General features: G+C 61.0%; 105 protein-coding genes, 1 tRNA gene and 4 pseudogenes (2 of these 110 only partly in view). 73 read left to right on the top strand and 37 right to left on the bottom strand.

The genetic code is table 11. The annotated features are described in order from the left end of the window. The 3 genes from ihfA to LRO94_RS18890 all read left to right on the top strand — a co-directional run. Positions 1–225, top strand: the 3' portion of a protein-coding gene (ihfA, locus tag LRO94_RS18900) for an integration host factor subunit alpha (protein WP_002553164.1). The gene continues 78 nt to the left of window position 1, outside the view; the window shows 225 of its 303 coding nt (coding positions 79–303); its start codon lies beyond the left edge, outside the window; the stop codon is at positions 223–225. Beyond that, positions 206–562, top strand: a complete 357-nt coding sequence (locus LRO94_RS18895) for a MerR family transcriptional regulator (RefSeq protein WP_003219935.1) — start codon at positions 206–208, stop codon at positions 560–562. The genes ihfA and LRO94_RS18895 overlap by 20 nt, the downstream gene beginning before the upstream one ends. Before the next feature lie 90 nt (positions 563–652). Then, positions 653–729 (top strand) — tRNA-Pro (locus LRO94_RS18890). A 78-nt stretch (positions 730–807) separates the two neighbouring features. Here the strand turns inward: LRO94_RS18890 and LRO94_RS18885 are convergent. The 3 genes and pseudogenes from LRO94_RS18885 to LRO94_RS18875 all read right to left on the bottom strand — a co-directional run. After that, positions 808–1150: pseudogene (locus LRO94_RS18885) on the bottom strand (integrase); the annotation flags it as partial. Continuing rightward, positions 1125–1301: a hypothetical protein gene (locus LRO94_RS18880; protein WP_164558401.1), complete on the bottom strand. Its 177-nt coding sequence runs from the start codon at positions 1299–1301 to the stop codon at positions 1125–1127. The pseudogene LRO94_RS18885 and the gene LRO94_RS18880, both read right to left, overlap by 26 nt. Next, positions 1298–1735, bottom strand: a complete 438-nt coding sequence (locus LRO94_RS18875) for a hypothetical protein (protein WP_122752890.1) — start codon at positions 1733–1735, stop codon at positions 1298–1300. Before LRO94_RS18875 ends, LRO94_RS18880 begins: the two co-directional genes overlap by 4 nt. A 218-nt stretch (positions 1736–1953) precedes the next feature. Here LRO94_RS18875 and LRO94_RS18870 point away from each other — a divergent pair, with 218 nt between their 5' ends. After that, entirely contained in the window at positions 1954–2469 is a 516-nt protein-coding gene (locus tag LRO94_RS18870; protein ID WP_095185583.1) for a hypothetical protein, read from the top strand. 110 nt (positions 2470–2579) lie between these two features. Here the strand turns inward: LRO94_RS18870 and LRO94_RS18865 are convergent, their stop codons facing one another. From LRO94_RS18865 to LRO94_RS18820, 10 genes and pseudogenes are all read right to left on the bottom strand, one after another. Further along, positions 2580–3494 (bottom strand): transporter substrate-binding domain-containing protein, encoded by a 915-nt coding sequence (locus LRO94_RS18865; protein WP_032886969.1) that lies wholly within the window; start codon positions 3492–3494, stop codon positions 2580–2582. 60 nt (positions 3495–3554) lie between these two features. Beyond that, positions 3555–3839 (bottom strand): annotated as a pseudogene (locus LRO94_RS18860) (aldehyde dehydrogenase family protein); the annotation flags it as partial. A gap of 85 nt (positions 3840–3924) precedes the next feature. Next, positions 3925–4740, bottom strand: coding sequence for an HpcH/HpaI aldolase/citrate lyase family protein (locus LRO94_RS18855; RefSeq protein ID WP_179178701.1), 816 nt, complete (start codon positions 4738–4740; stop codon positions 3925–3927). Beyond that, complete coding sequence (locus LRO94_RS18850; RefSeq protein WP_179178702.1) at positions 4737–5582, bottom strand: FAS1-like dehydratase domain-containing protein; 846 nt, start codon at positions 5580–5582, stop codon at positions 4737–4739. The genes LRO94_RS18855 and LRO94_RS18850 overlap by 4 nt, the downstream gene beginning before the upstream one ends. 25 nt (positions 5583–5607) lie before the next feature. Next, positions 5608–6537 (bottom strand): electron transfer flavoprotein subunit alpha/FixB family protein, encoded by a 930-nt coding sequence (locus tag LRO94_RS18845; RefSeq protein ID WP_179178703.1) that lies wholly within the window; start codon positions 6535–6537, stop codon positions 5608–5610. A 15-nt stretch (positions 6538–6552) separates the two neighbouring features. After that, the gene (locus LRO94_RS18840; RefSeq protein WP_179178704.1) at positions 6553–7302 is read right to left on the bottom strand and encodes an electron transfer flavoprotein subunit beta/FixA family protein; all 750 of its coding nucleotides are present in this window, start codon (positions 7300–7302) and stop codon (positions 6553–6555) included. A gap of 63 nt (positions 7303–7365) precedes the next feature. Then, positions 7366–8568 (bottom strand): CaiB/BaiF CoA transferase family protein, encoded by a 1203-nt coding sequence (locus LRO94_RS18835; RefSeq protein ID WP_163033175.1) that lies wholly within the window; start codon positions 8566–8568, stop codon positions 7366–7368. Between the two features lie 74 nt (positions 8569–8642). After that, complete coding sequence (locus LRO94_RS18830; protein WP_032886957.1) at positions 8643–9806, bottom strand: acyl-CoA dehydrogenase family protein; 1164 nt, start codon at positions 9804–9806, stop codon at positions 8643–8645. Between the two features lie 66 nt (positions 9807–9872). Continuing rightward, positions 9873–10469 carry a thiamine pyrophosphate-dependent enzyme gene (locus LRO94_RS18825; RefSeq protein WP_032886955.1) on the bottom strand — a complete coding sequence of 199 codons (597 nt, stop codon included), beginning with the start codon at positions 10467–10469 and terminating at the stop codon, positions 9873–9875. Next, positions 10457–10996: a thiamine pyrophosphate-binding protein gene (locus LRO94_RS18820; protein ID WP_003442221.1), complete on the bottom strand. Its 540-nt coding sequence runs from the start codon at positions 10994–10996 to the stop codon at positions 10457–10459. Before LRO94_RS18820 ends, LRO94_RS18825 begins: the two co-directional genes overlap by 13 nt. Before the next feature lie 307 nt (positions 10997–11303). On the opposite strand from LRO94_RS18820, the pseudogene LRO94_RS28180 reads away from it, so the two are divergent. Continuing rightward, positions 11304–11399, top strand: a pseudogene (locus tag LRO94_RS28180) (alanine:cation symporter family protein); the annotation flags it as partial. Between the two features lie 118 nt (positions 11400–11517). Here LRO94_RS28180 and LRO94_RS18815 read toward each other — a convergent pair. Beyond that, positions 11518–12894 (bottom strand): MFS family transporter, encoded by a 1377-nt coding sequence (locus LRO94_RS18815; protein ID WP_095185591.1) that lies wholly within the window; start codon positions 12892–12894, stop codon positions 11518–11520. 506 nt (positions 12895–13400) lie between these two features. Here LRO94_RS18815 and LRO94_RS18810 point away from each other — a divergent pair. Further along, positions 13401–14324 (top strand): LysR family transcriptional regulator, encoded by a 924-nt coding sequence (locus LRO94_RS18810; protein WP_032886950.1) that lies wholly within the window; start codon positions 13401–13403, stop codon positions 14322–14324. A gap of 725 nt (positions 14325–15049) precedes the next feature. Here LRO94_RS18810 and LRO94_RS18805 read toward each other — a convergent pair. Beyond that, complete coding sequence (locus LRO94_RS18805) at positions 15050–15376, bottom strand: DUF2388 domain-containing protein (RefSeq protein ID WP_179178705.1); 327 nt, start codon at positions 15374–15376, stop codon at positions 15050–15052. Between the two features lie 139 nt (positions 15377–15515). After that, positions 15516–17882, bottom strand: coding sequence for an outer membrane protein assembly factor BamA (gene bamA, locus LRO94_RS18800; RefSeq protein ID WP_179178706.1), 2367 nt, complete (start codon positions 17880–17882; stop codon positions 15516–15518). 166 nt (positions 17883–18048) lie between these two features. Here bamA and LRO94_RS18795 point away from each other — a divergent pair, with 166 nt between their 5' ends. From LRO94_RS18795 to fecE, 14 genes are all read left to right on the top strand, one after another. After that, positions 18049–18732: a response regulator transcription factor gene (locus LRO94_RS18795; protein ID WP_032886945.1), complete on the top strand. Its 684-nt coding sequence runs from the start codon at positions 18049–18051 to the stop codon at positions 18730–18732. Next, on the top strand, positions 18729–20009 hold the full coding sequence (locus LRO94_RS18790) for an ATP-binding protein (protein WP_032886942.1): 1281 nt from the start codon (positions 18729–18731) through the stop codon (positions 20007–20009). The genes LRO94_RS18795 and LRO94_RS18790 overlap by 4 nt, the downstream gene beginning before the upstream one ends. 57 nt (positions 20010–20066) lie before the next feature. Next, a complete protein-coding gene (locus LRO94_RS18785; protein WP_032886940.1) occupies positions 20067–20507 on the top strand; it encodes a hypothetical protein in 441 nt (146 codons plus the stop codon). 227 nt (positions 20508–20734) lie between these two features. Further along, positions 20735–21403 (top strand): GntR family transcriptional regulator, encoded by a 669-nt coding sequence (locus LRO94_RS18780; protein ID WP_032886938.1) that lies wholly within the window; start codon positions 20735–20737, stop codon positions 21401–21403. A gap of 64 nt (positions 21404–21467) precedes the next feature. Then, positions 21468–22274 carry an ABC transporter substrate-binding protein gene (locus tag LRO94_RS18775; RefSeq protein ID WP_032886935.1) on the top strand — a complete coding sequence of 269 codons (807 nt, stop codon included), beginning with the start codon at positions 21468–21470 and terminating at the stop codon, positions 22272–22274. 12 nt (positions 22275–22286) lie between these two features. After that, on the top strand, positions 22287–23063 hold the full coding sequence (locus tag LRO94_RS18770) for an amino acid ABC transporter permease (protein WP_032886933.1): 777 nt from the start codon (positions 22287–22289) through the stop codon (positions 23061–23063). Between the two features lie 2 nt (positions 23064–23065). Continuing rightward, the gene (locus LRO94_RS18765; protein WP_032886930.1) at positions 23066–23845 is read left to right on the top strand and encodes an amino acid ABC transporter ATP-binding protein; all 780 of its coding nucleotides are present in this window, start codon (positions 23066–23068) and stop codon (positions 23843–23845) included. 22 nt (positions 23846–23867) lie between these two features. Next, positions 23868–25478 (top strand): gamma-glutamyltransferase family protein, encoded by a 1611-nt coding sequence (locus LRO94_RS18760; protein WP_122752879.1) that lies wholly within the window; start codon positions 23868–23870, stop codon positions 25476–25478. Positions 25479–25682: 204 nt separating this feature from the next. Continuing rightward, positions 25683–26165, top strand: coding sequence for an Lrp/AsnC family transcriptional regulator (locus tag LRO94_RS18755; protein ID WP_032886925.1), 483 nt, complete (start codon positions 25683–25685; stop codon positions 26163–26165). 81 nt (positions 26166–26246) lie between these two features. Continuing rightward, on the top strand, positions 26247–28652 hold the full coding sequence (locus tag LRO94_RS18750) for a TonB-dependent receptor (RefSeq protein ID WP_179178707.1): 2406 nt from the start codon (positions 26247–26249) through the stop codon (positions 28650–28652). Between the two features lie 138 nt (positions 28653–28790). Next, on the top strand, positions 28791–29711 hold the full coding sequence (locus LRO94_RS18745; RefSeq protein ID WP_032886920.1) for a Fe(3+) dicitrate ABC transporter substrate-binding protein: 921 nt from the start codon (positions 28791–28793) through the stop codon (positions 29709–29711). A 2-nt stretch (positions 29712–29713) separates the two neighbouring features. Then, the gene (gene fecC / locus LRO94_RS18740) at positions 29714–30703 is read left to right on the top strand and encodes an iron-dicitrate ABC transporter permease FecC (protein ID WP_032886919.1); all 990 of its coding nucleotides are present in this window, start codon (positions 29714–29716) and stop codon (positions 30701–30703) included. Then, positions 30700–31668 carry an iron chelate uptake ABC transporter family permease subunit gene (locus tag LRO94_RS18735; protein WP_032886918.1) on the top strand — a complete coding sequence of 323 codons (969 nt, stop codon included), beginning with the start codon at positions 30700–30702 and terminating at the stop codon, positions 31666–31668. The genes fecC and LRO94_RS18735 overlap by 4 nt, the downstream gene beginning before the upstream one ends. A gap of 4 nt (positions 31669–31672) precedes the next feature. Beyond that, on the top strand, positions 31673–32464 hold the full coding sequence (gene fecE, locus LRO94_RS18730) for a Fe(3+) dicitrate ABC transporter ATP-binding protein FecE (RefSeq protein ID WP_179178708.1): 792 nt from the start codon (positions 31673–31675) through the stop codon (positions 32462–32464). A 453-nt stretch (positions 32465–32917) separates the two neighbouring features. On the opposite strand, the gene LRO94_RS18725 is transcribed toward fecE, so the two are convergent. From LRO94_RS18725 to LRO94_RS18715, 3 genes are read right to left on the bottom strand one after another with little or no spacing between them, the layout of a single operon-like run. Further along, positions 32918–33847, bottom strand: coding sequence for a sulfonate ABC transporter substrate-binding protein (locus LRO94_RS18725; protein ID WP_179178709.1), 930 nt, complete (start codon positions 33845–33847; stop codon positions 32918–32920). After that, complete coding sequence (locus tag LRO94_RS18720) at positions 33844–35175, bottom strand: LLM class flavin-dependent oxidoreductase (protein ID WP_179178710.1); 1332 nt, start codon at positions 35173–35175, stop codon at positions 33844–33846. Before LRO94_RS18720 ends, LRO94_RS18725 begins: the two co-directional genes overlap by 4 nt. A 1-nt stretch (position 35176) precedes the next feature. Continuing rightward, complete coding sequence (locus LRO94_RS18715) at positions 35177–37360, bottom strand: TonB-dependent receptor (protein WP_179178711.1); 2184 nt, start codon at positions 37358–37360, stop codon at positions 35177–35179. A gap of 206 nt (positions 37361–37566) precedes the next feature. On the opposite strand from LRO94_RS18715, the gene LRO94_RS18710 reads away from it, so the two are divergent. Next, entirely contained in the window at positions 37567–38595 is a 1029-nt protein-coding gene (locus tag LRO94_RS18710; RefSeq protein WP_032887230.1) for a LacI family DNA-binding transcriptional regulator, read from the top strand. A 34-nt stretch (positions 38596–38629) separates the two neighbouring features. Here LRO94_RS18710 and LRO94_RS18705 read toward each other — a convergent pair whose 3' ends face one another. Beyond that, positions 38630–39355, bottom strand: coding sequence for a M12 family metallopeptidase (locus tag LRO94_RS18705; RefSeq protein WP_233896870.1), 726 nt, complete (start codon positions 39353–39355; stop codon positions 38630–38632). A 154-nt stretch (positions 39356–39509) separates the two neighbouring features. Between LRO94_RS18705 and LRO94_RS18700 the strand changes: the two genes are divergently transcribed. Next, on the top strand, positions 39510–40124 hold the full coding sequence (locus LRO94_RS18700) for a TetR/AcrR family transcriptional regulator (protein WP_179178713.1): 615 nt from the start codon (positions 39510–39512) through the stop codon (positions 40122–40124). Positions 40125–40185: 61 nt separating this feature from the next. Here the strand turns inward: LRO94_RS18700 and LRO94_RS18695 are convergent, their stop codons facing one another. Next, entirely contained in the window at positions 40186–42939 is a 2754-nt protein-coding gene (locus tag LRO94_RS18695; protein WP_179178714.1) for a beta-glucosidase, read from the bottom strand. A gap of 488 nt (positions 42940–43427) precedes the next feature. Between LRO94_RS18695 and LRO94_RS18690 the strand changes: the two genes are divergently transcribed. The 19 genes from LRO94_RS18690 (at position 43428) to LRO94_RS18600 (ending at position 64067) form a co-directional block, all read left to right on the top strand. Continuing rightward, positions 43428–43652 carry a hypothetical protein gene (locus LRO94_RS18690; RefSeq protein WP_032887233.1) on the top strand — a complete coding sequence of 75 codons (225 nt, stop codon included), beginning with the start codon at positions 43428–43430 and terminating at the stop codon, positions 43650–43652. Between the two features lie 92 nt (positions 43653–43744). Next, positions 43745–45475 (top strand): type II secretion system ATPase GspE, encoded by a 1731-nt coding sequence (gene gspE, locus LRO94_RS18685; protein ID WP_233896868.1) that lies wholly within the window; start codon positions 43745–43747, stop codon positions 45473–45475. Continuing rightward, positions 45472–46674 carry a type II secretion system inner membrane protein GspF gene (gene gspF, locus LRO94_RS18680; protein ID WP_122680549.1) on the top strand — a complete coding sequence of 401 codons (1203 nt, stop codon included), beginning with the start codon at positions 45472–45474 and terminating at the stop codon, positions 46672–46674. Before gspE ends, gspF begins: the two co-directional genes overlap by 4 nt. A 20-nt stretch (positions 46675–46694) precedes the next feature. Further along, complete coding sequence (gspG, locus tag LRO94_RS18675) at positions 46695–47111, top strand: type II secretion system major pseudopilin GspG (protein ID WP_095185610.1); 417 nt, start codon at positions 46695–46697, stop codon at positions 47109–47111. A 9-nt stretch (positions 47112–47120) separates the two neighbouring features. Continuing rightward, positions 47121–47552: a prepilin-type N-terminal cleavage/methylation domain-containing protein gene (locus LRO94_RS18670; protein WP_032887238.1), complete on the top strand. Its 432-nt coding sequence runs from the start codon at positions 47121–47123 to the stop codon at positions 47550–47552. After that, entirely contained in the window at positions 47549–47911 is a 363-nt protein-coding gene (locus LRO94_RS18665; protein ID WP_032887240.1) for a prepilin-type N-terminal cleavage/methylation domain-containing protein, read from the top strand. The genes LRO94_RS18670 and LRO94_RS18665 overlap by 4 nt, the downstream gene beginning before the upstream one ends. Continuing rightward, entirely contained in the window at positions 47908–48537 is a 630-nt protein-coding gene (locus LRO94_RS18660; protein ID WP_179178715.1) for a prepilin-type N-terminal cleavage/methylation domain-containing protein, read from the top strand. The genes LRO94_RS18665 and LRO94_RS18660 overlap by 4 nt, the downstream gene beginning before the upstream one ends. Beyond that, a complete protein-coding gene (locus LRO94_RS18655; protein WP_032887242.1) occupies positions 48534–49259 on the top strand; it encodes a hypothetical protein in 726 nt (241 codons plus the stop codon). Before LRO94_RS18660 ends, LRO94_RS18655 begins: the two co-directional genes overlap by 4 nt. Beyond that, positions 49256–50299: a PilN domain-containing protein gene (locus LRO94_RS18650; protein WP_032887243.1), complete on the top strand. Its 1044-nt coding sequence runs from the start codon at positions 49256–49258 to the stop codon at positions 50297–50299. The genes LRO94_RS18655 and LRO94_RS18650 overlap by 4 nt, the downstream gene beginning before the upstream one ends. Continuing rightward, positions 50274–50885: a type II secretion system protein GspM gene (gene gspM / locus LRO94_RS18645; RefSeq protein WP_032887244.1), complete on the top strand. Its 612-nt coding sequence runs from the start codon at positions 50274–50276 to the stop codon at positions 50883–50885. The genes LRO94_RS18650 and gspM overlap by 26 nt, the downstream gene beginning before the upstream one ends. Beyond that, entirely contained in the window at positions 50882–51406 is a 525-nt protein-coding gene (locus LRO94_RS18640) for a general secretion pathway protein GspN (RefSeq protein ID WP_179178716.1), read from the top strand. Before gspM ends, LRO94_RS18640 begins: the two co-directional genes overlap by 4 nt. Continuing rightward, positions 51403–53622, top strand: a complete 2220-nt coding sequence (gspD, locus tag LRO94_RS18635; protein WP_179178717.1) for a type II secretion system secretin GspD — start codon at positions 51403–51405, stop codon at positions 53620–53622. The genes LRO94_RS18640 and gspD overlap by 4 nt, the downstream gene beginning before the upstream one ends. Before the next feature lie 1837 nt (positions 53623–55459). Continuing rightward, the gene (locus tag LRO94_RS18630) at positions 55460–57853 is read left to right on the top strand and encodes a TonB-dependent receptor plug domain-containing protein (RefSeq protein ID WP_179178718.1); all 2394 of its coding nucleotides are present in this window, start codon (positions 55460–55462) and stop codon (positions 57851–57853) included. Positions 57854–57869: 16 nt separating this feature from the next. Beyond that, entirely contained in the window at positions 57870–58835 is a 966-nt protein-coding gene (locus LRO94_RS18625; protein WP_032887249.1) for an amino acid ABC transporter permease, read from the top strand. Next, positions 58828–59601, top strand: a complete 774-nt coding sequence (locus tag LRO94_RS18620; RefSeq protein WP_032887251.1) for an amino acid ABC transporter ATP-binding protein — start codon at positions 58828–58830, stop codon at positions 59599–59601. The genes LRO94_RS18625 and LRO94_RS18620 overlap by 8 nt, the downstream gene beginning before the upstream one ends. A gap of 18 nt (positions 59602–59619) precedes the next feature. Then, entirely contained in the window at positions 59620–60543 is a 924-nt protein-coding gene (locus LRO94_RS18615) for an ABC transporter substrate-binding protein (RefSeq protein WP_032887252.1), read from the top strand. Between the two features lie 12 nt (positions 60544–60555). Next, entirely contained in the window at positions 60556–62139 is a 1584-nt protein-coding gene (locus LRO94_RS18610; RefSeq protein WP_179178719.1) for a flavin monoamine oxidase family protein, read from the top strand. A gap of 11 nt (positions 62140–62150) precedes the next feature. Next, positions 62151–62573 carry a RidA family protein gene (locus LRO94_RS18605; protein ID WP_032887256.1) on the top strand — a complete coding sequence of 141 codons (423 nt, stop codon included), beginning with the start codon at positions 62151–62153 and terminating at the stop codon, positions 62571–62573. 159 nt (positions 62574–62732) lie between these two features. Beyond that, positions 62733–64067: an LLM class flavin-dependent oxidoreductase gene (locus tag LRO94_RS18600; RefSeq protein ID WP_179178720.1), complete on the top strand. Its 1335-nt coding sequence runs from the start codon at positions 62733–62735 to the stop codon at positions 64065–64067. Between the two features lie 3 nt (positions 64068–64070). On the opposite strand, the gene LRO94_RS18595 is transcribed toward LRO94_RS18600, so the two are convergent. The 4 genes from LRO94_RS18595 to LRO94_RS18580 form a co-directional block, all read right to left on the bottom strand. Then, entirely contained in the window at positions 64071–64628 is a 558-nt protein-coding gene (locus tag LRO94_RS18595; protein WP_233896859.1) for a hypothetical protein, read from the bottom strand. After that, complete coding sequence (locus LRO94_RS18590; RefSeq protein ID WP_179178721.1) at positions 64625–64999, bottom strand: hypothetical protein; 375 nt, start codon at positions 64997–64999, stop codon at positions 64625–64627. The genes LRO94_RS18595 and LRO94_RS18590 overlap by 4 nt, the downstream gene beginning before the upstream one ends. Before the next feature lie 106 nt (positions 65000–65105). Next, entirely contained in the window at positions 65106–65681 is a 576-nt protein-coding gene (locus tag LRO94_RS18585; protein WP_233896858.1) for a hypothetical protein, read from the bottom strand. Continuing rightward, positions 65678–66592 (bottom strand): NAD synthetase, encoded by a 915-nt coding sequence (locus LRO94_RS18580; protein WP_179178722.1) that lies wholly within the window; start codon positions 66590–66592, stop codon positions 65678–65680. Before LRO94_RS18580 ends, LRO94_RS18585 begins: the two co-directional genes overlap by 4 nt. A 184-nt stretch (positions 66593–66776) precedes the next feature. Here LRO94_RS18580 and LRO94_RS18575 point away from each other — a divergent pair, with 184 nt between their 5' ends. After that, complete coding sequence (locus LRO94_RS18575; protein WP_122765563.1) at positions 66777–67265, top strand: Hcp family type VI secretion system effector; 489 nt, start codon at positions 66777–66779, stop codon at positions 67263–67265. Between the two features lie 48 nt (positions 67266–67313). Continuing rightward, on the top strand, positions 67314–67496 hold the full coding sequence (locus LRO94_RS18570) for a hypothetical protein (RefSeq protein WP_179178723.1): 183 nt from the start codon (positions 67314–67316) through the stop codon (positions 67494–67496). Here the strand turns inward: LRO94_RS18570 and LRO94_RS18565 are convergent. The 3 genes from LRO94_RS18565 to LRO94_RS18555 form a co-directional block, all read right to left on the bottom strand. Next, complete coding sequence (locus tag LRO94_RS18565) at positions 67471–68802, bottom strand: OprD family porin (RefSeq protein WP_179178724.1); 1332 nt, start codon at positions 68800–68802, stop codon at positions 67471–67473. The two genes, LRO94_RS18570 and LRO94_RS18565, sit on opposite strands and share 26 nt — an antisense overlap. 62 nt (positions 68803–68864) lie before the next feature. Then, positions 68865–70406, bottom strand: coding sequence for an MFS transporter (locus LRO94_RS18560; RefSeq protein ID WP_099600909.1), 1542 nt, complete (start codon positions 70404–70406; stop codon positions 68865–68867). Positions 70407–70415: 9 nt separating this feature from the next. After that, positions 70416–71624 carry an aspartate transaminase gene (locus tag LRO94_RS18555; RefSeq protein ID WP_099600910.1) on the bottom strand — a complete coding sequence of 403 codons (1209 nt, stop codon included), beginning with the start codon at positions 71622–71624 and terminating at the stop codon, positions 70416–70418. Between the two features lie 376 nt (positions 71625–72000). Here LRO94_RS18555 and nac point away from each other — a divergent pair, with 376 nt between their 5' ends. From nac to LRO94_RS18495, 12 genes are all read left to right on the top strand, one after another. Beyond that, the gene (gene nac, locus LRO94_RS18550; RefSeq protein ID WP_032887298.1) at positions 72001–72906 is read left to right on the top strand and encodes a nitrogen assimilation transcriptional regulator NAC; all 906 of its coding nucleotides are present in this window, start codon (positions 72001–72003) and stop codon (positions 72904–72906) included. A gap of 114 nt (positions 72907–73020) precedes the next feature. Continuing rightward, the gene (locus LRO94_RS18545; protein ID WP_032887263.1) at positions 73021–73428 is read left to right on the top strand and encodes an acetyl-CoA carboxylase biotin carboxyl carrier protein; all 408 of its coding nucleotides are present in this window, start codon (positions 73021–73023) and stop codon (positions 73426–73428) included. Between the two features lie 33 nt (positions 73429–73461). Continuing rightward, a complete protein-coding gene (gene accC / locus LRO94_RS18540) occupies positions 73462–74814 on the top strand; it encodes an acetyl-CoA carboxylase biotin carboxylase subunit (protein WP_095185626.1) in 1353 nt (450 codons plus the stop codon). Next, the gene (pxpB, locus tag LRO94_RS18535) at positions 74811–75467 is read left to right on the top strand and encodes a 5-oxoprolinase subunit PxpB (RefSeq protein ID WP_179178725.1); all 657 of its coding nucleotides are present in this window, start codon (positions 74811–74813) and stop codon (positions 75465–75467) included. Before accC ends, pxpB begins: the two co-directional genes overlap by 4 nt. Further along, positions 75464–76438, top strand: a complete 975-nt coding sequence (locus LRO94_RS18530; RefSeq protein ID WP_179178726.1) for a 5-oxoprolinase subunit C family protein — start codon at positions 75464–75466, stop codon at positions 76436–76438. Before pxpB ends, LRO94_RS18530 begins: the two co-directional genes overlap by 4 nt. After that, positions 76435–76830 carry a biotin/lipoyl-containing protein gene (locus LRO94_RS18525; protein WP_122765559.1) on the top strand — a complete coding sequence of 132 codons (396 nt, stop codon included), beginning with the start codon at positions 76435–76437 and terminating at the stop codon, positions 76828–76830. The genes LRO94_RS18530 and LRO94_RS18525 overlap by 4 nt, the downstream gene beginning before the upstream one ends. Next, positions 76827–77600, top strand: a complete 774-nt coding sequence (locus LRO94_RS18520) for a LamB/YcsF family protein (RefSeq protein ID WP_099600913.1) — start codon at positions 76827–76829, stop codon at positions 77598–77600. The genes LRO94_RS18525 and LRO94_RS18520 overlap by 4 nt, the downstream gene beginning before the upstream one ends. Positions 77601–77693: 93 nt before the next feature. After that, entirely contained in the window at positions 77694–78446 is a 753-nt protein-coding gene (locus tag LRO94_RS18515; RefSeq protein ID WP_032887269.1) for an SDR family oxidoreductase, read from the top strand. 109 nt (positions 78447–78555) lie between these two features. After that, a complete protein-coding gene (locus LRO94_RS18510) occupies positions 78556–79257 on the top strand; it encodes an amino acid ABC transporter permease (protein WP_095185631.1) in 702 nt (233 codons plus the stop codon). Positions 79258–79263: 6 nt separating this feature from the next. Then, positions 79264–80007 carry an amino acid ABC transporter permease gene (locus tag LRO94_RS18505; protein WP_032887299.1) on the top strand — a complete coding sequence of 248 codons (744 nt, stop codon included), beginning with the start codon at positions 79264–79266 and terminating at the stop codon, positions 80005–80007. A gap of 23 nt (positions 80008–80030) precedes the next feature. Next, entirely contained in the window at positions 80031–80759 is a 729-nt protein-coding gene (locus tag LRO94_RS18500) for an amino acid ABC transporter ATP-binding protein (protein WP_177434288.1), read from the top strand. Between the two features lie 58 nt (positions 80760–80817). Further along, positions 80818–81651, top strand: coding sequence for an ABC transporter substrate-binding protein (locus LRO94_RS18495; protein WP_032887272.1), 834 nt, complete (start codon positions 80818–80820; stop codon positions 81649–81651). A gap of 51 nt (positions 81652–81702) precedes the next feature. Here the strand turns inward: LRO94_RS18495 and LRO94_RS18490 are convergent, their stop codons facing one another. Beyond that, complete coding sequence (locus LRO94_RS18490) at positions 81703–82911, bottom strand: DUF1835 domain-containing protein (protein ID WP_179178727.1); 1209 nt, start codon at positions 82909–82911, stop codon at positions 81703–81705. Positions 82912–83249: 338 nt separating this feature from the next. Between LRO94_RS18490 and LRO94_RS18485 the strand changes: the two genes are divergently transcribed. Beyond that, positions 83250–83684: a chemotaxis protein CheY gene (locus tag LRO94_RS18485; RefSeq protein ID WP_233896855.1), complete on the top strand. Its 435-nt coding sequence runs from the start codon at positions 83250–83252 to the stop codon at positions 83682–83684. 11 nt (positions 83685–83695) lie between these two features. On the opposite strand, the gene LRO94_RS18480 is transcribed toward LRO94_RS18485, so the two are convergent. After that, positions 83696–84772, bottom strand: coding sequence for an aldo/keto reductase (locus LRO94_RS18480; RefSeq protein ID WP_032887275.1), 1077 nt, complete (start codon positions 84770–84772; stop codon positions 83696–83698). 132 nt (positions 84773–84904) lie between these two features. Between LRO94_RS18480 and LRO94_RS18475 the strand changes: the two genes are divergently transcribed. Both LRO94_RS18475 and LRO94_RS18470 read left to right on the top strand, forming a co-directional pair. Further along, positions 84905–85582 carry an ABC transporter ATP-binding protein gene (locus LRO94_RS18475; RefSeq protein ID WP_122765556.1) on the top strand — a complete coding sequence of 226 codons (678 nt, stop codon included), beginning with the start codon at positions 84905–84907 and terminating at the stop codon, positions 85580–85582. Beyond that, positions 85579–86370: an ABC transporter permease gene (locus tag LRO94_RS18470; protein ID WP_099600917.1), complete on the top strand. Its 792-nt coding sequence runs from the start codon at positions 85579–85581 to the stop codon at positions 86368–86370. Before LRO94_RS18475 ends, LRO94_RS18470 begins: the two co-directional genes overlap by 4 nt. Before the next feature lie 77 nt (positions 86371–86447). On the opposite strand, the gene LRO94_RS18465 is transcribed toward LRO94_RS18470, so the two are convergent. Then, on the bottom strand, positions 86448–87500 hold the full coding sequence (locus LRO94_RS18465) for an L-idonate 5-dehydrogenase (protein WP_179178728.1): 1053 nt from the start codon (positions 87498–87500) through the stop codon (positions 86448–86450). A gap of 14 nt (positions 87501–87514) precedes the next feature. Then, positions 87515–88288 carry a glucose 1-dehydrogenase gene (locus tag LRO94_RS18460; RefSeq protein ID WP_032887279.1) on the bottom strand — a complete coding sequence of 258 codons (774 nt, stop codon included), beginning with the start codon at positions 88286–88288 and terminating at the stop codon, positions 87515–87517. Between the two features lie 135 nt (positions 88289–88423). Between LRO94_RS18460 and LRO94_RS18455 the strand changes: the two genes are divergently transcribed. From LRO94_RS18455 to LRO94_RS18430, 6 genes are all read left to right on the top strand, one after another. Beyond that, positions 88424–89296: a LysR family transcriptional regulator gene (locus LRO94_RS18455; protein ID WP_032887300.1), complete on the top strand. Its 873-nt coding sequence runs from the start codon at positions 88424–88426 to the stop codon at positions 89294–89296. A gap of 106 nt (positions 89297–89402) precedes the next feature. After that, entirely contained in the window at positions 89403–90035 is a 633-nt protein-coding gene (locus LRO94_RS18450) for a glutathione S-transferase family protein (protein ID WP_179178729.1), read from the top strand. A gap of 18 nt (positions 90036–90053) precedes the next feature. Continuing rightward, complete coding sequence (locus LRO94_RS18445; protein WP_032887281.1) at positions 90054–90962, top strand: LysR family transcriptional regulator; 909 nt, start codon at positions 90054–90056, stop codon at positions 90960–90962. Then, positions 90962–91846: a LysR family transcriptional regulator gene (locus tag LRO94_RS18440; protein ID WP_179178730.1), complete on the top strand. Its 885-nt coding sequence runs from the start codon at positions 90962–90964 to the stop codon at positions 91844–91846. The genes LRO94_RS18445 and LRO94_RS18440 overlap by 1 nt, the downstream gene beginning before the upstream one ends. Positions 91847–91926: 80 nt before the next feature. Next, positions 91927–92859 (top strand): pyridoxamine 5'-phosphate oxidase family protein, encoded by a 933-nt coding sequence (locus LRO94_RS18435; protein ID WP_122752855.1) that lies wholly within the window; start codon positions 91927–91929, stop codon positions 92857–92859. A 167-nt stretch (positions 92860–93026) separates the two neighbouring features. After that, complete coding sequence (locus tag LRO94_RS18430) at positions 93027–93524, top strand: hypothetical protein (protein WP_179178731.1); 498 nt, start codon at positions 93027–93029, stop codon at positions 93522–93524. A 32-nt stretch (positions 93525–93556) separates the two neighbouring features. On the opposite strand, the gene LRO94_RS18425 is transcribed toward LRO94_RS18430, so the two are convergent. Beyond that, on the bottom strand, positions 93557–94024 hold the full coding sequence (locus tag LRO94_RS18425) for an Sbal_3080 family lipoprotein (protein ID WP_050442838.1): 468 nt from the start codon (positions 94022–94024) through the stop codon (positions 93557–93559). Between the two features lie 457 nt (positions 94025–94481). On the opposite strand from LRO94_RS18425, the gene LRO94_RS18420 reads away from it, so the two are divergent. Both LRO94_RS18420 and LRO94_RS18415 read left to right on the top strand, forming a co-directional pair. Further along, complete coding sequence (locus LRO94_RS18420; RefSeq protein ID WP_179178732.1) at positions 94482–94823, top strand: hypothetical protein; 342 nt, start codon at positions 94482–94484, stop codon at positions 94821–94823. Positions 94824–94860: 37 nt separating this feature from the next. After that, positions 94861–95265, top strand: a complete 405-nt coding sequence (locus tag LRO94_RS18415; protein ID WP_179178733.1) for a RidA family protein — start codon at positions 94861–94863, stop codon at positions 95263–95265. A 311-nt stretch (positions 95266–95576) separates the two neighbouring features. Here LRO94_RS18415 and adeC read toward each other — a convergent pair whose 3' ends face one another. After that, positions 95577–96995 (bottom strand): AdeC/AdeK/OprM family multidrug efflux complex outer membrane factor, encoded by a 1419-nt coding sequence (gene adeC / locus LRO94_RS18410; RefSeq protein ID WP_179178734.1) that lies wholly within the window; start codon positions 96993–96995, stop codon positions 95577–95579. Beyond that, on the bottom strand, positions 96995–97789 hold the full coding sequence (locus tag LRO94_RS18405; protein WP_095184337.1) for a helix-turn-helix transcriptional regulator: 795 nt from the start codon (positions 97787–97789) through the stop codon (positions 96995–96997). Before LRO94_RS18405 ends, adeC begins: the two co-directional genes overlap by 1 nt. A gap of 488 nt (positions 97790–98277) precedes the next feature. Here LRO94_RS18405 and LRO94_RS18400 point away from each other — a divergent pair, with 488 nt between their 5' ends. After that, positions 98278–104541: a non-ribosomal peptide synthetase gene (locus LRO94_RS18400; protein ID WP_179178735.1), complete on the top strand. Its 6264-nt coding sequence runs from the start codon at positions 98278–98280 to the stop codon at positions 104539–104541. 12 nt (positions 104542–104553) lie between these two features. Here the strand turns inward: LRO94_RS18400 and arnT are convergent, their stop codons facing one another. Both arnT and pmrG read right to left on the bottom strand, forming a co-directional pair. Further along, positions 104554–106218: a lipid IV(A) 4-amino-4-deoxy-L-arabinosyltransferase gene (arnT, locus tag LRO94_RS18395; RefSeq protein ID WP_179178736.1), complete on the bottom strand. Its 1665-nt coding sequence runs from the start codon at positions 106216–106218 to the stop codon at positions 104554–104556. A gap of 171 nt (positions 106219–106389) precedes the next feature. Then, positions 106390–107070: a lipopolysaccharide core heptose(II)-phosphate phosphatase PmrG gene (pmrG, locus tag LRO94_RS18390; protein ID WP_032887292.1), complete on the bottom strand. Its 681-nt coding sequence runs from the start codon at positions 107068–107070 to the stop codon at positions 106390–106392. Positions 107071–107339: 269 nt separating this feature from the next. Between pmrG and LRO94_RS18385 the strand changes: the two genes are divergently transcribed. From LRO94_RS18385 to LRO94_RS18360, 6 genes and pseudogenes are all read left to right on the top strand, one after another. Further along, a complete protein-coding gene (locus LRO94_RS18385) occupies positions 107340–108008 on the top strand; it encodes an ABC transporter ATP-binding protein (protein ID WP_032887293.1) in 669 nt (222 codons plus the stop codon). Between the two features lies 1 nt (position 108009). Continuing rightward, positions 108010–110472, top strand: coding sequence for an ABC transporter permease (locus LRO94_RS18380; RefSeq protein WP_179178737.1), 2463 nt, complete (start codon positions 108010–108012; stop codon positions 110470–110472). Then, positions 110462–111523 carry a lipocalin-like domain-containing protein gene (locus tag LRO94_RS18375; RefSeq protein ID WP_179178738.1) on the top strand — a complete coding sequence of 354 codons (1062 nt, stop codon included), beginning with the start codon at positions 110462–110464 and terminating at the stop codon, positions 111521–111523. Before LRO94_RS18380 ends, LRO94_RS18375 begins: the two co-directional genes overlap by 11 nt. Positions 111524–111660: 137 nt before the next feature. After that, positions 111661–112377: pseudogene (locus tag LRO94_RS18370) on the top strand (hypothetical protein); the annotation flags it as partial. Positions 112378–112465: 88 nt separating this feature from the next. After that, positions 112466–112846 carry a hypothetical protein gene (locus LRO94_RS18365; protein WP_095184343.1) on the top strand — a complete coding sequence of 127 codons (381 nt, stop codon included), beginning with the start codon at positions 112466–112468 and terminating at the stop codon, positions 112844–112846. Positions 112847–113053: 207 nt separating this feature from the next. Next, on the top strand, positions 113054–113136 hold the 5' portion of the coding sequence (locus LRO94_RS18360; protein WP_032888179.1) for a hypothetical protein. It continues 298 nt past the right edge of the window; 83 of the gene's 381 nt are visible here — the first part of the coding sequence; its start codon is at positions 113054–113056; its stop codon lies off the right edge, out of view.

Genomic DNA, 113136 nt, shown 5'->3' with positions numbered 1-113136 from the left:
TTGGTCGAGCTGTTTTTTGAAGAAATCAGACACGCTCTGGAAGACAACGAACAGGTCAAGTTGTCCGGTTTCGGCAACTTTGACCTGCGTGACAAACGCCAGCGGCCTGGCCGCAATCCAAAAACGGGAGAAGAAATCCCGATCACGGCTCGCCGTGTGGTCACCTTTCGTCCAGGGCAGAAGTTGAAGGCCCGAGTTGAGGCTTATGCTGGAACCAAGTCATAACGACGAGCTACCCGTCATCCCAGGCAAACGCTACTTCACCATTGGTGAAGTCAGCGAGCTCTGTGCGGTAAAACCGCATGTGTTGCGCTACTGGGAGCAGGAGTTTCCTCAACTTAACCCCGTCAAACGCACTGGGAACCGTCGGTATTATCAGCGCCAGGATGTGCTGATGATCCGACAGATCCGCGCGTTGCTGTACGACCAGGGGTTCACCATCAGCGGCGCTCGCCAGCGCATGTCCGGTGATGAGGCCAAAGACGATACTACCCAATACAAGCAAATGATTCGCCAGATGATCTCCGAACTAGAAGATGTTCTGGTGGTTTTGAAGAAGTAATACAGGCTTTTAAAATACTTCCACATTTCAAAAGCTTGCGGTATATTCCTGATCGCTTCGTTCAGAAGCGAACCCAGTAAAACGCCTAGTCGGGGCGTAGCGCAGTCCGGTAGCGCACTAGCATGGGGTGCTAGGGGTCGAGTGTTCGAATCACTCCGTCCCGACCATTATTCCTGAGTAATATCAGACACTTGAGCCGATCAGATAGATCGGCTTTTTTGTGCCTGCGCAAAACTGGCGCAAAACTACCCAGTGATTTCGCTGATATTCAGGTCCGGAATCGCCTCTGACCAGATGATTTCCTCATGGTCCCGCTGGTAGTTTTTGGTCATGCCCTCGCTCGCATGGCCAGCGATCTTTTGCCCATCCTTTCCGGCTTTCTTGTACAGGTGCAGCGACAGCGCTCGCACTTCGTGAAAGCCCGGCATTTCCTCTTCCTTCCATCCCGCGTAGCAGTTCGCCGCCCTCCCTGGCCTCCTTGAATGCTCGCGTCAAATACCGCTCCTCAACCTTCGTCCAGTGGTCCTTTGTCTGTGCTTGCTTCTGTTTCAGCCGATCTGGTTTACGGTGCACCAAGTAGGGCGAGGCGTGCGCAGTAGTGGTCGAATTCTTTGAGAGTTAGCGACTGATCAACGAGGAACTGAGTGATCATCCGCTGAACAATTACCGCCTCTTCCTGAGTGCTTGCAGCGTGCTTGAGGATTTCGAGCACGTCGTCGATAAGGATGTGAGCGCTCATAGGTTGCCATCCACGTCGTCTTCGAGCTCTTCCCGTTCTGCTGCAACCGCGTCAAAGGCGTAGGGCCTGTGCAAATCCATGGCGATTCGTTCCGCGGCTTCGATGGGACGCTGTTCGCCCATCAGTTCCGCAGCGTGCCCGCGTGAATCCGCCTGACTGCCAAGGATCGAGGAAAGGAACAGTCGAGCGAACGAATCAGGCTCGTCCAGGCCATCGATCTGGCGCTGATTCAGGATGCCCTGCAGGTAAGTGCAATACCGATCAAACGTCACCACCTGCGGTTGGCCGTGGCGACGCTTCCACTTGATGTCCATGCCGTACACCAACTGTTCCGCAGAATGTTCAAGCCACTCCTGTTCCGGATTCGCGTCGCTGACCTCTGGAGGCAACTTAGCGTCGAAACGCTCCTGGCAAATCTTCAATGCTGCGTTCATGGTCGCCTCCAAGGTGGCGGGTTGTTCACCTGTATTCGTCAACACTCATGCCTCCCGCTGGTTGCCGATGGGCGCGGGGGAGGAGTGCTGACGTATTAGAGGTGGGGAAGGGGCCGGAATATCGCTTTTTGAGGGGGCTCGTCTTATTTCAAATAAGTGGCAACGTATCTGAGGCTGTGCCAGCATCCGGCAATAAACTTTGGCAAGGAAGCTGAACAATGCTCGATGCTCTGGAAGGCACGCCACTGTGGGTTTACGGCGCATTTCTCTTGGTCTGCTACTACGGTTTGAGTGCCAGGAAAACCAGTCGTGAAAGTCAGCGGTCGCTGATCATCACACCGGTTGTTTTGGTGGTCTGGTCACTCCTTTCTCTCAGCTACGCGGACCGCGTTGAGTTGACCGTGGGCAGTTGGGTCACGGGAATGCTTTTAGGTGGCTTAGTCGCATTTGCACTATTTCCTCGACGCGGACTGACTTTGGACGAGGAGGGCAAGCACCTGATCGTTCCTGGGACATGGAAAGTTCTTGGTATCTCGCTTCTCTTTTTTGCCGTGAAATACTTCATCGGTTATCAAGCTGCCGTACATCCAGAATTCTCGGCCACTGTGGGAATGCTCGCCCTTGCTGGTGCCGCATCAGGGTTTACGGTCGGCTTGTTCTGCGGACGCACGGGTGTCTTCTACTTGGCGTGGCATGCACTTCGAGATGTCCATGAAAGCAAACGCACTATCTGAGCTCGGTCGTTGATAGCTCGATGCGCTCTCATAGAGACGATCGGGCAGCAGCCTTGCAGTCGGCTGCCGTCATTCGATGACCGTCTTCGCACTCAACGACGCGACCGCCGTTAAAGAGCCTTTTCCGGCGCCGGTTGGTCGTTGGGTTGGGCGATGATTGTTTTGAGCTCTGCGCTCATGGGGAATTTGAGATTCAAGCCTTTGGGAGGGATGGGCTGAGTAAACCATTTATCGTAGATGGCGTTGATTTCACCCGAGACAAAAAGTGACTTGATCGAGTCATCCACGACTTTTTTGAGATCCGGATCACCCCGACGCATTGTGCAACCATAGATTTCGTTGGATTGCGGGGTGCCAGTCACCACCCAATCTTCCGGTTTCTTCGCCTTGGCCATCTCGCCCGCCAGCAATGCGTCGTCTTGCATAAACGCAATGGCGCGGCCGGACTCGAGCATTTGGTAAGACTCGCCAATGTCTTTGGCAGAGATTACGTTCATGTTCATCTTTTTCTCGGCATTCATGACCTTGAGCATCCGCTCGGCAGTGCTGCCAGCAGTAGTCACTACGTTCTTGCCGTTGAGATCTTGAAAGTCCTTGTAAACCGAATCCTTCCTGACCAACAGGCGGGTGCTGGCTTCAAAAATGCCGACCGAGAAGTCGACCTGCCGAGCTCTCTCGGCGGTATTGGTTGTGGAGCCGCACTCCAGGTCCACAGTGCCGTTTTGCACCAGTGGGATACGCGTCTGTGATGTCACCAGGTTGTACCGTACGTTCAGCTTGGGCATACCGAGTTCTTGCTTGATAGCCTCGACAATCTTTAATTGAATGTCATGGGAGTAGCCCACCGGCTGACCGGATCCGTCGGCAATATAAGAGAACGGAATGGACGAGTCTCGGTGACCCAGGGTGATGGTCCCCGAGGTCTTGATTTTCTTAAGCGTGCCGGTGGGTTCGGCAGCCATGAGGGCAGTACTACTTAAGGTCACAGTCAGGGTAACGCCCAGGATTGCAGGGAAGGCACGCATCAAAAGCTCCTCATTAGGGTGAAGCGAGAGGTCTCGCGGGGCTTGGCGACTCGCTTGTTGTTAGTGACGGTCCAGCCAGACGGTCTGTGCATTACAGAATTCGCGCACACCGAAATGCGACAGTTCACGGCCAAAACCGCTTTTCTTTACGCCGCCGAAAGTGACGCGTGGATCGGTTGCGCAATAGCCATTGATGAATACGCCTCCGGTTTTCAGTTCGCCGGCCAGCTTCTGGGCAAGTTCGACATTGCTCGTGTAGATGGTCGAGGCGAGTCCGAATTCACTGTCATTGGCCAGTTCCAGAGCATGTGCGGCGTCCCGCGCAGTGATGATCGATGCCACGGGTCTAAGGCCGGAAACGTTAGTCATGACACCGTCCTTTAGGATGGGAATGGATGCATAGCTTTTAAGCAACAGCGCCGGTTTTGAATCAGATCGCGCGAGCCAAAATGGATTGTGCGCGACCAATGACCGGCGCATCGACCATTTGCCCATCCAGCACGAAAACGCCTTCACCTGAACGAGCGGCTTCGATAATGCGTTGCGCCCAGTGCAATTCTTCCTGGCTTGGTTTCAGCGCCTGATGAATGATCGCGACTTGGGTTGGATGGATACACAGCGCGCCACCAAAGCCCATGTCGCGTGCAAAATGAACAGCACGTAGCAGCCCTGCGGTGTCCTGGATCGACGGAAATACCCCATCCAACGCTGGAGCGAGCGCGGCAACCCGGGTTGCAAGCAAAACGGCGTAGCGCGCATGGCTAAGGATTTCTTCAGCGGCAGGGCTGCCAGTAGACAGGTTCAGGTCCAGACCCAGATCCAGACTACCGAACGACAACCGCTCAACGCCTTGAGTGCCGGCAATTTCGTTGAGTGCTGACAAGCCCTTCGCGCTCTCGATGATTGGCCAAATCGGTTTTTCGGTACCGGCAGCTGTGGTGACCTGTTTCGCGCTTTCTGCTTTGGGCAGCAGAATTCCGATAACGCCGGCGTGGCGTCGGCAAAGATCCAGATCCGCAACATGCGCCCAGTGATCCGGGGCATTCACTCGGACCAGAATCCGTGCATCCGGGGCTTCGCTCAGGAACGCGTCGAGATTATCCCTCGCCTGCTCCTTGAGGTTTTCTTGCACGGCATCTTCCAAGTCAACGATGACTCGATCCGCTCCGGTGGCAATAGCTTTTGAGATGCGCTCTGGTCGAGTGGCCGGCACAAACAGGGCGGAGCGAACAATTGATTCGCTCATGGCGTTGCTCCATTGCTGAACTCGATCTCTCCAATCTGTGCTGTGCCGTCCTGATTGCCAGCCCAGACCTGTGCCTTGCCGTTTTCGATTAGACGTCCGCCCACCTCGAAAGGTTTAGGCGAAATCAGAGGTCGTACTCCGCGGAATGCGAAACGCTCCAGGCGCGCAGTTGGATGCGCTTTGGTAAAGGCACGCAAACTCAACGTGGCGATCAATGGACCATGTACCACCAGCCCCGGATAACCTTCGTTCTCTGTCACATACGGCCAGTCATAGTGAATACGATGACCATTGAAGGTCACTGCGGAATAGCGAAACAGCAGGGTTGGAGTGGGCTCTATCCGTTCCTGCCATTGGCCTTCAGGTAGCTTTTCGGTACCGTTCAGTTTGGGCGGGGAAGGTTCACGGTAAACAATGTCCTGATCGTCTTGAAGCGCGCGTTTGCCGTCCTGGAAAAACTCATGGCGTACTGTGACGAACAATAAGGAACCCGTGCGACCGTGCTTCTCCTCGACGTTGAGGATGGTCGATACACAGGTCACTTCAGCATCCACTTTTAATGGCTGGAAAAACTCAATTCGGCTTCCCGCCCACATACGATTGCGGTTACGGGCCGGCGGCAAAAATCCCCCAAGCGCTGGATGGCCGTCCGGCCCCAGTTCGCTGGCACCCACCGGCTCCTGAAAAAATGCCCAGTGCCACAGGGGCGGCAGCGGCTCACCGGGTTGTGGTGCCGACTCGCCCAATGTCGCGGCAATGCGTCTGACCAGAGTGAAACTGATCCGGTCCTGGCTTTCCTGACGTCGTCCAATCCAGGCGGAAAAATCGGAACTGATGCTCATATTCTTTGCTCCAATTGGTCAGTGATCAGGCCAGGGTGGCCATTTCTGGAATCGCTTCAAAAAGATCCGCCACCAGGCCGTAATCGGCCACCTGGAAGATCGGCGCTTCTTCGTCCTTGTTGATCGCAACGATCACTTTGGAGTCTTTCATGCCGGCCAGGTGCTGGATCGCGCCGGAGATACCGACGGCGATGTACAGCTGTGGAGCAACGATCTTGCCGGTCTGACCGACCTGCATGTCGTTCGGAACAAAACCTGCGTCGACCGCGGCGCGCGAAGCACCCACGGCAGCGCCCAGCTTGTCGGCCAGGGCGTACAGGTGTTTGAAGTTGTCGCCGTTCTGCATGCCGCGGCCGCCGGAAACGACGATCTTGGCAGCGGTCAGTTCCAGACGATCGGACTTGGCCAGTTCTTCGCCAACAAAGCTGGAGATGCCAGCGTCGTGGGCAGCGGAGACGGCTTCAACGGCAGCCGAACCACCTTCAGCAGCAACCGGGTCGAAACCGGTGGCACGCACAGTTATCACCTTGATCGAAGCGGTCGATTGCACGGTAGCGATGGCGTTACCGGCGTAGATCGGACGCTTGAAAGTGTCTGCGCTTTCGACCGAGATGATCTCGGAAATCTGGTCAACGTCCAGCTGGGCGGCAACGCGCGGCAGGATGTTTTTGCCGTTGGAAGTGGCGGCAGCCAGGATGTGGCTGTAACCAGCGCCCAGCTCGGCTACCAGCGAAGCAACGTTTTCCGGCAGCTGATGCGCGTAAGCGGCATTGTCAGCGTTCAGGACTTTGCTCACGCCAGCGATTTTCGCAGCAGCTTCAGCCACGGCGCCAGCGCCCTGGCCTGCAACCAGAACGTGGACGTCACCGCCGATTTTTGCAGCAGCAGCCACGGTGTTCAGCGTGGCCGGAGCCAGCACTTTGTTGTCGTGTTCAGCAATAACCAAGATAGTCATTTCAGGCTCCTTAACTCAAAGTACCTTCGCTTCGTTTTTCAGTTTCTCGACCAGTTCCGCCACCGACTTGACCTTGATACCCGCGCTGCGTGCAGCCGGCGCTTCGACTTTTACGGTCTTGTTGGTGGAGGCGGTGGAAACGCCCAAAGCGTCCGGAGTCAGCACTTCGAGAGGCTTCTTCTTGGCTTTCATGATGTTTGGCAGGGACGCGTAGCGCGGCTCGTTCAAACGCAGGTCGGTGGTGACGATGGCTGGCAGTTTCAGGGAAACCGTCTGTGCGCCGCCGTCGATTTCGCGGGTGACAGCAACGCTGCCGCCGCTGATTTCGACTTTCGAAGCGAACGTGCCCTGACCGTAGCCGCTCAATGCAGCGAGCATCTGGCCAGTCTGGTTGTTGTCGCTGTCGATGGCTTGTTTGCCAAGGATCACCAGCTGTGGCTGTTCCTTGTCGACAACAGCTTTCAACAGTTTGGCAACAGCCAGGGAAGTCAGATCTTCGGCGGATTCGACGAGGATGGCGCGATCGGCACCCAGAGCCAGCGCGGTGCGCAGTTGCTCTTGAGCGGTGGTCGGGCCGATGGAGACGACGATGATTTCAGTCGCAACACCTTTCTCTTTCAGGCGTACGGCTTCTTCCACTGCGATTTCGCAGAACGGGTTTATCGACATCTTGACGTTGGCGAGGTCTACGCCGGAATTGTCCGCCTTGACGCGAACCTTGACGTTGTAGTCGACCACTCGTTTCACAGCTACCAGCATTTTCATTGGGCAGTGTTCTCTCGAAAAACTTTGATCGTTGCAGGCAGGTTTTTTGTTTTCAGATGAAGGCTAAATCGCCCCGGCTGCGCGCATTAGTTCAATACGGTCTGTATCCAGCCCCAGTTCCCTGAGCACCTGTTCGGTGTGCTGACCGAGACCCGGTACGGCATCCATACGTGGCTCGAACGCGCTGTTGCTGCCGGGAGGTATCAAGCTCGGGACGGTACCGGCGGAGGTTTCGACTTCCCGCCAGCGATCACGCGCCTGAAGTTGCGGATGGTCCCAAACACCTTGCATGTCATTGACCCGAGCATTAGCAATTTGCGCATGCTCCAATCGATCAAACACGGCATCGAAATTGAGTGTGGAGAACGATTCAACGATGAGTGCCCGCAGCGCCTGGCGGTTTTCGACGCGCTTGAAGTTGGCAGAGAAGCGTTCGTCTTTCGCCAGTTCAGGAGTAAGCAGTACCTTGTCGCAAAACAGCCGCCACTCTCGTTCGTTCTGCAACCCCAGCATGACTGTGGTGCCGTCACCGATAGGGAAGGGGCCATAGGGGTAAATCGTGGCGTGCGCGGCGCCGGCGCGAGGGGGAGGGGGAGAGCCGTTGTAGGCGTAGTACATCGGGTAGTTCATCCACTCGACCAGGCTTTCCAGCATGGACACATCAAGGTGGCTACCTTCGCCAGTGCGTCCACGCAACAGCAAGGCAGACAGAATTCCGGTGTAGGCGTACATGCCGGCCGCGATGTCAGCAATCGAGCAACCTGCCTTGGCCATTTCTTCCTCACCTGGTCCGCCGGTGACCGACAGGAAACCGCCTTCGCTTTGGATCAACAGGTCATAGGCTTTTTTCTTTTCATACGGGCCGCCTGCGCCGTAGCCTGAAATGTCACAAACGATCAGGCGCGGAAACCGCTGATGCAAAGCCTCAAATGAAAGTCCCATTCGTGCTGCGGCACCCGGCGCCAGGTTCTGCACCAGGACATCGGCAGTGGCCAGCAAGCTGTCCAGCACCTCGGTGGCCGAATCTTGTTTCAGATCGAGGGTCAGGCTTTCTTTCGAACGATTGGTCCAGACAAAGTGCGAGGCGAGACCGTTGACGCGTTGGTCGTACCCTCTGGCGAAGTCACCCGTGCCTGGGCGTTCGACCTTGATCACGCGCGCGCCAAGATCGGCCAATTGTCGGGTGCAGAAGGGAGCTGCAATGGCATGTTCAAGGCTGACGACGGTAATGCCATCGAGCGGACGGACGCCTTTGGATTGGCTCATGATTATTATCTCTTTTGTCATGGCTCCCCAGTCGCGCCTGTTCGAGCCGACGCGCTGGGTTTTACGCTGATCCTTTAAAAGGAGCGCGGCAGTTCAAGCAGGTGTTCGGCAACGTACGACAGGATCAGGTTGGTGGAGATGGGCGCCACCTGATACAGACGGGTTTCACGGAATTTGCGCTCGACGTCGTACTCGCAGGCAAAGCCAAAACCGCCGTGAGTCTGCAAGCACGCATTGGCGGCTTCCCAAGAGGCTTTCGCCGCCAGGTACTTGGCCATATTGGCACTGGCCCCGGCGTTGATACCGCTGTCGTATTCCTCGCAAGCACGCCAGCGCATCAGGTCAGCCGCTTCGATTTCAATGTGTGCTTCAGCGATGGGGAACTGAACGCCCTGGTTCTGCCCGATAGGGCGTCCGAACACGACGCGATCACGCGCATAGGCGCTGGCTTTTTCGATAAACCAGCGGCCGTCACCAATGCATTCGGCTGCGATCAGTGTGCGCTCGGCGTTCAGTCCGTCCAGGATGTAGCGGAAACCTTTGCCTTCCTCGCCGATGAGGCTATCGGCAGGAATTTCCAGGTTGTCGAAGAACAGTTCGTTGGTTTCGTGATTGACCATGTTGGCGATCGGCTGCACGGTCATGCCGTTGCCGATGGCCTCCCGTAGATCGACGAGGAAGATCGACATGCCCTCGGATTTTTTCTTCACGTCGGCCAACGGCGTGGTACGCGCCAGCAAGATCATCAGGTCGGAGTGCTGGACCCGCGAGATCCACACCTTCTGTCCGTTGATCACGTACTTGTCACCGCGTTTGATCGCTGTGGTCTTGATCTTGGTGGTGTCGGTGCCAGTGGTGGGTTCAGTGACGCCCATCGATTGCAGGCGCAATTCGCCGCTGGCCAGTTTCGGCAGGTAGTAGCTTTTCTGCGCCTCGCTGCCGTGTCGTAGCAGGGTGAACATGTTGTACATCTGGCCGTGCACGGTGCCGGAATTACCGCCGCAGCGGTTCACTTCTTCCAGGATTACCGAGGCCTCAGCCAGCCCGAGGCCGGAGCCACCATATTCGACAGGGATCATCGCTGCCAGCCAACCTGCGTCGGTCAGTGCCTTGACGAAGGTTTCCGGAAAACCTTTTTCCTCATCGACTTTACGCCAGTAAGCTGCATCGAATTCAGCGCACAGAGCGCGTACGCCCTCGCGGATGGCATTGAGTTCTTCAGAGTTGTGATCAGTCATTATTATTCTCCTCCACGCGTCACGCACAGCACCTGCCCTGCGTGACCGGGACCGGGCAAAAGGCAATCAGATCGGGTTGAAACCCAGGGCGGCACGAAAGCGATTCTTGATGTAGTGACCATCACGTGGTGGCAGCACCCGTGGCGGGTTTTCCGCCTTGATTTTGATCGTCGCAAGCTTGACGCCATCGCGAGTTGCAAAGCGCTCGCGCAAGTTATGTACGCCTTCCATGTCACGGATTTCGTCGGTCCAGCTGAAGCCGCAAGTCTTTGCGACCTGATTCAGGGAAATACCAAAACCGGCGTGGCTGACTTGCATGCCGGTTTCACCAAAGTGACCGTTATCCAGCACCGCGATGGTTAGGTTGGCAGGCTTCTGCAGTGCCACCGTGGCCAGTGCGCCGAACCCCATGAGCAACTCTCCGTCACCGGTGACCACCACCACCGATTTGTTTGGCTGCGCATTCGCCAGGCCCAGGCCCACAGTGATTGCGCTGCCCATGGCGGCCCAGAGGTAATAATTCAGATCGTTGTCACCGGCGGCCATCACGTCATAGGACGCAGAGCCCAGCCCCGTCACGACCAGCACGTCTTTGCGGTCGGCCAGTAAGGCCTTGACCACTTCGCGGCGGCACAGAGTGTGGTTTGCGCTTACTTGACCCATTTCTTTTCTCCAATCAGGCGCTGGCCGAGCAGCAGGGCAGTGGACGAATCACCGTTGAAGGCCATGGTCGCGGCACCGTGCAGCAGCGGGGCGACGTCTTCCGGGACGTCCGCGCGCCAGGTCATCACTTTCATCAGGTTCAGGGAGGCTTCTGTGGCCTGGCCCATCGGGTTCTGCCACGCGTTGAATTCGGCCCAGTCGCCGCGCATGGTGACCACCATCAACAGCGGGAAGCCGGCACAGACTTGAAGTGCCAGAGTGTTGATGCAGTTACCGACTCCGCTGGACTGCATCAGGAGGGCACCGCGTTCGCCGCCAAGCCATGCGCCGGCGAGATAGCCGATGCCTTCTTCCTCGGTGGTGAGGACAACAGCCTTGATGTCCGGGTCTGCATACGACATACGGATCGCCGCCGAGTGGCCTGCATCCGGTACGAAGACCACGTGTTTGACGTCGTGGGCCTTGAGCACGCGGAACACGTCCTCTTGCCAATCCTGTCCCACGGTGTGTTCAGCTTCTGTTGACATGCCAATCTCCCAAGCAGTGCTGCTTTTGTGTTTTCACCCATTCTGGGAGGGATGGAGGAGAAGGACGACTACCGTTTTTGTCTTTGAGATATGCCCATTTTGTATAGCTGGGGGATGAATGCGTGGCCTCTTGGGCAACGGCGATAGCCACGCATTATGGGAAGGGAAATGATTGACGCAGAGAGGTGCAGAACGTACGGATCGCCTCGCAAGCCCGGCGCAATGAAGCGTCATCCAGGGCGTAGGCAATACGAATGTAAGGAACAAGGCCAAAGGCGCTGCCATGCGCGACATCTTCGTCGGTGTGCAGTACTCGGCCGGCATCAAGACGCCCGTCTTCGACTCAAGTCAGTTCAAGGATCTTGATCTGGATTTGCAGGCATGGCCAAACCGGGAAAGGTAACCACGGTTCATCAAGAGCATTCATCACAAGTAGCATCGGTATCCGCTATCCAATGATTTTAAAAGGGCCCATGGATCATCATGGGCCCTTTCAAAAAACCACGGTAATCGTCAGTGCCTCAGATCCTTGCAGCCTGCGATTTGATGCAGCCCCTAAGTCCGGTGCGTTCTTCGATCTCACCCGAGCCGCTGATGTAACCATAGCGGGACAGGTTGGGCATTAGCATCGCTGCGATGAACGTGATGGTTACTACGGCCGCGACGTAGAAGAAGAAATACTCCTCAATACCCTGCGACCGAAGCGACAAGGCGACGTATTCGGCGGTGCCACCGAACGCCGCGTTGCCGACGGCATAAGGAAAGCCCACACCCAATGCACGTACCGCTGGCGGGAACAGTTCAGCTTTGACGATACCGGCAATCGGGGTGTAGAGCGACGCGATTGCCAGGCCGCCAAATACCAGCAGGAACGCTGTAAATGGACTACTGACTGATTGCAGTGAATAGAGCAGGGGGATCACCAGTAGCATGGCCAACCCGGAAAACAACAACATATGGACCTTGATTCCGATTCGGTCAGCGAGCAGACCAAAGAGTGGCTGACAAAACATGAAACCGACCAGGGCGGCCGTCATGATGAAACTCACCGTTTCCGGACTAAACCCCGCAGAGATCACCAGAAATTTCTGCATGTAGGTGGTGAAGGTGTAGAAGTAAAGTGAACCGCCAATGGTAAACGCGACCACCAGTGCCACTGCGCGTTTGTGTTTGAACATGCCACGTAGCGAGCCGGCATCTTTGCGGTTCATTTCTTTTTTTGTGGCGGTTTCATGCATCGCGCGACGCAAATACACGACTACGATAGAACTAAAGGCGCCGATGAAAAAAGGAATTCTCCAGCCCCATTCCCGCAATTCCTCGCCGGTAAGGGTTTGTTGAAGTATGACCACGGTCATCAGGGCGAGGAGTTGGCCTGCGATGATGGTGAAGTACTGGAATGATCCATAGAAACAACGGCGTCCAGGTGTCGCGATTTCACTGATGTAGGTGGCGCCGGTGCCGTACTCCGCGCCCACTGACAGCCCCTGAATCAGCCTGGCAACGACAAGCAAAACTGGCGCCGCCACACCGATGGTTTCATAGGTCGGCGTGACGGCAATCAACAAGGAACCGGCGCACATCATGAACACCGAGATAATCATCGATACCTTGCGGCCGCGGGTATCAGCAATCCAGCCAAAAATCCAACCGCCGAGCGGCCGCATGAAAAAGCCGACGGCGAAGACGCCGGCGGTTGCGAGCAACTGACTGGTGGTGTCGCCTTTGGGGAAAAACGAGCTCGCAAAATAGATGGCGGTATAGGCGTAAATGAAAAAGTCGTACCACTCCACCAGATTGCCCGAGCAGGCACCCATGATGGCTCTGACACGATTCGGACTTTTCATCTGATCGGACTTTTCAGTGTGGCGTGTTGAGTCGCTGGTTGATGCAGACATTCTGTTCACCCTTGTTTCAAGGCGAGACGATACGAGGCCCACGCTGATGCGTGTCCGACGTTGCTAGCTCGATGGGTTGATGTGCTTAACGCAAGTGCTGTGACCCTTCGACGACCAAGGCACATGAAGCGGGGGGGTGTATATGAGAGGTCAGCTGTTCGCTGACTGTATAAGGCGGGTCGGTCAGGTAACGAGAAAGGTAGTAAATCATGGCGGCAAGCCCTCGAATCTTATTCTTGTAGTCAGTCGATCGCTCTTGGCGTCGACGTTGATTGCACGCTACCGCAGAGTGACGAGGGTAATAAGCCGTCAGCCAGGTCTAACTGATATACCGAAATTCTATAGCTTGTCTTGCAGCCCCTACGGGCTGGGGGATACAGCCGGCTATAAAGCCATTAGGCCCCATGCGACGCGGGCCCTGTGGCATTCCAGGAAACGCTAATGCGTTTACACTCATACTACTTTCGACGCATTTCGCGCCGAGCCCGACTTTGACTGGCCTGGTAATGGATGTCGTTCAACTCAAAACCTTGATTCACGTGGCCGAGCTAGGCAGTCTCAGCAAGGCCTCAGACCGGCTTCACATCGCACAACCGGCACTCAGCCGACAAATTCGAATGCTGGAAAAAGAACTCGGTACCTACCTGTTTGATCGACATGGACGAGGCATGGAGATTACCGATGCTGGTCGCGAGGTGCTGGCGCATGCCACTCGAATCATGGAGGAAATGGAATCCATTCGAAGTTCGGTGGTGGGCGGAAAGACCTCTTTTCGGGGAACGGTCGTCATCGGTACGACGCCGACGGTAGCGGAAATTGTCACCGTTCCTTTAGTGCGCAAAATCAAAGAGGCGCATCCGAATCTTGCCGTCAGATTTTCCTCGGCCTTCAGCGGTTATCTGCTGGATTGGGTTCAGCGTGGCGAATTGGAACTGGCGATTTCTTACGATCCCCAACCCCTGCATACGCTGCGTATCGTGCCGGTAATGATGGAAAACTTGCTGCTGGTCGGACCTGCCAGTGCCAAGCTGCGCCTGGATGTGCCGGTGTCATTCGAGTCTTTGGCCGAGCAGCAGTTGGTGTTGCCAAGCGCCCGCCACAGTCTTCGCGTGATTCTGGATAATTGTGCGCGAGAAGTCGGCATCAAGCTCAAAACCAGCGTTGAAGCTGACTCCTTCGGCGCGATGATTGACCTGGTTCGTAATGGCTTCGGTTTGACAGCTTTGCCACTGGCATCGATTTATACGCAGATTGAATCGGGAGTGCTCAGTGCTGCACCTTTGGTCGACCCTATTCCCATGCGTAAATTGGTCCAGGTATTTCCCGCGGACAGGCGAGTCAGCCCGGCTGCAAAATTTGTTGGGGATGCGTTCATCGAGATTGCTGCCGATCTAGTAGGTCGCGAAATCTGGGCAGGGCACATGCTTTGAACAACATCAATCCTCGACCATGAACCTATGAAGGAAACCCCTGTTGTGTGAGTTCACGCCGCTTTTGGCCCTTTTTCGCGCTGCCTTTGGCACCAATCCTGTCTGATATTTCTCTTCCTTTCTCAGCTTTTTCGCATGTCAGATAGCCTTGCCAAAAGCCCTGTTTCCGGGCGATTAGGGCGTTTTTCCTCACCGGCTCCGCGGCGCTAAACCCTGGAAGCTCAGTTCCGATTCTTCGTTCTTAAAGGTCACCATCCAACATCCGCGAAACCGGCTGTACGTCACGCGGGCCGTGCCTTTGAAGACAAACGGAAGCAGCGAAAGCCGGACTTCCGATTGTGCGCTAGGGAAACGGAACAGAGCGCGGGGAGGGCGCATCTATTCGAATTGATTGCTGACGGGCTGTGGGCCTCCTGAAGACCCTTTGATCACAAGGCCCAGGGGCCGATTTGGAATCAAACAATCGCGTTCGAGAGCCTGCCTCATACCTCCAAATTCGACGTTTTTGGGCCCAAACCGCAGTGCCAAACAGACCGCAAATTCACCCGACTTCTTGCTGTTTTGGTGACAAACCATTTTGCAGGTAGTTGGCACCGATTGAGTGCCGCTGAACCCTCGAAAGATCCGTCGGCCAAGGCTTCTAGCGGTCAGCTCGGAATCTCTTGCAAGGTCCTGGTCGGTGCCAAATCCGCTGCTAACTCACAGCGCTATACCGAGAGGTTCGCTCAGTACGTTGTGGCGATGACCTGTGCTAATTGCATATCAGGCATGAACGGTGGGCTGTAGGTCGAGTGATAGTACCTGGACGCCTGCTCAAACTGGGCGCCGCGGATCTCGCCCTCTGAACCGATAAACGCCAGTGCATCGGCCTTGGCGGCGCCGAAATATTTGCTGGGATGACTTGTCACATCACTGGCGAAGGAGCTGAAGAAGGTGGGCCCCGATGTCGTCCAGAACATGGCGCGGTCGCCGGGTTTCTTGATCTCTCCTGCCATCGCTTGAGTGGCAAATAACGCCAGGCCTGCGATGGTTGCTGCCTTCCATGAGTCCATTCGTCGTCGCGCCCCTTTTGTTTAATCAGCCCAGAATAGCAGCGCAGGCGCGGTGATTTTGCTGGGCTGGAAAAATTTCCCATATCCGGCGCATCCATCTCGGCCAAGGAGAAGCTCAATCAGGCCTAACGCGCACGTATCAAAACGTTTGCCCCATGGAAAACTGGAACACCTGCTTATCTGCATTCTCCGGCGTTCGAATCGGATACGCCAAGTTCACACTCAGCGGCCCCAAAGGGCTGTACCACGTCACGCCCACGCCTACCGAGCTGGCCATCTGGCTCAAATCCACGCTGCCACAGCCCTGGGTGGTGCTGAGGTAGCACTTGTCCGAATACACCGTGCCTACATCCCAGAACACTGAGGTCCGTACAGATTTGTTGTCTTTGATAAACGGCACCGGGAACAGGTATTCCGCCCCGCCGGTTATCAGGATATTGCCGCCCAAAGCCTCGGTGTCGCGGTCGGTGTAGTACGCCTGGCCGGCGCTGGAGTAGGCGCCGGTGGCCGGGGTGTTGCGTGGGCCGAGGGTGCCACTTTCAAAACCACGCACACTACCTTCGCCGCCTGCCGTGTAGGTTTCGTAGAAGGGCAGGCTATCGGTCGAGCCATAGCCGCCGCCGTAGCCAAGCTTGGTATGGAAGCGCAGCGACGTGCTGTTGGTGATAGGCAGGAAGGTCTGCCCCGAGTAGTCGATCTTGTAGAAGCTCAGGTCGCTGCCGGGCACTGTCACCATCACGTTGAGGTTCTGTGAGTGTCCGCGGGTGGCCAGTACACCCTTATTCAGCGTCGATTCCGACCAGCCCAGGTTGGCCTTGAAGTTGGTGAACTCCTTGCCTTCGCGGTCGACGAAGTCGTAGATCTCGTCTGCGCTGTAGGTGCCCGGTTCAATGCTGTCGTGTTGCGCCGTGAGGCCAAAACTCAGGCGAGAGGTTTCGTTGATCGGGTAGCCCAGGGTTGTGCCAAGGCCAAAGCTATTGATTGCGTAATAGGAAACGCCATCATCGTAGTAGTCGTTGTAGTCAGTCTTGCTGTAGAACGCGTTGTAGCCCAGGCTCACGCCGTCGGGAGTGAAATAGGGGTCGGTAAAACCGATGTTGTATTTGCTCTGGTACGACGAGCGGGTCAGCCCCAGGCTGGCGTAATTACCGGTGCCCAGGAAGTTGCTCTGGCTGATCGAGCCGCCGAGGATCAGGCCCGAACTTTGGGCAAAGCCGACACTGGCGGTAATCGATCCAGACGCCTGTTCTTCCACGGCGTAGTTCACGTCCAGTTGGTCATCCACACCGGCCACCGCCGGCGTTTCCACGTTCACTTCCTTGAAGAAGCCCAGACGGTCAAGGCGCACTTTGGATTGGTCGATCAAGTAGGTCGACGCCCAGCCACCTTCCATCTGGCGCATCTCACGGCGCAGCACCTTATCGTCTGTCTTGGTGTTGCCACGGAAGTTGATCCGATTGACGTAAGCCCGCTTGCCGGGGTCGACGGCGAAGGTAACGTCAACCGTATGATCTTCCTCATGCACCTGCGGAACGCCGTTGACGTTGGCGAACGTATAGCCCTCGTTTCCCAGGCGACGGGTGATCAGCTCCGAAGTGGTGGTCATCAACTTGCGCGAAAACACCTGGCCCTTTTGTACCAGCAGCAGCGAATTGACCTGATCCTCAGGCACCTTCAGCTCACCACTCAGCTTCACCGAACGGACCCTGTATTTCTGACCTTCCTGGATGTTCACGGTGATATACACGTGTTTTTTGTCCGGGGTCATGGAGACTTGGGTCGAGGCGATATCCATGTTGATATACCCACGGTCCAGGTAGTAGGAGCGCAGCCGTTCGAGGTCGCCGGAGAGTTTTTCCCGAGCGTATTTATCGTCGTTCTTGAAAAATGACAGCCAGTTGCTGGTCTTGAGCGTGAACTGGTCGATCAGTGCTTCATCCGGGAATGCTGTATTGCCCACCACATTGATGTGCTGGATCGACGCCACTTCGCCTTCATCAATCTTGATCTTCACGCCCACGCGATTGCGCGGTTGGGGCACGACCTCAGTGTCGACCGAGGCCGAGTAGCGGCCCTGGGCAACATATTGGCGCTGCAATTCGTTGCGCACGCCTTCCAGCGTGGCCCGCTGGAAAATCTCGCCCTCAGCCAGGCCGGACTGCTTCATGCCTTTCATCAGGTCTTCGGTGGAGATTGCCTTGTTACTCTCGAACTCGATACTGGCAACCGAAGGCCGCTCAACTACATTAATAATCAGCACGTCGCCTTCGCGGCTAAGTTGAATGTCCTGGAAGAACCCGGTCTTGAACAGCGCGCGGGTCGAGTCCACCAGGCGCCGGTCATCCGCTTCATCGCCTACGTTCAGCGGCAATGCCCCGAACACACTGCCAGCAGAGACCCTTTGCAGGCCGTTGATTCGGATATCCGAGATTTTGAAACCCTGGGCGAGCACCAGTGAGGCATTGAGCAGCAGCGCAACCGAGCAGAGCAGGCGCGAAAAATTCATCAAGATCTTTTCCAGAATACAGCGCCGGCGCAGCCGGACGGGTGAACAGGCAGCTTAAGAGCGTGCGGCGTTTGGTGCGGTTAACCGAATGTCAAGTTAGGTAAAGGTTGGCCTGCAAAAACGCGCCAGGGCCAATAATGCGCGACCACCCACTGACGAGCTCGCGATGATCTCCGTACTGTTAGTCGACGATGACCAGGAACTCACTGGAATGCTGAGCCAATACCTGGAGCGCGAAGGATTTGCTGCGACCGCCGTGCACACGGGCGAGGAGGGTGAAGCAGAGGCGTTGTCGGGGCGCTACAGCATTGTGGTGCTGGACGTCATGCTGCCCCAGCGCTCGGGGATCGAGGTGCTCCGGCGCATTCGCGCCGTCAGCCAGGTGCCGGTGGTCTTGCTCACCGCCCGTGGCGACAACATCGACCGCATCACCGGCCTGGAACTAGGTGCCGATGATTATGTACCCAAGCCCAGCTCCCCCGGTGAGCTGGTCGCTCGCCTGCGCGCCATCATGCGCAGGGTGCAGCCAGCCGGCCAGCCGACCTCGGAGATGATCAAGACCGGCTCGCTGGTGTTGTGGCCGGGCAAGCGCCAGGCAATATGGAAAGGAGTTGAGCTGGGCGTGACCAGCACCGAGTTCAGCCTGCTCGAAGAGCTCGCCCGCAGTGCCGGGCAGGTGGTGAGTAAAAAGGACCTGTCGTTGAACGCCTTGGGTTGCCCGTTGACCCGCTACGACCGGCGTATCGACGTGCACATCAGCAGCATTCGGCAAAAACTCGGGCCACGCGCGGATGCCAAGGCGTGGATTCAAAGCGTGCGCGGCCTCGGCTACCTGTTGATTGCCGAATGACCAAGCCCAGCCTGCTGTTCTGGAAGCTGTTCCTGGCCTTCTGGTTGGCCACCAGCCTGACGTTCCTGGCGGGGGTCGGCGTGATTGAACTGGGCAGTTTTCGCGCGGGTGATCCGCACGTGGAAGCCATTCTTACCAGCGAAGAAAGACTGCTGGAGCAATTTGGTGTCGAAGCGGCCACCCAACTGCTTAACGTGTGGGAGCATCCCTCGGACGAGGCCATTGGGGTGTATGACAGCGCGGGCCACCTGGTGGCCGGTTCAACGGTGCTGAACCCGGTCTATGAGCGATCAATCATCAGTAAGGAAGGGCTGTCGCTGTCGGTCAAGTCCACCCATGCCCCCGACGATCACGGCAGGCCCTGGCGCCAGATTCCGCTGATTATCGGTACGCTGATGAGTGCGTTGTTCAGCGGTTATATGGCGTATTACCTGGCCTGGCCCCTGGCTCATCTTAAGCGGGCCATGAGCGACGCGGCCCAAGGGCGTTTTGAAACCCGGGTCAAGCCCGCCATGGGCAAGCGCCGAGATGAAATCGTCGACCTGGCCGAAGACTGCGACCGCATGGCCAACCAGCTGAAGGTGCTGGTGGAGGCTCAGCAGCACTTATTGCACGATATCTCCCATGAGCTGCGTTCACCCCTCACGCGCATACAGGCCGCTATCGGGTTGTTGCGCCAGGATGTGGCGCGCGTGGAAATGCTCGAACGCATCGAGCGCGAATCCGAGCGCATGGACACGCTGATCGAGGCGCTGCTCACCCTGGCTCGTCTGCAGGGGCGCCCCGAAAGCATTGAGCGTGACGCCGTGGACATCGTCGAGTTGCTGGGGATGATTGTCGAGAATGCGCAATTCGAAGCCGGCATCAAAGGCTGCCGCGTGCAACTTGGGGCATGTCCGCCATTTATTGCCTGTGTCAGCGGCGAATTGCTGTACCGCTGCTTCGAAAACGTGATCCGCAACGCTGTGCGCTACACACGGCCTGGCACCACGGTGCAGGTGTCGGCCCGGATCAGCAGCGATGGGAACCGCCTCTGCGTGCACATCACCGACCAGGGGCCGGGTGTCGAAAACCGCCGGCTGCGTAGCATTTTTAACCCGTTCGAGCGCGGTGCAGGGGACGCCAGCGTGGGCTTTGGCCTGGGCTTGGCCATTGCGGCCAGGGCAGTGCAAATGCATGGCGGCAACATTGTGGCGCGCAACGAGCCGGCCGGGGGACTGACGGTGGAGGTCAACCTGCACAGCGCGCGATCTTTACACGACATTACACTGGCTTGACCGCCCTGTACGTCGCACCTCTTTAGACTGGTCACCATTGATTGAGTGGAGGTGGCGATGTTTCAGGTGCATAAAAAAGGCTTTGTGCCCGGCAGGAAAATGGTCGATGGCCTGGTCCCTTATGACTTCTTTTGTGAAGACAGCCCGGCGATCAATCTGTTTGTGTTTACCGGCGCGGCCACGCCGGATGCGACCGTGCAGGAGCAGACTTTATGGGGTTTCACCCGGCTCGAACGTTTTGAAGCAATGACCGGCGCCCTGTTGAGCAACAAGCAGCACGCCGGATGGTTTCAAAGTGTCAGCGTCCTCACCGGACCCAGCCAGAACGGAACGCAGAGCGTGAAATTCCAGCGCGTGCTGAAGATCATCAAGCACGCCAGCGCCACCCGCAACGTCGACTACGAGATCCTGACTGACGAAGGCGACACCTACTTCACCCGTCAGACCGTTGCGCAAGACACCGCACAAACCATCATCTATTCGGCCGAATCCGTCTGATTCTGCACGGGCAGGTGGCTGTTACCGGCGACCGCACTGCCCCGGCACGGGGCATTTTCTGAGCCATTTGGTAGCACATTCCTACATCGTCTTTGCGCGTGCCGTCAGGCACTTGCGACCTATTTCATCCAAATCAATCACTTGGCTTACCCCATGAACGATTGGCACGCATTCTGCATTTTTGCATCCGTGGATAATTGGATACAAAAATTCAAAAGGTGCAGCCGATGCAGTTCGCCCCCGCTTACGTTGACCGCCAGCCTCTCACCGCCGAGGAGGAGGCCTACAAGTTCCTCCTCGACGCCATCTGCGGTGGCCGCTACCACAAGGGCGACCGGCTGATTGCTGAGGATATCGCCAGCGAGATCGGCATGAGCCGCATGCCGGTGCGCGAGGCGTTCCGTCGCCTGGACGCCCAGGGCCTGGTGACCTTGCGTCCCAACCGTGGCGCCATCGTCAGCGGCCTGGATATCGATGAACTGCACGAAGTGTTCGAGATGCGCAGCGCCCTGGAAGGTCTGGCGGTGCGCGTCGCGGTGGGCCGTATCGGTGAGCGGCAACTCGCCGCGCTGGAGCGCCTGCTCGACGAGATGGACGACTACCGCGATGAAAGCGCCGTGTGGGTCAGCCGTCATCGTGCCTTCCACGAATACCTGTGCAGCCTCAGCGGTCGCCCGCGCCTGATGAAGCAAATCTCGGCGCTGTACTCGCTGGTGGAGGCGCCCATGCGCTTGTGGTTGCAACACGGCGAAAAACCCCTCAGCGCGCGTCAGGAACACGCGGTGATCCTTGAGGCGATCCGCGCCGGTGATGGGGCACGCGCTGAAGCGGTGGTGCGCGAACACATCGAAGGCACCGTGCCCGCCCTGATCCAATTCCTGCAATCCGAACAATAAGAAAGCTGTCGTGTGTTGACGTTGAGTCCTGCCCCCGTTACTTAACGAACTGGAGTGTCTGGTCATGCATAAACGCCGTGCCTTGCTGATGGCTGTCTCCCTCGGCCTCTGTACCCAATGGGCTTTTGCTGCGCCCCAGGTGCCGGAGCGCCTGCAGAAAGTCGACAAACTCACCTACTGCTCGGGGATGGATTCACCGCCCCTGGTGTCCTTCGACGAAACCCAGCAACCGCGCGGGCTCACTGTCGATCTGGGGCTGGAAATAGCCAAACGCCTGGGCGATAAGCACGTGCAATGGCGGGTGATTCCGTTCTCCGGGCTGGTGCCGGCGTTGCTCGCCCAGCAGTGCGACATGATCGTTGACCAACTGTTCGACAAACCCGAGCGGCGCCAGGTGATCGACATCGTCAACTACATGTATTCCAGCCAGTCGGTGGTGGTGCCCAAGGGCAACCCCAAGGGCATCAAGACCCTGGATGACTTGTCCGGGCACAAGGTCGCGGTGCTCAACGGTTCGACCATCAAGACCCTGCTCGATACCCAGAATGAAAGCCTGACCAAGGCCGGCAAGCCGCCGATGAAACTGGTGGTCTACAACACCGACACCGATGCCTTTCAGGCCCTGCGCATCAGCCAGGTCGACGCATACGGCACCACCGTGGAAACCGCCGGCTACTACGCCGCAATGGCCCCGGATCTGTTCCAGGAAGGTGTGCCCGCGTTTAGCCGCATCCTCACCGGCCTGGGCATGCGCAAGGACGACCCGCAGCTCACCGCCGCCGTACAGCAGGTGATCAGCGACATGCGCAGCGACGGCAGCTACGTGCAATTGCTTAACAAATGGCATGTCAGCAGCGACACACTCGACTGAGGCGCACCGACGATGAATTTCAATTGGGATGTGTTCTGGCAGTACCTGCTCCAGCCCAGTGGGGTGTACCTCACCGGGCTGTGGCTGACCTGCCTGATCAGCATATTGGCGATGCTGCTGGGCTGTGCATTGGGTTTGGCGGCGGCGCTGTTGCGCCTGTCGAAGAACCCACTGCTGCACCTGCCGGTGCGCTTTTACGTGTGGTTGATGCGCGGCACACCGTTGCTGGTGCAGATCGTGTTTTTGTACACCGCACTGGCGGCCGGCGGGATTTTCCGCTTCGAAGACATCGAGCTGTTCGGCCTGATCGTTCCCGGCAATATCCAGGCAGCCATTATCGCCCTGGGCCTCAACGAAGGTGCGTACATGGCCGAGATCATCCGCGCCGGTATCGGCGCGGTGGATAAGGGCCAATACGAAGCGGGGCGTTCCCTGGGTATGGGCTTTGCCAAACTGATGCGGCGCATCGTGCTGCCCCAGGCGTTCCGCGTGATCGTGCCGCCGTTAGGCAATGAGTTCAACGTCATGCTCAAGAACACCACCCTGGTCAGCGTGATCGGCGTGCAGGAACTATTGCTTAGCACGCAGATGATCACCTCGGCGACCTTCCGCGTGTTCGAGCTGTACCTGGTGGTCGCCCTGTATTTCCTGACGCTGACCACCCTGTGGGGCTTCTTCCAGCGCTGGCTCGAAAATCGCTTCGGTCAGTCCGATCGACCTTCCTCGCCACCGCCGGCCGCCAGCCGTATGTTCGGTCGCAGCACCCTGAAATTGCTGAGGGGACGTTAACCATGGCGCACCAAAGTGAAGAGCTGATCATTGAGGCTTTGGATGTTCAGAAGTCGTTCGGCGAGTTGCAGATTCTCAAGGGTATCTCTCTGCAAGTGCGGCGGGGCGAAGTGGTGGTGCTGATCGGCGCCTCCGGCTCTGGCAAGACCACCTTTATCCGCTGCATCAACCTGCTCGAAGATATCCAGGGCGGACGCATTCGTGTCAACGGCCGCGCCATGGGCTATCGCGAACGCAGCGACGGCAGCCTGGTACGCGATTCGGAGCGCAACATCGCCCGTCAGCGCCGGGACATCGGCATGGTGTTCCAACGCTTCAACCTGTTCCCCCATATGACTGCGCTGGAAAATATCATCGAGGCGCCGATCCAGGTGCTCGGCACCCCGCGTGCCCTGGCGCTGGAACAGGCGCGCGGCTTGCTGGCGCGGGTCGGCCTGGCCGACAAAGCCGACCATTACCCGTCAATGCTCTCCGGCGGCCAGCAGCAAAGGGTAGCGATTGCCCGCGCGCTGGCGATGAAGCCCCAGGCCATGTTGTTCGACGAACCCACCAGTGCCCTCGACCCGGAAACCGTCGGCGAAGTCTTGCAGGTGATGAAGGAGCTGGCGGAGGAGGGCATGACCATGGTGGTGGTCACCCATGAAATGGGGTTTGCCCGTGAAGTGGCCGACCGCGTGGTGGTGCTCGATCAGGGCGAGCTCATCGAGCAGGGGCCGCCGGAACAGATCTTCAGCCACCCCAGCCATCCGCGTACCCGGGCCTTTCTCAGTCGCGTGTTATGACCCTTTTTGAAGAGCGTTTGCCATGTTGAAATTTTCTGCTCACGAGTACCCTTATCCGTCGCAACGCCAGAGCGTGTTTGCCCGTCGCGGCATGGTCGCCGCGTCGCAACCCCTGGCCGCTCAGGCCGGTATCGAAATCATGCAAAAAGGCGGCAACGCCATCGATGCCGCCATCGCTACGGCCGCCGCCCTGACGGTGGTAGAACCCACCGGTTGCGGCCTGGGCGGCGATGCGTTTGCCCTGGTCTGGTGCAAGGGCCAGTTGCACGGCCTGAACGGCAACGGCCACGCGCCGGCGGCCTTGAGTATTGAGGCGGTCAAGGCCGCCGGGCATGAACAGATGCCCCTGTATGGCTGGACCCCAGTCACGGTACCGGGTTGCCCGTCGGCGTGGGCTGAGTTGTCGCAACGCTTCGGCAAGTTGCCGTTCGCCGAGTTGCTGCAACCGGCGATTTCCTTGGCGCGGGAAGGCTTTGCGCTGTCGCCGGTGGTCGCCCATCAATGGCAGATATCCATGAACGAATTCAGCCCGCACCGTGACGAAGTGCTGGACGCGTGGTTCGATACCTTCCTGATCGACGGTCGCGCGCCACGCGCCGGTGAGATCTTCCGTAACACGGCCCAGGCCCGCACCCTGGAAGAACTGGCCGCTACCTGCTGCGAAAGCCTCTATCGCGGCGCGCTGGCCGAGCGCCTTGACGCCCACTCGCGCGCCAGTGGAGGCTACCTGCGCGCCAGCGACCTCAAGGATTACCGCGCGCAGTGGGTGGAGCCGATCCATATCAACTACCGCGGTGTGGATGTCTGGGAAATTCCGCCCAGCGGCCAGGGCCTGGTGGCGTTGATGGCGCTGAAAATCCTCGAAGGCTTCACCTTCGATCACCGCGACAGCCAGCAGACCTGGCATCGCCAACTGGAGGCGATGAAACTTGCCTACAGCGATGGGCTGCACTACATCACCGACCCCGCGCACATGCGCGTGGCGGTGGCCGACCTGCTCAGCGACGACTACAGCCGCCGCCGCCGTGACCAGATCAGCGAGCAGGCGCAGCCGCCCAAACCTGGCGACCCCCACGCCAGCGGCACGGTGTACCTGGCCACGGCGGACGCCGAAGGCAATATGGTCTCGTTTATCCAGAGCAACTACCACGGCTTCGGCTCCGGCGTTGTGTTGCCCGACAGCGGCATTGCGCTGCAGAACCGTGGGCAGGAATTCAGCCTCGACCCGGCCCATGCCAACCACCTGGCACCGGGCAAGAAGACCTTTCACACCATCATCCCCGGCTTCCTCACCCAGGACGGCCAGGCACTCGGCCCGTTCGGCGTGATGGGGGGGTATATGCAGCCCCAGGGTCATGTGCAGATGGTGATGAACCTGGTGGACTTCGGCCTCAACCCCCAGGCCGCGCTGGATGCGCCGCGCTGGCAATGGCTGGGTGACATGAAGGTTGGCATCGAACACGGCGCCTCGCGGGGCCTGGTCAATGCACTGGCGCGGCGTGGTCATACCGTGCAGACCGACAGCGACCTGACCGATTACGGGCGCGGGCAGATTATCCTGCGTGACCCGGTCAGCGGCGTGTTGTGTGGCGGCACCGAACCACGTGCGGATTCCCATATCGCGGTGTGGTAAGGCGCAGCATGCCCGGCCGCTGCGTGGCGACGGAACCCTTCGACATCACCGGAAACACCGGCGACAGGTGAATCAAAAACCCCATGAGACGCTCCATTTCTGCATGCTGAAGGAGTTGGGATAGTATTGAGGCCCTGGTCGTCATTGGTCTCTGAATCGAGGCTGTTTTCGATAAAATTTCTCACCCCGTCGAGCACGCACCGAATGGCCAAACCCGCTTCTTACACGCTGGACCTGGACGGCTTCGACTGGTCCATCCTGGCCCTGGTGCAGCGCGACAACGCCTTGCCCCTGCGTACTCTCGCCGAGAAGGTCAACCTCTCCACCGCCGCCGTGCAACGCCGCATCAAGCGCTTGGAAGAGGGTGGAGTGATCATCGCGAATGTGGCCCTGGTGGACCCGGTGAAGGCCGGCAAGCCGATCACCATCATTGCCGAGGTTTCCGTCGAACGTACCAGCATCGACGCGCTGTCGACGACCAAGGCCAGCTTCTCCGTGCCCCAGGTGCAACAGTGTTATTACGTCACCGGCGAAGCGGATTTCGTGCTGGTGCTGAACGTTGCCAGCATGCAGGAATACCAGGATCTCGCCGCCCGGCTGTTCGCCGAGAACCCCAACGTGAAGTGGTTCAAGACATTGGTGGCGCTGGATCGCGTCAAGGTAGGGCTGGAAGTGCCCATTGGCTAAAAAATAACTCTCGAAGCCTGTCCCCTTTTTTCACCTCGCCTGTCATTCCAGGCAAGTGAACAAAATCGAGAGCTTCCTCCAATGTCCGCAGTCCTACCCTTGCGTTTGCGCCCGTTGCTCAAACTGAGCCTGATGCTGAGCCTCAGCGCCAGCCCATTGTTTGTTCCTACAAGCTTTGCCGAGGACGCCGCCGCGCGTCGCAGCTATCAGGTGCCTGCCGGCAGCCTGAGCGCAGCGTTGACCCGTTTTGCCGGGTTGTCGGGCGTCAACCTGTCAGTGGATCCCGCGCTGGTCAGCGGGCGCAGCAGCAGTGGTTTATCCGGCGAATACGGCGTGGAGGAGGGCTTCGCGCGCTTGCTGCAAGGCTCTGGCCTGCAACTGCAACCCATGGGCGAGCAGGCCTATATGCTGGTGCCAGCGCCGGACGGCAGTACCCTGGAACTGGCGCCGACCTCTATCCTCGGCACCACCGGCCTGTACGACGGCGATACTTACGCCGGTGGCCAAGTGGCGCGCCGTGGTTCCCAAGGTTTGCTGGGCACGCGGGACTTCATGGAAACACCGTTCAGCATGACCACCTACACCGCCGATGCGGTGAAGAACCAGCAGGCGCGCACCCTCGGCGACCTGATCAACAGCGACCCCTCGGTACGCGCCACCAACCCGGCCGGTGGGCGTTATGAGCAGTTCACCATTCGTGGCTTCAGCCTGTTCAACAGTGATGTGTCGTACAACGGCCTCTATGGCGTATTGCCGACCTACACCATCGACATGGAAATGGCCGACCGCGTCGACATCTTCAAAGGCCCGACCCAACTGATCAACGGCATCTCGCCGCGTGGCAGTGTGGGCGGCGGCATCAACGTGGTGCCTAAGCGCGCCACCGACAAGGACATCACCTCGTTTACCGGCACCTGGGCCTCGGATAGCCAAGCCGGTGGCGCGGTGGACGTGGGCCGGCGCTTTGGCGAGGACAACAAGTTCGGCCTGCGTTTCAACGGCGTGAAGCAGTCCGGCGACACCGAATGGGATCACCAGAGTGTCGACCGCGAGATGGCCGTGCTGGGCCTGGATTTCCGGGGCGAGCGCCTGCGGTTGTCCACCGATATTGGCCGCACCGAACGGGATACCGATGCGCCCCAGGAACGTGTGCAGGTAGCGGCCGCCGCGCCGGTGCCGAGCGCCAACGATGTGCGCCGCAATTACGCGCAATCCTGGAGCAAGGCCCGCACCAAGGACACCTTCGGTACGGTGAATGCCGAATATGACCTGAGCGATTCGGTGATGCTCTACGGCGGTGTAGGCGCGCGTAAAAGTAATCACGAGTTCCTGCGCCATGCGGTGTCGGTGAGCAATGCGGCCGGTGACTTCCGCGTGCAGCCCCGGGATTTCACCCGTGATGAAAACGTGCGAACGGCCACGGCGGGTGTACGCAACTGGTTCCATACCGGGCCGGTGAGTCATGAGGTCAACCTGGCACTCAGCGACTTCTATATGGACTTCACTAACGGTGGCGCGCGTTATCCAGAAGGCACGAGCAATCTCTACAACCCTGTGCAAACCCCTACGCCGTCTACGGCCACGCGCCAGGATGCGAAGGTCTACACCGAAAACCGTTTCAGCGGCGTGGCCCTGTCTGACACCCTGGGCTTCTTCGAAGACCGCTTGTTGCTGACCCTTGGCGCGCGCTGGCAGCGGGTGAAAGTCGACGACTGGAGCGATGGGGTCAAAGGCAAAACCAACTACGACGAAGAAAAACTCTCGCCATCCGGTGGCTTGCTGTTCAAGGCCACCGACAAACTGTCGCTGTACGCCAACTACATGGAAGGCTTGAGCCAAGGCAAGATCGCGCCGTCCACGTCGCGCAACGAAAACGAGATCTTCCCGCCGTTTGTCAGTCGCCAGGTGGAAGTGGGCTCCAAGTACGACGCCGGTGCTTTCGGCGTGACGGCCGCCGTGTTCCGCATCAAGCAACCGGCCTACGAGACCAACGCCACGTCGAGGCTGTTCGGGCCTAACGGCAAGCGCGAAAACTCCGGTGCGGAACTGAGTGTGTTCGGCGAGCCGCTCAAGGGTGTGCGCCTGCTCGGCGGCGTGATGTACATCGACAGCAAACTCAAGGACACCACCAACGGCACCTACGACGGCAACCGCGCGCCGGCCACGCCCAAGTACAACGTCAACGTTGGCGCCGAATGGGACGTGCCGATGCTCGAAGGCCTGACCCTGACCAGCCGTGGCATCCACTCCAGCTCGCAGTACCTGGACCAGTCCAACGTCAAGGAAATCGACGCCTGGAACCGTATCGACGTGGGTGCACGGTATGGGTTCAAGGTCGACGATAAGCACATCACCCTGCGGGCGAATGTGGAGAACGTCGCCGATAAACGCTATTGGAGCTCGGCGGGTGCGTCGGATGACAGCGAGCCGGGGCTGACCCTGTCGACACCGCGCACCTATCTGCTCTCTGCCACCGTCGACTTCTAGACGCCGATCAAATGGGGGAGGGGCAAGTCCCCTCCCACAAATGAGAATGTTTTTTGATCACGCCGCTCTGATATGGAATAGTACCCGCCGTTTTCCCCAGCCGGTCCAGCTGGGGTGTTTTAACGCCGAGGTCCCTTCATGCAACTGTTGCGCTCCATCCCCATCCTTGCTGCCTGCCTGCTGGCGTTCTCTTCAAGCCTGTTAAGTGCTGCCCCCATCGATCTCAACGACGGCCAGCACGCTGTGCATCTGCCCGATGCGCCCAAGCGTGTGGTGGTGCTGGAGTTCTCCTTTCTCGATAGCCTCGCCGCCGTTGACGTGACCCCGGTCGGTGCAGCGGATGATGGCGACGCCAACCGCGTCTTGCCCCGTGTGCGCCAGGCCATCGGCCAGTGGACGTCAGTGGGCCTGCGTTCGCAGCCGAGTATCGAGGAAATCGCCCGGCTCAAGCCGGACTTGATCGTCGCCGACCTCAATCGCCATCAAGCGCTGTACAGCGACTTGGCCAGCATCGCGCCAACCTTGTTGCTGCCTTCGCGCGGTGAGGACTATGAGGGCAGCCTCAAGTCCGCCGAGCTGATCGGTAAGGCCTTGGGCAAAAGCCCGCAGATGGAAGCGCGCATCGCCCAGAACCGCGCGAACCTGACAAAAATTGCCCAACAGATTCCCGCCGGTGCCAGCGTGCTCTTCGGTGTCGCCCGCGAAGACAGCTTTTCGGTGCACGGCCCGGATTCGTACGCTGGCAGCGTGCTCCAAGCCATCGGCCTGAAAGTGCCTTCGGTGCGCGCCAATGCCGCCCCCACCGAATTCGTCAGCCTGGAACAACTGCTGGCCCTTGACCCCGGTTGGTTGCTGGTCGGCCATTACCGTCGCCCGAGCATCGTCGACACTTGGAGCAAGCAGCCACTCTGGCAAGTGCTCGGTGCCGTGCGTAACAAGCACGTGGCCGAAGTGGATGGCGACAGCTGGGCGCGCAACCGTGGCGTGCTCGCTTCGGAGCAGATCGCCGAAGACGCCTTGGCGATTCTCAAGGGCGGCAACGCCGTACTGAGCCAATAAACATGGCGCGTAGTCTCGCGGCGGCGGGCATTGTGCTGCTCGGCGCCGTGCTGTTCTGGTTGTCGTTGTACAGCTGGTCACCGTTCACCCTGACTGCGACAGATGCGTGGAATGGCTTGGTTCATCAAGGTGCTGTCGGCGGCAATATGGCATATATCGTTGCCCAATTGCGGGTGCCGCGCGCGGTGTGTGCGGCGCTGGTGGGTGCTTGCCTGGGCCTTGCCGGGGCACTGATGCAAGGCATCACCCGTAACCGCCTGGCCTCGCCGTCGTTATTTGGCGTGACGGCGGGAGCGGCGTTGGGGCTGGCGTTGTTTTCGACAGGATTGGTTGCACCGCCGTTTGCCGGTGGCGCCTTGCTGATGACCTGCATCGGTGGCGCGTTGGCCTGGGTCACGGTGTTCAGCCTCGGTGGCGCCTGGTCGCCGACCACGGCCCAAGGTCGCTTGGTATTGGCCGGCGTGGCGGTGGCGGCGTTGTGCGCTGCCTTGACCCGGCTCACGGTGATTCTGGTGGAGGCTCAGGCGCAAAGCGTATTGAACTGGCTGGCCGGCTCCCTCGCCAATGTGGGCGCTGCCCAAGTGCAACTGCTGTGGCCGTGCACCTTGATCGGTGGCCTGTGGGCGCTGTGGTGTGCGCCACGCCTGAACCTGATCAACCTTGGCGAAGACGCCGCCCGCTCGTTGGGCGTGGGCATCGCCAGCCTGCGCTTGCAGGTGTTCATTGCCAGCCTGTTGCTGGTGGGCGCCAGTGTCTGCGCGGTGGGGCCGATTGGTTTTGTCGGCTTGATTGCGCCGAATATCCTGCGCCAGTTTCTCGGCAATGATTACCGCTGGCTGATCCCGCTGAGTGCGGCGTTGGGCGCGGTGATCGTGCTCGGCGCCGACCTGCTCAGCCGCGCCGTGGCCTTTCCGGTGGAAACCCCGGCCGGTGTAGTCACTGCGCTGATCGGCGCACCGTTCTTTCTGTTTCTTGCCAGGCGCGCCCTATGATCCGCCCACGTTTTCGCCTGTGGTTGCTGCTCGGCCTGTTGCTGCTGGCGACCTTCGTCAGCCTCAGCGCCGGCACGTTGTGGCTCAAGCCCGCGACCGTCTTCGATCGCCTGCTGGCCCATGACGCCCTCGACTTCGAAGTGTGGAACCACCGCCTGCCGCGCAGCCTGATCGCCATCCTCGCAGGCGCAGCCTTCGGCCTGGCCGGTGCGATCGTGCAAGGCGTGATCCGCAACCCGCTGGCCTCGCCGGAAATCCTCGGCGTGACCCAAGGCGCGGGGTTGGCGCTGACCGTGGCGATCATCAGTTGGCCGCACCTGCCGATTGCCTGGCTGCCGTTGGTGGCCTGCCTGGGCGGTGCCGGCGGCGCTTTGCTGCTGGCGTTGTACAACACCGGCGTGAGTTTTTCCGGTGTGCGCTTCGCGCTGTCCGGGGTGGCGATTGCGGTGACCTTGTCCAGCGTCACCGAGTTTCTGATCCTGTCCCATCCGCTGGATATCAACACCGCGCTGCTCGCGCTCACCGGCAGCCTCTGGAGCCGCAACTGGCACCATGTGGCGCTGGTGTTGCCGTTCCTGCTGCTGATCCCGTTGGGGCTATGCCTGGCCAAACCGCTGAACCTGATCGCCCTCGGTGATGAAGCGGCTCATAGCCTGGGGACCGCATTGAGTCGCACGCGCTGGCTGGCGATGGCGTGCGCGGTGCTGCTCACCAGCCTGGGCGTAGGCGTGATCGGGCCGATTGGGTTTATCGGTCTGGTCGCACCGCACATGGCGCGGCGGCTGGTGGGCGGGCATCACCAGTACCTGCTGCCGGCGGCGATGCTGGTCGGCGCGCTGTTGCTGGTGCTGGCCGACACCCTCGGGCGCACGTTGATCGCGCCCAGCGAAATCCCCGCCGGGGTGCTGACGGCGGTGATTGGCGCACCGTATTTTCTTTGGTTGCTGGCACGGTTCAAGGGTTGATGACATGAGTATTCTCCAGGCCCGCGAGCTTGATATCGGCTACGGCGGCACACGCATCGTGCAGGGGCTTTCGTTTGTGCCACCGGTGGGAAAAGTCACCGCGCTGATCGGGCCCAACGGCTGCGGCAAGTCCACGTTGCTCAAGGCCTTTGCGCGCATTCTCAAACCTACGCAGGGTGAACTGACGCTCGACGGCCAGCCTTACAGCGCCTTGTCCGCCCGCCAGCTGGCACGGCAGATCGCGTTTCTGCCCCAGGTATTGCCGGTGCCGGAAGGCGTCAGCGTGCGCCAGTTGGTTGCCTACGGCCGCAGTCCTCACAACTCATTGTGGGGACGCCTCAGCGGCAGCGATCAATCCCAGGTAAACCAGGCCCTGCAGCGCCTGGAACTGGACAACCTGGCCGACCGCGCCCTGGCGGATCTGTCCGGTGGCCAGCGCCAACGCGCGTGGCTGGCGATGGTGCTGGCGCAGAACGCGCCGGTGGTATTGCTGGATGAACCGACGACCTATCTCGACATCAGTCATCAGGTCGAACTCATGGACTTGATGTGCGAACTGGCCGCCGAAGGCAAGACCGTGATCACCGTGCTCCACGACATCAACCAGGCGTGCCGCTATGCCGATCATTTGGCGGTGATGCACGGCGGTCATCTGGTCACCGATGGCGCGCCGGGCCAGGTGATCAGTGCGCAGTTGATGCGGGAGGTCTTTGAGGTGCAGGTGCAGATCATCAATGAGCCGGTTTCCGGTACCCCGATGTGCGTCGTCGAAAAAAGCACCCGTACTCAAGCCTGACGCGTTAAAAATGTGGGAGGGGGCTTGCTCCCGATAGCGCTGAGTCAGTACAAGCTGTTCCAACTGAACCACCGCCATCGGGAGCAAGCCCCCTCCCACATTTTGATCTTTAGGGGGGCAGTTACTTAGCTTTATCTTTACGCATTTACGATCAACACATTGCCGGACTGGAATCCACTCAACTGTGGGAGGGGGCTTGCTCCCGATGGCGGTGCTTCAGTTGGAATATCAAGTGACTGACACCCCGCCATCGGGAGCAAGCCCCCTCTCACATTTTGATCTTTAGGGGGGCAGTTACTTAGCTTTAACTTTACGCATTCACGATCAACACATTGCCGGACTGGAATCCACTCAACTGTGGGAGGGGGCTTGCTCCCGATTGCAGTGCAACAGCCAAAACATCAAGTGACTGACTCAGCGCTATCGGGTGCAAGCCCCTCTCACATTTTGATTTCAGTGGACTTCGGATTTCCACACGGCCTGCTTCACCTCAATCGCCTTGGGCAACAACCGGTTCTGGAAGAACAAATCCGCCGTCGCTTGCTGCGCCTGAATAATCCCCTCATCAATCGGCAAAATCGGCGATGGCGGGCGGTTATCCATATAGCGGGCGATCACGTCACCGGGCAGGCCCATGAAGGCTGTCAGTACCTTCAAACTGTCCTCACGCTGGCTGCGGGTCAGTGCTTCGGCGTTGGTCAACTCACCCAGCAGATCATGGATAAATCCACCGTTGGCCTGGGCATATTCACGCCGCGCGGTGTACACCGGTCCCGACAACCCCAAGCCTTCACCATTGGCCAGCACATGGCTGGGGCTCTGGCTCAAGGCGAGGGACGAGTAGGGCTCCCAGATCGCCCAGGCATCCACGCTGCCTTGTTCGAACGCCGCGCGGGCATCGGCGGGTGGCAGGTACACCGGCTGGATGTCCTTGTAGCTAAGGCCCGCTTTGTTCAGCGCGCGCAGGATCAGGTTGTGGGAGCTGGAGCCTTTCTGGAAGGCAACTTTCTTGCCTTTCAAATCCGCCACCGAATGCAGTGGGCTGTCATTGCGCACCAGAATGGTTTCGGCGCTGGGCTTGGGCGGCTCGGCGCCGATATACACCAAGTCGGCGCCCGCCGCCTGGGCGAACAGCGGCGGGATGTCGCCGGTGGAGCCCACATCCAGTGCGCCCACGTTGAGCGCTTCAAGCATCTGCGGGCCGGCGGGGAATTCGATCCACTTCACATCCGTCTGCGGGAAGCGTTTTTCCAACAGACCATGTTCTTTGGCCAGGACTAGGGCGATGGAGCCTTTCTGGTAGCCGATGCGCAGGGTGTCCGGCTCGGCCGCCCACGCGGTTTGGGTCATCAGTAAGACCAACAACAGTGTCGGGATCTTCATGCCGGAGTCTCCTTGAAGCGATTTTCCGGGCGCGCCAAACCGAGGTTTTCCCGCAAGGTCGTGCCGGTGTATTCGGTGCGCAACAGGCCACGCCGTTGCAGTTCAGGCACCACCCACTGGGCGAAATCCTCCAGCCCACCGGGCAGATGAGGCACCAGGATATTGAAACCATCCGCCGCGCCGTTTTCGAACCAGTTTTGCAGCTCATCGGCAATCTGCGCGGGCGTGCCGATCAGGCTGTAATGCCCGCGACCACCAGCGATGCGCCGCCCCAGCTGTCCCAGGCTCAACTGTTCGCGATGAGCCAAATCACTGAGCAATTGCTGACGGCTCCGTTGCCCGCTGTCGGTCAATGGCAGCTCCGGCAACGGCCCATCCAGTGGGTACCCTGACAGGTCGAAATTGCCCAGCATGCGCCCCAGCAAGGCAACGCCGACTTCGGGCTCCACGAGATCCTGGAATGCCTCGAATTTTGCCTGGGCCTCGGCCTCGGTGTGCCCGACCACCACAAACACGCCGGGCATGATTTTCAGCGAATCCGACTGACGTCCATACCCGTCCAGGCGCCCTTTGAGATCAGCATAAAATGCCTGGGCATTGGCCAGCGAAGTCTGTGCGGTAAACACCACCTCGGCGGTCTGTGCCGCCAAATCGCGGCCCGTTTCCGAAGAACCCGCCTGCACGATCACCGGCTGGCCTTGAGGCGAGCGCGCCACGTTCAGCGGGCCTTTGACCCGGAAGTGTTCGCCCACATGATCGAGCACATGCCGCTTCGTCGGCTCGTAGTAGGTGCCGCTGGCTTTGTCGCGCACGAAGGCGTCGTCTTCCCAGCTGTCCCAAAGGCCCGTCACCACCTTATGAAACTCGCGGGCGCGGCTGTAGCGCTCGGCATGGCCCACGTGTTCATCGCGGCCGAAATTTTGCGCCTCTGCAGCAGCGTCCGACGTCACCAGGTTCCAACCCGCCCGCCCCCCTGACAGGTGATCCAGCGAGGCGAATTTGCGCGCCACATGGTAGGGCTCGTTGTAGGTGGTGGTCGCCGTGGCAATCAGGCCGATATGCTCCGTCACCGCACTCAACGCCGAGAGCAGGGTCAGCGGCTCGAAATGATCCGATCGCGCCATATGGCTGGCGATCTCGCCCGTGGGCGCGGCAATGCTGTCGGCTACGAACAGTGCATCGAACCTGGCCGCTTCGGCCACCCGCGCCAAGTGTTTGTACTGGGCGAAATCCAGCCCGGCATTTGCCGGTACGTCCGGATGGCGCCACGCGGCCACATGGTGCCCGGTGGCCATGAGAAAGGCGCCGAGTTTCAGCTGACGGCTCATGTTAGAAATCCTTGCGCAGTTGCACGCCGAAGTAACGTTCATCGTCACGAGGTACGGCGCGGTAGATGTAGTTGCCGCCACTGGCCAGCAATGGCGAGTAGGACTTGTCGGCGAGGTTTTTGGCCAGCAGCGCCACGCGCCAGCCATTGCTGTAGTCCGCCAGGGCCACGCTGGCGTTCCAGATGCCGTAGGCGCCTTGTTTGGTGTCGAGGTTTTGGCTGATGTCGTACTGCACTTCGCTCTGCCAGCTGTAGTCGGTGCCCAGTTCGATATCCAGGCCGTTATCCAGTGGGATGGTGTAGTCGGCGCGTACGTAACTCTTCCAGTCCGGGCTGTAGGGCAGCGGCTTGCCGTTGACGTTGCAGGTGGCCGCCGCGCCCGCCGGGCAGGCGAATTCGTCGATGCGTGCACGGGTGTAGGCCAGGGCGCCGGAGAGCTTGAGTTGCTGGGTGGCCTGCAAGGCGTAATCGAGTTCGACGCCTTCGGTGCTGACGCTGCCGGCGTTGATCAGGCGGGTCACCACTTGGCCGGCGACCGAGTCGAAAAAGTTGGCCTGGTAGTTGTCGTAGTCGCTGTGGAAAACCGCCAGGTTGGTGGTCAGTCGGTTGTTCCAGGCAGTGGCCTTGATCCCGGCTTCCCAGGTGTTGGAGGTTTCCGGCTTGAGCGCATCGGTATCGCGCGGCTGCATGTTGAAGAACACGTTGTAGGCCGGGCCTTTGTAGCCGCGCGAGTAGGTCAGGTAGCTGGTGATGTTATCGGTCAGGTCGTACTGCACGCCGAGGCGCCCGGACCAGCCATCTTCGTCCACTGAACCCGAGCTGGACGTGGCCGGTTGAATCCCACTGACGGTGGTGGCCGAGGTGGATACGCGGCGGTGATCGTATTTCAAGTCGTCATGGGTGTAGCGCAGGCCCGCGATCCCGCGAAAGCGCGGGGTGAAGTTGAGCGTGGTCTCGCCAAACACCGCGTAGCTGTCGCTGGTGGTGCTGTAGTCGGCGACGCCGCGGTCGGTGCGCGTGGTGGTGGTGAGCGTGCGCTGGTAAGTCTCTTCGTCCTTGCCATGCATGTAGAACAGGCCGCCGACGTACTCCAGGAATTCACCCTTGGGCGAGGCCAGGCGCAACTCTTGAGAGTACTGGTCGAAGGCCAGCTCACCCTTGTCGGCAGTGCCGGGAAACGCGGCGGTCACGCTGCCGAGGCGGTCGCCATCCTGGTATTGGGTGTTGTCCCAGCCGCGCCAGGCGGTGATTGAGGTCAGGGTGTAGTCGCCCAGGTTCCAGTCCAACTGGGCGGACAAACCTTTGTTGGTGTCCTCGACATGGCTGCGCGTATCGGTGTTGATGTCGCGGTTGTCGCTGGAAGCCCGCACCGGGCTCAAGGCGTTGCTGAATGCCGGGGTCAATGACTTACTGACCACACCATTCGGTGCATCGTCGTGAGACTGCATGTAGTCGGCGATCAGCGTCAGCGTCACGTCGTCGTTGGGGGTGAATTCCAACTTGCCGCGAATGCCTTTGTGGTTGTAACCGTTGACCTCCTGACCGTTGTGCTGGTTGTCGACGTTGCCGTCATAGCTGCCAAACAGCGTGCTGACCGAGCCTTTGAGCACGTCCGGAACCAGGCTGCCGCCGATGCCGAAACGGGTGCGGCTTTCATTGCCGCTGTAGTACGACTGGTCGATGTAGCCGTGGGTCTCGGCGGTGGGGGCCTTGCTGGTGATGTTGAGCACACCGGCCGAGGCGTTCTTGCCGAACAGCGTGCCTTGGGGGCCGCGCAGCACTTCGATGCGTTCCAGGTCCAGCAGGTCGAGGGTGGCCTGGCCGGGGCGCGCATAGACCACGCCGTCGATCACCGTGGCCACGGTCGGCTCCACGCCGGGGGAGGTGGAGATGGTACCCACGCCGCGTACGAATAACGAGGTGTCCTTGTTCGATGCGCCGGTACGGAAGTTCAGCGACGGCACCTGTTGCGCGATGCTCGCCACGCCGTTGCGGTTGTCGCGCTCCAGTTGCTCGCCATCGAGTACCGAGACCGCCACCGGGACTTTCTGCAGGGATTCTTCGCGGCGGGTGGCGGTGACGGTCACCGCTTCGAGGGTGGCTTGCGGCTCGTCGGCGGCAACGGCGACGCCTGCCGGAAGTGCGGTCAATCCGGCGAGGAATAATAAGTGAGTGTGTTTGTGCATGCTGTGCCCGCTCAAAAAATGCCCTGGTCCGCTGCGGTTCTACGACCGTCAGCGCCTGTGAAACTGTCTTGGACATTCGCTTGAGCGAGTAGCAGACAGCGCGCTTTGTTAGCGCTAACATCGGCATTATTGTTAGCTCTGCTTTAGAGCGTCAAATACTTAAAAATTAGTCTCATATTCTTTTTGGTTGTTAACAGGATTCTCCCGTGAGCGAAGAAAAACCGCGCAAACGCCGTGGCGCCGGGCGTGTCACCTTGAATACCGTGGCGCGCCAGGCTGGCGTGTCGGCTATTACGGTGTCGCGTTATTTCAACCAGCCGGAACAGGTGTCCCCAGAACGCCGCGAACGCATTGCCCAAGTAGTCGCCGAGCTGGGTTACGTGCCCAACCTGGTGGCCGGCGGATTGGCGTCGGCGCGTGGGCGGATCGTGGCGATGGTGATCCCGAACATTTCCGGACCGATTTTTGCCAATACCATTCAGGGGTTCAGCGATACCCTCAGTCGCCATGGCTACCAACTGTTGCTGGCGTCGAGTTACTTCAGCGCCGAGCAGGAAGAAAGCGCGGTGCGGGCGTTTCTGGGTTGGTCGCCAGCGGCGCTGGTGCTGACCAGTCGCTTCCACAGTGCGGCGACCGAAAAGATGATTGCCGACGCGGACATTCCGGTGGTGGAAACCTGGGACTACGTGCCCGAGCGCGCACCGGTGCAGATCGGCTTTTCCCACTACCAGGTCGGCGTCAGCGCCGCGCGTTACCTGCATGGCAAGGGCTATCGGCGCATGGCCTTCGTGCAGAACAGCGTGGCGGGTGACTTCAGCGCCCATGAGCGTGGGGAAGGATTTGCGGCAACCCTGGTCGAGCTGGGCGTGCAGCCCCAGGTGTTCGTCCCGGACGCCGGCCGCGCACCGTTCGAGGCGGGCAAGCAGGCCATGGAGGCGCTGATGAGCCACGCCACCCCACCGGAGGCGATCTTCTTCGCCAATGACAACCTGGCCGCCGGTGGCCTGCTGGCCGGGCAGCGTTCCGGATTGAAGTGCGCGGTGCTCGGGTTCGGTGATTACCCGTTTGCGGAAATGCTGCTGCCGAGCCTGAGCACCATCAAACCGCCGGCGCTTGAGATTGGTGTGCTGGCGGCGACGCGGGTCCTGGAAAGCCTGGGGGTCTTACCGGTTGCGGATGACGTCCAGCGGCTGAATTTCTTGCAATGTCAGTTGATCGCGCGTGAGAGTGCCTGACACAACCGGGCGCTACTCACGCGGGCTCGTATGCTTATGTGCCGGTCCGACGAGCTGCCTTCGGGTAGGCCTTGTTTGCCCAGGCGATATCGCCTGGGCTGAGCATCGAGTTTCTTGAGTGGAAGGTATTACTCGTCGTCAACGCGGGGTTGATCGCGTAGTGCATGGCTGAGTCTTCGTCATACGGCAGAAAATCATAGGTAGCGCTGCGCGGCAGGGGCAGCAAGTTGGCTTGCTGGTAGTGACGGGGTATATGCCGGTCAAGTTTGGCCAGGTCCCACGGGATATTCGCGTCAGGATGCTGATGGGCATGCCGGGCGCCGAGCATGTGGCCGAATTCGTGCAACACGGTGTGGGCGAATGAAGTCGACGAGTAGTCTATCGGCAGGTTCATGGTCGGCATTCCGGGGGATACTTTTTGTGCATCGGTACCGACCATTGAGACCCCGGAACCTTGATGAATCGGCACCCCCGAGATGCGAACATCGCCTTCTTCCCCGCTGACGAATTCGAACTTAAGGTTGATATGGGGCAGCCACTCGCTGGCGGCCTGCTTGACCGCCTGCACATAAGGGTCGTCCATCTCGTAGTCATACATGGCGATTTTGAGGGTGCTGTGCTGCGGCCAGTATTTATCGGGCTCACCCACATCGCGGCGACTTCGGGAGAGGCGTTCGGTCGGTTGAATGCTGTCGCCGTCCTCGGCGGGCGAGGGGGGTGGCGCGGGCAGCGGAGGCGTGAATAGTCTTGAAGCGATCATGGCGTCTTACTCGGGTTATCTGGGACAAGTCCGAGCATTGATTGGCACGGATCGCCCAGAGCGTTCCATTGAAGCCCCGACACTCGCCCGAGGTTTATTTGCGGCGCGGTGGCATTTTGGATACGGTGCAAGCCTCTTCCTCCAGGACTTTTCCATGACCGAGTCGCCGCCGAAAACCCGCCGCGCACCCAAAGGTGAAAAACGCCGCGAAGAGCTGCTGGATGCGGCCTTGCAAGTGTTTTCCCTGGAAGGCTACAGCGGTGCCTCGATGGCGCAGGTGGCGGGGATCGTAGGGATTTCCGTGGCCGGGTTGCTGCACCATTTTCCGAGCAAGATCTCGCTGTTGATGGGCGTGTTGCAGCGGCGTGATGAGGTCAATCAGCGGATTGCCGATGAAGTGCGTGCGGAGAAAACCCTCAATGGTTTGCTCGGCAGCCTGCGCGCAATCAATCGTTCAAATGCCACGGCGCCTGGCGTGGTGCGCGCGTTTACCATCTTGAATGCCGAAAGTCTGTTGGATACCCAGCCGGCCTGGGCGTGGTTCCAGGCGCGCTACGCGGCGATTCACCAACGCATGCAAGGACAGTTTGCCGACCTGGTGGCGGCGGGGGAGGTGCGCGGCGACGTGGACATCGCCGGGCTGGTGGAGGAGATCCTGGCCATGATGGATGGCCTGCAGATCCAGTGGTTGCGGTTTCCCGAGCAGGTGGATCTGGTGGCGCGCTTCGACGCCTACATTGCGCGGGTTGAAGCGGTCATTCGAACCTGAGTCAAACACAGTCAAAAATGTGGGAGGGGGCTTGCCCATCCCACATTAGACCGAGTCGGGATCAGTTACCGGAAGCACTGCCCTGGCTGCTGTCATCGCTCATGTCATAGCCATCACCTTCACTGGTGCCGCTGTCGCCTTCATTCTGATGCAGCACACCGCCAGTCTTCACCTGTGGCAGCTCACGCAACGTCGAATTGAGCGCTGAACGCGGCAACGGGTTGCTGGTGGTCGTCGACAGTTCCTGGCGGAACGGGTTGACCAGCTTGGCGTTCAGGCGAATGTCCTGAGACGACGCGCCCACCGACAAGTTGAAGCTGTCGGCGTCCACCACCCATTGCTTGCTCTTGACGTCGTAGTAGGCCAGCGAGCGATCGTTAAGCTCGATGGTCACGCGCTTGCTCTCGCCCGGCTTCAAGAACACTTTCTTGTAGCCCTTGAGTTCCTTGAGCGCCCGCTCGACTTTCGGATTGTTCTGGCCCACGTACAGCTCGGCGACTTCGGCGCCCGCCACCTTGCCGGTGTTGGCCAGGTCGAACGACACCTTGATCGGCGCCCCTGCAACTGCAACCCCTGGCGTCACGCTGATGTTGCTGTAGCCGAAGGTGGTGTACGACAAGCCATAGCCGAACGGGTAGAGCGGCTTGATGCCTTTTTTCTCGTAACCGCGATAGCCCAGGAACAGGTCGTCCTTGTAGCTCATCTCAGCCAGGGTTTCCTGGTTGTCGAACTTGGGGAAGGTCGCGTAGATCGGGTTGTCTTCGATGTTGCGCTCGATGCTGATTGGCAACTTGGCCGACGGGTTGACCTTGCCCAGCAGGATCTCCGCCAATGCCTGGCCGCCGTTCTGCCCAGGGTAGAACGCATGCAATGCGGCCGGTACCTGGTCGATCCAGTCGCTCATTTTCAACCCGGTGCCGCCGTGCAGGGTGACGACAGTATTGGGGTTGACCTTGGCGATGCTCTGGATCAGTTGGCCCTGGAACTCCGGCAGGTCGAAGCTGTGGTCAAAGCCTTCACCTTCGTATTCATTGCTGTTGCCCGCAGCCACCAGCACGGCGTCGTACTTGGCCAGGTCCTGTGGCGCCACCAGCGAGGCCCAGCTCATCTGCACGCCCACCAAACCGCCCATGGTCGAGAGGTAGCCGTTGCGGCGCGAGTATTCCAGCTTGATGTCGACGGCTTTGCCAGCCTCAAGATTGACCTTGGCGAATACCGGAATGGTCGGTGGGATGCTGTTGTTGGGCAGCGGCTTGCCGTCGCCGTTATCCAGCACTTTCTTGCCGTTGACGTAGAGACGCACGGCACCGTCGGCGCGAATCTTGAACACCTGCTCGCCGCTGACGGTCGGGGTGATCTGGCCGCTGTAGCGAATCGAAGTGGCCGCCGTATCGCCGTTCACCGGCAGGCTGTCGGTGGACCAGTCCAGGTCGACATGGCGATCGGTGCGGCTGGCCGCCGGGTCGCCGGACCAGTTGGTGTTGCTGAAGAACTCGGTCTTCACGCCTTTGACGCTGTTGCCGTCGCTGTCCGTGTGAGTCCAGTTGGAGGCCGTCGGGTCCAGGGACAGGCCGTCGATAAACTCGACCTTGGCACCCGGCGCCAATTGCTGCAGACCGCTCAGCTCGCTGATGTAGTTGGCCGCCATCACATTCGCGCTGCCGAAACCGGTGGGCGGGGCGTATTTGGCCAGGTTGCCGACCACCGCGATGGTCTTGACCTTCTTGGCATCCAGAGGCAGCAGGTTGTTCTGGTTTTTCAGCAACACGATGCCTTCGCGCGCCGCGTTCAGGGCCACGCGGTTGCTGGTGGCGCTGTTCATGTTGTGGCTGGTCAACGGCGCTTTGCTGTCGAACTTGTACAGGTAGATCTGCTTGAGGATGCGCCGCACCTTGTCATCGATGGTCGCGCTGCTCAGCTCGCCGCTGTCCAGGAACGGCTTGAGCACCGTGCTGTTCATCTGGTAGCCCATCATGTCCAGGTCGGTGCCGGCCTGCGCCGCCGGCAAGCCGTTGACCACCGCGTTGTAGTCACTCTGCACGAAGCCTGGGTAGCCCCATTCGGTCTTCAGGATGTCGCGCATCAGGTGTTTGTTCTGGCAGGCGAACTCGCCGTTCACTTTCTGGAACGCACACATCATCATCGCCACCTTGCTGTTCTTCGAGGCGGACTCGAAGGGCGGCAGGGTCATCTCGCGCAGCACACGCTCGCTGATGATTTCGTCGAGGTGGAAGCGATTGCTTTCCTGGTCGTTGGCCGCGAAATGCTTGGCGTTGGCCCACACGCCACGGGACTGGATACCGTTGATCACTGCCGGCCCCAGGCTGGCGCCGAGGAACGGGTCTTCACCGGACAGATACTCGAACGCACGGCCACTGTAGGGCATGCGGTACAGGTTCACGCCGGGGCCGGTGACGAACTGATAACCGCCGCTGGCGGTGTCGTAGCCCAGTGCACGACCCAGGTCGATGGCACGGCGCGGGTTCCAACTGGCGGCCAGGTTCGGTCCGGAAGGGTAGACCACGCCCTGGGCGTTGCCTTCACTGGTGTAGCGCACACCGACGCCGCCGTCGGCACCGTGGATCTGTGGGATGCCGTATTGGGTCAGCGGCTTGACGTCCCAGCCACCGGTGCCGCCGATGTAGGCGAGTTTTTCTTCCATGGTCATCTTCGCCAGGGTTTTGTCCGCGGCCTTTTCTGCACGGTTCACCCGGCCTTCGTCCAAGGCAGGGCTGGTGGCCGCGTGCACCTGGGACACGGCCAGCGCCAACAGGGCAAACGCCGACTGCGCACCGATCATCTTGCGTTTATTCATGGGGTTTCTCCGACAACTGTTTAGTAAAAATAGGGTGACGCTCGTCACTTTTTCGTGGGCAATAGTTCGCCTTGATCGCAATGTTTAACCGATGGCTAATTGCAATTACTTGGCGGGTTTTGCAGATTCTGTAAGTTTAATAATTGTGTTAATTATTGTTGTGGATGATGTCTTGGCGATATCACGAGATGGCATTTTGAACCGCGAAAACGTGATAATTAAGGCAATTCTTGCGGTTATAAGTCAAACGAAAGCTAATTTTTGCGTGAAATAAGAAATATTTCATTACGATTTTGAACTAAGACTAAACCTACCAGTCGATTGGTTTAAGAAAATAGATGGTGGCATGGCGAACTAGTGGCGTTGCTCGGTAGTTCTAAAAGGCCATGTTTTATACACGCTGTCATACACAACGCTTTGCTGTAGGGTCTTGAACCGATTCAAGGCGCCACGTGAGCGTTTCGCAGTTTTTTATCTGGAGAATGTTTATGAAAAAGTCCCTGCTGGGTGCCGGTTTTGTGCTGGGCGTTGCATTGAGCGGCGCGGCCATTGCGGCTGAAGCCACCGACGCGGATGCCAAGTCCGGCGCCGCCGATTCCACCGTGTTGACCCAGTCCCACGATGCCAAGGCTGCCAAGAAGCAGAAGGCAGAAACCACCAAGGGTGGCCGACCGTTGAATGGCAGCCAGGCCGCGCCGAAGACCTCGAACTAACGGCGAAACGCGGCCCCCTGCGGGAGGGGAAAGCCCACTCCCACAGGGGTTCCCAGTAGCCCTTTAGAACATCGCCCCTCAGATAGCTACTCATGCCAAGTCCCTCAACGCCCATCAACGCCTGCCAGATGCACATCCCGCACACCGAACAGGTCTGCGCGTGGCTGATGCAGCACGCCGGCTTGAAAACCGTTGACCTGGAGCGCGCCCGACGCCTGTCCCAGGAGTCTGACGACACCGAATTACTCGGCCTGCTCACCCGCCTGGGACTGGTCTCCGAAGTGGAGTTGGCCCGCGCCTGGGCAGACCTGCTTGGCGCACCGCTGTTGCTGGCGGACGCAGCGCCGCCGTTGCTCGACCCTTTGCCGGCCCTGACCGAGCGTTTTATGCGCCATCACCAAGTGGTGCCCGTGGGCTGGAGCCAGGGCGGGTTGCGGGTGCTGGCGGCCAACCCGGCGTTGGTTTATCCGTTCCAGGCCATGGCTTATGCCTGCGGTGTGCCGGTGTGGCTGGCGGTGGGCCCGCGCAATGAAGTCGATACCCTGATCGAGCGCTATTACGGCCAGGGCCGCTCGGCGATGGGTACCCTGATCGAAAACCTCGACGAACAGGGCGGCGCGCTCGAAGACATCGAACACCTCAAGGACATGGCCTCCGAAGCGCCGGTGATTCGCCTGGTCAACCTGATCCTGCAGCGCGCGGTGGAACATCGCGCCTCGGACATCCATATCGAGCCCTTCGAAAATCAGCTCAAGGTGCGCTACCGCATCGACGGCGTGCTGCACGAGGCGGAGGCGCCGCCGTCCAGTTCATCGGCGGCGGTGATTTCGCGGGTAAAGATCATGGCGCGCCTGGACATCGCCGAACGCCGCCTGCCCCAGGACGGGCGCATCATGCTGCGCATCCAGGGCAAGGAACTGGACTTGCGTGTGTCCACCGTGCCCACCAGTTTTGGCGAGTCGGTGGTCATGCGTTTGCTCGACCGCCAGACCGTGCAGTTCGATTTCCAGAGCCTGGGCTTCGATGGCCAGCGCCTGGAAACCTTCCTCGAAGTGCTCGAACGCCCCCACGGCATCCTGCTGGTCACCGGTCCGACTGGCTCGGGCAAGACCACCACGCTGTACACCGCGCTGTCGCGGCTCAATACCGCCGAGCGCAAGATCATCACCGTGGAAGATCCGGTGGAGTACCAGCTCGAAGGCATCAACCAGATCCAGGTAAAACCGGCCATCGGCCTCGACTTTGCCGGCGCGCTGCGCTCCATCGTGCGTCAGGACCCGGACGTGATCATGATCGGCGAGATCCGCGACCTGGAAACCTGCCGCATCGCCATCCAGTCCTCGTTGACTGGCCATTTGGTGCTGTCGACCCTGCACACCAACAGTGCGGCGGCGAGTATCACGCGCTTGCTGGACATGGGCGTCGAAAGCTACCTGATCGCCTCGACCGTCAACGGCATCCTCGCCCAACGCCTGGTGCGCCGTCTCGATCCTGCCACTCGAGAAGCCTTCGAAGCACCGGCCGAATTGATCGCCGAACATGGCCTGGATCGTTTTACCGAGCAGCGCCCGATCATGCTCTATCGCCCTCGCGCCGACGCGCCCGGCGGCGGCTACCACGGCCGCAGTGCAATCACTGAATTGCTGGTGATGAACGATGAACTGCGCAGCCTGCTGATGCGTCAGGCCGACGCCGCCACCCTGGAACAGGCTGCCCGTCGCAGCGGCCTGCGCACCTTGCATGAAGAAGGCCTGCGCCAGGCCGTAGCCGGGGTTACATCCCTGGAAGAAGTGCTGCGCGTTACCCGAGGGGAGGGCACGTGAGCCTGTTTAAATACCGCGCCCTCGACAGCCAGGGCACGCCGCAAAATGGCACCCTAGAAGCCAAGGACCAGGATGCCGCCGTCGCCGCGCTGCACAAGCGCGGTTTGTTGTTATTGCACATTGATGTGGCCGGCGCTCAAGGGCTACGCAACGCCCTTGGGCGCGGCCAGTTGAACGGCGCGGCGTTGGTCAGTTTTACCCAGCAACTGGCCACGCTTTTGGGCGCCGGACAGCCGTTGGAACGCTCCCTGGGCATCCTGCTCAAACAGCCCGGCCAGCCCCAGACCCGCGCGTTGATCGAGCGCATTCGTGAGCGCGTCAAAGCCGGTCAGCCTTTGTCCAAAGCCTTGGAAGAGGAGGGCAGCCAGTTCTCGCCGCTGTACCTGAGCATGGTGCGTGCCGGCGAGGCCGGCGGCGCCCTGGAAAACACCTTGCGCCAGCTCAGCGACTATCTGGAGCGCAGCCAACTGTTGAGGGGCGAGGTGATCAATGCGTTGATCTATCCGGCGTTTCTGGTGGTCGGCGTACTAGGTTCACTGGCGCTGTTGCTGGCCTATGTAGTGCCGCAGTTCGTGCCGATCTTCAAAGACTTGGGCGTGCCGATCCCATTGATCACTGAAGTGATCCTGAATCTCGGCCAATTCCTGGGTGCCTACGGCCTGGCGGTGTTGGCCGGGTTGATCGTGACGATCTGGACCCTGGCCGCTCGCCTGCGCGACCCCCGGCGCCGCGAAAAATACGATCGCCGCGTGTTGGGCATTCGCCTCATCGGCCCACTGTTGCAACGGGTCGAAGCCGCCCGCCTGGCGCGCACCCTGGGCACCTTGCTGAGCAATGGCGTGGCCCTGCTGCAAGCCCTGGTCATCGCCCGGCAGGTCTGCACCAACCGCGCCCTGCAAGCGCAAGTCGCCCAGGCCGCCGAGTCGGTCAAGGGCGGCGGCACCCTGGCGAGTGCCTTTGGCTCGCAGCCGCTGCTGCCGGACCTGGCCTTGCAAATGATTGAAGTCGGCGAACAGGCCGGCGAACTGGACAGCATGCTGCTCAAGGTCGCCGACGTATTCGACGTTGAAGCCAAACGCGGCATCGACCGCTTGCTCGCTGCGCTGGTGCCGTCCCTGACCGTGGTCATGGCGGTGCTGGTGGCGGTGATCATGCTGGCGATCATGCTGCCGCTGATGAGCCTGACCAGCAATATATGAACCCTCAAGGACCCACCTCCATGCGCTCAAAACCTGCACGCCGCCAAAGCGGTTTCACCCTGTTGGAAATGCTCGCCGTGATCGTACTGCTGGGCATCGTCGCGACCATCGTGGTGCGCCAGGTCGGCGGTAACGTCGACAAGGGCAAATACGGCGCGGGCAAGGCGCAACTGGCCAGCCTTTCGATGAAAATCGAAAGCTACGGGCTGGATGTCGGCTCACCGCCCAAGACCTTGCAGCAACTGGTCGAAAAACCGGGTAACAGCGCCGGTTGGGCCGGGCCGTACGCCAAGCCGTCGGACCTCAAAGACCCGTTTGGCCATGCCTTTGGCTATCGCTTTCCTGGCGAGCACGGTGCGTTTGACCTGATCTTCTACGGCCAGGACGGCCAACCCGGCGGCGAAGGCTACAGCGCCGACCTGGGCAACTGGGAATAACCCACGACCATGCCCAACGCCCAACGCGGCTTTACCCTGCTGGAGATGCTGGTGGTGATCGTCTTGATCAGCATCGCGGCCGGGTTGGTCGGTTTTGGCCTGCAACAAGGTCTGCGTGCGGCGAAAGAGCGCCAGGCGGTCGGGCAGATCGTCGAGGCGCTGCGCAGCACGCGGGCCCGGGCGATTGTCGGTGGCACCACTGAAAGTACCGTCTTCGATTTGCGCGACTTGAGTTTTCAGGCGCCCGGTCGTCCGAAAAAACACTGGCCCGCCGAGCTACAGGTAACGCTGCACACCGCCGAGCAAGCGGGCTCGGCGGTGGATTTCTATCCTGATGGCAGCTCCACCGGCGGCAACGTGCTGCTTGTCAACGGCAGCCGACGTTGGCGCATCGACATTGGCTGGCTGACCGGCAGCGTCCAGTCCAAGGCCCTGCCATGAAGGACCAGCGCGGTTTTACCCTGTTGGAAATGCTCGCCGCGCTGACGCTGATGGCGATCTGTAGCACGGTGCTGCTGGTCGCCTTCGGCCAGAGCGCGCGCTCGTTGTTGCAGGTAGCCCATAGCGACCGCCTTACCCATGCCGCCTTGAGCGTAATGGATCAGGAGGGTACCGGGCCTCTGGCGAGCGGCACGCGCCAGGGCGAAATGGACGGCATCGCCTGGCAACTGCGCATCGCCCAACAGCCCAGCCGCATCGGCCAGGCACATTTGTTTCGCCTGGACCTGAGTGTCAGCGAAGGCCCGCGCCAGGCCAGCTTCAGCACCTTGAAACTGCGCGCCGCCGGGGCTGGATTGTGAAGCGGCGCCAGCAGGGCTTTACCCTGCTCGAAATCATGATCGTGCTCAGCCTGCTGGGGGTGCTGCTGACCCTGGTCGGCGGCGCGTTGCTCGGTGCCAATCGCGCGGTACTCAAGGCCCAGCGCTACACGGTCAGCCTGGATGAAATGCGTGCTGCCCAGCAGTTTTTGCGCACCGCCATCAGCGAGGCGTTACCGCTGGATGTGACCGAGGACGACAGCCAGGTCGATGGTTTTTTCGCGGGCGGACCGCAGCGCATGCAGTTTGTGGCGACCTTGCCCGGTGTGCTCGGTGGCGGCATTCAGCGTTTCACCCTGCAACTGACTGGCCCTGAGGCGCAGCGTGATTTGCAGGTGGCGTTTGCGCGGTTTGAGTCTCTGGCGCAGGTCAGCGTGCCGGCGTCACGCAGCGAGCCACAGGTGTTGCTCAAAAGCGTCGAAGACCTGCAATTCAGCTATCGCGGCTTGTCGCCCAAGGGCCAGGCCACCGGCTGGATCAGTGAGTGGCCGTGGACCAAACGACTGCCCTACGCGGTGCGGATTGCCGCCCGCGTCGACGGCCCGGTGCCGTGGGTGACCCAGGTGGTTGCTTTGCGCCTGAACCTGTCCGGCGGGGCGCCCGAATGATCAAGCACCAACGGGGTGTGGCCCTGCTGCTGGTGCTCTGGGTGCTGGCCTTGCTCAGTTTGCTGCTGGGCGGGCTGGCCGGTTGGGTACAGCTGGAAACGCGCCAGGCCGCGTGGCATCGCCAGCACACCCAGGCCGTGCTGGCGGCGGAGGCGGGCGTGGCGCTGGCGATGCAAGCCGTGGCCGACCCGTTACAGCGCAAACAGTGGATTGCCGACGGGCGTGAAATCCCGCTGGTGTTCGACGACGCCCAACTGCACGTGAGCCTGCGCAGCGAGCGCGGCAAGTTGTACCTCAACAGCGCCGAAGTGGGGGATTTTGCCCGCTTGGCCCTGGCCTGCGGCGCCACACAGGCCCAGGCCAAGCAGTTGGCCAGGGACTTGGAAGTGCGCCGCAACCAGGGCCTTGCACCGTTTCGGGTGGTGGAAGAAGTGCGACAACTGCCGGGCATGACCCAGGCCTTGTACAGCGCGCTGGTGCCGGAAATCAGCCTGTGGAGCGGCCTGGATCGGCCCGATCCGGCGTTCGCGAGCCCGTTGATGCGCCGCGCTTTGAACCTGCCGCACCAAAGTGCGGTGGGTGCCGACCCCGGTGATGTGCTGGTGGTCAGCAGCCGCGCCCAACGCCCCGGCGGTTACCACGCCGAGCTGCAAGCCACGGTGTTATTGAGCCCCGCGCAAGGCAGCGCACAACCTTATCGAGTACTACGTTGGCAAGAATGAATGAACACTTAACCGCGCGTCTGCACCTGCTGACGCAGCCGCTCGCCCGGCGCTGGCACGGCAGCCTGCTGCAACAGGGCTGGCGCCTGTGGCTCAAGGAGCTGCGTGGCTGCCTGCCGGGGTGGTTGTTGCCCCATGACATTCCCGAGCACGTCTACCCGTGGCCGATCACTGCGCCTGTGGTAAAGCTCACCGGCGAGGCGCGCCAGGTGTTGTTGCTGGCACCGGACGCCGTGTTGGTGCAGAGCCTGCAATTGCCTGTGGCCGCCGCACGCAACCTGTCCACGGTCGTCGGTTACGAACTGGACCGCTTCACTCCGTTCGACGCCGCCCAGCTGTACTTTGTCGCGCGTCAGGAACGCCGCACGGCCGCCCATCTACAGGTGACGCTGGTGGCGATCCTGCGCGAGCGTCTGGACCAGATCCTCGATGACTGCGCGGCACTCGGCTTGCAACCCCACGCCGTGGACGTATACGACCGCGCGGGCGTGCCCATGGGCATCGACCTGCTGCCGGCGCCGTTGCGTCCGCGCCAGCGCCCGGCGGGCAAGGGCTTGCAGCGCAGTCTGCCGTGGCTGTGCGGCGCCTTGCTGATTGCCGCCATGGTGCTGTGGCTCAACGACCGCCAGCGCGTGCTCGACGCCATGCAACAGAGCGTGCGTGCGCAAAAGGCCCAGGTCGCCGAGGTCCAGGCCCTGCGCCAGCAACTGCTCAACACCCGGGGCGCCGCGCAGTACTTGATCCGCCGCAAGGCCGCGCAGCCGCCCTTGGCCGCATTGCTCAATGAACTGACCGCCTGCCTGCCGCCCGACACCTGGATCGACCAGTTGGAAGTCAACGACGGTGCCGACGTGTCCTTCTCCGGGCAAAGCGCCAAGGCCAGTGCCCTGATCACCCGCATCAAGAACTGCCGCAGCCTGGAAAACGCTCAGTTCGAAGGGGTCATCCAACCCGATGCGCAAACCGGCAAGGATCAGTTTTCCTTGCGCGCCCACCTGCACCAGGAGGCCGCCGATGCGCCGACCACTGACACCCCGTGAACGCCGTGGCGCGGCCTTGATCGTCCTCGCGTTGGTGCTCGGCGGCGCGTATTGGCTGTTGATCGACAGCTGGTTCGCCGGCCCGTTGCGCACCCTGGGCGAACAGGCCGAGCAGCTGCGCGAACAGCAGCAACGCTACGCCGGCGTGCTGGTCCAGGGCGACAGCTTGCGCCAGCAACTGGAAGAAGCGCGCCAGGACCCGGCCAGCAGCACCAGCCTGTTGCCCGGCGATGACCCCAGCGCGGTGGCCGCCGATTTGATGCAGCGCATCGCCGACCTGATCAATAGCCGCGCCGGTCTCGGTGGCGGCTGCAGCCTGACCCAGCGCATGCCCATTACCCCGGAGCAGGACGATGCCGAGCCCTATCGCCAGGTCAAAGTCAGCCTGACCCTCAACTGCGCCATCGAGCCCTTAACCGCGATCCTCCATGAACTGGAGTACCAGCGACCGTTTTTGTTTGTCGATGAAATGAGTATCCGCCGCGCCCCGGACGCACCCGCCAGTGGCGGCGCCGGCAAATTGGTGGTGCACCTGTTGGTGCGTGGCTACCTGCAACCGGCTGCCGCCGCGCAGGTGCGCCGATGATCAGCACCTTGCGTCCCCTGGAGTGGGGCTTGATCGGCGTGGCCGGGCTGTTGGGGCTGCTGATGGCCGGCATCCTCAGCAGCATCGGCGATGCGCCCCAGTGGTTGCCGCCCCCCGCGCCCGACACACGCGCCAATGCCGCCACCAAGGTGCTGGTGGCCCCGAGCGCAACCCTGGACAGCCTGGCCGGCACCTGGCAGGCACCGTTGTTCAGCCCCGACCGCAGCCCCGACCGCGCGGTGGGCCAAGGCACTGTCTCCAGCCTGTCGAGCCTCACGCTGACCGGCATCGTCCTCGACGGTGACCTGCGCGTGGCGCTGCTCAAGCGCGCCGACGGCCCACCGTTGAAAGTCCACCAGGACCAGACCCTGCCCAATGGCTGGCGCCTGGAGCACCTGACCCCCCGCGACGCCCGTTTCGTACTCGACGGCCGCAGCCAAACCCTGAGCCTGCGGGCCCTGCGTTTGCCGCCGCCGTCCAGCACACCGCCGATTACCCTTCCTCGCGAGTCCACCCCTTGATCGATACCTTCCCTGGCGCCTTGCGCACCACCGCATTTTGCCTGGCCACCGCCGTCGCCCTCGGTGGCTGCGGGACATTCCCCGACCACCTCGACCCGGACGAGGCCCTGCTGCACGAAGCAATGCAGGGCACCGGCTCGCAACGTCCGCCCGTGGACCCGGCCAGCGAACAGGCGCCGGTCGACAGCGGCCAGCCCCAGACAAAAACGCCGCCCCAGCGCCAACTGATTCGCGGCAACCAACAGTTTGTGCGGCAACCGGTTGCGGCACCGTCTGCGAAGGAGGAGGGCGGCGGCGACATCGTGTTCAACTTTGCCGACCAGCCGATTGAAGCGGTGATCAACAGCGTGATGGGCGATCTGCTGCACGAGAACTACAGCATCGCTCAGGGCGTGAAGGGCAACGTCAGCTTCTCCACCTCCAAACCGGTGAACAAGCAGCAGGCGTTGTCGATTCTGGAAACCCTGCTGTCCTGGACCGACAACGCGATGATCAAGCAGGGCAGTCGTTATGTGATCCTGCCGGCGAATCAGGCGGTGGCGGGAAAACTGGTCCCCGAAATGCGCGTGTCGCAACCGTCCAGTGGCCTGTCGGCGCGGTTGTTTCCGCTGCGCTATATCTCCGCCACCGAAATGCAGAAACTGCTCAAGCCGTTCGCCCGCGAAAATGCCTTCCTGCTGGTGGACCCGGCGCGCAATGTGCTGAGCCTGGCCGGCACCCCCGAAGAACTGGCCAATTACCAGGACACCATCGACACCTTTGACGTGGACTGGCTCAAGGGCATGTCGGTGGGCGTGTTCGGCCTGCAACGCGCCTCGGTGGCCGAACTGATGCCCGAACTGCAAAAGATGTTCGGCCCCGACAGCGGCATGCCCCTGGCGGGCATGGTGCGCTTTCTGCCTATCGAGCGGACCAACTCGGTGGTGGCGATTTCGTCGCAGCCGCAGTACCTCAGTGAAGTCGGCGACTGGATCCACACCATCGACGAAGGCGGCGGCAACGAGCCGCAGATGTATGTGTATGACGTGCGCAACATGAAGGCCACCGACCTGGCCAAGTACCTGCGGCAGATCTACGGCACAGGCGCGATCAAGGACGACACCCCGGCCAAAGTCGCCCCCGGTTTGCGCACGGCAACATTGTCGTCGCCGGGCACCAACAGCACGTCCGGCAGCACGCCGGGTGGCCTGAGCAACAACCTCAATGGCAACCAACCCGCCGCAGAGGATGAGGAGCAGGAGCCCGAAGTCGAGCAGGACACCGCCGAGCAGGGCGCGACCGAAGACGCCCCGGCCAAAAGCCTCGACGCCGGCACCCGGATCACCGCGCAAAAAAGCAGTAACCAACTGCTGGTCCGCACCCGGCCGGTGCAGTGGAAAGAGATCGAATCGGCGATCAAACGTCTCGACAATCCACCGCTGCAAGTGCAGATCGAGACGCGCATTCTCGAAGTCAAACTCACCGGTGAACTGGACCTTGGCGTGCAGTGGTACCTGGGGCGCCTGGCGGGCAATTCCACCAGCACCACTGTGGCCAATGCCTCCGGCAGCCAAGGCGCGTTGGGGGGTGGCGGTGCTGGGCTAGGCGCGGATTCGTTGTTCTACTCCTTCGTCAGCACCAACCTGCAAGTGGCGCTGCATGCATTGGAAACCAACGGTCGCACCCAGGTGCTGTCGGCGCCGTCGCTGGTGGTGATGAATAACCAGCCAGCGCAGATTCAGGTGGGGGACAACATTCCCATCAGCCAGACCACGGTTAACACGGGTACCTCGGATACCACCTTGAGCAGTGTTGAATATGTGCAGACCGGGGTGATACTCGACGTGGTGCCGCGGATCAATCCGGGTGGATTGGTGTACATGGATATTCAGCAGCAGGTCAGTGATGCGCAGGATCAGGCGTCGAGTAACAGCGACACGCCGACTAATCCGCGTATTTCCACGCGGTCGGTGTCCACCCAAGTGGCGGTGCAGAGTGGGCAGACGGTGTTGCTGGGCGGGTTGATCAAGCAGGACAACGCCGAGTCGGTGAGTGCGGTGCCTTACCTTGGAAAGATCCCGGGGTTGCGGTGGTTGTTTGGGAATACAAGCAAGTCCAAGGATCGGACGGAGTTGATTGTGTTGATTACGCCTAGGGTGATTACCAGCAGTAGTCAGGCGCGGCAGGTGACGGATGATTATCGGCAGCAGATGCAGTTGTTGCGGCCGGCTCGGTAGGTCTGGGTATGTATGTGGTTTGATGTGGGGCTTGCTTCGGATCTGCGGTTTGTCGGTGTACATACCCGTTATTCAGGTAATGGCGGCTTATGGTTCCGCTCTTACAGCGGGTCACTTTTGTAAAGGCCGGAATGCCGGCCAGCGTGGTTGACGGGGCGACTCCAGATCAAAAGCAAGGCCGCGGCGGCCTTAGAGCCGACCGCATTCCAAATGTGGGAGGGGGCTTGCTCCCGATTGCAGTGGTTCAGTTACAGCTCTGTTGGCTGACACACCGCCATCGGGAGCAAGCCCCCTCCCACAGTTTGATCTCCGTAGATCAGACAGATACCTAGGCTCGGTGTGCCCGTAATCCGACATTGATTTGGCGGCGGCCCCCCAAATCAACATCGAATTCCGGCCAGCGTGGTTGACGGGGCGATTCCAGATCAAAAGCAAGGTCGCGGCGGCCTTAGAGCCGACCGGGTTCTTAAGCCGAACGCATTCCAAATGTGGGAGGGGCGGTGCGACGATTCGACTTGCTCCCGATTGCAGTGGTTCAGTTACAGCTCTGTTGGCTGACACACCGCCATCGGGAGCAAGCCCCCTCCCACAGTTTGATCTCCGTAGACCAGACAGATACCTAGGCTCGGTGTGCCCGTAATCCGACATTGATTTGGCGGCGGCCCCCCAAATCAACATCGAATTCCGGCCAGCGTGGTTGACGGGGCGATTCCAGATCAAAAGCAAGGTCGCGGCGGCCTTAGAGCCGACCGGGTTCTTAAGCCGAACGCATTCCAAATGTGGGAGGGGCGGTGCGACGATTCGACTTGCTCCCGATTGCAGTGGTTCAGTTACAGCTCTGTTGGCTGACACACCGCCATCGGGAGCAAGCCCCCTCCCACAGTTTGATCTCCGTAGATCAGACAGATACCTAGGCTCGGTGTGCCCGTAATCCGACATTGATTTGGGGGGCCGCCGCCACGCGCCATCCATGGCGCAGGGCGGCTAAACCGGCATCCCTGCCGGTTTAGCCCCCAAATCAACATCGAATTCCGGCCATCGTGGTTGACGGGGCGATTCCAGATCAAAAGCAAGGCCGCGGCGGCCTTAGAGCCGACCGCATTCCAAATGTGGGAGGGGCGGTGCGACGATTCGACTTGCTCCCGATTGCAGTGGTTCAGTTACAGCTCTGTTGGCTGACACACCGCCATCGGGAGCAAGCCCCCTCCCACAGTTTGATCTCCGTAGATCAGACAGATAGGTCCTAGCCTGCTGTTCTGCTTTTGATCTGCTTTTGATCTGCTTTTGATCTTTATCTTAGGCGCCCCGTCAAACACGCTGGCCGCACACCGAGCCTAGGCGAGGTGCCGAGTGTTGGGGCAAGAGTCCTTGGTTACTTTGGGATGGGCCGGCATTCCGGCTCTTTTCCAAAGTGACCCGCCGTAAGGGCGAAACCAATACCCGCCGTTACTCCAACAACGGATATCCCCCAATCCACCTAAACCCCGCACCCAAAAAAACATCATTATTATGAATAAAGTAATTAATAAATAATGAAATTAGAGAATATTAGCTTATATCAAAACAGCATTATATTTTCAAAACCCATTCCGTTATGTTTGATCGCAACAGCCTACCCCTGACCTCGGATGGTACCCAGCGTAATCAAGATTCTGCGCGCCATAACCGGGTGATCATCCCCCGCAGCAGAATCGTTGGAAGTGAGTTCAACGTATGTTGCCAATTCAATCCCCGCAGTCGCCCTAACCCCAAATCGCCGCAATAGCCCCATAAAACCGAGCACCGCGCATCGCCGCGTGACTGCCCGACTTCGCGATTTGGAAATACAGGCACGCCTATGAAGCAAACGTCAAAACCCACCGCCATCCTGGCACTGGCAATTCTGGCCAACACCGCCCATGCCCAGGACGACAGCACCTTGTCCACCGTGGTGGTCACCGGCAACCGTGGTGCCGAGCAGCGCACGGTCACCAGCAGTCCGGTGCCGATCGATGTGGTCAGCGCCAAGCAACTGCAAAGCACCGGCAAGCCGGGTTTGATGGAGGCGTTGAGTGCGGTGATCCCATCGCTGACCCTGCCGGAAAAAACCGGTTGGGACGCCAGCGGCATTGCCCGCGCGCCGAACCTGCGGGGCATGAGCGCCGCCGAAGTGCTGGTGCTGGTCAATGGCAAGCGCCGCCACACCGCCGCGACGCTGAACATCAACGGCATCAACACCGGCGCCGCCCCGGCAGACCTGGACCTGATCCCCATCAGCGCCATCGACCATGTGGAAGTGTTGCGTGACGGCGCCGCAGCCCAGTACGGCTCCGATGCCATCGCCGGGGTCATCAACGTGATCCTCAAGGCCGACACCAGCGGCACTTCGGTGACCAATGCCGGCCTTGGCTATGACGGCAAAAAACAGACCGTGCAACAAAGCCTCAACAAAGGCTTTGAGATCGGCAACGGCGGCATCGTGCAACTGGCACTGGATGCCCGCAGCCAAAACGATGACAACAAGGCCAGCGCCAACGGCTACACCTACGCACAGGCCTATGAGCAAGCCGGCCGTTCCACTTATGGCGGCTACGGCACGCCGAAGACCAACCTGCTGACCCTGGGCTACAACGCCGAGTTGCCTATCGACGACGATTTCAGCCTGTATTCCTTCACCACCTATTCACGGCGCAAGGCCGAGCAGGGGCAGAATTTCCGCCTGCCGACCATCACCAACACCATCACCACCGGGCCTAACGGTTACCCCGGTGGCTACACGCCGACTTGGTACATCGATGAGGACGACTTCCAGGCTGCGTTTGGCGGCAAGGGCACCGTCGGCGAGTGGGACTGGGATTTGTCCACCACCTACGGGCGCAACGAAGCGGAGCAGGCCACCACCCATAACCAGAACCCGTCTTTGGGCGAGGCCACGCCGAACAGCTTCACCTCCGGCACTTGGATCAGCACCGAGCTGACCACCAACCTCGACTTCAAGCGCGGCTTCGATATCGGCCTGCAAAAGCCGCTCGACCTGAGTTACGGCTTCGAGCATCGGCGCGATACCTATGAGGTGCAGGCCGGTGATTACGAGTCTTATGCCAACGGCGGTTACTGCGTAGCCCCAGGCAATTGCGCATCAAGCGGGGCGCAGGTCACCAACGGCATTTCGCCGGATGAAGAAAGCAACGCCTCGCGCAACAGCCTGGCCAGTTATGTCGATGTGGGCTTCAACCCGGTGCCGGACTGGTACGTGGGCACCGCGTTTCGCTACGAGCATTACAACCAGGGCGTGGGCGCCACCCGCAGCGGTAAGTTGACCACTCGCTACGATTTCACCCCACAGTTCGCCGTGCGCGCCACGGTGAGCAATGGCTTCCGCGCGCCGTCCCTGGCCAACAGCCTGTTCAGTGCGCGTTCCACCACCTATGGCGTGGTGGACGGGGTGTATCAGTCGATCAACTACGGGGTGCTGCCCACCGGTTCGGCGGCTGCCCAAGCCCTGGGCGCCCAGGATTTGAAACCCGAGCGCTCGACCAACTTCAGTCTCGGCTTCACCCTCACGCCCACCGACCGCCTGAGCTTCACCGCCGACGCCTACGTGATCAACCTGCGCGACCGCATCACCTTGACCGGCACCTTGCTGGGCCCGGAAATCACCCAGGTGCTGCAAGGCAACGGCATCACTTCCACCTCCGGCGGCCAGTACTTTATCAACGGGGCCGACACCCGCACCAAAGGCCTCGACCTGGTCGGCAACTACAGCCAGGACCTGGGCCAGTACGGCGCGCTGAAGTGGACCGCAGCGTTCAACTGGAACCAGACCAAAATCCTCAACTACAAGGAATCCACCACGATCCTCGGCACGTCCTACGACCTGATGGACCGCCAGGCACGCAACCTGATCACCGGCGTACAGCCCAGCACCAAGCTGATCCTGGGCGGTGATTGGAGCATTGATCGCTTCAACCTCAACCTGGCCCTGACCCGCTACGGCTCCTACAAGGAGGTCAATGTGTCCGCCGACCGCAGCCTCGACCGAGTCTACGCGGCCAAATGGATCACCGATCTCGACCTTGGCTACAACCTCACCAAAGACCTCAACGTGGCCATCGGCGCCAAAAACCTGTTCGACGTCTACCCCAAGAAACAAGGCGTGCCCAGCAGCACCATGGTCAGCAGCTACGGCACCTATTCGCCCTACGGATTCACCGGCGGGTACTACTACACCCGCTTGACCTATGCCTTCTAAGGCCGAGGAATAAACCATGCCTATTGTTGCCAAACCCTATGACCTGATTGACCAGCCCCGCGAGGTTCGCCAGGTCCGTGTCTCCCCACCGATCAAAGCCCTGCAAGTGGTGCCTGCCCGGCACCCGTGGCGTTGGGCCGGGTCGATCTTCGCCGCTCTGGTGCTGCTCGCGATCGCCCATTCCCTCGCCACCAACCCGCGGTGGGAGTGGGGTGTGTTCGGCCAGTGGTTCTTCTCGCCGTCGGTGCTGCGCGGGCTCGGGCAAACGTTGTTGCTGACGCTGTTGAGCACGGTGTTCAGCGTGATCCTCGGCACGGCGCTGGCCCTGGCGCGACTGTCCGGCTCGCCGCTTTTGGCGGCCCTGGCCTGGGGCTATATCTGGTTTTTCCGTTCGATGCCGGCGTTGCTGGTGCTGATCATCCTGTACAACTTTGCCTACCTGTATGACCACATTGTGCTCGGTGTGCCGTTCACCAGCGTGGTGTTTGCCGAGTGGTCGACGGTGGACGTGCTCAGCCAGTTCACCACGGCGGTTCTCGGTTTGAGCCTGATGCAGGCGGCCTACGCGGCGGAGATCATTCGCGGCGGCCTGATCGGTGTGGACGCCGGTCAGCATGAAGCGGCAGCGGCGCTCGGTTTGCCTGCATCACGCCGCATCTTCCGGATCATCCTGCCCCAGGCATTGCGCTCGATCCTGCCGTCGGGCTTCAACGAGATCATCGGCCTGGTCAAGGGCACGTCCATCGTCTACGTGCTGGCCCTGCCGGAGCTGTTCTACACCGTGCAGGTCATCTACAACCGCACCCAGGCGGTGATCCCGCTGCTGATCGTCGCCACCGTGTGGTACCTGATCATCACCACCGTGCTGACCAGTGCCCAGTATTACGTCGAGCGTCATTTCGCACGGGGAACGGCAAGGGTGCTGCCGCCCACGCCGTTGCAGCGCATACGCGGTTGGCTCAAGGAGAAATCCCATGAGTGAAGCGCGTGCAGGACGTATCCAGATCCAGGGCGTGGGCAAGCGCTTTGGCAGCCAGCAGGTGCTCAAGGACATCGACCTGACCATCGACCCCGGCAAGGTCACGGTAATTCTCGGGCCGTCCGGCTCGGGCAAGTCCACCTTGCTGCGCACCATCAACCACCTGGAGAAAATCGACAGCGGGCACATCACCATCGACGGTGAATACGTCGGTTATCGGCGCAAAGGTGACCTGCTGTATGAACTCAAGGAGCGGGAGATTCTCAAGCGCCGTATCGACGTGGGCTTCGTGTTCCAGAACTTCAACCTGTTCCCGCACCTCACCGCTTGGGAAAACGTCGCCGAAGCGCCTTTGGCCCACAAGCGCTGGAGTAAGGCTGAGGCGCAGTCCAAGGCCGCAGAGCTGTTGGCCAAGGTCGGCCTGGCGGACAAGGTCGATGCTTATCCACGCCAGCTTTCCGGCGGTCAGCAACAGCGCGTCGCCATCGCCCGTGCCCTGGCGCTGGACCCGAAGGTGCTGCTGTTCGACGAGCCCACATCGGCCCTCGACCCCGAGTTGGTGGGGGAAGTCCTCGACGTGATCAAGGGCCTGACCCAACTGGGCGTGACCTTGGTCATCGTCACCCATGAGATCGGCTTTGCCCGTGAAGTGGCCGACCACGTGGTGTTTCTCTGCGACGGCCAACTGATCGAAGAAGGCCCGCCTGAACAGATTTTTCGCCAACCGCGACATCCCCGCACCGTGGCCTTTCTCGGCAAAGTGCTTTAGTTAACGGAGTGACTGCCCATGTTTATCTCTACCGCTCGTATCGGCCTATTGGCGCTTGCCGTCAGCACCGCACAAAGCGCATTTGCTGTGCAGCAGGTCGACCTCAGCCCCGACCGCGTGCGCGTTCATGTGCCGCGCAACGAGGCGGCCATCGCGCAGATCCCGCCGGGCTTCAAGTTCGCCCAGCCGGGCAAGTTCACCGTGGCTGTGTCCGGCGTGGCCGGACCACCCCTGGCGCTGCTGGCCAGTGACGACAAAACCACCATCGGCAGCGAAGCCGACACCGCGCAACTGGTGGCCGACAGCCTTGGCCTGCAACTCAATGTGGTGCAGACCAGTTGGGAGGATTGGCCCCTGGGCGTCAGCTCGGGCAAGTACGACGCGGTGATCAGCAACGTCACCGTGACTGAGGCGCGCAAGAAGCGTTTCGACTTCGCCACCTATCGCCAGGACGTGCTCGGCTTCTACGTCAAGACCACCAGCAAGATCTCTGAGATCAAACAGGCTGCGGATATTGCTGGGCTGAAGATCATCGTCGGCTCCGGTACCAACCAGGAAAAAGTCCTGCTGGCTTGGAACGAAGCCAATGAAAAGGCCGGCCTCAAACCCGCGCTGTTGCAGTACTTCGACGACCAGGCCGCCGCGCAATTGGCGGTGCAGTCCGGGCGCAGCGATGCGCTGTTCGGGCCTAACTCGGTGTACGCCTATTCGGCGGCGATCACCGGGGGCATCAAGCGCGTCGGCACGGTGAACGGTGGCTGGCCGTTGCAGGCCGACATCGCTGTGACCACGCGCAAGGACAACGGCCTGGTCAAGCCTATCCACACCGCCCTGGAAGGCGCGATTGCCGGCGGCCAATACGAACAGGTGCTGCAACGCTGGGGCCTGGATGTGGAGCGCGTCGACAAGTCGCTGATCAACCCACCGGGCCTGCCGGATTAAGGAGCAATCGACATGGGACTGACACGACGTGAAGCGTTGTCGAGCATAGCGGCGGTAGGCGGCGAAAAAGCCGTCAAGGATGCACTGGCGGCATTAGGTTTGGGGCCGTCGTCGCATCGCCGTCCGCAACCGTTGAAACTCAAGGAAGGCTTGGGGCAAGGCACCCGCGTGCTGGTGTTGGGCGCCGGGATCGCCGGTCTGGTCACCGCCTTGGAGCTGACCCGCGCCGGGTTTGACGTGCAAGTGCTGGAGGCGCGTGAGCGGGTCGGGGGGCGCACCTGGACCCTGCGCCATGGCGACCGCGTGGACTACAAGGATGGCCGCACGCAAACGGCGGCATTCGATCAAGGGCATTACTTCAACGCCGGCCCGGCCCGGATTCCCAGCCAGCACCGCACGATCCTCGACTATTGCAGTGAGCTTGGCGTGCCGTTGGAAGTGCTGGTCAACAGCAGCCATGGCGCCCAGGTAAGGCCCGATGTGCAAAAGCCGGCGTTCAGCGTTGGCCAGGCGATCAATGATGCGCGGGGGCACTTGTCCGGCCTGCTGGCCAAAGCCGTGCAGCGTGATGCCCTTGATGATGTGTTGAGTACTGAGGAACGCACGCGGTTGCTGGCGTTTTTGCAGGTGTACGGCGATCTGTCCCAAGCGCTGGCCTTTGAGGGCACGATTCGCTCGGGGCACCTTGAGTCTCCTGCCCATCCGGGCGCGTTGCCGGCCAGTCGCAGCCCGTTGACGCTGGATCAACTGCTGCACCCGGAACTGTGGGGCGCATTGCTGCACACCGAGTTTCCGGAGTTTTCGGCGACCATGTTCCAACCAGTCGGCGGCATGGACCGCATCACCGACGCGTTCTATCAACGGGTGAGTGATCACGTGCAGTTGGGGGCCGTGGTGCGTCAGATCCGCCAATTGGAGGACGGCGTGGCGGTGACCTATCACGACCAGCACAGTGGCCGCGAACAGGTGGTGCGTGCCGATTACCTGATCTCGACGTTGCCGCTGCCGTTGCTGGCCAAACTCGATACCGACTTCAGTGACCCGATCAAAGCCGCGCTGCTCAGCACCCGCAGCGACCAGGCGACCAAAGTGGCGTGGCAATCCCCGCGCTTCTGGGAAACCGACTACCGCACCTATGGCGGGCTGTCGTGGATCGAACATCCTGCGCGCCTGTTGTGGTACCCGAGCAACGACCTCAATACCCGCGAAGGCCTGCTCGTAGCCGGCTATGTAACCGGCGAGGGCGCCGATGCGTTTGGCGCAAAACCCTTCACCGAGCAATACGCCACGTCCAGAGAAGCGGTTGAATTGCTGCACCCCGGTTTCTCCAAACACCTGCGTAACCCGCTGGCCGTGACCTGGGAACAGATCCCCTACAGCGAGGGCCCGTGGTTGCAACGCGAACACTTCCCGGCTGACGCAAGCAGCCTGCTCGAAGCCGGCCATGGCCGTGTGTACTTCGCCGGCGATGGTCTGGTGCAAAGCGGCGTGGGCATCTGGCAGGAATCGGCGGCCAACTCGGCGCGGCATGTGATCGCGCAACTGGCCGAACGGGTAACCCAACAACGACAGGTCGCGGCACTCGCCGCCTCTTAAGGAGACACACCATGAGCGACAGCATTCAACGTACCAGCGTCGGCGATTTTCCGATCTCGCAGACCGTCACCGTGCCGGCGTCCGCCAGCCTGATCTTTGTCAGCGGGACCTTGCCGGACGCTGCCGATCCTCAGGTGCCGGGGGTCTATGGAAACACCGAAGTACAGACGGTTTCGGTATTCAACAAACTGCGCAAGGTTCTTCAGCAGCAGGACCTGGATCTGGGCGATATCGTGCAATTGCGGGTGTTTTTGGTGGGGGCTGAAGAGACCGACGGCAAGCTGGATTTTGCCGGGTTGCAACGTGGGTATACGCAGTTCTTCGGTACGCCGGAGCAGCCGAACAAACCGGCACGGACGGCGTTGCAAGTCGTCGCGCTGCCATTGCCCGGAGCGTTGGTTGAAGTCGAAGCCATCGCTGCCCGCACAGCCTGATTCACGCGGTTAACAGTGTGGAAGGGGGCTTGGCCCTTGATGAGGGCGTGTTAGTTGATGCCTCTTTGACTGACCCGCAGCCATCGGGGGCAAGCCCCCTCCCACAGTGTGATCTTTTTTTTGCCAGTCAGTCCTCATGTTCGTTATGGAGAAATCCCTATGTCCACCTCACCCCGGCAACTCAAATTCGGTGCCATCCTCACCGGTGTCGGCACTGCGCAAAACGAATGGCTGCACCCGCAAATCCCCGGCGATGCCAGTGTCGATATCGACTGGTACCGTGCCCAGGCGCAACAGGCAGAAGCGGCCAAATTCGATCTGGTCTTCATCGTCGACAGCCCCTACATCACCCCGGATTCCGCGCCGCATTTCCTCAACCGTCTGGAGCCACTGACCCTGCTTTCGGCCATCGCCGGTGCGACGTCGAAGATCGGCCTGGTGGCCACGCTGACCACGTCCTACACCGAACCCTTCAACGTCGCCCGCCAGTTTGCCTCGCTGGACCTGATCAGCTGCGGCCGCGCCGGTTGGAACGTAGTTACCACCGGCCTGGAAGGCGCGGCTGGCAACTTTGGCCGTGAGCAGCATATTGATCACACCGAGCGCTACCGCCGCGCGGCCGAGCACCTGAGCGTGGTGCAGGGGCTGTGGGATTCCTATGAAGACGACGCCTTCGTGCGCGACAAGGCCAGCGGCGTATTCCTCGACCCGCAACGCCAGCATCGCCTCGACCACCAGGGCGAGTTTTTCTCAGTGACCGGCCCGTTGAACATCGCGCGTTCAGCCCAGGGCCAGCCGGTGATTTTCCAGGCGGGTATTTCCGAGTCAGGCCGCAGCCTGGCGGCGAATTACGCCGAAGGCATTTTTGCCGGCGTGGGCAATTTTGAAGACGCCCAGGCGTATTACAGCGACATCAAAAAACGGACTGCTGCCGCCGGACGTAACCCTGATCACGTGACCATCCTGCCGGGCATTTCGCCGATCATTGCCGACACCGACGAACAGGCCCAGGCCATCGACCGCGAGCGCAATGGCGAGCTGGACCTGGACAAAGCGCTGGTGCAACTGGGGCGGCCGTTCAACTACCACGACTTCAGCCAATACCCATTGGATGAACCCTTCCCGGAGCTGGGCGACCTGGGCAGCAACGGCTATCGCGGCCATGCCGAAAACATCAAGCAAGTCGCCCGTGACCAAGGACTGACCCTGCGCCAGGCGGCGCTGCGTTTTGCCAAGCCGTTCTCCAGCTTTGTTGGCTCGCCCAAGACCGTGGCCGACGAGATCGAACGCTGGTTTGTCGAAGGTGCGGTGGATGGTTTCAACATCCACGTGGGCGCACCGGATGACTTCGCGCGGTTTACCGACCAAGTGCTGCCGTTGTTGCGTGAGCGTGGGTTGTTTCGCAGTGAGTACAGCCACAGCACCTTGCGTGGGCATCTTGGGCTGCCGGTGCCGGTGAATCGGCACACGGCTGCGCGGAGCGAGGCGGCCTGAGGGTTACCACCATTTCCAGCGGCCCTGTTGTTTCAGGGTCGCGATGATGGCTTCGCGTTTGTGGCGTAGCTCTACCGACTTTTGCCGCAGTTCGCGGCAGCGGTTGCTGTTGAGGATCAGCAGGCCGACAAGTGGGCCGAGTAGGGCCAGTGCGTAGAGATAGGTGTTGGGGCGCCACAGGATGGCGGGTAGGGATATCAGCAGGCAGAGGAGGTAGATCGCGACGTTTATCCATACCCAATGGATTCGGCCGTAGAGCACTTCGTATTTGGCCAGGGCGAAAACTGCGGCGACTACCATGCCGCCAATAAAGGATGCGTTAGTGGATGTATGAATAGGAAGTGCAGAAAAATAGGTCATTGCGACCAGCAGCGTTACCAACCCTATTGAAAAGCATCCTGCAATAAGGTCGGCGCCTATTATTGGCATGAAGCGTCTTAGGAGTTTGCGCGGATCTTCGATAAAGAGCTCTGAGTGATAGGCATCTTCTCCTGTCATCCCTTTCCCGTCGTTTATGCTTTTAAGGTTGTTCAGACTGTTGGTTTTTCTTCGCTTATTCACTCGGTCACCTCTTCGTATAGACCGATTGCGAGTGTCTTGACGTTTCCGTTCATTGCACTGCTGGTAAACCCCAATGTTGCTGCCAAGGCATCTCTTATATGGTTGGCGGTGGCTTGTTTCATTTCGGTTGCGCTAATGCGTTTGGACGCCCGACCCGCTGCCTGTTCCAACTTGAGTAGCTGAGTGGTGAGGCGTGGGTCGCGGATTCTGAGCAACTCGTTGTTCAGTTTTGCCCGCTCTTGTCGGGATAGACCGCTAAGGACTTGTCGCAGGTTTTTTCCTGTCACGCGCGTAGCAGTGTTAGCCGCTTTAACCGTTACAAGCGCCGAGCTTGTGACGCCGAGCAACGCCACACCATCCAGGACAGTCATTGCAGCGTCATACCATGCATTCAGCCACAGCACCTTGCGCGGGCATCTTGGGCTGCCGGTGCCGGTGAATCGGCACACGGCTGCACGGAGCGAGGCGGCCTGAGGGTTACCACCATTTCCAGCGGCCCTGTTGTTTCAGGGTCGCGATGATGGCTTCACGTTTGTGGCGTAGCTCTACCGACTTTTGCCGCAGTTCGCGGCAGCGGTTGCTGTTGAGGATCAGCAGACCGACCAGGGGGGCGACGAGGGTCATAGAGTAGAGATAGGTGTTGGGGCTGTAGGCGATGGTGGGAAGGGATGCCAGCAGGCAGGTGAGGTAGATCGCGACGTTTATCCAGACCCAGCGGGGGCGGCCGTATAGCACCTGTAACTGGGAAATAGAAAACACCGCGCTTATTGCTAAGCCGATAAAGAACCAATTTCGTAACATCGTACCCTTAGGCGCTCCGGATAGATAAGTGCCCAATATCAGCACCCCGGTCATGGCAATTGAAAAACACCCGGCAAGCATCCAGCCGCCGATGACTGGCATATAGCGTTTGAGCAGTGGTCGTGGATCTTCTATATAAAAAATAGAGTAATAGAGATCTTTTCCAGTCATCGTTTTCCAGTCAGGAAAATTACTGCTACTACTGTCGTGCCCTAACTTCTCGAGGGTTTTCAACGCTCTCCGTTTTTTCATTGTTTGAACTCCTCATAGAGGCCGATAGCGAGCGTCTTAACGTTCCCCGAGGCCATACTGCTTGAAAATCCAAGCGTTGCAGCCAATACATCTCTTATATGGTTGGAGGTGGCCTGTTGCATGTTTGTCGCACTGATGCGTTTGGTGGCGGTTCCAGCGGCTTGTTTCAGCTTGAGCAGTTTTGTGGTCAAGCGCGGGTCTTGGATTCTGAGCAGCTCGTTGTTGAGTTTTACTCGTTCTTGTCGGGTAAGCCCTCTTAACACTTGTTGAATGGGTTTTCCCGTGACTTTCGTACTTAAGCTGATAGTTTTTATCGCCGTTAGGGCGGATGTAGTCACCCCTAGTAGTGCAATGCCGTCCAGTACAGCGACTGTCGCTTGATACCAATCCTCGCCGTCGAGACGATCTATCGTTTGCGGGCTAAATGCTTCAACACCGGTTCTGCCTAATCCGATAAGACATTGCGCAGTACTCGCAGCCGCAGCTCCTGTGGCGACAAAGGAGATCACCGCACTGGCTCCCGCAGTGAATGGCATAAACATAAACCCACTCCAGATCACCACCCAGCTCAGCAGCGCCCCTGTACACGTCACGGCCGTAATGAGTGCCTCGCTCATCCATTCCGACTCTCGAGGCTCATGCTCCAACATCCGCTTGAACTCCACCGGCCCCACATACCTCGGCGCTTCCCGCAGCACCACTTTGATCGGCCGCACGCTGCAAATCGCCTGGAACTCCCGCAGTACCACCACGTTGAACTCCCCATCGATATACACCACCCCCGCACCAATCAACGCCGGGTCGGCGTCTATGGCGAAGAACAACCGCCGCAGGTCGAGGCTGCTTTCAATGCGTTGGCGTGTGGTGCGGTGGGCTGAGGGGAATCCATCCTTGAACAGAGCGGCCGTCATTCCTTAACTCCTTTTTTTGGGAGCTGAGAGAGTAAATACGCCGCAACTGGGATGAATGTCGGAAGCTTCGCCATTTACAGTCGGGTACGTCCTGAAGCGATGTTGACGTCTTGTATGCCCGCTCCTGATTGAGGAAAAGTGCGCGCCACGTCACTTCCGGCGGACCACAGGACAAGGAGCCAACATGGCAGTCGACATGTTTTTGAGACTGGGCGACATCAAGGGTGAATCGCAAGACTTGGCCCATCGTGACGAGATCGATATCACCAACTGGGGGTGGGGATTATCGCAAACGGGCTCGATGCATTCCGGCACGGGAGGCGGTTCGGGCAAGGCCGACTTCACCAACCTGAACCTGACCAAACCCCTGGATAAATCCAGCCCCAACCTGATGATGGCGTGCGCCACCGGCAAGCATTACCCCGAAGCCAAATTGGTGGTACGCAAGGCCGGCGGAACCAGCCCGGTGGAGTATCTGGTGATTACCTTGAAGGAAGTCATGGTGGTGTCGTACAGCACCCGCGCTGACACGGCCGATGATGTTTTGTACGACAGCATCGCCTTGAACTTCGCCACCGTCGACGTCAGCTACCAGCCGCAGAAGGCGGATGGCGCCAAGGACGGTGGGCCGGTGAAGTTTGGCTGGAATATTCGGCAGAACGTCAAAGTCTGATCCCTTGCCGCCAACCCGGTTGTCTACCCGCTCGACGGCAATGCGACGATGGCAGCGTTGGGCACCAAACTGCTCAACCGCCTGTTCCTCAGCCCCATGCTGCTGCGCATCGAACACAATGTGCCCACCTTCGACTGCATGCCGCAGGTGGGCGAGGGCGCCCAGCATGACCCGCTGACCACGTGCCCAGCGGCGCCGCCTGTGCTTAGAGGATGTTCAACGGGTAGCTGACAATCACCCGATGCTCATCACTGTCCCGTTGGGTCGTCACTTCAGTGCGCAACGACGCATGGCGCAGGGCAATGCTCAGGTTCTTCAGCGGCCCCTGCTGGATCACGTAGCTCACCGTCAGGTTGCGCTCCCACTCGCTTTTATCCCCTGTGGGCGTGCGGATGTTCGAGCCGCTTTCGTACATGCCCATAAAGCTCAGGCCTGGCACGCCGACCGAGGCGAAGTCATAGCCGTAACGCACCTGCCAGGTGGTTTCCCCGGCGCGCTGGAATTTGCCGATCATCGACTCGGTCATGAAGTAGGCCGTGGAACCGTCACCCTGGTTCAACCACACCGCATCGCTGTCGCCGCTGACCTGTTGCAGGCCAGCGGCAATCGTGTGGCCGTTGACCAGGTAGGTGAATTGGGCGCTGCTCAGGCGGCTGTCGACCTTGCCCTTGGTCACGCCGTTGCCGTAGTAGCCGAAGGTGTAGAACGCTGGGTCGTTGCCGTTGGCGCCGTCGGAGCGGTTGTCGAAGTGGCGCAGGTCGGTGCGCAGGGTGCCCGGGCCGATCTGCCAGTCGTACTTGAGGCCCAGGAAGTTCTGTTTGTAGAAGTCCTGCAGGTTGCCGTAGTAGTACTGCAAGGTCAGGTCTTTGGTCGGTTTGTAGTCGACGCCGCCGTAGTAGAACTTGTTGACGAACTCACCGGTACGCGCGTTGTTGGCGCCGGGAATCGACATGCCCATCTGGTCGCTTGAACCACGGCCCTTCACGTGTTCCAACTGGCCGAGGGTGAAGGTGAAATGGTCCAGGTCCTTGGACTGCACCTGCCCGCCATTGAAGGTCTGTTGCAACATGCGGTCGGTGGACATCACCACCGGCAGCATCGGCACCAGAGTGCCGTATTTCAGCTCGGTCTTGGCAAAGCGCGCCTTGGCCGTCAGCCCCAGGCTGCCGAACTCATCCACTGCGCGGCCATCGCTGTCGGTGGGGAACACGTTGCCGTTGAACGCGGTGCTTTGCGGGTTGTAGTGGCGCCCCTTGCCGGAGTCCAGACGCACACCGAACATGCCGATGGCGTCCATGCCGAAGCCCACGGTGCCTTGGGTGTAACCGGACTCGAAGTTGGCGATAAAACCCTGGCCCCATTCCTGGGTGTAGTTGGGGTCGGCGGCGCCGCTGCGGTTGTCGGCGTTGCTGAAGAAGTTGCGGGCCAGCACATTTAGCTTGCTGTCTTCCACCAGGCCTGCGGCGTAGCCCTGCTGGGCGATGATCAGGCCACAGAGGCCGGCGAGTACGGTTGGTGCGCGATTGAAAAGCTCCATTGGTGTCATCCCCATGTGTGATTGGTTTTTTGAGGGCAGTCAAAAGCGGCAGTGAAAGTTTTCTATTTTTTTTCAGGAGCGGGAGCAACGGTGGCCGGCACGACGTGCAGTCGCACCGGCGGTAAGCGGTACAGGATGAACAGGGCGAGCACGCCAATCCCCGCGCACAGCAGCAGGCCCACGCCCACCGACTGGGCCAGCGCATCGCGGGCCAGCTCCAGCCATGGCGTGGCGTCGAGATTGGCGTGCAACAGCACTTGTGGGTCGGCATACAGGGCAATGCCCTCGGCGTGGCCCGCCGCAAGAAACACCCGTTGCAGATGGGTGCTGTAGAGCAGGTTGACCAGCACGCCCATGCCGGCAGTGCCGAGCAAACCGCCCACCAGACGCAGGGATTGAGTGAGCGCGGTGGCGATGCCGAGGAACTGCCGTTCGGCCAGGGTCTGGGTGAATACCGTGAGGTTGAGCAGGATGAATCCCAGGCCCAACCCGGCCAGTAGAATCAAGCCAAGCAACTCATTGAACGACGCGCTTCGTCCGACCACTGCCAACCCCAGGCACGCCAGCAGCAACGCGACAAAACCGGCCAGCGGCAACCAGTTTGGGTTGCGCAAACGGGTCACGATGCGGCTGTTGACGATGGCGCCGAGGGTGATGCTCAACGCCAGCGGTGTGATCAACACACCGGCGTCCTGAGGCGAATACCCGTAGGCGCCTTGCAGTAAGAGCGGCAGGTAAAACAGCAGCGAAAACATGATCGCCCCGGCGGCCACCGACAGCGTGAACAGCAGTTGCAGGCTCGGCAGGGTGAACAGCGCGGCCGGCAACAACGCATGCGGGCAACGCCGCTCCCAGTGCCACAACGCAATGATCGCCGCGATGCACCCCAGACCTAACGCCGCGCTGAGTGCGAGGCTCGAATGCCCCAGCCATTCCACAAACAATTGCAGACTGCCCAACGCCAGCGCGATCAACAGTGCGCCGGGCCAATCCAGACGAATGCTGCTGTGTTGTTGCGGGCGATACCACGGCAGGAAACGCCAGGCAATCAACAGCGCCAGGCAGCCCAACGGTAGGTTGATATAGAACACCGAGCGCCAGCCGAAGGCGCCGGTGAGATAGCCCCCCAGCCCCGGGCCGATGGCATTGACCACGCTGAACAGCGCACTCAACAGCATCTGCCAGCGCAGGCGCTGGCGGGTGTCGGGAAACAGTTCGGGGATACAGGCGAACGCGGTGCCGATCAACATGCCGCCGCCGATGCCCTGCAACGCACGGCCGATCACCAGCACCAGCATGTCGTTGGCCAGGGCGCAGGCCAGGGACGCCAGAGTGAAGATCAACGTGGCGGCCAGTACGAACGGCTTACGCCCGTAGTAATCCCCCAGCCGCCCGAAAATCGGGATGGTGACGATGGACGCCAACAGATAACCAGTGGCGACCCATGCATAGAGTTCAAAGCCGTTGAGCTCGGCCACGATGCTCGGCAACGCGTTGCCGATCACGGTCTGGTCGAGCGCCGAGAGCATCAGCACCAACGAGATGCCAATCATCGCCAGCAAGGCTTGCTTGAAACTCAGGGGAGGGTGGGCCGCCGCGGTCATCGTCGATCCTCAGCGCAACGCGGCAACGGCAGCGGCAATGCGCGCGCAGCCTTGGTCGAGGGTGCTGATGTCGGTAGCAATCGACATGCGAAAGAACGGTGCCAGGCCATAGGCCGTGCCCGCCACTACCGCCACGCCCTGGCTTTCGAGCAGGTACATCACCACTTCGCTGTCGCTGTTGAGGGTTTTACCCTCGGCGGTTTTTTTACCTAGCAGACCGCCGCAGTTCACATACAGATAGAACGCGCCGTCCGGCTTGCGGCAGCTCAGGCCGGGGATTGCATTGAGCAGTTCAAGGCAACGGTCGCGTCGTTGCTGGTACACCTCGACGCTGTGTTTGACGAAGTGTTGGTCGCCGTTGAGCGCTTCCAATGCCGCCGCCTGACTGACTGAGCAGGCGTTACTGGTGGACTGGGATTGCAGGGTCGCCATGGCGCCGATCAGGTCGGCGGGGCCGGCGGCATAACCGATGCGCCAGCCGGTCATGGCGTAAGTCTTGGACACGCCGTTGACCACCAGGGTGCGGTCCTTCAAGGCCGGTTCAATGGCCAGGATGTGTGGGTTGTCCAGACCGTCGAAGCGGATGTGCTCGTAGATGTCATCGGTCATCAGCAGCACCTGCGGATAGTCCAGCAGCACGTCGGCCAGGGCGCGCAGTTCGGCGTGGCTGTAGCTGGCGCCGGTGGGGTTGCTCGGTGAGTTGAGCAGCAGCCAGCGGGTGCGCTCGGTGATCGCTTCGCGCAACTGTGCTGGGGTCAGCTTGAACCCGTTGTGTTCCGGGCAGGCCAGGGTCACCGGCTCGCCTTCGCAGGCCAGGACCATGTCCGGGTACGACACCCAGTAGGGCGCAGGGATCAGCACTTCATCACCGGCGCCTAGGGTGGCGGCGAAGGCGTTGAAGATCGCGCTCTTGGCGCCGCTGGTCACCAGTACATGAGCGGCGGTGTAGCTCAGGCCGTTCTCGCGGGCCAGTTTATCGACGATGGCCTGGCGCAGTTCCGGGGTGCCGGCGTTTTGGGTGTAGCGGGTTTCACCGCGCTCGATGGCCGCGCTGGCGGCTTGGCGGATGTGGGGGGGGGTATCGAAATCCGGCTCGCCCACTACCAGGTTGATGATGGACTGGCCTTGGCGACGCAGCTCGTTGGCGCGGTCGGACGCGGCGCTGCTGGGCGATGGTTTGATGCGTTGCACACGGGCGGCGATGCGGGAGGCGGTCACGGGCGTTCCTCGATGATGGCGTTGATGGCGTCACAGTACGAGGGCCGGGCGAGGGGGCCATAAGACGAGTTTGTTCTGGGTTGATAGGCAGTGCTTATGGCTGGGCTTGCACCAAGCAGGTGCGTCCAGGCCTGGCTGCTCCGAGCGGGTGCTTTGGGTGGGGGATCAGGAGCAACCATAGCAAAGCCTTATGGCTGGTTATGCGGGTGGCCTGTCTTTTGCAAACCTGCCAGGTGTTCACAAATCCAAATGTGGGAGGGGGCTTGCTCCCGAAAGCAGTGTGTCAGCCACAGATGCATCCACTGACACTGCTATCGGGAGCAAGCCCCCTCCCACATTTAAGGCATCACTTGTCCCTTACATGAGCACCGCCATTTTGAACCTGCGTCGATTGAAGTATTTCGTAAAACTGGTCGACATCGGCAGCATGACCCAGGCCGCTGATGTGTTGCATGTGGCGCAACCGGCGTTGAGTCAGCAACTGGCAACCCTGGAAGCCGAGTTGCAACAACAATTGCTGATCCGCACCAAGCGCGGCGTGACGCCGACTGAGGCGGGCAAGGTGTTGTATGGCCATGCGCAAATTATCCTGCGCCAGTGCGAACAGGCTCAGAGCGATATCAATGCCACCGGCCATGCCTTGTCCGGGCAGGTGTCGGTGGGGCTGGCGCCGGGGACGGCGGCGTCGACGTTGTCGCTGCCGTTGCTGCGCACCGTGCGCGAACGTCACCCCGGCATTCTGCTGTACCTCAATGAAAACTTCGGCACCACGTTGAGCGAACTGATCATGAACGGCCGCATGGACATGGCCGTGCTTTACGGCGGGCGGGAGGTGCATGGTTTGAGTTTTGTCTCGCTGCTGCGCGAGCCGCTGTACCTGGTGAGTGCCGACCCGGCCATTGCCAGTCGCGAAGACATCCCGCTGGCCGAGTTGGCCGACATGGACATGCTGTTGCCGCGCCCCTACAACGTCATGCGTCGGATGGTGGACGAAGCCTTCCTGCGTATCGGCCTGGGTGTGCGGGTAGTGGCCGAGATTGAATCGTCCACCACGCTCACCGCCGCCGTGGCCGACCACTTCGGTTCGACCATCCTGCCTGAGTCGTCGGCGCGGGTCATGGCTGCGGACCCTTCGGTGCATATGTGCCGCATCGTCGAGCCCGAGGTGGAGGCGCCGTTGGCGTTGTGCCTGTCCGGGCATTTGCCGTTGTCCGTGCCGGCCCAGGCGGTCAAGGCGATTCTGCTGGAGCTGGTGGCGCAGATGCGTGGCAGCGCCGTGTGAGGCGTCATAAGGTCGGCTTATCACCCCAAAGCCAAAGCGTCTTGGCCGCGTTTCGAGGGGCTCGGTAGATTGGGCTCATCCACTCAAGACACGCTCGACAGGCAGGGGCCATACATGGATTCAGCACGTATCAAGGGGTTGATGGATTTGCTGGCCGAATCCGATCTGCTGGAACTGAGCCTCACCGAAGGCGACAGCACGCTGCGGCTGTTCAAGCAGGCGGGGCAGGGGACTACCAGCGTTGCACCCACCGTGGTCGCAGCCCCCAAAGCTGCACCGGCTGCCAGCGCCGTTGAAGTCAAAGCCAGCCTTTATGGCGTGCTGCACCTGACGCCCGCCGTCGGTGAGCCGCCTTTTGTGACCGTGGGGCAAAGCATCGAGGCCGGCCAGACCGTGGCGGTGATCGAGGCGATGAAAATGTTCCACCCGGTAAAGGCCAAGGTGGCGGGCCAGGTGGTTGAGATCCTGGTCGAGGCCGGGGTTGAAGTCGACGCCGGCCAGTCGCTGTTCCGGCTCGGTTGACCCTTACGCGTATTCGTTATTCAGGTGAATCCAATGTTCGACAAAGTGCTGATCGCCAACCGTGGCGAAATCGCCCTGCGCATTCAGCGTGCCTGCCATGGCCTGGGCATCAAGACCGTGGCGGTGTTTTCCGAAGCGGACCGTCACGCCCACTACGTGCAAAACGCTGACGAATCGCTGTGCATCGGTCCGGCCGCGCCGGGCATGAGCTACCTCAACCAGACGGCGTTGCTGTTCGCCGCCAAGGTCACTGGCGCCCAGGCGATCCACCCTGGCTACGGGTTCCTTTCGGAAAACGCCGGGTTTGCCGAGCGCATCGAAACCGCCGGCCTGACCTTTATCGGCCCGAGCGCAGCCTGCATCCGCACCATGGGCGACAAGGTGGCCGCCAAGCGTGCCATGCGTGAAGCCGGTGTGCCGTGCGTGCCGGGGCCTGATTCGACAATGCCTACCGACGACGCCAGCATTCTCGCCATCGCTGCCGAGATCGGTTACCCAGTGATCGTCAAAGCCGCCGGTGGTGGCGGTGGTCGCGGCATGCGTGTGGTGCAGGCCGAAGCCGAGTTGCTCGCTGCCATCGCGCTCACCCGTGAAGAGGCGCGGTTGGCCTTTGGCAACCCGGAGCTGTATATCGAGAAATTCCTCGGCCACCCGCGGCATGTGGAAATCCAGGTGCTGTGTGATGCCCACGGCCATGCGATCTGGCTCGGCTGCCGCGACTGTTCCCTGCAACGCCGCCACCAGAAAGTGTTGGAAGAAGCGCCGGCACCGGGCATCGATCCGGCATTGATCGCCAAGGTCGGCGAACGCTGCGCTGAGGCCTGCCGCCAGATTGGCTATCGCGGTGTGGGCACGTTTGAGTTCTTGTACGAAGACGGCGAGTTCTTTTTCATCGAGATGAACACGCGTCTGCAAGTCGAACACCCGGTCACTGAAATGACCACCGGCATCGACATCGTGCAGCAGCAACTGCGCATGGCCCGCGGCGAAGTGTTGGGCTTGCGCCAGGAGGATGTGCAGTTGAACGGCCACTCCCTGGAGTGCCGGATCAACGCCGAAGACCCGATCACCTTTATGCCCACACCCGGCTTGATTCAGCGTTGGGAAGTGCCCGGCGGATTTGGCGTGCGGGTTGATTCCCATGTCACCACCGGCTACCGCGTCCCGCCGTACTACGACTCGATGGTGGCCAAGGTAATCACCCACGGCGCCACGCGGGAAGAGGCGTTAGCGCGGATGCGCCTGGCCCTGAGCGAAATGATCGTGGACGGCATCAGCACCAATATCCCGTTGCACCGAGACATTCTCGACGATCCGGCATTCTGCGCCGGCGGTGTCGACATTCATCACCTGGAGCGCTGGTTGCAGCAAAGGAGCCCGACATGAACACCGCACCTTCCATCAGCCTGCTGGGCTCCAGCGCGTTGCTGTTCGAGGCGCCGGGCGAGCTCGACCTGGGCCCGCAGCAGCGTATCTGGCGCCTGGCCCTGCAAGCGGGCGAATGGCCGGAAATCCACGAAGCCGTGCCGGGCATGAACAACCTGATGCTGACGTTCCTCACGCCGCCCCGTGAACTCAACGGCGTGTGCCAGCGCCTGCTGGATGCCTGGGAACAGAGCCAACCGCTGCCCCTGGAAGGGCGAATTGTCGAGTTGCCGGTGGTGTACGGCGGCGAATTCGGCCCGCACATGGCAGACGTGATCGCCCACACCGGGCTGGATATCGAGACCATTGCCAACCTGCATTGCGAGCCGCTGTACCCGGTGTACGCCCTGGGCAGCCACCCCGGTTACTGCTACCTCGGTGGCATGGACCCACGCCTGGCCACGCCCCGTCGCCAGGTGCCGGTGCTGAATATCGGTGCGGGCTCTGTGTCCATCGGCGGCGTGCAGACGGGCGTCTCCGCCTCGGCCGGCCCCAGCGGCTGGAACACCATCGGCCGCACCGAGATGGCATTTTTCGACCCCGCCCAAACCCCGCCTGCCATCTTGCGGCCGGGTGATTTCCTGCGCTTGCGCATCGAGAGGATCATTCGATGATCGAGATTCTATCGGCCACCGCCCTGGCCACCGTGCAGGACCTCGGTCGTTTCGGCAGCCTGGGTTACGGCGTAGGTACCTCGGGCGCCATGGACCATCTGGCCCTGGCCTTGGGCAACTTGCTGCTGGGCAATCCCGAAGACGCCGCTGCGATTGAAATCCCGCTGTTTACGTTTGAAGTTCGCCTGCTGCAGGACTGCGCCTTTGCCCTGACCGGCGCCGCCTGCGACGCCACGCTGGACGGCCAGCCGTTGCCGCCGAACTGGGTTTGCCAGGGGCGAGAAGGTCAAGTGTTGAGCCTGGGGTATCCGACGTCTGGCAGCCGCGCTTATCTGTGTTTGGCGGGGGGCGTGGACGTGCCGTCGGTGCTGGGTTCACGCAGCACGCAATTGCGTGGCGAGTTCGGTGGTTTGGACGGCCGAGCGTTGCAGCAGGGCGATCGACTCGCTGCCTTGCGACCAGGCCTCAGCACCTTGGCGCTGGACTTCGGCGTTTTGGCGCCCAGCCTCTCGCTGCCGTTACAAGTAGACGGCGTGCCCGCGATGCGCGTGGTGCCCGCCGCTGAATACGAGCGCTTCCAGGAAACCTCCCGCGCCGCGTTCTGGGCCGGCGAGTGGAAGATCACCACCCAGAGCAATCGCTATGGCTACCGCATGGAAGGTGAACCGCTGCTGCCCATCGCACCGATGGAAATTCGCTCCCACGGCATCGTGCCCGGCGTAATCCAGGTGCCCCATGGCGGTCAGCCGATCATCCAGATGCGCGACGCGCAGCCCAGCGGCGGCTACCCCAAATTCGGCAGCGTGATCGAGGCTGACCTATGGCGTTTGGGGCAGGCGCCGATCGGCAGCAAAGTGCGCTTTATCGAGTGCAGTTATGAAGAGGCCGTTGACGCCTTGGAAACCAATCGACGTTACCTGCGTGAAGTCAGCCGTCTGGTGGAGCTGCACCGTCAAGGAGTTAAAGCATGACGCTTGAAGAAATTCGCCAACTGGCGCTGTGGCTCAAGGAACACCACTTGGTTGGCGCAGAGGTGAGCAGGCCTGGCGTGCACCTGACCCTCAAGCGCGGTGCGCCTGCCGTCAGTGTGGTCACGCCAGTCGCGGCTGCGGCAGTGGATGACAAGGTGCTGCGCACCACCGGCCTGGGTCGTCTGCTGCTGACTCATCCGCAACAAAACCAGCCGTTCGTGGCTGTGGGCGATCAGCTTAGCGCCGGTCAACTGGTGGCCGTGCTGCAAGTGGGTGAGCTGTTGCTGCCTCAGCGCAGCCCGAAAGCCGCCAAGGTCGTGGATATACGCGTGCCGTGCGGCACCACCGTCGGCTACGGCGAAGCCTTTCTGGGCCTGGAGTATCCGGTATGAAGATCGATTTGAATGCCGACCTCGGCGAAGGCTTCGGCCCGTGGCGCATGGGCGAGGACGAAGCACTGATGAGCCTGATTTCCTCGGCCAACGTCGCCTGCGGTTATCACGCCGGCGACCCGTTGATCATGGACACCACCGTACGCCTGGCGAAAGCCGGTGGCATCGACCTGGGCGCGCATGTGGGCTTCCCGGATTTGATGGGCTTCGGTCGTCGCCAAATGAACATCGAGATCAAGGAACTGGCCACCTATGTGATCTACCAGCTCGGTGCGCTGGCCGGGATGGCGGCTGTGAATGGCCATCGCATGACCCATATGAGCTTCCACGGCGCCCTGGGCAATATGGCCGCCGCTGATGTGGCGCTGGCCGAGCCGTTGGTGCGGGCGGTGGCGGCGTTCGACCCCACGCTGATCATCAGCTCTTCCAGCAGCCGCGCCATCGAAGGCGCGGCCGAAAAATGTGGTCTGCGCGTTGCCACGACGTTCCTCGCCGACCGCGCCTATGACGATGACTGCCTGCTGGTGCCACGCAAGGTCGAGGGCTCGGTGATCAAGGAGCCTGCGGCAGTCTTGCAACGGGTGCGGCAGTTGCTGGAGGAGGGCACCGTGACCGCCCTGAGCGGCAAGGTGCTGCGGGTGCCGGCCCACTCGATCCTGCTGCACGGCGATACCCCCGGTGCGGTCGACCTGGCGCGCACCATTCGCCAGGAAATCGAGCAATTGGGCGGGCGGATTACCCCGATTTCCCAGCTGCTGGCGGCGTCATAAGCAGGCCTTATCGCCACACAATCATCGCGTCTTGGTCCAGCGCCTGAAGGCTGGATAGAGTCGAACCATAACCCGCGACACAAGGATCACCCCATGCCATTTTCCGACTACAAAACCGCACTGGTCACCGGCGCCTCATCGGGCATCGGTGCCGCCGTTGTGGAGCGTCTGTGCCAGGAAGGCGTGCAGGTGCATGCCCTGGCCCGCAGTGCCGACAAGCTGCAGGCACTGGCGGCAAAGACCGGCTGCATTCCCCACGCCATCGACGTGACCGATATTGCCGGCCTGACTCGGTTGTTCGCCGAAAACACCTTCGACATCCTGGTCAACAACGCCGGTGTCGATAAACCCGGCTCCTTGCTCAAGGCCGATGCCGACGGTATCGACCTGCTGATCGACGTCAACCTTCGCGCGGTGTTGCACCTGGCGCGCCTGGCGTTGCCGGGGATGGTCGAGCGCGACTGCGGGCACATCATCAACATCAGCTCGATTGCAGCGGCCTACAACTTTGGCGGCAACTCTACCTACCACGCGACCAAGGCCGCGGTGAGCATGCTCTCGCGTCAATTGCGCATTGATGCCTTCGGCAAGCGCGTGCGGGTTACCGAGATCTGCCCAGGCCGAGTGGCCACGGACATCTTTGCCCATGTGCATGGCGACTCCGAGGAGACCTACAAACGCTTCGTCGAAGGTTTTGAATTGCCCCAGGCCGAAGACATCGCCAACGCCATTGCCTTCGCGATTGCCGCGCCGATTGCCGTAAACGTCGGGCATATGGAAATCACCCCCACCCTGCAAGTGCCGGGCGGGCTTTCTACCGCGCGACCTCAGGATTATCAGGGCTGAAACCAGCCCTCTAAAACAGAACGGATCGATCCGTCATTGCTGCACCGCGCCACGGCCACGCCGGGTGACTTTGATTTCTGCCCTAGCCCAATGCCGATAGGGATTGACCATGAAGCAAGACTTCGATTTGGCCGCGATTCTGCAAGGCGAGTATGCCGAGCTGATCGTCAAGGGCATCGAAATGACCTTGCAGCTGGCGTTGTTCGCCTGGCTGCTGGCGATGGTGCTGGCGCTGACGCTGGTTACGGTGCGCCTGACCGGCAACAAGCTGGCCGACCGTCTGGTGGCGGGGTACGTGTCCTACCACCGCAACGTGCCGACCCTGGTGCAACTGATGCTGTGGTACTTCGGCGTGCCCACGTTGCTCAGCGAGTCCGCGCAACTGTGGCTGGCCAACCACAACACCGAATACCTGTTTTCGGTGATCGCCCTGGGCTTGTGCCAGGCCGCGTATTTCTGTGAAGACATGCGCAGCGGCCTGCGCGCCATTCCGGCCGGGCAGACCGAAGCGTCCAGAGCCCTGGGACTGGGCTACGTGCGCTCAATGCGCTACGTGATCCTGCCTCAGGGGGTGCGCAACTGCCTTCCGTCCTTGATCAACCACACCGTGTTGTTGTTCAAGAACACCAGCCTGGCCATGGCAATTGGCGTGATGGAGCTGACCTACGCCAGCCGCGAAGTGGAGAACTATACGTTCCGCACCTTTGAGTCGTACCTGGTGGCCACGGTGTTCTACCTGGTGTTTTCACTGCTGCTGATGGGCGCCGGGGCGTTGCTCGCTCGGCACTTCAGCAAAGCCCTCGCGAGGTAGATGGCGATGTTCGATATCGTTGAAATCCTGCAGAACAACTGGACGTTGTTCCTCATCGGTCAATACCCCCACGGCCCATTGGGTGGCCTGGCGAGCACCCTGATCCTGGCCGCGCTGGCATTGCTGTTGGCGTTCCCGTTCGGCTTGCTGCTGGCGCTGGCGCGGGTGTCGCCGTGGAAAGGTTTGTACTGGGTCGCCACGGTGTGGGTCTACGTGCTGCGCGGTATTCCCTTGCTGATGGTGATCTTTTGGACGTACTTCCTGGTGCCGTTGCTGATCGGCCATAACATCACCGGCTTCATGACCATGCTCTGCACCCTGGTGATCTACCAGAGCGCCTACCTGTGCGAAATCATTCGCGGCGGCATCCAGGCCTTGCCGAGTGGGCAATACGAAGCGTCCCGCGCCCTTGGCCTGGGCTACGTGCGCACCACGCTCTGGGTGATCCTGCCCCAGGCACTGTACAACGCGTTGCCGAGCCTGATCAGCCAGTTCATCTCGATCATCAAGGAGACCTCACTGGGCTACGTGATCAACGTGCAGGAGGTGACGTTTGCCGCCAACCAAGTCAACAACCAACTGCTGACCAAGCCGTTCCAGGTGTTTTTCATCCTGGCGATCATCTACTACCTGCTGTGTTTCGGCCTGACCCGCCTGGCCGGTTATGTGGAACAGCGCATTGCGCGCAAGCGCCTGGGCGACGGAGGGCAAACCCTGCCTGGCCAACCGTTGCTGGCCACCGATAATTGAAGAGGGCTGCGCTCATGCATCCAATGATCATGTTTTCGAAAATCAATAAATGGTACGGCGAGTACCAGGCGCTCACTGACATCACGGCCGAAGTGCAACCCGGCGAAGTGGTGGTGCTGTGCGGCCCTTCGGGGTCGGGCAAATCCACCTTGATTCGCACGGTCAATCGCTTGGAAGACATCCAGGCCGGCCAGATCCTGTTCGACGGCCAGGACGTTCACGGCACCGACGCGCAGATCAACCGCCTGCGTAGCCGCGTGGGGTTTGTGTTCCAGAGCTTCAACCTGTTCCCGCATCTGTCGGTGCTGGAAAACATCACCCTGGCCCCCAACAAACTGCGCAACCTCAAGGGCGCGGCGGCCAAGCAAAAAGCCATGGAGCTGCTCGACCGTGTCGGCCTGGCCCACAAGGCCGGTGCTTACCCGGCGCAGTTGTCCGGCGGGCAACAGCAGCGCGTGGCAATCGCCCGCGCACTGGCGATGGAGCCGCCAGTGATGCTATTCGACGAGCCCACCAGTGCCCTCGACCCGGAAATGGTCGGCGAAGTGCTGAGCGTGATGAAGGGCTTGGCCAAGGACGGCATGACCATGATGTGCGTGACCCACGAGATGAATTTCGCCCGCGAAGTGGCCGACACCATCTGGTTTATGGATGCGGGGCAGATTCTGGAAAAGAGCAGCCCCGAGGCCTTCTTCACCCAGCCCTCGCACCCGCGAGCGCAACGTTTCATCGCCGACCTGCGGGCCCATTGAGCTGCGGCGGTTTTGCTCCCTCTGCCATTTTGCTGGTCCAACTTTCTGGAGATTTCCCATGGGTATGAAGCATCTGTTTACTGCGCTGGCGTTGGGGCCACTGGCAATCGCGGTCGCACAGGCCGACCAACTGAGCGACATCATGGCCAAGCAATCCTTGAGCTGTGGGGTGTACGCCGACGTCCCGCCATTTTCCGCACCGGACCCGAAAACCCGTGAGCTGGTCGGCATGGACGTCGACCTCTGCAAAGCCCTGGCCAAGACACTCGGCGTAGCCCTGGAACTCAAGCCACTGTCGGTTGAAGCGCGTATTCCTGAAGTGAAAATGGGCCGTGTCGATGTGATCTTCGCCAACCTGGCCTACACCAAGACCCGCGCCGACCAGATCCAGTTCAGCGACCCTTACTACATCGCCAAGGAAACCCTGGTGGTGCGCGCGGCGAATGCCGACCAGCCGAAAAGCTTCTTCAAGGACAAGCGCATCAGCTCCACCAAAGGCTCGACCTCCGAACAGTCGATCCGCCTTGCCGGCGCCACCCCGGTGACCTTCCAGGACACCGGCTCGGCCTACATGGCCCTGCAACAGAACAAGGTTGTGGGCCTGGTGACCAACACCATGACCGCCCTCAAGCTGGTCAATCAGGCCAAGGCCGGTGGTGTGGAACTGGCGATTGCCAAAGAACCGATGGCCTTGGAGCCGATTGGTGCCGGTATGCGCCGCGACGAGCCCGCGTTTTTGGCCAAGGTCAATGAGTCGCTGATGGCGATGGAAAAGGCCGGGGAGATCGACGCGATCTGGGAGCGCTGGATCGGCCCGAACACCGAGTACAAGATGGTGCGCGAGGACAAGGTGCAGCCTTTGAGCGCGTTGAAGTTCGAGCCGTTGCCTTAAGGGTAATCGGTCACAAAAAAGCCCGCCGTGTGTGATGCACGGCGGGCTTTTTTACTGGGTGCTCCAGACAGGGTTCAGATCCTCATCAATCATCCAGTGCGGCTGGCCAGGTGTGATACGCACGCCGCCGACCCAGCGCTCATGCGTTGCATGGTCGGGCCAATGGGCTCGGCCATGGAGCACGTCCTGTCCCAAGGGGGTCAGCGCCAACATGCGTTGCGGCCATGGTTTTTGTGGGTCTGTCTCGGTCAGCAACGGCTTGTCGCCATCGATCAATGGCCGCAACAGCACCTGAAACATCATGTCCCCCATGGACGGCAGCGGGTCGCGCTTGGCCATCAATTCGGCGAACACGCGACCGAACGGCAACGGCCCAGCTTCGGCGAGGTAGGTGAGGGACAGGCGCTCGGTCAGCGACAGACCATCGTGTGTTCCCGGCAATTCCTGCACCTGGCGCAACAGCGCCGGGGCAAGCAAGGGCAGGGCGGGGTGTTTGCCGTGGGCCAACGCTGCCCATGCCATGGGAGAACTGTCGCAATAGGCTGCCCAGGCCCGTTTGGCCAGTTGCACGGCCTCGTCCCCGATCAGTCTGCGTTGCGGCCAGAGCCAGGCGAGCACGTCCGGCGCCAGTTGGCCGATGCCGATAAAGCGCTCGACGCCGGGAATGCGGTCCACCTCGATCAGCTCCAGTTTGCCCGGTGCTTGTTCAAGACCGGCCAAGGCGCGGATCAGGAACAACTGGTCATAGGCATCTGCCTCACACCACAACACGCTGTGTTCGGCGCTGGCCAGGGTTTCGAGGTGGTTGTATTCATCGTCGACACGGCGCGCTGCATCCGTCTCATTGATGGCAAAGGCTTGGCTGATAAAGGCACTGCGCATCGCACGAAATGCCGGGCTGGGCAGATCACGCACCGGACCCATGCACAGCGGGTCGCTGAGCATGTGGAACCGGCCCTTGAACCCCGCCACCTGCAGGCTATGGGCGATGTCATTGCCGCAGCGCCAGTGGGTGGTGCGCGCTTCATCGCTGGCTGCAAAGTCGGGATGGCGGGCGGCGAAGTCAATGGCGTCGATATGGGCCTTGAGCTTGGGCCAACTGCTGAAACCCAGTTGTTTGGCCACCTGCCATTGGGCCTGGGACAGTGTGGCAGCCGGGTCTTGGCTTTTCAGGTGCCGCAACAGTTCCTTGGCGCGCTTGCGCTGCTGCTCAAGGTTGAGACGGCCATCGGTGTTGGAAGATAGGGGGCGTTGCGACATACGATCTCCTTGCACAGACCTTTTCCGCTTTAAGGTTGGGAGTCGTAGAAATGAGGTGAAGCTTGAGTGTCTTGGGCGCAGCCCTTTCCGCGGAAGGTGGCGTAGAGAGCGCCAGGCGGGAAATATAGGCAGTGTGGCGCTCGATTGCAAATCAGGTATGCGCCCCCGATAGGGTTTAAGAATCGTCTTAAAGTCATGCGCTCCTGCTGACGGTTACCGTGTGCACCGTTGAATGATCGACGTTGCTGCCCAACTGTCAGGTTTACCCTATGTCCACTAAAACGCTCCGCCTCTTGATTGCCGATGCTGACCTTCAGCAGCGGATCAGGATTGAGAAGATGCTCAATCTGATGGGCTATCACCGCATCGCGCCCTTGAGCTCGTTCGATGAGTTGCGGGTGCTGACGCGTTCGGGAGGCGTGGCATTCGACCTGTTGATCATCAACAGTGCATTGGTGAGTTCGCCGCAGGAGAACCTGCTGGAGTACTGCCACGCCAACCCGTTGATTCGCCACACGCTGATTTACGATGGGCAATGCACACCGCATGTGCTGGTAGCGGGCAATCAGCCGACCTTGCACCTCTCAGTGCCGCACTTGCCGGACTTTATCGCGCTGCAGCATTGCATGGGGATCGTCGATCCTGCCCCTCGCATACGCGTGGGTAAGCGGCCGACCTTGCGCGTTGCTGACAGCCCCAATCCAGCATCGGCGCGCTTCCAGGGTGACCCGGCCTTGGTGGCGTGCGCAGTGGGGCTGTCGCCCAGGCGTTGAGGGGGTCAGGGTTACTTGTCTTTGCGTGCATCCATGGTTTTCTGATGCTCGGCCAGGAACGGCTGCTCCGCCGGATCAAAGCGATCAATGCCGGCCGTAAAACGATGCCAGTACGGATACAACGGTTGGCGCCGTGTCACCGCTTCGATACGCGAGGACTGTTCGTCGGTGAGTTTCAGTTCGGTGGCCGCGAGGTTGTCGCGCAGATGCGCTTCAGTGCGGGCGCCGACGATCAGCGAGGTAATCCCCGGACGATCCTTGAGCCACGCCAGGCAGGTACGCGCCACCGACACGCCGTGTTCATCACCCACGGCGGCGAGGGTTTCGATGATGTCCAGCGCACGCTCCTGGTCATGCACGTAGGGTTCCGGCCAGTCGCTGCCCTGGCGGGTATTGGCCGGCGGTTTTTGCCCACGGCGCGTGGAGCCGGTCAGCAGGCCTTCGCCCATTGGCCCCCACACCAGGGTGCCGACGTTCTGATCCAGGGCCAACGGCAGCAACTCGTACTCGGCCTCGCGGGATTCCGGGGTGTAGTAGATCTGTTGGGTGATCGGCTTGAGCATGCCGTGCAGTTCGGCCTTGCCCAGGGTTTTCATCATCTGCCAGGCGGTGAAGTTGCTGGTGCCGAAGTAACGGATTTTCCCCGAGCCCACCAACAGCCGCAGGGCTTCGAGGGTTTCCTCGATGGGCGTCATGCCGTCCCAGTTGTGCAATTGGTAGAGATCGATGTGGTCGGTACCGAGGCGCTTCAAGCTGGCTTCGCAGGCGCGAATCAGGTGGTAGCGCGAGGAGCCGGAGTTGTTCGGGTTGCTGTCTACCGGGCTGCGGCCCTTGGTGGCCAGCAGGATATCGTTGCGTTTGTCACCCAGGGCCTTGCCGACCACTTCTTCGGCCAGACCGTGGGAATAGAGGTCGGCGGTGTCGACCATATTGACCCCAGCATCGAATGCGATATCGAACATACGCTTGGCCTGGGGCACGTCCACCGATCCGCATTTTTCAAACTCGGCGCGACCGCCAAAGGGCACGGTGCCGAGGATGATTTCGGATACCAGCAGGCCCGAATGGCCCAGTTGTCGGTATTGCATGTCGTCTCCTACTTAACGTTGAACCTGAGTTTCTGAACAACGTGGGTGGCGATAGTTTGAATTTTTTCATGAAAACTTCCTGCGCCTGCTTCACCATTGCGCCCAACAGGTTTTAAGAGGAATACCGCGTCCATGAGCGCCCTGATAGAAACCCGCGCCCTCACGCGTATCGACGAGCGTCGCCAGGTGGCTTTGCTGCAACCCACGGATTTCACCTTGAAGCGCGCCGACCGCGTCTCCATCACCGGCTCATCGGGCTCTGGAAAAAGCGTCTTCCTGCGTGCGCTGGCTTTGCTCGATACGCCGAGTTCCGGGCAAGTGCTGTGGAACAACCAGCCGATCGTCAACGCGCAGATCCCCCATTACCGCAGCCATATCAGCTACCTGTCTCAACGCCCGGCGTTGCTCGAAGGCACGGTGGAGGACAACCTCAGGTTCCCGTTCAGCCTCAAGACGCTGCACCAACGCCGCTTTGACCAGGACGTGGTGACGACCTTGTTGGGGCATGCCGGCAAGGCGGCGGATTTTTTGACCAAGAACGCGTTGGACCTGTCGGGCGGTGAGTCCCAGGTGGTCTCGCTGATCCGCACACTGCAACTGAACCCCGAAGTGCTGTTGCTCGACGAGCCCACCGCCGCCCTCGACCCCGCGTCATCCCGTGACGTGGAAGCGCTGATCGACGCCTGGTTCGCCGGTAACAAGTCCCGCGCCTATATCTGGGTATCCCACGATCTGGATCAGGCACAGCGCATGAGTGACATCCACTTGCACATGAGTGCCGGTGTCCTCAGCGGAGCGACCCAACCATGAATTATCAAAACCTCACCGCCCTGGACATGGGCATTGCCGCGTCGCTGATCCTGGTCAACGGCGCGCTGTCGTTGCTGCTGCGCCTGGGCCTTGGACGCCAGTTGTTATGGGCGGCGGTGCGCACCGTGGTGCAACTGCTGGCCATCGGTTACCTGCTGGGCTGGGTGTTTGAATTCGCCTATTGGTACGTGGTGCTGCCGCTGATGTGCGCCATGACCCTGATCGCCGGGCTTTCGGCGGCGGGACGTGGGCGGCGTACGTATCGGGGGCAGCGGGTCGACAGCATTCTGTCGGTGTGGGGCAGTTCGTGGCTGGTGACGGCGGTGGGCTTGTTTGCGGTGATCCGCATTCACCCATGGTACGAGCCGCAATACGCGATCCCGATCCTTGGCATGATCCTCGGCAACACCTTAACCGGCGTGTCCTTAGGGATTGAGCGCATGACCCAGGAACTTACCTCGGGCCGCAACACCATCGAAATGATCCTGGCCCTCGGCGGCTCACGCTGGGAAGCCGCCCAGGAAGCCATTCGCCAAGCCGTGCGCGCCGGGATGATCCCCACGCTGAACCAGATGACCGTGGTCGGCATCGTCAGTCTGCCCGGCATGATGACCGGCCAAGTGCTGGCCGGAGAGAGCCCTGTGGACGCGGTGCGGTATCAAATCGTGATCATGTTCTTGATCGCCGCGTCATCGGCGTTGGGCACGGTAGGGGCGGTGTTGCTTACCTATCGGCGGTTGTTTTCGGTGAGCCACCGCTTTTTGCGCGAGCGACTGGAAGAGCGCTGACAAACCAGCCCCTGTGGGAGCCAGCTTGCCGGCGATGGCGGTCGATCAGGCAACCTCAGGTTATCTGGCCTACCGCTTCAATCCACCTCCGCCACACCAAAATCGAGCACCACCTTCATCGCCTGGGTCTTGTCCGCTGCCAGTTCAAACGCCTGCACGGCTTGCTCGAACGGCACCGTATGGGAGATCACCGGCCGTACATCAATGACCTGGCGATTGAGCAAGTCCACCGCCTGGGCAAACTCACTGTGGAAGCGGAAGGTGCCGCGCAGGTCGATCTCGCGGCTGACCAGCAGGTTCAGCGGCAGCGACACTTCACCGCCCAACCCGACAGTGACCAGCACGCCGCGCGGGGCGATGCAGTCCAGGCCGTTGCGCAGGGCTTGGGCACTGCCGGAGACTTCGAACATCACCTCGAAGTAACCCTTCTCGGCGGTGTAGCGTTTGAGCGCATCGATGCCGTCGGCGATGTTATGGGTGCGCGTGGCGCCCATTTTTTCCGCACAGGCCAGTGCGCTGGCGGACAGGTCCACAGCGACGATTTCAGCGGCACCGGCGGCGCGCAGGCTGCCGATCAGCAGGTTGCCGATGGGGCCGCAACCGGTCACCAGTACGCGCTTGCCGAACACCGCGCCGGCCCGTTGGATCGCATGCAACCCGACCGACAACGGCTCGGCCAGCGCACCTTCGGCGAGGCTGACGTGATCGGCCAGCACATGTGCCTGATGCGTCTCGATCACCAGGCTCTGGCGAAACGCGCCCTGGATATGCGGAAAGGGCATCGCGCTGCCGTAGAAGCGCATGTTCAGGCAATGGTTGGGCAGGCCTTGATGGCAATAGCGGCAAGCGCCGCACGGGCGTGACGGCGATACGGCAATGCGCTGGCCGACCTTGAACTGGCCGGCGTCCGAGCCCACGGCGTCGATCACTGCCGATACTTCATGGCCGAGCACCATCGGCTCGCGCAGGCGCACAGTGCCGAAGCCGCCCTGCTGGTAATAGTGCAAGTCCGAGCCGCAGATACCGCCGCGGGCGATGCGTACACGCAGTTGCTCGGGCCCCAGAGCAGGGGGTTCGTCCTGGGGGCTCACCCGCAGGTCTTTTGAGGCGTGGCAGACAATGGCGTGCATAAGGTTCTCCAGGGTTACAGCGACGCGGTGATGCCACCGTCGACATACAGGATATGACCGTTGACGAAACTTGCGGCATCGCTGGCCAGAAACACCGCTGCACCGGCCAACTCGGCGACGTCGCCCCAGCGGCGGCTCGGTGTGCGCTGCACCAGCCAGTCGCTGAATTCGGGGTTGGCCACCAGGTTGGCGTTCAACTCGGTCTTGAAGTAACCGGGGCCGATACCGTTGACCGTCAGCCCGTGCGGGCCCCAGTCGATGGCCATGCCTTTGGTCAACATCTTCAAGGCGCCTTTACTCGCCGCATACGGCGCGATGCCCGGGCGGCCCAATTCACTTTGCACCGAACAGATATTGATGATGCGCCCCCGTTTGCGCGGAATCATCGCCCGCGCCACGGCCTGACCCACCAGGAAGGCGCTGTCGAGGTTGGTGCTGATCAGTTCGCGCCAGTGCTGCTCGCTGTAGTCTTCCAGCGGCCCACGGCGTTGCATACCGGCGTTGTTCACCAGGATGTCCAAGGGGCCGAAGCGTTCCTCGATCGTTGCCACCCCGTCCTGGATTGCTGCGCTGTCGGTCACGTCGAAGGCCTGGGTGTGCACCTCCAGGCCTTCGAGGGTCAGCAGGGCGGCGGCGTCACGCAATGTGCTGCGGTTACGCCCGTTGAGCACCACCCGTGCGCCCGCTTGGGCCAGGCCACGGGCGATGGCCAGGCCGATACCGGCACTGGAACCGGTGACCAGCGCCAGCCGGCCGTCGAGGCGAAAGGTGTCTAGAACGCTTTGCATGGGCATATTTCTCCGGGCGCGCTTGTGATAATCAAAACGCTGTCTGATGGGCTTAACTTCACCTCGGTGTAGGGCGCAGGTCCAATGTTCATTTATGATCGGCTGATCAATATCCGTGATAACCAGGAGGGCTGGATGGAACTCAAGCACTTGCGCGCCTTTGTGGTACTGGCCCAGGAGCTGCATTTCGGCCGGGCGGCGGGGCAGTTGTCGATTGTGCAACCGGCGCTGAGCATGCAGATCAAGCAACTCGAAAGTGGCTTGGGCGTACGCCTGCTGGACCGCAATCGGCACTCGGTGACATTGACCGATGCCGGCCGGGTGTTCCTGCCGGAGGCCCAGGCGACCCTGCACCAGGCCGCGCGGGCGGCGGAGGCGGCGCGGGCCTCCAACCGGGGGGAAATCGGCCGAGTGCGGCTGGGCTTTGTGTCGTCGGTATTGCCGCAACTGTTGCCCGAGTTAATCCGCGCGGTGCATCAGCGCTACCCGCGTATCGAGCTGGAACTCAAGGACATGCCTGGCCCCGATCAAGCCGCCGCGTTGAAGCATGGCCGCCTCGATTTCGGCTTGATGCGCCTGCCCGCCGCCTACCCCGGTGTGCAGACCCGCGTGGTGTTGCGCGAGCCGTTCTGTGTGGCCTTGCCGATGGATCATCCGTTGGCCGCACAGGATTCGATCCAGCCCGGCGATCTGCTCGACGTGCCGGTGTACATCCTCGCGCGGCGCTATGCGCCGGGGTTCTACGACGAATTTATCCAGGCCGTGGGCATCCCGCTGCAGATCGCGTCCGAGCTGGGCGAGTTCACCACCATGCTCGCGCTGGTCTGTGCCGGGTTGGGCGTCGGCGTTTTGCCGCAGCAGGCTGCGCGGGCGTTGCCAGCCAACTGCGTGTCGCGGCCGCTGGTATTGGGAGCGTTTCAGGCCAGCACGGGGTTGGCTTGGACCGAGTTGGACAGCGCAGTGAAGACCACGCTGTTTACGCTGATCGTCGAACTGTTTGGCGAGTGATTGTTTCACCCGGTGAAATGCTGGATTGTAAAACCTGGTGATTCCATTGATCGACGCAGCGGTGGAACATCTCAGGTGTCGGAACCCCCACCTTTTGGAGCCTTACATGTCCCAGCCTGCGATCAAACTCTATGGTTTTCCACTGTCCGGCCATTCCCATCGGGCCGAGCTGATGCTGTCCCTGCTGGGGCTGCCCACCGAATTCATCCTGGTGGACCTCAAGCAAGGCGCCCATAAATCCGCTGATTTCACGGCGACGATCAATCGCTTCGGCCAGGTGCCGGCGATTGACGATAACGGCACGGTGCTGGCGGACTCCAACGCGATCCTGGTCTACCTCGCCACGAAATACGGCAACGGCCACTGGCTGCCAAGCGACCCGGTGGGGCAGGCGCGTGTACAGCGTTGGTTGTCGGCGGCTGCCGGGCAACTGCATGCCGGGCCCGCGACTGCACGCTTGGCCACGGTATTTGGCGCCGACGTGGACGCGGCGGCCACCATCAGTCGCGCCCATGCCTTGTTGGAACTGGTGGAACAGCAACTGAGCGAAACCCGCTTCCTGGCTGGCGAGCAGCCGAGCATTGCAGATATCGCGTTCTACACCTACGTGGCCCATGCGCCGGAAGGTAATGTGTCGCTGGTCGACTACCCTAAGGTGCGCGCCTGGCTTGCCAGTATTGAGGCCCTGCCAGGTTTTGTGGGCATGCCGCGTACGGCGGTAGGTTTGCAATCACAGTAACCTTCCTGAGGCGCATCGATGGACCGATTTCACGAAATGCAGGTGTTCCTGGCGGTGGCCGAGGAGGAGGGTTTCGCTGCCGCCGCGCGCCGCCTGAACACCTCGCCGCCCAGCGTGACCCGCGCCATCGCGGCCATGGAACAACGCATCGGCACCCAACTGCTGGCGCGCACTACGCGCAGCTTGCACCTGACCGAAGCCGGCCAGCGTTACCTCGCAGATTGCCGGCGCATCCTCGCCGAGTTGGACGAAGCCGAAGAAGCGGCGGCGGGCAGTTATTCGATCCCCTGTGGCCACCTTACGGTGACCGCACCGGTGCTGTTTGGCGAGCTGTATGTGGCGCCGGTGCTGGGTGACTATCTCGACCGCTTTCCCCAGGTGAACATCAATGCCTTGCTGGTGGATCGGGTGGTCAACATGGTCGACGAAGGGATTGATGTGGCTGTGCGTATCGGCCACCTGCATGAACCGGGGCAACAGGCGATTAAGGTGGGCGAGGTGCGCCGTGTGGTGTGCGCGTCGCCTGGTTATCTCGACCAGCACGGTCGCCCGCTGCACCCCGAGCAATTGCGTGCAGCGCAAATCATCGGCCTATCCTCCAGCCATTTGGTCAGTGAGTGGGCGTTTGTCGACGCCGGCCAGCCGCTGACGGTACCCATCGAACCACGCCTGGTGGTCTCGGCGAACAACGCGGCGATCAACCTGGCGCGCCTGGGCTGGGGCATGACCCGTGTGCTGTCGTATCAAGTCGCGGCAGCGGTGGCGGCCGATGAACTGGAGATTGTGCTGGAGGCTTTTGAACCGGCGCCGCTGCCGATCCAGGTGGTGTTCCAGAGCAGCGGGCGTGTGCCGGCCAAGGTCAGTACGTTTGTGGATTTTCTCAGCCAGCGCCTGGGCCAGGACGCCGCGCTCCAACGGCACGGCTGATGGAGCGCTTTCGCGATATGCAACTGTTCGCCGCCATGGCCGGGCAACCGAGCCTGGCCTCGGCGGCGCGCCGTGCGTGCGTCTCCGGCCCGACCTTGGTACGTGCCATTGCGCGGTTGGAAGCACGCCTGCACGTGACGTTGCTGCAACGCAGCACTCAAGGCGTGAGCCTTACGGACGCCGGCAGCGCCTACCTGGCCGACTGCCTGCAACTGCTGGCCAGCGTGGACGCCGCCGAAGCCTCGGCCAAGGGCGCGCATGTGCAGGCTCAGGGCAATCTGCGGGTTTTCTTGCCGCTGTTGTTCAGCCGTTACCTGATGGCGCCGGTGTTGGCCGACTATCTGGAGCGTTACCCCGACATGCGCGTAGTGGCGCGTTATCACGACTATGACCCCAACCTGCACGAAGAGGGCCTGGACGTGGCGATCCTGGTGGGCGAGCTGCCCAGCTCGTCACTGATCGCGCGGCCGCTCGGGCAGGTGCGGCAACTCCTTTGCGCCAGCCCCGATTATCTCGCCACCCACGGCGAGCCCCGGCACCCGAGCGAGCTCAAGCAGCATCGGCTGATCGCCAGTGCCGAGCACGTGCATTGGGATTTCCCAGGCTATTTGCTCAAGGCGCGTGCGCGGTTGAGTTGCTCCACGGTACAAGGCGCAATCAATGCCGCCGTGCAGGGGGCGGGCGTGGTGCGGTGCCTGAGCTACCCGCTGCACGGGCCGTTGGGCAGCGGGCAATTGCGCCGGATCTTGCCGGCCTATGAAGGGCCGCCGCTGCCAGTCAATGTGGTGTATCGCGAGGGCCGCAACGCGCCGATGCGTGTGCGCAGTTTTGTCGACCATTGCGTGGCGGCGTTGCGGGAACACCCAGCATTTCAGTTGGCGTAACAGTGGATTGTCTGGGGTGGTTATTCCCTCTGTTGGCGGGCAGGGCGCAGCATCGCAGCATCTAACGGGAGGTCATCGCCATGAATCCAATCGAACTATCCCCCTGGCATGCCGGCGAACGGCAGATGCAGGAAAGCGCCGGCGTCGCTGAGCGCATGGCTGTGGTCGGGCCCAAAGTAATTCGTGATCACTTGCCTGAGCAGCACCGGGATTTCTACCCTTTGCTGCCATACCTGTTGCTGGGTGTGGTGGACGAACAGGGCATTCCGTGGGCGACGATGGTTGAGGGCGCACCGGGTTTCGCCCATTCGCCCGAGCCGCAGACCCTGCAAATCGACAGTCTGCCCAATACCAGCGACCCCGCTCGCAATGCCGTGCGGCAAGGAGCGTCCGTGGGGCTGCTGGGCATCGACCTCAACACCCGCCGTCGCAACCGCATGAACGGCCGCATCGGCGCCCTGGATCACGAGGGTTTTTCGGTGGACGTGGTGCATACCTTCGGCAACTGCCCCAAATACATCCAACTGCGGCCGGTGGACGGTATCGCACGCAAACCCGGCACCGTGGCCGAGCGCTCCAGCAACCTCGACGCTGGCGCCCAAGCGATGATCCGCAACGCCGACACCTTCTTCGTCGCCAGCTATGTGGACGCTGAAGGCGAACGTTCGGTGGACGTGTCCCATCGCGGCGGCAACACCGGCTTTGTGCGCGTCGACGGCAACGTGCTGACCATCCCGGACTTTGCCGGCAACCTGTTCTTCAACACCCTGGGCAACCTGGCAGCCAACCCGGTGGCGGGTCTGCTGTTCATCGACTTTGATTCGGGCGACGTATTGCAGATTGCCGGAAGCACCTCGCTGATCCTCAGCGGTCCCGACGTGGCAGCGTTTGAAGGCGCGCAGCGGTTGTGGACGGTGACCGTGGAACACGTGGTAAGGCGCCCGGCGGCGTTGGCGTTGCGTTGGGAGTTTGAGCAGTTTTCGCCGTTCAGTCTGGCGATGGGGGGGTGGTAGTGCGCGTGCCGTTCTGGTCGAAGTGAACCCTGTACTAATGACCACAGGTAATAAGAAACGCGTGTTTAAACCTGTCATAAGTCACAGGTTACAACTCACGTTTATTCCACTTCAATACCGGTTGAAAGCGCGGCGACCTCACATTGATAGTGGAGCGGGAGATCAACATGTTTGAAGACATCGAACTGTATAAGTCTAATAAAGGGACGGCCACCGGTACCATGAACGGCAAGGTCGTCAGCCTGAGCGATGATCAAACGTATCCCTTTAAGGCGACATGGATCTACCGTGACAACCAAAATGGGACGTTGAGTTTACGTGGCACAGTGGATGATCTGGAAAGCCCTGGTCGGACATCGCTCATTGGACTGGCACTCACTCCTGAGAGCGCTCCCAGCGGCACCTATAGTATCGGCGTAAACCCTGAGAGCGCTCACAGCGACACCTGTAGTGTCGGCGCAAACCCTGTGACGCTGACGTTGCTTTACATGACTTTTATCCGAGACACCGGTGTCACCACAGATTACGAAGGGATTGAGGGTTGGGTTGAGTTGAAAAGCGCCTATCCTGCAAAACCGATCAGCGGAAAGCTGTGGTTTAAAACAAGACCACGCGTGGGACGTGCGTACGAGGTCGAGCTGGACTTCAATATCCCAGACTTTTAAGACGTAGAGCTTCAGGTGCTTGTCGGTTTAATTCAGTCTGGCACTGAGGGAAGGTCAGGCCGGGTCGTACCGTAGACCACTTCCGGGAACAGCTGGTTGGTCATCTCGATGATCTTGTTCTGTGCGTCGATAAACTTGCCCATCCGCGCGCCACCTGAAGTCGAGTCGTACAGCGCCTGGCCGACCTGGCGGCCGTTCTCGAACACCTGGATCTGGGCAAAGCTCATGTACAGCGCCATGTCCCAGCTCCATTTGCCAATGTAGGTGGTCGACAACGCACAGCTGGCAGGCGGGCTCCCGGGCGGCAATTCGCGGGTGTGAAAACCCTTGCTGCGCAGTTGCGCGGTGTAGGTGGTGTTGAATCCTTCGCGCAGGCCTTCTGCGGGGATCGTGCAGATCTCCGGGGACTGGGTGGTGGACAGGGAAACTGGGGTGACGGTTTGCGTGATGCTGCAGCCGGTAAGGGCCAGGGCAAGTGCGGGAGCTGCGATCAGGCGCATAGTGACGTCCATGTGGGGAGTAATGGCTGGATGATAGCAGTGAAGTCCTGATGGCGATTACGATCTGCAGTGCTCAGCGTCGCGAGTGCACACATTGTGTTGTGGCAAGCGGGCTCTTTGTAGTGAGCAGGCTTGCCCTGCGCTGGGTTGCGCAGCAGCCCCAAAACCCATCACTGCGGAGTGTCTGGCAAACGGCATTCCTCAGTACTGGGGCCGCTTCGCAGCCCAGCGCAGGGCAAGCCTGCTCACCACAATAAACCTGCTCACGTCCATGTGGGGAGTAATGGCTGGATGATAGCAGTGAAGTCCTGAGGGCGATTACGATCTGCAGTGCTCAGCGTCGCGAGTGCGCACATTGTGTTGTGGCAAGCGGGCTGTTTGTGGTGAGCAGGCTTGCCCTGCGCTGGGTTGCGCAGCAGCCCCAAAAACCATCACCGCGGAGTGTCTGGCAAACGGCATGCCTCAGTACTGGGGCCGCTTCGCAGCCCAGCGCAGGGCAAGCCTGCTCACCACAAAGAGCCTGCTCACCACCACAAGTCCACTCACCATCGCGGCCACTTCTTCTTGTGTGATTGCCAGCCGTGCGCAACTGGATGGCATTGGGTGGTATTTTCATTTGCCGGGTTTTCTTTTGGAGTCATTTTCAGCGCAGCTGCTGTACGCGCTGGGTGGGGCGACGATCAGAAGAATGCGTGTCGAAAACCCGGACTTTATTCTGCTTAACCGAACGAGCGGTGTTTGTCTCATTGGCTTTGCTGCCTGGCAGATGTATCGCTTATTGAGACATGAAACTGTTTGAGTCAGCCTTATGCTCCAACTAACAACAAGGACCCGTTATGCAACGCAATGTCATCAATCCCGCAAGCGTATTCAACTCTCTGCAATATGGCTTCAGCCAGGCAATTGAGGTTCCCGTTGGCCGGCGCATTCTGCTTTCAGGCCAAGTCGGGGTGGATGCCCAGGAGCGTACGGTCGGCCCAGGCATGGCGGAGCAAATTGCTACCTCGCTGGACAATATCGAAAAGATCTTGGCCGAGGTCGGTGGTGATCTGTCCCATGTGGTGATGCTGCGGCTATATATCGTCGAGTCCGCACGTGATCAGCAGGAGCCGATAGCTGAGGCCTTGCGTGAGCGCTTTCCCCATAACCCGCCGCCTTCTTCGTGGATTATCGTCAGCGGCTTGTCGTTGCCGCAATGGTTGATCGAGGTCGAGGCGGAGGCGGTGATTACGCTGAAGTAGGGCTTCTCGATCATCGTTGTGAGCGGGCTTTCGTAGTGAGCAGGCTTGCCCTGCGCTGGGCTGCGCAGCAGCCCCAAAACCCACCACCGCGGAGTGTCTGGGAAGCGGCATTCCTCAGTATTGGGGCCGCTTCGCAGCCCAGCGCAGGGCAAGCCTGCTCACCACAATAAGTCTGCTCACCGCAGTAGGCCTGCCCACCACAATAAGTCTGCTCACCACAGTAGGCCTTCTCACCACAATAAAGTCTGCTCACCACAGCAAGCCTGCTCACCACTGTAGGCCCGCTCGACAGCACTCACCCGACAGTTCCGCTAGCGCTGGCTCGTCAGCACCGCCCCATCCCCCCATGCACCGCCCAGCGCGGTATACAGGTTCACCTCCGCCACCAGCTGCGCCAGCCGGTCCACGATCAATGCCTGTTGCGCGCTGAACAGCGAGCGCTGGGCATCGAGGAAGGTCAGGTTGCTGTCCACGCCGCTACGATAGCGGTGTTGGGCCAAGTCGTAATACGCCTGGTTGGCGGCGACGAAGTCCCGTTGCGCGTTGAGTTGGTCGGTAAAGGTCTGCCGGGCCGCCAGGCCGTCGGCGACTTCCTGGAAGGCGGTCTGGATGGACTTTTCATACTGCGCCACGCCGATGTCTTTTTGCAGCTTGGCGTAGTCGAGGCTGGCGCGCAGGCTGCCGGCGTTGAAGATCGGCAGGTTGATTTGCGGCTGGAAGGTCCAACTGCCGGAGCCGCCCTTGAACAGCCCCGACAGTTCGGTGCTGGTGCTGCCGGCGTTGGCCGTAAGGCTTACCGACGGGAAGAATGCCGCACGGGCGGCGCCGATATTGGCGTTGGCCGCGCGCAACTGGTATTCGGCCTGAAGGATATCCGGGCGGCGTTGCAGCAGGTCCGACGGCAGCCCGGCGGGCACACGGGCTATCAGGTCATCCGCCAGAGGACGGGACGGCAGGGTTTGGTCCACCGGGCCGCCCACCAGCAGGGCCAGGTTGTTGAGGTCTTGCGCAACCTGGCGCTCATACCGTGCCACGCTGGCGCGGGTGCTTTCGACGCTGGTGCGCGCCTGCACCACGTCCAGGGCCGAGGCTTTGCCCGCCGATTTGCTGCGGCTGGTCAGGTGCAGGCTGTGGTCGTTGGCCGCCAGGGTTTGCTGGGCCAGGGCCAGCAGTTCCTGGTCGGCGCGCCAGGTGAGGTAGGCATTGGCAACGTTGGCCACCAGGCTCAATTGCGCACTGCGCCGTGCCTCTTCGGTGCCCAGGTAAGTGAGCATCGCCTGTTCGCTGAGGCTGCGCACGCGGCCGAAAAAATCCAGCTCATAAGCGCTGATGCCGAGGGTGGCGGAATAGGTGGACGTAATCGCCGGTTTACCGGTGCCGTTCACAGCCCCAGGCACACGCTGACGGGTGCCGGCACCTGTGGCGGACACCGCCGGGAACAGATCGGCCCGTTGGATGCGGTACTGCGCCTGGAATGCCTCGACGTTCAGCGCCGCCACCCGCAGGTCACGGTTATTGACCAGCGCATCGCGGATCAGCTGTTGCAGTGCGGGGTCATGGAACAACTGCTGCCAGTCCGAGGAGGGCGTCAGCGTGCCGGCCTGTGCCAGCGCATACACACCGCTCTGGGGGTACTGGCCAGGCGTCGGTGCTTCGGGCCGCTGGTACTCGGGGATCAGCGAGCAGCCACCCAGCACGAAGACCATGCCGGTGAGGGTGAGTTTTTTCATCAAGCGCCTACCATCCATTTGGCCAAACCATGCCGGCCACTCACACCCAGCTTGGCGGCGGCGCGTTTGAGGTAGGTCTCGATTGAGCTGTTTTTAACACTGAGTTTTTCCGCCAACTGCGGCACGGTGCCGCCGGTCAACAGCCCGAGGCACACCTCCTGCTCGCGGGCCGACAGGGTGATGTCTCCGAGAGAAAGGCGCTTATAGAACTCACGCTGCAATTGCGATTGCTCAAGCAGTGTATGGCCCGGCTCGGACTGGTCGTGCGGCGCCTGGCGCAGGATCTGGGCGTGGCGTTCGATCAGCGGCAGCAGCGTGTCCGACAGGCACTTGAGAAACGACAACTCGGCCAGGGAAAACCCGCGCTGGGTCGGCGGCCGGTAGAACGAAATCACGCAGCGCCGGCTACCCTGGCGCGACACGAGGTTGCACTGGTGCGAGGTGCCGCGCGGGTGTGCGCTGTTGGGTCTGGCGTTCATCTGGATCAGCAGTGGGTCCTGCATGCTGAGCATTTGCAGCAGCAGCGGGTGGTCATCCAACTGGCACACCGCCAGGGGCGGCGGCAAGTCCTGCTTCTGGCCGGCGCTGCCGAGCAGCTTGATATCGAGCACGCGATCGCGCAGCTCGTCGAGGGTCCACTCACTGAGGTCCACCAAGTGGATCGGCACCCATTTGCTGACCAGATGCAGCATATGGTCGGCAAACGCCTCATGGCCGCTGTGTGCAATCAATTCACCCATTTCAGCGAAGAAATTCGGGCTCTGTGTGTTACCCATGCTGCGCTTCAAACTCATAGCCATCTCATCCTTGATGTCGAAAACCGTCAACGAACTCCCTGGGCCTCTGGGGGGCGATCCGTTCCTCATGAACGAGAGTCGGCACTCGAGATTTTATTTAGCCAGGGGATTCTTCCTACGTATGTAGCGGAAACGAGGGACACAAACTGCCATAAAAACCACGTCATTAATTTGACGTTTCTGAGAGCTGTTTCCGACTAAGTGAACGGCTGAGTCTTTTTGAATTTAACTTAAGTTTCTGATTTACATAGAAAATATATTTATCGAGATGAGGTTGTAAAAAATCAGTAGCGACCGCGTATAGCCAATTTCCTACAGCTCTTTAATCGTTTCAGCTGTGAACCTTCAGTCAACCGGGATCCATCCATTTGAATGTCCGGGTTTAGGGTGACAGACAGCCCCAACCCCCCATGCTCAAATCCGGCAATTTCGCCGTAATGGGGCTCCCTGCGCGGCCAGTGCCTGACACCCATGAGAAGGATCTTATGCAGCAATTTTCCAGCCTGCCGGCCAGTTTTCCCCTCACCGCGGCCCAACAGGACATCTGGCTCGACCAACTGCGGATGGGCGATTCGCCGCTGTACAACATCGGCGGTTATGTCGACTTCGAAGGTGCAGTGGTGCCTGAATTGATTCAACGAGCTGTCGAGCAGTTGGTGGCCCGGCACGATGCGCTGCGCACTCAACTGCACAGCGACGACCACGGCTTGCCTCGACAAACCTTCGCCCCCGCGTTGTTGACCGAAGTGGCGCAGCACGATTTATCCGCATTGCCCGACCCGCAGGCCGCCAGCCAGGCCTTGATGCAGGCGCACATGGCGCGGCCTTATCAGAGGGAAGGCGCGCCGCTGTTCCACTTCTTCCTGATCAAACTCGCCGACAACCACTACCGCCTCGGCACCCAGGCCCATCACGTGATCCTTGATGGCTGGGGTTTTGGCCAGATGCTGCAATCCCTGGCGCAGCTCTACACCGGCCTTGAACAAGGCCGTTCATCGGAGCCGGCGGCACCGTCCTATATCGACTTTATCGACGCCGACCAGCGCTACCGCAACTCGTCTCGCTTCGTCCGCGACCGCGCCTACTGGCTGGACAAATACCAGGTGCTGCCGGAACCGTTGCTCACGCCCAAGCACCTCGCTAACGCGACCAGCAACACCCTGGCGCAACCCTTTTCGGTTGCTTTGCTTGACCGCATGGAACAGGTGGCCAGCCGTTATCAGGCCTCGGCGTTTCATGTGCTGTTGGCGGCGATGTATGTGTATTTCACCCGCACCGCCCAGCGCCCGGATTGGGTGGTCGGGCTGCCGATTCTCAACCGCTCCAACGCGCGTTTTCGCGCCACCGTAGGGCTGTTTGCCCAAGTCAGTGCGGTGCGTTTTCAGTTCGATGAACAACTGCCGTTCGGCGCCTTGGTGCGCGGCGTGCGCGACCAGCTCAAGCAGGATTTGCGTCACCAACGGTTTCCGTTGAGCGAGATGAATCGCGAACTGGGCCTGCGCCGTGCGGATCGCGCCCAACTGTTCGACCTGTCGGTGTCCTTCGAACAGGACGACCATGAACTGCGCTACGGCGCCACCCAGGCCCGCGCGATCAAGGTGTCCAACCACCATGAACCGCTGCCGATTGCCATCCACTTGCGCAGCAACCGCTGCCAGGGCACCGCGACGCTGCATTGCGTGTACAACGAGGCGTACTTCCAGCACGACGAGGTGCTCGCCTTGGCCCAGCGCTTTACCGGGTTGCTGGAGCAAGGGCTGGATAACACCGAGTTGCCTGTCGGTGCGTTCTCCATGGTCACGCCCGCCGAACAGGCCCGACTGCACGAGTGGAACGCCACCGCACAGCCGATTGCGCAGCCGCACACCCTGCACGCACGCATCGAAGCCCAGGCCGTGCGCACGCCGGACGCAGTGGCCGCGATCTACCAGGGCCGTCAGTTGACCTATGCCCAACTCAATCAAAAAGCCAATGGATTGGCCCATCAACTGATTGAGCTGGGCGTGCAGCCCGATGATCGCGTGGCGGTTCTGGCCCGGCGCAGTTTGGACACGCTGGTGGGCCTGCTGGGGATCCTCAAAGCCGGCGCCTGCTACGTGCCGGTCGACCCGGCCCATCCCGCTGAGCGCTTGAGCTATCTGCTGCAAGACAGCGCGCCGATTGCGGTACTCACCCAGCACGATTTGCGGCATCGCCTGCCTGCCCTGGCGCTGCCGGTGGTTGAGTTGGACCGACCGACGCTGCAGGTGGGTGCCAACCCGCACGTTGCGGTCAAACCGTCGAACCTCACCTACGTGATCTACACCTCCGGCTCCACCGGCTTGCCCAAGGGCGTGATGGTCGAACACCACAGCGTCTGTAACCTGGTGGACTGGCACTGCCAGGCCTTTAATCTGCAGGCGGGCAGCCACACCGCCAGCGTCGCCGGCTTCGGTTTTGACGCGATGGCGTGGGAAGTCTGGCCGGCGTTGTGCGTGGGGGCCACGTTGCACCTGCCGCCGGCCCATGACGGTGCGGAAGACATCGACGCGCTGCTCGGTTGGTGGCGCGCGCAGCCGTTGGACGTGTGCTTCCTGCCGACCCCCGTGGCCGAATACGCCTTCAGCCAGCGTTTGGAGCATCCGACCCTGCGCACCTTGCTGATCGGCGGCGATCGCCTACGCAGCTTCACACGCGCACAAACCTTTGACGTGATCAACAACTACGGCCCCACCGAGGCCACCGTGGTTGCCACCTCCGGTCGCGTCGATGCGGGCCAGCCGTTGCACATCGGTGCGCCCGTCGCCAACGCGACCGTTTACCTGTTGGATGACCAGCAGCGCCCGGTGCCCATTGGCGTGGCGGGGGAGTTGTACGTTGGCGGTAAAGGCGTGGCGCGCGGTTACCTGAACCGCCCGGAACTGAGTGCCGAACGCTTTCTCGACAACCCCTTTGCGCCGGGCCGGATGTACCGCACCGGCGATCTTGCGCGCTGGCTGGCCGACGGTCAGCTTGAATACCTGGGCCGCAATGACGACCAGGTGAAAATCCGTGGCATGCGCATCGAGCTGGGGGAGATCGAATCGGCCCTGGCCACCCACGCGGACGTCCAGGAAGCCGTGGTGCAGTCTCGCGACGGGCAATTGCTCGCCTGGTTTATCCCATGCCAGGCCGTCGACATCGAAACCCTGCGCACCCATCTGCAAAACTCATTGCCGGACTACATGCTGCCAGCGGCCTACATGCCCCTGGACGCGTGGCCCTTGACCGCCAACGGCAAACTCGACCGCAAGGCACTGCCGGCGCCGACCCAGGCGGCATTCGTCACTCGACGGTTCGAAGCGCCGCGCGCCGGTGTGGAGGCCGTCCTGGCGCAGCTTTGGGCCGAGCTGTTGCAGGTGCAGCACGTGGGCCGTCACGACCATTTCTTCGAACTGGGCGGGCACTCGTTGCTCGCGGTGCAATTGGTGCAACGCATGCGCCAGGCCGGTTTGCGCGCCGATGTGCAAGTGCTGTTCGGCCAGCCGACGCTGGCGGCGTTGGCGGCGGTGAGTGAAGGCAGCGAGGTGCAAGTGCCGGCCAATCGCATCCCTGCTGACTGCCGCCACATCACCTCGGATTTACTGGCGCTGACCGAGCTGGATCAAACCAGCGTGGACGGCATCGTCGCGGCTATTCCCGGGGGCGCGGCCAACGTGCAGGAAATCTACCCCCTGGCGCCGCTGCAGGAAGGTCTGCTCTACCACCACCTCACCGATGAGCACGACCCGTACCAGCAACAGGCACTGTTCAGCTTTGAACGGCGCGAGCAATTGGACGCCTTTGCCCAAGCCTTGCAACAGGTGATCGACCGCCACGATATTTTGCGCACCAGCCTGGCCTGGGAAGCCTTGGAGCAGCCGATGCAGGTGGTGTGGCGCGCGGCGCGCTTGCGTGTTGAGCCGTGGCGTGAGGGTAATAGGCCTTTGGACTTGCGCCAGGCACCGTTGATGGCGCTGGACTATGCCGAAGCGCCCACGGGTTGGGTCGCCCGATTGCGCTTTCATCACTTGGTGAACGACGCCACGTCTACCACGATTCTGATGCAGGAAATTCGCGCCCATCTGCTCGGCCAACAAGCGCAATTGCCGACGCCGGTGCCTTATCGCACGGTGGTGGCGCAGTCTCGTTCACCGGCGCGCCAGGCGGCCCATGAGGCGTTCTTTCGTGAACTGCTGGGGGATGTGGACGAGCCTACGTTGGCCTTCGGCCTGCAGGAGCGCCAGGCCAATCGTAGCGACACCGAAGAAGCCCAGCGTGCCCTGAGTGATGACCTCAATCTGCGCTTGCGTGCTCAGGCCCGTAGTTTGGGCGTCAGTGCAGCCAGCCTGTTCCACCTGGCCTGGGCCCAGGTGCTCAGCCGCGTAGCGGGCCGTGATGATGGCGTGTTCGGCACCGTGTTGCTCGGCCGTTTGCAGGCAGGCGAGGGCGCCGACCGGGCCTTGGGCATGTTCATCAATACCCTACCATTGCGTCTGCATCTGGCCGGGCAAAACGTGGCGGACGCATTGCGCGACACCCATCGCCAACTCAGCGCCTTGCTCGCCCATGAGCAAGCGTCGCTGGCCTTGGCCCAGCGTTGCAGCAGCGCGACTCCGCTGTTCAACAGCCTGCTCAATTACCGTCATACCGATGCCGAGCGCGACCTCGTCCTGGTGCCGGGCATCGCTTTGGTCAGCGCCGAAGACATCCTCAGCTACCCGCTGATGCTCAGCGTGGACGATACCGCCAGCGGTTTTCATCTCAAGGCCAAGGCACCGCGCAAGGTCGGCGCCGAGCGAATCCTGGACTACCTGGAAACGACGCTGATCAACCTGGCGGATGCATTGGAAAATACACCGCAAGCACCGTTGCGGGACGTGCAGGTGCTGCCCGCCCGTGAAGTGCAGACACTGCTGTTGGACTTCAACGCCACCGCAACCGACTACCCCGAAACCCTTACCGTCCAGGCGCTGTTCGAAGCCCACGCTCGCCACATTCCGCACGCGGTGGCGGTGCAGGCCGGCGAGCAGAAACTGACGTATCGCGAACTCAACGAGCGCGCCAATCGGCTGGCTTTTTACCTGCGCGAGCGTGGCGTGCAGCCGGATTCCCGCGTGGCGCTGTGCGTCGAGCGCGGCCTGGACCTGGTGGTGGGGTTGCTCGCCATCCTCAAGGCCGGTGGCGCCTATGTGCCGCTGGACCCCGGTTACCCCCGCGAACGCCTGGCCTATATGCTCCAGGACAGCCAACCGGTGGCGCTGCTGGTGCACGCGGCCACCCGCGACTTGCCGGGTGAAGTCGCCATCCCGGTGATCGACTTTGACCACTGTGCCTGGAGCCACGCGCCGGAGGGCAACCCATCGGTGCCGGGGCTGAGCGTCGCCAACCTGGCCTACGTGATGTACACCTCCGGCTCCACCGGCACGCCCAAAGGCGTGATGATCGAACATCGCGGCCTGGGCAACCTGATGCACTGGGGCTCGCAACTGTGCCCTAACGCCGAGGGCGGAGCGCTGTTGCAGCGGGCGCCGTTCAGCTTCGACGGATCGGTCTGGGAGCTGTTCTGGCCGCTGGCCAATGGCATGCGATTGGTCCTGGCGCGGCCCGATGGTCATCGTGAGCCGGCCTACCTGGCACACGTGATTCGCGAGCAGCAGATCACCGTGATCAAATTCGTACCGGCGATGTTGCAGCAGTTCCTTGAGTTGGAAGAATCCGCCCTGTGCACCAGCCTCACCGATGTGCTGTGTGGCGGCGGCGAGCTCACCGAAGCCCTGGCCCGTGGCGTGCAGGCGCGCTTGCCCAAGGTGCGCCTGCACAACGTCTATGGCCCCACCGAAGCCACTGTAGACAGCAGCGCCTGGACCCTGGAGCCCGGCGCGCCAGTACCCGCGCTGCAATTGCCCATTGGCCGGGCGATCAATAACACGCGCCTGTACGTGCTGGATGCACACGACGCGCCGGTGCCCATGGGCGTCAGCGGCCAGTTGCATATCGGCGGTGTCGGTGTGGCCCGTGGGTATCTGGGGTTGGAGCAGATGACGGCCGAGCGCTTTATCGACAGCCCGTTTGTACAAGGTGATCGGCTGTACCGCACCGGCGACCTGGTGCGCTATCTGCCGGACGGCAACCTGGAATTCCTCGGGCGTAACGACTTCCAGGTCAAGCTGCGCGGCGTCCGTTTGGAACTGGGGGAAATCGAATCGTGCCTGTTGGCACATCCGGCGCTGCGTGAGGTGGCGGTGTTGATTCGTGATGAGCGTCTGCTTGCCTACTTCACCGTGCGCGGCCCGGCGCCGAGCCTGGAAGACTTACGCACCCATGTGCTGGCGCAGTTGCCGGAATACATGGTGCCGTCGGCCTTCGTACAGCTTGATGAACTACCGCTCAACCCCGCCGGCAAACTCGACCGCAAGGCCCTGCCAGAACCGGGGTTGGAGGCGGTCCTCAGCCGCGCCTATGAAGCGCCCCAGGGCGAAGTGGAAACCTTGATGGCCGGGATCTGGGCGCAGGTGCTCAAGCTGGAGCGGGTAGGGCGCCACGACCACTTCTTCGAACTGGGCGGGCATTCGTTATTGGCCGTGAACCTGGTGGCGCGCCTGCGCAAAGCGGGGTTGGAGGTGGATGCGCGGACGTTGTTCAGCCAGCCGACGCTGGCGCAGTTGGCTGCGTGCACGGTGGCGCAGGTGGTGAAGGTGGAGGTGCCGCAGACGGCGATTCCGCAGCTCAATCGTCGGCGGCGGATCTGAATATGAAAGCAGTCAATGTGGAGCAGGCAACTGCGGATACAGGATCAGTTCCAGGTACCCCTTGGAATAACGCTTGCCTCCAAGCGGCAGTTGCCCGGCCTCGCGCATTTCACTGGTGCTGTTGACGCGCATCAGCACGCCTACCGAGCCGTGTTGGCGCGCGTCGTTCAGCCAGGCCTGTACCTGATCCAACTCGATTTTTCGCGTGCCTGAATCTGCGAACTGCAAGCCGTAGCGCAACTCGCCCTCGGTGTCATACAGCGCCACATCGGCGCGTTGCAAGCGCCAGGCCAAGGCGCTGGCACTGCCCAGTTCGTTGCTCAACAGGGCATGGGTATGTTGCAACTCGTCCAGGTGTTCCAGCACGAACTGGTCGGGCATTTCGTTATCGGCGATCTGCGCCGGCATGCTCGCCGGCAGGAGGATCACCAGCACGCCGATGCCCAAGGCCGGCATGGCCCACAGCGTGAGCGGACGAAAGGCTTGCAGCAGGTTAGTGAGGATCCACACCAGCAACACGATAAAGGCCAGGGACAGGCTGAACATTTCGGCATGGCTGTTGCTGTACAAGGGCTTGGCGATTTGCAGGTAGATCAGGCCGATCATGGTCGCCATGCCGATCACGAAGTTGAGCAGGCCATTGCGGCTGATCTGGCGGGCGCGGCCGTTGCGCAGCAGGTCGCTCAAGGTGTGGCCCATCAGCAACGCCAGGGGCAACAGGCACGGCATGATGTAGGTCGGCAGCTTGCCGTTGCTCAAGCTGAAAAAGCCCAGGGGCAACAGCAGCCATAGGGTCAGGAAACCGATGGCTGGCTCGCGTTTTTGCTGCCAGGCCTGGCGCAGGGTGCTGGGGAGTAGGCCGGCCCAGGGCAGGCAGGACACGGCGATGATTGGCAGGAAGAACCACCAGGGCCTTACGTGTTGCGCGTCGTCGGCGCTGAATCGGCGGATGTGTTCATTCCAGAAAAAGAAGCGCCAGAAATCCGGTTCCTGGTTGTGGATCGCCAGGACCCAGGGCAAGCACACCAGCACTGCGACGCCAATCGCCAGCGGGCCATACCGCAGCAGCTGACCCAGGCGCCGCTGCCAGAGCACGTACGGCACGGCAATCAAGACCGGCAGCGCCCACGCCAGGAAGCCCTTGGTCATAAAACCCATGGCACAGGCAAACCCCAATAGCGTCCAGGCTCCCAGTCGGCCGCGCGACGTGCGGCTGTCGAGGGCGAACCATAGCGCCACCAGGCTTAGGTTGACCCACAACGTAAACTGCGGATCGAGGTTGGAATACCCCGCTTGCCCCGCCACGAGGCCAAAACTCAGGTACAGCAGCGCGCAGGCGAAGCTTTTGCGCGGATCGCTCCACAGGCGCCGGGCGATCAGGTACGCCAGCAGCACGCTCAATCCGGTGGTCAGGGCCGAGGCGATGCGTGCACCGAACAGGTTCTGGCCAAACACCGCTTGGCCCAGGGCGATCAGCCAATAACCGGCGGCGGGTTTTTCGAAATAGCGGATGCCCATGAAGTGCGGCGCCACCCAATTACCGGTCTGCAGCATTTCCTGGCTGATCTGGGCGTAGCGGGTTTCATCCGGGATCCACAGGCCGTGCAGGCCCAAGGGCAATAAATAGAACGCGGCGAAGGCGAGTAACAATAGGTACAGCGGATTTAAACGCGTCATGAAAACGTCGCTCCTTGACGTTTAAGGCCAGGGTTTTTAAGTAATAAGCTCATCGTGCAAACAGTCACTGCGGTCACTAAGTAACAGGAGAGAGTCAGGGGGTGCTTAATTAAAAGGCGCAACTAAACATGCCAGAACAGGGCTGTCTTGTTGCTGAACACAGGCAATGACTTAGAGGTGTTTGAGCGCAGCCGGCCAGTCCGGATTGTTCATGATGCCCAGGGTCTTGAATTTACCGTTGGGCAACACTTGCACGAACAGGGCGCTGCCGTACTCGGGGAATGCCGCATGGGGGAAGCCCTGGGTTTTTTCGAAGTCGGCGATGCAGCCACTGTGCGTCACAAATACCAGGTTGCGTCCCGGCTGTTTGTGGCTGAGCAGTTCTTCACCCATGGCGGCGCCGCAGACGGCCTGCTGGCCGGAGGTCAGCTCGTTTTTACCGAACATAAAGCGCAAGGTCTGGGCGGTACGGATGGCCGGGCTGGCGAGTACGTCGCTGCCTTCCATGCCCAATGATTTAAAGGCGTTGCCGAGGTTTTCGGCGTGTTCGCTGCCGTTGATCGTCAGGCCTTCAACTGGCCCCAGGCACGGATTGGTAGAACGGTCGCAGCGCTCTTCATGACGCACCAGCACGATCACGTCGCCGTCACGCCACAGCGGCATAACCTGTGAGGTCAACAGACTGTTGCCCACGCCAAGGTCCCGTGGCGAGGCCGGCCAGAACAGGCTGCAAGCGAGCAGCACGGTGATCACGGCAATGCCTGGATACAGCCGTTGCAGGCGCTTGAAAAAAGTCCGGGGCGAGCGCGGTTTGGTCAGGGTAATGTCTACCACTTCATTCACCTTGGACATTGTTGGCAATGTTGTATTAGTTAGGCGCAATGTGTTGGCGAATAGCCGCAGTGGAGCAGAAGGCTGTCACAGGGCTGCTGTCTTTTCGCTGAACATGGGGCGGTTAAAAGTTATCAGGCGTGGCAACTTAATAAGTGGTCGACGCGTGACGCATAACCGGCAATTTAGAGGTGGGCGAGTGGGCATCCGGTGAAATCCATGTGAAAAATTTGCGTGGCCCCAAGGCGCAGCCGTTATTCTCGATGGCCGCCCATCAATCGAGTGCTCCCATGCTGCAGGCGCAAGGTGTCTTCAAAAGCTATGCCACCCCTCAAGGCCCGTTGGCGGTGTTGGCAGGTGTGGATTTGCACCTGGCCGCACGCAGCAGCCTGGCGTTGATGGGCGAGTCGGGCAGTGGAAAAAGCACCTTGTTGCACTTGGTGGCGGGGCTTGATCGGTTGGATCGCGGCAGTATCCAAGTGGGTGAGCAACGCCTCGACCAGATGAGCGAGGCGCAACTGGCTCACTGGCGGCGCACTGAAATTGGCCTGGTGTTCCAGCAGTTCAACCTCATTGGCAGTTTGCGCGTCGACGACAACCTGGCGTTCCAGGCCCGGCTGGCGGGGCGCTTTGATCCGCTCTGGCAGGCGCAGTTGGTGGAACGCCTGGGCCTGGGCGACTTGCTCAAGCGCTATCCGGAACAGCTCTCGGGCGGCCAACAACAGCGGGTCGCGGTAGGGCGTGCCTTGGCGTCGCGGCCAGGCTTGCTGTTGGCTGACGAACCCACCGGCAACCTCGACGAAGCCACCAGCGACGAGGTGTTGCAACTGATGCTGGACCTGTTGCGCGACAGCCCCACCAGCTTGTTGATGGTCACCCACAGCCCCCGTATCGCCGCACGGCTGGACCAGCAGGTGGTGTTGCATCACGGCCGCGTCCTGCCTGCGGATGCTCGCTGAAATGGCGGTGTTTTATTGGACACTACGCGCGTTGCTCAGCCATTGGCGGCGCCACCCGGTGCAGTTTTTCAGTGTGCTCACCGGCTTGTGGCTGGCCACCGCACTCTTGACCGGCGTGCAGGCCCTCAACAGTCAGGCGCGCGACAGCTATGCCCGCGCCAGCCAGTTGATCGGCGGCGAACCCCAAGCCAGTCTCAGTGCGCCGGACGCTGCCAGTTTCCCGCAAACGCTGTTTGCCGAACTGCGCCGCGCGGGTTGGCCGGTGTCGCCGGTGGTGCAGGGGCGGTTGCAGCTCAAGGGGCATGAGGACGTGCGCCTGCAATTGATGGGCCTCGACCCGCTGTCGTTGCCCGGCAGCGGCGCGGTAGCGGGGCAGCGCTTGAGCCAGGCGCAGATGCTCGCCTTCTTTGACCCTCCGGGGCGTACCTGGATCGCGCCGCAAACCTTGCAGGCCCTGGGGCTGCACGAAGGGCAGCAACCCCTGGTGCTGAACGGGCAACGCCTGCCGCCGTTGCAAGCCCAGCCGGACATGGCGCCCGGGATGTTACTGACCGATATCGGCTTTGCTCAACCTGTGCTTGAGATGCCTGGGCAGCTGTCGCGGCTGCTGCTGGACAAGGCCTTCGCCGCCAGCCATCCCACGCCTCCCGCCGGGCTGCAACTCCGGCAGGGCGAGGACAGCAACTTGGCGCGCCTCACCGAAAGCTTCCACCTGAACCTTGATGCGCTGGGCTTCCTGTCCTTTGTGGTGGGGCTGTTTATTGTGCACGCCGCCATCGGTCTGGCCCTGGAGCAACGCCGCGGACTGCTGCGCACCTTGCGTGCCTGTGGGGTCAGTGCGCGTTTGTTGATCCTCGGGCTTGGGGTGGAATTGGGCGCGTTGTCGCTGCTGGGCGGCGTGCTCGGCGTCGCCAGCGGATACCTTCTGGCCAGCCTGCTGCTGCCGGATGTGGCTGCCAGCCTGCGCGGCTTGTATGGCGCCGAAGTGCCGGGACAGTTGAGCCTGAGTCCATGGTGGTGGCTGGCGGGGTTGGGCTTGAGCCTGTTGGGTGCTTTACTGGCCGGTGCCAGCAGCGTGTGGCGGGCGGCGCGCTTGCCGTTGCTGGCGCTGGCCAACGCCCAGGCCTGGCACGAGGCCCATGGTCGCTGGTTACGGCGTCAGGGATGGGTCGCCGGAACGGCATTGCTGATCGCGCTGTTGGCGCTTTGGCTGGGCGACAGCTTGGCGGCGGGGTTTGTATTGATGGCGACCTTACTGCTCGGCGCGGCCTTGGGCTTGCCGGTATTGCTCAACGGGCTGCTCAAGGCCGTGTTGGGGCGCAGCCGTTCAGTGCTTGGCCAGTGGTTTCTTGCCGATTGCCGCCAACAACTGCCGGCTTTGAGCCTGGCACTGATGGCGCTGCTACTGGCCCTGGCCGCGAATATCGGCGCGGGCTCCATGACCTCGGGCTTTCGCCACACCTTCAATCATTGGCTGGAACAACGCCTCACTGCCGAGCTGTACCTCAACCCGCAAACCCCGGCCCAGGCGGATCAGCTCAGCACTTGGCTGGCGCACCAACCGCTGGTGCAGAGGGTGTTGCCTACCTGGCAGATCGCCGTGCAAGTGCAGGGCTGGCCAACGGATCTGTTCGGGGTGGTCGACGATCCGACCTATCGCGAGCACTGGCCCTTGTTGGACGCTGCCGATGCACCTTGGGACCGGTTGCAGCGTGACGACACCTTGATGCTCAGCGAGCAGTTGGCGCGCAGGCTTTCAGTCAGGCTCGGGGATTCGATTGATATCCCCACGCCTCAAGGCCTCTGGTCACCCAAGGTGGTGGGGATTTACGCGGATTACGGCAATCCCAAGGGGCATATCCTGGTCAATTCCGAACACCTGCTGGCGCACTGGCCGACGCTCTCACCCGCGCGCTTCAACCTGCGCGTCGCGCCGTCTGATGTAGCGCCACTGGTGCGAGAAGTGCAGCGCGCATTTGCCCTGGACGACAGCCGCATCGTCGATCAACAGCAACTCAAGGGCTGGTCGAGCCAGGTGTTCGAACGCACCTTCGCCGCGACTGCGGCCCTCAACAGCCTGACCTTGGGCGTGGCCGGCGTAGCGCTGTTCATTAGCCTGCTGACCCAGAGCCAGAGCCGCCTCGGCCAACTCGCACCGCTATGGGCGCTGGGCGTGACACGTCGACAATTGATGTTGCTGAACCTGGGCCAGACCTGGCTGCTGGCGGTGCTCACCCTAATGTTGGCGTTACCGCTGGGGGTGTTATTGGCATGGTGCCTGGACGCGGTGATCAACGTGCAGGCCTTTGGTTGGCGGCTGCCGCTGCAGGTGTTCCCGTGGCAGCTCGCACAATTGCTTGGGCTGGCGATGCTCGCCACATTGTTGGCATCGGCCTGGCCGTTGTGGCAGCTGTACCGCAGCCGTCCGGCGGATTTGCTGAGGACCTTTGCCCATGAAGATTAAGGCGTTGATGTGCGCGTTATTGCTGCTGGCGGCTTGTGACAAAGCCCCCGCGCCCCAAGAGAGCTTTGCAGGCCTGGGCAGCGATGCGGCGGACTTTGCCCAAGTGCTGCCCGGCAAGGTGTTCAGCTTTCCCGAGGACCATGGCCCCCATGACGGTTTTCGCATCGAGTGGTGGTACGTCACCGCCAATCTGAAGGACGCCCAAGGCAATGTGTTCGGCGTGCAATGGACGCTGTTTCGCAACGCCTTGAAAGCCGGGCCGACCCAGGCCGGCTGGCGGGATTCGACGGTGTGGCTCGGCCATGCCGCCGTCACCTCCGCCAACCGCCACTACGCCGCCGAACGGCTTGCCCGTGGCGGCGTTGGCCAGGCCGGTGCCCAGGCAGCGCCGTTCAATGCGTGGATTGACGATTGGAACTTTGCCAGCCGTCCTGGCGCGGCCAGTGCATTGGCGGATATGCAACTCAAGGCCAGTGCAGAGCACTTCGCCTACGACTTGCGGCTGACCTCCAGCCGTCCATTGGTGTTGCAAGGTGACAACGGCTACAGCCGTAAATCCGACCAGGGCCAGGCGTCGTATTACTACAGCCAGCCGTTCTTCACCGCCAATGGCAGCGTCAGCATCGATGGCACAACCTATCAAGTCACTGGCCCGGCGTGGCTCGACCGCGAATGGAGCAGCCAACCACTGAGCGCCAGCCAGACTGGTTGGGACTGGTTCTCCCTGCACCTCGACCGGGGCGCGCAACTGATGCTGTTTCGCGTACGCCAGAAGGACGGCGGCGGTTATCTCACCGGCACCTGGATCGACGCCCAGGGACGTACAGAGACTTTGCATAACGCTGACATCCAGCTGACACCGCTGGAAACCACGGCCATCGATGGGCGCAACCTGCCGACGCGCTGGTCGCTGAAAATACCTGGCAAACAGCTGGATATCACCACTGAAGCCGTCAACCCGAACGCCTGGATGAACCTGAGCATTCCGTATTGGGAAGGGCCGGTGAGGTTTGACGGGGGCGTGGGCTACCTGGAAATGACCGGGTATTGAGGGTACTTCCGTAAGCGCTTGTCCGCGTTGACGTAGGTAACTTCCCAAATGTTATCCAGCCTTCCTCGGGTTGTGTCCGGGATGTATCTGCTTGCTTATATTTCGACGCCATCTTCATTGCATCCCGGATGTAAGGCATGGCGCAGAGCTATCTCAACGACCGCACGATGGACTATCCGAGTGTGAAATCCCGCTTGATGGGTAGTGCTCCGAGCCGGCAGCGTTCTGATCATTTTGATGTGTTGAATCGGCACCTGCGCCATGGGCTGGTGACGCCGGGTCAGATGGTGATTATTCCCGATGCCTACAGCGTGACGTGTTCGTTGGAGGAGGCCTGGTTGATGCGCCGGGCGGAAGAAATTCACCGGCAGTTGGCGCAAGACGCGTCAGTCGGAACGGCGGTGATCAATAACTATGACTTGCTGCAGAGCTTTCTGGCGTACAGCTCGATCGGGGTGGGCAGCGTGACGTCGGCGTGGTCGCGGCATCTGGACGCGGTGGCGCATACGCTGGAGGACATTGAGCGGTTGCATCAGCGCTTTCGGGACGGCGGGTTGGACCGGCAGGCATTTTTTCGCCAGCGCCAGGTGTTGTTGTCGCTGCTGGACACCCAATTGCAAGGCGCGGCGCGCTATGGCACGGGTTTGCGGGGCAATCAGGGGTTGAAGAAGCTGCTGGGGATTTCCACGAAAAGCTATCTGAAGAAGGGTGAGATCGCCGGGTACGCGCAGCGGATTCGGGAGATCGCGCAGATGTCAAAGTGGTTGGGCAAAGGCACGTATGTGGGGTTGGCGCTGGACGTGGGCGTGGCGGGATTGGAGATCAAGGAGGCGTGTGTGACGGGGCGGGAGGCTCTGCTCTAGGTGATAAAGGTGCGTTACTGGGTGGAAAGATTCTAGAGGTTAATGGTGAGTTGATCTTCGAGCCACAGGAAGCTTAATCGTGTCGTTTTTTCTTGCCTTTACCCTTGTGCATTTTGTTGGGATGTTTGTCGTTTTGGGGCTGATGCTGTTTGCCGAATACACAAAACTGGACAAGGTGGAGAGTTATTTCAGTCAGAACGAAAGAGTCCGCGACAATAAGCGATTCTGGAGACGAAACCAGTGGATCGACAGGCAATACCGCATGTTGTTGATGTTTGAGTACCTGTCAGACTCAGCGCGTCATGTGAAAGCAGGTGTGGTGACTGAGGCCGAACTGGCGTCTGTTCCGTTAACACTCAGGCGTTGGGTGTTGTGGCCCTATTATCTCGGCTTAATTTGGACTATCGCCACAGTCGTCTGGGTCGTTTGGCGAAGATGGTGCGACATCCCGATTGACTGAAACTTAAAGGGTGCGACCAAACTGCTCCTGCATTCACTCCCTTGGCACTTAAGCGTTGGGCCGTATGGCCATACCGTCTCGCGATGATTTGGGCTATCAGTTGAGGTTATTGGTGCACTTGGCTATAGGGAAAGCGTCCTGTTCTTTTTTTTAAAACACTCTAGAGGTCGATGGTGACTTGATATTCCAGCCAGAGGGGGCTTAGCCATGGATTTTTTTCTGGTCTATACCGTTGTCTGGTTTGTCGGGACGTTTGTTTTCTTAGGATTGGTACTGTTTGCCGAATATAC

Origin of the sequence: Pseudomonas sivasensis, assembly GCF_021391435.1 — a bacterium.
Classification (GTDB): domain Bacteria; phylum Pseudomonadota; class Gammaproteobacteria; order Pseudomonadales; family Pseudomonadaceae; genus Aquipseudomonas; species Aquipseudomonas sivasensis.
This window is presented reverse-complemented; position numbering and strand designations above follow the sequence as displayed.

Bases quoted from the DNA above. Each gene is read 5' to 3' on its own strand.
- LRO94_RS18770 (WP_032886933.1), top strand. From the start codon at position 22,287: ATGAATTTCAATTGGGATGTGTTCTGGCAGTACCTGCTCCAGCCCAGT.
- LRO94_RS18565 (WP_179178724.1), bottom strand. From the start codon at position 68,802: ATGGAGCTTTTCAATCGCGCACCAACCGTACTCGCCGGCCTCTGTGGC.
- LRO94_RS18525 (WP_122765559.1), top strand. From the start codon at position 76,435: ATGACGCTTGAAGAAATTCGCCAACTGGCGCTGTGGCTCAAGGAACAC.
- LRO94_RS18840 (WP_179178704.1), bottom strand. From the start codon at position 7,302: ATGAAAATGCTGGTAGCTGTGAAACGAGTGGTCGACTACAACGTCAAG.
- LRO94_RS18655 (WP_032887242.1), top strand. From the start codon at position 48,534: ATGATCAAGCACCAACGGGGTGTGGCCCTGCTGCTGGTGCTCTGGGTG.
- LRO94_RS18490 (WP_179178727.1), bottom strand. From the start codon at position 82,911: ATGTCGCAACGCCCCCTATCTTCCAACACCGATGGCCGTCTCAACCTT.
- LRO94_RS18405 (WP_095184337.1), bottom strand. From the start codon at position 97,789: ATGAGTTTGAAGCGCAGCATGGGTAACACACAGAGCCCGAATTTCTTC.
- LRO94_RS18505 (WP_032887299.1), top strand. From the start codon at position 79,264: ATGTTCGATATCGTTGAAATCCTGCAGAACAACTGGACGTTGTTCCTC.
- LRO94_RS18615 (WP_032887252.1), top strand. From the start codon at position 59,620: ATGTTTATCTCTACCGCTCGTATCGGCCTATTGGCGCTTGCCGTCAGC.
- LRO94_RS18380 (WP_179178737.1), top strand. From the start codon at position 108,010: ATGGCGGTGTTTTATTGGACACTACGCGCGTTGCTCAGCCATTGGCGG.
- LRO94_RS18460 (WP_032887279.1), bottom strand. From the start codon at position 88,288: ATGCAAAGCGTTCTAGACACCTTTCGCCTCGACGGCCGGCTGGCGCTG.
- arnT (WP_179178736.1), bottom strand. From the start codon at position 106,218: ATGACGCGTTTAAATCCGCTGTACCTATTGTTACTCGCCTTCGCCGCG.
- LRO94_RS18510 (WP_095185631.1), top strand. From the start codon at position 78,556: ATGAAGCAAGACTTCGATTTGGCCGCGATTCTGCAAGGCGAGTATGCC.
- LRO94_RS18625 (WP_032887249.1), top strand. From the start codon at position 57,870: ATGCCTATTGTTGCCAAACCCTATGACCTGATTGACCAGCCCCGCGAG.
- LRO94_RS18865 (WP_032886969.1), bottom strand. From the start codon at position 3,494: ATGCGTGCCTTCCCTGCAATCCTGGGCGTTACCCTGACTGTGACCTTA.
- LRO94_RS18630 (WP_179178718.1), top strand. From the start codon at position 55,460: ATGAAGCAAACGTCAAAACCCACCGCCATCCTGGCACTGGCAATTCTG.
- adeC (WP_179178734.1), bottom strand. From the start codon at position 96,995: ATGAAAAAACTCACCCTCACCGGCATGGTCTTCGTGCTGGGTGGCTGC.
- LRO94_RS18870 (WP_095185583.1), top strand. From the start codon at position 1,954: ATGCTCGATGCTCTGGAAGGCACGCCACTGTGGGTTTACGGCGCATTT.
- LRO94_RS18470 (WP_099600917.1), top strand. From the start codon at position 85,579: ATGAATTATCAAAACCTCACCGCCCTGGACATGGGCATTGCCGCGTCG.
- LRO94_RS18585 (WP_233896858.1), bottom strand. From the start codon at position 65,681: ATGAAAAAACGGAGAGCGTTGAAAACCCTCGAGAAGTTAGGGCACGAC.
- LRO94_RS18670 (WP_032887238.1), top strand. From the start codon at position 47,121: ATGCCCAACGCCCAACGCGGCTTTACCCTGCTGGAGATGCTGGTGGTG.
- LRO94_RS18435 (WP_122752855.1), top strand. From the start codon at position 91,927: ATGAATCCAATCGAACTATCCCCCTGGCATGCCGGCGAACGGCAGATG.
- LRO94_RS18400 (WP_179178735.1), top strand. From the start codon at position 98,278: ATGCAGCAATTTTCCAGCCTGCCGGCCAGTTTTCCCCTCACCGCGGCC.
- LRO94_RS18855 (WP_179178701.1), bottom strand. From the start codon at position 4,740: ATGAGCGAATCAATTGTTCGCTCCGCCCTGTTTGTGCCGGCCACTCGA.
- LRO94_RS18485 (WP_233896855.1), top strand. From the start codon at position 83,250: ATGCTCAATCTGATGGGCTATCACCGCATCGCGCCCTTGAGCTCGTTC.
- LRO94_RS18385 (WP_032887293.1), top strand. From the start codon at position 107,340: ATGCTGCAGGCGCAAGGTGTCTTCAAAAGCTATGCCACCCCTCAAGGC.
- LRO94_RS18570 (WP_179178723.1), top strand. From the start codon at position 67,314: ATGGCAGCGTTGGGCACCAAACTGCTCAACCGCCTGTTCCTCAGCCCC.
- LRO94_RS18695 (WP_179178714.1), bottom strand. From the start codon at position 42,939: ATGAATAAACGCAAGATGATCGGTGCGCAGTCGGCGTTTGCCCTGTTG.
- LRO94_RS18665 (WP_032887240.1), top strand. From the start codon at position 47,549: ATGAAGGACCAGCGCGGTTTTACCCTGTTGGAAATGCTCGCCGCGCTG.
- LRO94_RS18745 (WP_032886920.1), top strand. From the start codon at position 28,791: ATGCAACTGTTGCGCTCCATCCCCATCCTTGCTGCCTGCCTGCTGGCG.
- LRO94_RS18765 (WP_032886930.1), top strand. From the start codon at position 23,066: ATGGCGCACCAAAGTGAAGAGCTGATCATTGAGGCTTTGGATGTTCAG.
- LRO94_RS18450 (WP_179178729.1), top strand. From the start codon at position 89,403: ATGTCCCAGCCTGCGATCAAACTCTATGGTTTTCCACTGTCCGGCCAT.
- LRO94_RS18420 (WP_179178732.1), top strand. From the start codon at position 94,482: ATGCCTCAGTACTGGGGCCGCTTCGCAGCCCAGCGCAGGGCAAGCCTG.
- pmrG (WP_032887292.1), bottom strand. From the start codon at position 107,070: ATGTCCAAGGTGAATGAAGTGGTAGACATTACCCTGACCAAACCGCGC.
- LRO94_RS18440 (WP_179178730.1), top strand. From the start codon at position 90,962: ATGGAGCGCTTTCGCGATATGCAACTGTTCGCCGCCATGGCCGGGCAA.
- LRO94_RS18430 (WP_179178731.1), top strand. From the start codon at position 93,027: ATGTTTGAAGACATCGAACTGTATAAGTCTAATAAAGGGACGGCCACC.
- LRO94_RS18815 (WP_095185591.1), bottom strand. From the start codon at position 12,894: ATGTCTGCATCAACCAGCGACTCAACACGCCACACTGAAAAGTCCGAT.
- LRO94_RS18610 (WP_179178719.1), top strand. From the start codon at position 60,556: ATGGGACTGACACGACGTGAAGCGTTGTCGAGCATAGCGGCGGTAGGC.
- LRO94_RS18830 (WP_032886957.1), bottom strand. From the start codon at position 9,806: ATGACTGATCACAACTCTGAAGAACTCAATGCCATCCGCGAGGGCGTA.
- gspE (WP_233896868.1), top strand. From the start codon at position 43,745: ATGCCAAGTCCCTCAACGCCCATCAACGCCTGCCAGATGCACATCCCG.
- LRO94_RS18600 (WP_179178720.1), top strand. From the start codon at position 62,733: ATGTCCACCTCACCCCGGCAACTCAAATTCGGTGCCATCCTCACCGGT.
- LRO94_RS18725 (WP_179178709.1), bottom strand. From the start codon at position 33,847: ATGAAGATCCCGACACTGTTGTTGGTCTTACTGATGACCCAAACCGCG.
- LRO94_RS18775 (WP_032886935.1), top strand. From the start codon at position 21,468: ATGCATAAACGCCGTGCCTTGCTGATGGCTGTCTCCCTCGGCCTCTGT.
- LRO94_RS18445 (WP_032887281.1), top strand. From the start codon at position 90,054: ATGGACCGATTTCACGAAATGCAGGTGTTCCTGGCGGTGGCCGAGGAG.
- LRO94_RS18705 (WP_233896870.1), bottom strand. From the start codon at position 39,355: ATGATCGCTTCAAGACTATTCACGCCTCCGCTGCCCGCGCCACCCCCC.
- LRO94_RS18845 (WP_179178703.1), bottom strand. From the start codon at position 6,537: ATGACTATCTTGGTTATTGCTGAACACGACAACAAAGTGCTGGCTCCG.
- LRO94_RS18480 (WP_032887275.1), bottom strand. From the start codon at position 84,772: ATGCAATACCGACAACTGGGCCATTCGGGCCTGCTGGTATCCGAAATC.
- pxpB (WP_179178725.1), top strand. From the start codon at position 74,811: ATGAACACCGCACCTTCCATCAGCCTGCTGGGCTCCAGCGCGTTGCTG.
- LRO94_RS18735 (WP_032886918.1), top strand. From the start codon at position 30,700: ATGATCCGCCCACGTTTTCGCCTGTGGTTGCTGCTCGGCCTGTTGCTG.
- LRO94_RS18425 (WP_050442838.1), bottom strand. From the start codon at position 94,024: ATGCGCCTGATCGCAGCTCCCGCACTTGCCCTGGCCCTTACCGGCTGC.
- LRO94_RS18690 (WP_032887233.1), top strand. From the start codon at position 43,428: ATGAAAAAGTCCCTGCTGGGTGCCGGTTTTGTGCTGGGCGTTGCATTG.
- LRO94_RS18750 (WP_179178707.1), top strand. From the start codon at position 26,247: ATGTCCGCAGTCCTACCCTTGCGTTTGCGCCCGTTGCTCAAACTGAGC.
- LRO94_RS18455 (WP_032887300.1), top strand. From the start codon at position 88,424: ATGGAACTCAAGCACTTGCGCGCCTTTGTGGTACTGGCCCAGGAGCTG.
- LRO94_RS18545 (WP_032887263.1), top strand. From the start codon at position 73,021: ATGGATTCAGCACGTATCAAGGGGTTGATGGATTTGCTGGCCGAATCC.
- fecE (WP_179178708.1), top strand. From the start codon at position 31,673: ATGAGTATTCTCCAGGCCCGCGAGCTTGATATCGGCTACGGCGGCACA.
- bamA (WP_179178706.1), bottom strand. From the start codon at position 17,882: ATGAATTTTTCGCGCCTGCTCTGCTCGGTTGCGCTGCTGCTCAATGCC.
- LRO94_RS18850 (WP_179178702.1), bottom strand. From the start codon at position 5,582: ATGAGCATCAGTTCCGATTTTTCCGCCTGGATTGGACGACGTCAGGAA.
- LRO94_RS18375 (WP_179178738.1), top strand. From the start codon at position 110,462: ATGAAGATTAAGGCGTTGATGTGCGCGTTATTGCTGCTGGCGGCTTGT.
- LRO94_RS18560 (WP_099600909.1), bottom strand. From the start codon at position 70,406: ATGACCGCGGCGGCCCACCCTCCCCTGAGTTTCAAGCAAGCCTTGCTG.
- LRO94_RS18530 (WP_179178726.1), top strand. From the start codon at position 75,464: ATGATCGAGATTCTATCGGCCACCGCCCTGGCCACCGTGCAGGACCTC.
- LRO94_RS18790 (WP_032886942.1), top strand. From the start codon at position 18,729: ATGACCAAGCCCAGCCTGCTGTTCTGGAAGCTGTTCCTGGCCTTCTGG.
- LRO94_RS18605 (WP_032887256.1), top strand. From the start codon at position 62,151: ATGAGCGACAGCATTCAACGTACCAGCGTCGGCGATTTTCCGATCTCG.
- gspG (WP_095185610.1), top strand. From the start codon at position 46,695: ATGCGCTCAAAACCTGCACGCCGCCAAAGCGGTTTCACCCTGTTGGAA.
- LRO94_RS18620 (WP_032887251.1), top strand. From the start codon at position 58,828: ATGAGTGAAGCGCGTGCAGGACGTATCCAGATCCAGGGCGTGGGCAAG.
- LRO94_RS18880 (WP_164558401.1), bottom strand. From the start codon at position 1,301: ATGAGCGCTCACATCCTTATCGACGACGTGCTCGAAATCCTCAAGCAC.
- LRO94_RS18785 (WP_032886940.1), top strand. From the start codon at position 20,067: ATGTTTCAGGTGCATAAAAAAGGCTTTGTGCCCGGCAGGAAAATGGTC.
- LRO94_RS18495 (WP_032887272.1), top strand. From the start codon at position 80,818: ATGGGTATGAAGCATCTGTTTACTGCGCTGGCGTTGGGGCCACTGGCA.
- LRO94_RS18500 (WP_177434288.1), top strand. From the start codon at position 80,031: ATGATCATGTTTTCGAAAATCAATAAATGGTACGGCGAGTACCAGGCG.
- accC (WP_095185626.1), top strand. From the start codon at position 73,462: ATGTTCGACAAAGTGCTGATCGCCAACCGTGGCGAAATCGCCCTGCGC.
- LRO94_RS18720 (WP_179178710.1), bottom strand. From the start codon at position 35,175: ATGAGCCGTCAGCTGAAACTCGGCGCCTTTCTCATGGCCACCGGGCAC.
- LRO94_RS18820 (WP_003442221.1), bottom strand. From the start codon at position 10,996: ATGTCAACAGAAGCTGAACACACCGTGGGACAGGATTGGCAAGAGGAC.
- LRO94_RS18875 (WP_122752890.1), bottom strand. From the start codon at position 1,735: ATGAACGCAGCATTGAAGATTTGCCAGGAGCGTTTCGACGCTAAGTTG.
- LRO94_RS18700 (WP_179178713.1), top strand. From the start codon at position 39,510: ATGACCGAGTCGCCGCCGAAAACCCGCCGCGCACCCAAAGGTGAAAAA.
- LRO94_RS18780 (WP_032886938.1), top strand. From the start codon at position 20,735: ATGCAGTTCGCCCCCGCTTACGTTGACCGCCAGCCTCTCACCGCCGAG.
- LRO94_RS18465 (WP_179178728.1), bottom strand. From the start codon at position 87,500: ATGCACGCCATTGTCTGCCACGCCTCAAAAGACCTGCGGGTGAGCCCC.
- LRO94_RS18640 (WP_179178716.1), top strand. From the start codon at position 50,882: ATGATCAGCACCTTGCGTCCCCTGGAGTGGGGCTTGATCGGCGTGGCC.
- LRO94_RS18755 (WP_032886925.1), top strand. From the start codon at position 25,683: ATGGCCAAACCCGCTTCTTACACGCTGGACCTGGACGGCTTCGACTGG.
- LRO94_RS18825 (WP_032886955.1), bottom strand. From the start codon at position 10,469: ATGGGTCAAGTAAGCGCAAACCACACTCTGTGCCGCCGCGAAGTGGTC.
- LRO94_RS18575 (WP_122765563.1), top strand. From the start codon at position 66,777: ATGGCAGTCGACATGTTTTTGAGACTGGGCGACATCAAGGGTGAATCG.
- LRO94_RS18805 (WP_179178705.1), bottom strand. From the start codon at position 15,376: ATGGACTCATGGAAGGCAGCAACCATCGCAGGCCTGGCGTTATTTGCC.
- LRO94_RS18895 (WP_003219935.1), top strand. From the start codon at position 206: ATGCTGGAACCAAGTCATAACGACGAGCTACCCGTCATCCCAGGCAAA.
- LRO94_RS18475 (WP_122765556.1), top strand. From the start codon at position 84,905: ATGAGCGCCCTGATAGAAACCCGCGCCCTCACGCGTATCGACGAGCGT.
- LRO94_RS18715 (WP_179178711.1), bottom strand. From the start codon at position 37,360: ATGCACAAACACACTCACTTATTATTCCTCGCCGGATTGACCGCACTT.
- LRO94_RS18650 (WP_032887243.1), top strand. From the start codon at position 49,256: ATGAATGAACACTTAACCGCGCGTCTGCACCTGCTGACGCAGCCGCTC.
- LRO94_RS18590 (WP_179178721.1), bottom strand. From the start codon at position 64,999: ATGACTGTCCTGGATGGTGTGGCGTTGCTCGGCGTCACAAGCTCGGCG.
- gspM (WP_032887244.1), top strand. From the start codon at position 50,274: ATGCGCCGACCACTGACACCCCGTGAACGCCGTGGCGCGGCCTTGATC.
- LRO94_RS18415 (WP_179178733.1), top strand. From the start codon at position 94,861: ATGCAACGCAATGTCATCAATCCCGCAAGCGTATTCAACTCTCTGCAA.
- fecC (WP_032886919.1), top strand. From the start codon at position 29,714: ATGGCGCGTAGTCTCGCGGCGGCGGGCATTGTGCTGCTCGGCGCCGTG.
- LRO94_RS18515 (WP_032887269.1), top strand. From the start codon at position 77,694: ATGCCATTTTCCGACTACAAAACCGCACTGGTCACCGGCGCCTCATCG.
- LRO94_RS18520 (WP_099600913.1), top strand. From the start codon at position 76,827: ATGAAGATCGATTTGAATGCCGACCTCGGCGAAGGCTTCGGCCCGTGG.
- LRO94_RS18580 (WP_179178722.1), bottom strand. From the start codon at position 66,592: ATGACGGCCGCTCTGTTCAAGGATGGATTCCCCTCAGCCCACCGCACC.
- LRO94_RS18795 (WP_032886945.1), top strand. From the start codon at position 18,049: ATGATCTCCGTACTGTTAGTCGACGATGACCAGGAACTCACTGGAATG.
- LRO94_RS18810 (WP_032886950.1), top strand. From the start codon at position 13,401: ATGGATGTCGTTCAACTCAAAACCTTGATTCACGTGGCCGAGCTAGGC.
- LRO94_RS18760 (WP_122752879.1), top strand. From the start codon at position 23,868: ATGTTGAAATTTTCTGCTCACGAGTACCCTTATCCGTCGCAACGCCAG.
- LRO94_RS18835 (WP_163033175.1), bottom strand. From the start codon at position 8,568: ATGAGCCAATCCAAAGGCGTCCGTCCGCTCGATGGCATTACCGTCGTC.